General features: G+C 73.9%; 86 protein-coding genes (2 of these 86 cut by a window edge). 53 read left to right on the top strand and 33 right to left on the bottom strand.

The features are described 5' to 3' along the window. A protein-coding gene (locus tag AB0Q96_RS21240; RefSeq protein ID WP_365327611.1) for a penicillin acylase family protein crosses the window boundary here: on the top strand, positions 1 to 855 show its end. Its footprint begins 1,620 nt before the window's first position; 855 of the gene's 2,475 nt are visible here — the last part of the coding sequence; the start codon falls outside the window, past its left edge; its stop codon occupies positions 853 to 855. A gap of 122 nt (positions 856 to 977) precedes the next feature. Then, on the top strand, positions 978 to 2,012 hold the full coding sequence (locus AB0Q96_RS21235; RefSeq protein ID WP_365327707.1) for an alpha/beta hydrolase-fold protein: 1,035 nt from the start codon (positions 978 to 980) through the stop codon (positions 2,010 to 2,012). Positions 2,013 to 2,040: 28 nt separating this feature from the next. Here AB0Q96_RS21235 and AB0Q96_RS21230 read toward each other — a convergent pair whose 3' ends face one another. Then, positions 2,041 to 3,135 carry an AfsR/SARP family transcriptional regulator gene (locus AB0Q96_RS21230; protein ID WP_365327609.1) on the bottom strand — a complete coding sequence of 365 codons (1,095 nt, stop codon included), beginning with the start codon at positions 3,133 to 3,135 and terminating at the stop codon, positions 2,041 to 2,043. Positions 3,136 to 3,381: 246 nt separating this feature from the next. Here AB0Q96_RS21230 and AB0Q96_RS21225 point away from each other — a divergent pair, with 246 nt between their 5' ends. Beyond that, a complete protein-coding gene (locus tag AB0Q96_RS21225; RefSeq protein WP_365327608.1) occupies positions 3,382 to 4,572 on the top strand; it encodes an MFS transporter in 1,191 nt (396 codons plus the stop codon). Positions 4,573 to 4,673: 101 nt separating this feature from the next. On the opposite strand, the gene AB0Q96_RS21220 is transcribed toward AB0Q96_RS21225, so the two are convergent. Together AB0Q96_RS21220 and AB0Q96_RS21215 are read right to left on the bottom strand one after the other, a co-directional pair. Next, complete coding sequence (locus AB0Q96_RS21220; RefSeq protein WP_365327606.1) at positions 4,674 to 5,504, bottom strand: class I SAM-dependent methyltransferase; 831 nt, start codon at positions 5,502 to 5,504, stop codon at positions 4,674 to 4,676. A 168-nt stretch (positions 5,505 to 5,672) separates the two neighbouring features. Then, entirely contained in the window at positions 5,673 to 6,158 is a 486-nt protein-coding gene (locus tag AB0Q96_RS21215; protein ID WP_365327604.1) for a pyridoxamine 5'-phosphate oxidase family protein, read from the bottom strand. Between the two features lie 311 nt (positions 6,159 to 6,469). Here AB0Q96_RS21215 and AB0Q96_RS21210 point away from each other — a divergent pair, with 311 nt between their 5' ends. Then, positions 6,470 to 7,147: a response regulator transcription factor gene (locus AB0Q96_RS21210; RefSeq protein ID WP_365327602.1), complete on the top strand. Its 678-nt coding sequence runs from the start codon at positions 6,470 to 6,472 to the stop codon at positions 7,145 to 7,147. A 36-nt stretch (positions 7,148 to 7,183) separates the two neighbouring features. On the opposite strand, the gene AB0Q96_RS21205 is transcribed toward AB0Q96_RS21210, so the two are convergent. Continuing rightward, entirely contained in the window at positions 7,184 to 8,806 is a 1,623-nt protein-coding gene (locus tag AB0Q96_RS21205; RefSeq protein ID WP_365327705.1) for a GAF domain-containing protein, read from the bottom strand. Positions 8,807 to 9,234: 428 nt separating this feature from the next. On the opposite strand from AB0Q96_RS21205, the gene ctaD reads away from it, so the two are divergent. The 3 genes from ctaD to AB0Q96_RS21190 are packed head-to-tail and all read left to right on the top strand — an operon-like array spanning position 9,235 to position 12,635. Continuing rightward, positions 9,235 to 10,854 (top strand): cytochrome c oxidase subunit I, encoded by a 1,620-nt coding sequence (ctaD, locus tag AB0Q96_RS21200; protein WP_365327703.1) that lies wholly within the window; start codon positions 9,235 to 9,237, stop codon positions 10,852 to 10,854. Next, positions 10,851 to 11,336, top strand: coding sequence for a hypothetical protein (locus tag AB0Q96_RS21195; protein ID WP_365327600.1), 486 nt, complete (start codon positions 10,851 to 10,853; stop codon positions 11,334 to 11,336). The genes ctaD and AB0Q96_RS21195 overlap by 4 nt, the downstream gene beginning before the upstream one ends. A 39-nt stretch (positions 11,337 to 11,375) precedes the next feature. Further along, positions 11,376 to 12,635: a globin domain-containing protein gene (locus AB0Q96_RS21190; RefSeq protein ID WP_365327598.1), complete on the top strand. Its 1,260-nt coding sequence runs from the start codon at positions 11,376 to 11,378 to the stop codon at positions 12,633 to 12,635. Positions 12,636 to 12,650: 15 nt separating this feature from the next. Here AB0Q96_RS21190 and AB0Q96_RS21185 read toward each other — a convergent pair whose 3' ends face one another. Continuing rightward, entirely contained in the window at positions 12,651 to 13,769 is a 1,119-nt protein-coding gene (locus tag AB0Q96_RS21185) for an ABC transporter substrate-binding protein (RefSeq protein WP_365327596.1), read from the bottom strand. Positions 13,770 to 13,947: 178 nt separating this feature from the next. Between AB0Q96_RS21185 and AB0Q96_RS21180 the strand changes: the two genes are divergently transcribed. After that, complete coding sequence (locus AB0Q96_RS21180) at positions 13,948 to 14,577, top strand: glyoxalase (protein ID WP_365327595.1); 630 nt, start codon at positions 13,948 to 13,950, stop codon at positions 14,575 to 14,577. Positions 14,578 to 14,599: 22 nt separating this feature from the next. Here the strand turns inward: AB0Q96_RS21180 and AB0Q96_RS21175 are convergent, their stop codons facing one another. Both AB0Q96_RS21175 and htpX read right to left on the bottom strand, forming a co-directional pair. After that, entirely contained in the window at positions 14,600 to 15,316 is a 717-nt protein-coding gene (locus AB0Q96_RS21175) for a hypothetical protein (RefSeq protein ID WP_365327593.1), read from the bottom strand. 10 nt (positions 15,317 to 15,326) lie between these two features. Beyond that, a complete protein-coding gene (gene htpX, locus AB0Q96_RS21170) occupies positions 15,327 to 16,238 on the bottom strand; it encodes a zinc metalloprotease HtpX (protein ID WP_365327591.1) in 912 nt (303 codons plus the stop codon). Between the two features lie 157 nt (positions 16,239 to 16,395). On the opposite strand from htpX, the gene AB0Q96_RS21165 reads away from it, so the two are divergent. Further along, a complete protein-coding gene (locus AB0Q96_RS21165; RefSeq protein WP_365327589.1) occupies positions 16,396 to 17,727 on the top strand; it encodes a geranylgeranyl reductase family protein in 1,332 nt (443 codons plus the stop codon). Positions 17,728 to 17,830: 103 nt separating this feature from the next. On the opposite strand, the gene AB0Q96_RS21160 is transcribed toward AB0Q96_RS21165, so the two are convergent. After that, positions 17,831 to 18,088: a LapA family protein gene (locus tag AB0Q96_RS21160; protein ID WP_365327587.1), complete on the bottom strand. Its 258-nt coding sequence runs from the start codon at positions 18,086 to 18,088 to the stop codon at positions 17,831 to 17,833. 137 nt (positions 18,089 to 18,225) lie between these two features. On the opposite strand from AB0Q96_RS21160, the gene AB0Q96_RS21155 reads away from it, so the two are divergent. The 3 genes from AB0Q96_RS21155 (at position 18,226) to AB0Q96_RS21145 (ending at position 22,080) form a co-directional block, all read left to right on the top strand. After that, positions 18,226 to 19,101: a YhjD/YihY/BrkB family envelope integrity protein gene (locus tag AB0Q96_RS21155; RefSeq protein ID WP_365327585.1), complete on the top strand. Its 876-nt coding sequence runs from the start codon at positions 18,226 to 18,228 to the stop codon at positions 19,099 to 19,101. A 126-nt stretch (positions 19,102 to 19,227) separates the two neighbouring features. Further along, complete coding sequence (locus AB0Q96_RS21150) at positions 19,228 to 20,208, top strand: LysR family transcriptional regulator (protein WP_365327584.1); 981 nt, start codon at positions 19,228 to 19,230, stop codon at positions 20,206 to 20,208. Between the two features lie 270 nt (positions 20,209 to 20,478). Further along, the gene (locus AB0Q96_RS21145; protein WP_365327582.1) at positions 20,479 to 22,080 is read left to right on the top strand and encodes a M4 family metallopeptidase; all 1,602 of its coding nucleotides are present in this window, start codon (positions 20,479 to 20,481) and stop codon (positions 22,078 to 22,080) included. A gap of 53 nt (positions 22,081 to 22,133) precedes the next feature. On the opposite strand, the gene AB0Q96_RS21140 is transcribed toward AB0Q96_RS21145, so the two are convergent. After that, the gene (locus tag AB0Q96_RS21140) at positions 22,134 to 23,471 is read right to left on the bottom strand and encodes a PLP-dependent aminotransferase family protein (RefSeq protein ID WP_365327580.1); all 1,338 of its coding nucleotides are present in this window, start codon (positions 23,469 to 23,471) and stop codon (positions 22,134 to 22,136) included. Between the two features lie 93 nt (positions 23,472 to 23,564). On the opposite strand from AB0Q96_RS21140, the gene AB0Q96_RS21135 reads away from it, so the two are divergent. Both AB0Q96_RS21135 and AB0Q96_RS21130 read left to right on the top strand, forming a co-directional pair. Next, positions 23,565 to 24,224: a DJ-1/PfpI family protein gene (locus AB0Q96_RS21135; RefSeq protein WP_365327578.1), complete on the top strand. Its 660-nt coding sequence runs from the start codon at positions 23,565 to 23,567 to the stop codon at positions 24,222 to 24,224. A gap of 59 nt (positions 24,225 to 24,283) precedes the next feature. Further along, positions 24,284 to 25,057 carry a type II CAAX endopeptidase family protein gene (locus AB0Q96_RS21130; protein WP_365327576.1) on the top strand — a complete coding sequence of 258 codons (774 nt, stop codon included), beginning with the start codon at positions 24,284 to 24,286 and terminating at the stop codon, positions 25,055 to 25,057. A gap of 32 nt (positions 25,058 to 25,089) precedes the next feature. On the opposite strand, the gene AB0Q96_RS21125 is transcribed toward AB0Q96_RS21130, so the two are convergent. From AB0Q96_RS21125 to AB0Q96_RS21115, 3 genes are read right to left on the bottom strand one after another with little or no spacing between them, the layout of a single operon-like run. Continuing rightward, complete coding sequence (locus AB0Q96_RS21125; RefSeq protein ID WP_365327574.1) at positions 25,090 to 26,823, bottom strand: alpha/beta-hydrolase family protein; 1,734 nt, start codon at positions 26,821 to 26,823, stop codon at positions 25,090 to 25,092. Between the two features lie 54 nt (positions 26,824 to 26,877). After that, positions 26,878 to 29,598 carry an HAD-IC family P-type ATPase gene (locus AB0Q96_RS21120; RefSeq protein ID WP_365327572.1) on the bottom strand — a complete coding sequence of 907 codons (2,721 nt, stop codon included), beginning with the start codon at positions 29,596 to 29,598 and terminating at the stop codon, positions 26,878 to 26,880. Next, positions 29,595 to 29,864, bottom strand: a complete 270-nt coding sequence (locus AB0Q96_RS21115; protein WP_365327570.1) for a three-helix bundle dimerization domain-containing protein — start codon at positions 29,862 to 29,864, stop codon at positions 29,595 to 29,597. Before AB0Q96_RS21115 ends, AB0Q96_RS21120 begins: the two co-directional genes overlap by 4 nt. A 166-nt stretch (positions 29,865 to 30,030) precedes the next feature. Here AB0Q96_RS21115 and AB0Q96_RS21110 point away from each other — a divergent pair, with 166 nt between their 5' ends. Further along, positions 30,031 to 30,240, top strand: coding sequence for a hypothetical protein (locus tag AB0Q96_RS21110; RefSeq protein ID WP_365327568.1), 210 nt, complete (start codon positions 30,031 to 30,033; stop codon positions 30,238 to 30,240). 137 nt (positions 30,241 to 30,377) lie between these two features. Further along, complete coding sequence (locus AB0Q96_RS21105; protein WP_365327566.1) at positions 30,378 to 31,448, top strand: hypothetical protein; 1,071 nt, start codon at positions 30,378 to 30,380, stop codon at positions 31,446 to 31,448. On the opposite strand, the gene AB0Q96_RS21100 is transcribed toward AB0Q96_RS21105, so the two are convergent. Then, positions 31,417 to 32,187 (bottom strand): GNAT family N-acetyltransferase, encoded by a 771-nt coding sequence (locus AB0Q96_RS21100; protein WP_365327565.1) that lies wholly within the window; start codon positions 32,185 to 32,187, stop codon positions 31,417 to 31,419. The two genes, AB0Q96_RS21105 and AB0Q96_RS21100, sit on opposite strands and share 32 nt — an antisense overlap. Before the next feature lie 48 nt (positions 32,188 to 32,235). Then, positions 32,236 to 33,081: a class I SAM-dependent methyltransferase gene (locus AB0Q96_RS21095; RefSeq protein WP_365327564.1), complete on the bottom strand. Its 846-nt coding sequence runs from the start codon at positions 33,079 to 33,081 to the stop codon at positions 32,236 to 32,238. Positions 33,082 to 33,241: 160 nt separating this feature from the next. Between AB0Q96_RS21095 and AB0Q96_RS21090 the strand changes: the two genes are divergently transcribed. Continuing rightward, the gene (locus tag AB0Q96_RS21090; RefSeq protein ID WP_365327562.1) at positions 33,242 to 34,714 is read left to right on the top strand and encodes a N,N-dimethylformamidase beta subunit family domain-containing protein; all 1,473 of its coding nucleotides are present in this window, start codon (positions 33,242 to 33,244) and stop codon (positions 34,712 to 34,714) included. Here AB0Q96_RS21090 and AB0Q96_RS21085 read toward each other — a convergent pair. Further along, positions 34,665 to 35,429: an HAD family hydrolase gene (locus AB0Q96_RS21085; RefSeq protein WP_365327560.1), complete on the bottom strand. Its 765-nt coding sequence runs from the start codon at positions 35,427 to 35,429 to the stop codon at positions 34,665 to 34,667. The genes AB0Q96_RS21090 and AB0Q96_RS21085 overlap by 50 nt on opposite strands. A gap of 11 nt (positions 35,430 to 35,440) precedes the next feature. After that, positions 35,441 to 36,616, bottom strand: a complete 1,176-nt coding sequence (locus AB0Q96_RS21080; RefSeq protein ID WP_365327558.1) for a serine/threonine protein kinase — start codon at positions 36,614 to 36,616, stop codon at positions 35,441 to 35,443. Between the two features lie 197 nt (positions 36,617 to 36,813). Between AB0Q96_RS21080 and AB0Q96_RS21075 the strand changes: the two genes are divergently transcribed. The 4 genes from AB0Q96_RS21075 (at position 36,814) to AB0Q96_RS21060 (ending at position 40,996) form a co-directional block, all read left to right on the top strand. Further along, on the top strand, positions 36,814 to 38,112 hold the full coding sequence (locus AB0Q96_RS21075; protein WP_365327556.1) for an extracellular solute-binding protein: 1,299 nt from the start codon (positions 36,814 to 36,816) through the stop codon (positions 38,110 to 38,112). Next, on the top strand, positions 38,102 to 39,016 hold the full coding sequence (locus AB0Q96_RS21070) for a sugar ABC transporter permease (protein ID WP_365327554.1): 915 nt from the start codon (positions 38,102 to 38,104) through the stop codon (positions 39,014 to 39,016). The genes AB0Q96_RS21075 and AB0Q96_RS21070 overlap by 11 nt, the downstream gene beginning before the upstream one ends. Then, positions 39,013 to 39,837 carry a carbohydrate ABC transporter permease gene (locus AB0Q96_RS21065; RefSeq protein ID WP_365327552.1) on the top strand — a complete coding sequence of 275 codons (825 nt, stop codon included), beginning with the start codon at positions 39,013 to 39,015 and terminating at the stop codon, positions 39,835 to 39,837. The genes AB0Q96_RS21070 and AB0Q96_RS21065 overlap by 4 nt, the downstream gene beginning before the upstream one ends. Before the next feature lie 61 nt (positions 39,838 to 39,898). Then, positions 39,899 to 40,996 carry a radical SAM protein gene (locus AB0Q96_RS21060; RefSeq protein WP_365327550.1) on the top strand — a complete coding sequence of 366 codons (1,098 nt, stop codon included), beginning with the start codon at positions 39,899 to 39,901 and terminating at the stop codon, positions 40,994 to 40,996. A gap of 22 nt (positions 40,997 to 41,018) precedes the next feature. Here AB0Q96_RS21060 and AB0Q96_RS21055 read toward each other — a convergent pair whose 3' ends face one another. From AB0Q96_RS21055 to AB0Q96_RS21045, 3 genes are read right to left on the bottom strand one after another with little or no spacing between them, the layout of a single operon-like run. Continuing rightward, a complete protein-coding gene (locus tag AB0Q96_RS21055) occupies positions 41,019 to 42,032 on the bottom strand; it encodes a galactokinase (protein WP_365327549.1) in 1,014 nt (337 codons plus the stop codon). Beyond that, on the bottom strand, positions 42,029 to 42,523 hold the full coding sequence (locus tag AB0Q96_RS21050) for an NUDIX domain-containing protein (RefSeq protein WP_365327547.1): 495 nt from the start codon (positions 42,521 to 42,523) through the stop codon (positions 42,029 to 42,031). Before AB0Q96_RS21050 ends, AB0Q96_RS21055 begins: the two co-directional genes overlap by 4 nt. Before the next feature lie 59 nt (positions 42,524 to 42,582). Then, a complete protein-coding gene (locus AB0Q96_RS21045) occupies positions 42,583 to 43,674 on the bottom strand; it encodes an NAD-dependent epimerase/dehydratase family protein (protein WP_365327545.1) in 1,092 nt (363 codons plus the stop codon). Positions 43,675 to 43,928: 254 nt separating this feature from the next. Between AB0Q96_RS21045 and AB0Q96_RS21040 the strand changes: the two genes are divergently transcribed. Then, positions 43,929 to 45,659, top strand: a complete 1,731-nt coding sequence (locus AB0Q96_RS21040) for a hypothetical protein (RefSeq protein WP_365327543.1) — start codon at positions 43,929 to 43,931, stop codon at positions 45,657 to 45,659. Between the two features lie 59 nt (positions 45,660 to 45,718). Next, positions 45,719 to 46,594: a glycosyltransferase gene (locus tag AB0Q96_RS21035; RefSeq protein WP_365327542.1), complete on the top strand. Its 876-nt coding sequence runs from the start codon at positions 45,719 to 45,721 to the stop codon at positions 46,592 to 46,594. 44 nt (positions 46,595 to 46,638) lie between these two features. Here AB0Q96_RS21035 and AB0Q96_RS21030 read toward each other — a convergent pair whose 3' ends face one another. Together AB0Q96_RS21030 and AB0Q96_RS21025 are read right to left on the bottom strand one after the other, a co-directional pair. Further along, positions 46,639 to 48,588: an ABC transporter permease gene (locus AB0Q96_RS21030; protein WP_365327540.1), complete on the bottom strand. Its 1,950-nt coding sequence runs from the start codon at positions 48,586 to 48,588 to the stop codon at positions 46,639 to 46,641. A 3-nt stretch (positions 48,589 to 48,591) separates the two neighbouring features. Further along, positions 48,592 to 48,981, bottom strand: a complete 390-nt coding sequence (locus AB0Q96_RS21025) for a helix-turn-helix transcriptional regulator (protein WP_365327538.1) — start codon at positions 48,979 to 48,981, stop codon at positions 48,592 to 48,594. Between the two features lie 215 nt (positions 48,982 to 49,196). On the opposite strand from AB0Q96_RS21025, the gene AB0Q96_RS21020 reads away from it, so the two are divergent. After that, positions 49,197 to 50,429, top strand: coding sequence for a molybdopterin molybdotransferase MoeA (locus tag AB0Q96_RS21020; protein ID WP_365327536.1), 1,233 nt, complete (start codon positions 49,197 to 49,199; stop codon positions 50,427 to 50,429). A 10-nt stretch (positions 50,430 to 50,439) separates the two neighbouring features. On the opposite strand, the gene AB0Q96_RS21015 is transcribed toward AB0Q96_RS21020, so the two are convergent. Further along, a complete protein-coding gene (locus tag AB0Q96_RS21015; protein ID WP_365327534.1) occupies positions 50,440 to 50,781 on the bottom strand; it encodes a GNAT family N-acetyltransferase in 342 nt (113 codons plus the stop codon). Positions 50,782 to 50,915: 134 nt separating this feature from the next. After that, entirely contained in the window at positions 50,916 to 51,848 is a 933-nt protein-coding gene (locus AB0Q96_RS21010; protein WP_365327532.1) for a pirin family protein, read from the bottom strand. Positions 51,849 to 51,946: 98 nt separating this feature from the next. Between AB0Q96_RS21010 and AB0Q96_RS21005 the strand changes: the two genes are divergently transcribed. Together AB0Q96_RS21005 and AB0Q96_RS21000 are read left to right on the top strand one after the other, a co-directional pair. Beyond that, the gene (locus AB0Q96_RS21005; protein WP_365327530.1) at positions 51,947 to 52,450 is read left to right on the top strand and encodes a carboxymuconolactone decarboxylase family protein; all 504 of its coding nucleotides are present in this window, start codon (positions 51,947 to 51,949) and stop codon (positions 52,448 to 52,450) included. A 189-nt stretch (positions 52,451 to 52,639) separates the two neighbouring features. Next, positions 52,640 to 53,509 carry a D-alanyl-D-alanine carboxypeptidase gene (locus AB0Q96_RS21000; RefSeq protein WP_365327528.1) on the top strand — a complete coding sequence of 290 codons (870 nt, stop codon included), beginning with the start codon at positions 52,640 to 52,642 and terminating at the stop codon, positions 53,507 to 53,509. 64 nt (positions 53,510 to 53,573) lie between these two features. Here the strand turns inward: AB0Q96_RS21000 and AB0Q96_RS20995 are convergent, their stop codons facing one another. Genes AB0Q96_RS20995 through AB0Q96_RS20985 form a run of 3 tightly spaced genes read right to left on the bottom strand, consistent with a single transcriptional unit; the run spans position 53,574 to position 56,975 of the window. Further along, the gene (locus AB0Q96_RS20995) at positions 53,574 to 54,545 is read right to left on the bottom strand and encodes a quinone oxidoreductase (protein WP_365327526.1); all 972 of its coding nucleotides are present in this window, start codon (positions 54,543 to 54,545) and stop codon (positions 53,574 to 53,576) included. Between the two features lie 49 nt (positions 54,546 to 54,594). Further along, positions 54,595 to 55,656 carry a sulfotransferase gene (locus tag AB0Q96_RS20990; RefSeq protein WP_365327524.1) on the bottom strand — a complete coding sequence of 354 codons (1,062 nt, stop codon included), beginning with the start codon at positions 55,654 to 55,656 and terminating at the stop codon, positions 54,595 to 54,597. Positions 55,657 to 55,688: 32 nt separating this feature from the next. Beyond that, positions 55,689 to 56,975: an MFS transporter gene (locus AB0Q96_RS20985; RefSeq protein ID WP_365327522.1), complete on the bottom strand. Its 1,287-nt coding sequence runs from the start codon at positions 56,973 to 56,975 to the stop codon at positions 55,689 to 55,691. A gap of 56 nt (positions 56,976 to 57,031) precedes the next feature. Between AB0Q96_RS20985 and AB0Q96_RS20980 the strand changes: the two genes are divergently transcribed. After that, positions 57,032 to 57,667, top strand: coding sequence for a helix-turn-helix domain-containing protein (locus AB0Q96_RS20980; protein ID WP_365327520.1), 636 nt, complete (start codon positions 57,032 to 57,034; stop codon positions 57,665 to 57,667). A gap of 149 nt (positions 57,668 to 57,816) precedes the next feature. Here the strand turns inward: AB0Q96_RS20980 and AB0Q96_RS20975 are convergent, their stop codons facing one another. Both AB0Q96_RS20975 and AB0Q96_RS20970 read right to left on the bottom strand, forming a co-directional pair. Further along, positions 57,817 to 58,800, bottom strand: a complete 984-nt coding sequence (locus AB0Q96_RS20975; protein WP_365327518.1) for a class I SAM-dependent methyltransferase — start codon at positions 58,798 to 58,800, stop codon at positions 57,817 to 57,819. A gap of 112 nt (positions 58,801 to 58,912) precedes the next feature. After that, positions 58,913 to 68,224, bottom strand: a complete 9,312-nt coding sequence (locus AB0Q96_RS20970; RefSeq protein WP_365327701.1) for an amino acid adenylation domain-containing protein — start codon at positions 68,222 to 68,224, stop codon at positions 58,913 to 58,915. Between the two features lie 268 nt (positions 68,225 to 68,492). Between AB0Q96_RS20970 and AB0Q96_RS20965 the strand changes: the two genes are divergently transcribed. Next, complete coding sequence (locus tag AB0Q96_RS20965) at positions 68,493 to 75,530, top strand: amino acid adenylation domain-containing protein (RefSeq protein WP_365327516.1); 7,038 nt, start codon at positions 68,493 to 68,495, stop codon at positions 75,528 to 75,530. 215 nt (positions 75,531 to 75,745) lie between these two features. Here AB0Q96_RS20965 and AB0Q96_RS20960 read toward each other — a convergent pair whose 3' ends face one another. From AB0Q96_RS20960 to AB0Q96_RS20950, 3 genes are read right to left on the bottom strand one after another with little or no spacing between them, the layout of a single operon-like run. Further along, positions 75,746 to 75,988, bottom strand: coding sequence for a phosphopantetheine-binding protein (locus AB0Q96_RS20960; protein WP_365327515.1), 243 nt, complete (start codon positions 75,986 to 75,988; stop codon positions 75,746 to 75,748). Between the two features lie 23 nt (positions 75,989 to 76,011). Next, positions 76,012 to 77,193, bottom strand: coding sequence for a cytochrome P450 (locus tag AB0Q96_RS20955; protein WP_365327513.1), 1,182 nt, complete (start codon positions 77,191 to 77,193; stop codon positions 76,012 to 76,014). A gap of 6 nt (positions 77,194 to 77,199) precedes the next feature. Further along, entirely contained in the window at positions 77,200 to 79,818 is a 2,619-nt protein-coding gene (locus tag AB0Q96_RS20950) for an AMP-binding protein (RefSeq protein WP_365327511.1), read from the bottom strand. 257 nt (positions 79,819 to 80,075) lie between these two features. Between AB0Q96_RS20950 and AB0Q96_RS20945 the strand changes: the two genes are divergently transcribed. From AB0Q96_RS20945 to AB0Q96_RS20825, 25 genes are all read left to right on the top strand, one after another. Beyond that, positions 80,076 to 81,113: a VOC family protein gene (locus tag AB0Q96_RS20945; RefSeq protein WP_365327509.1), complete on the top strand. Its 1,038-nt coding sequence runs from the start codon at positions 80,076 to 80,078 to the stop codon at positions 81,111 to 81,113. Next, a complete protein-coding gene (locus AB0Q96_RS20940; RefSeq protein WP_365327507.1) occupies positions 81,110 to 82,228 on the top strand; it encodes an alpha-hydroxy acid oxidase in 1,119 nt (372 codons plus the stop codon). The genes AB0Q96_RS20945 and AB0Q96_RS20940 overlap by 4 nt, the downstream gene beginning before the upstream one ends. Beyond that, on the top strand, positions 82,225 to 83,553 hold the full coding sequence (locus AB0Q96_RS20935) for a PLP-dependent aminotransferase family protein (protein ID WP_365327505.1): 1,329 nt from the start codon (positions 82,225 to 82,227) through the stop codon (positions 83,551 to 83,553). The genes AB0Q96_RS20940 and AB0Q96_RS20935 overlap by 4 nt, the downstream gene beginning before the upstream one ends. A gap of 5 nt (positions 83,554 to 83,558) precedes the next feature. Next, positions 83,559 to 84,626 carry an N-acetylneuraminate synthase family protein gene (locus AB0Q96_RS20930; protein ID WP_365327503.1) on the top strand — a complete coding sequence of 356 codons (1,068 nt, stop codon included), beginning with the start codon at positions 83,559 to 83,561 and terminating at the stop codon, positions 84,624 to 84,626. After that, the gene (locus AB0Q96_RS20925) at positions 84,610 to 85,419 is read left to right on the top strand and encodes an SDR family oxidoreductase (RefSeq protein ID WP_365327501.1); all 810 of its coding nucleotides are present in this window, start codon (positions 84,610 to 84,612) and stop codon (positions 85,417 to 85,419) included. The genes AB0Q96_RS20930 and AB0Q96_RS20925 overlap by 17 nt, the downstream gene beginning before the upstream one ends. A gap of 26 nt (positions 85,420 to 85,445) precedes the next feature. Continuing rightward, entirely contained in the window at positions 85,446 to 87,407 is a 1,962-nt protein-coding gene (locus tag AB0Q96_RS20920; protein ID WP_365327499.1) for a transketolase C-terminal domain-containing protein, read from the top strand. Beyond that, a complete protein-coding gene (locus tag AB0Q96_RS20915) occupies positions 87,383 to 88,057 on the top strand; it encodes an RraA family protein (RefSeq protein ID WP_365327497.1) in 675 nt (224 codons plus the stop codon). Before AB0Q96_RS20920 ends, AB0Q96_RS20915 begins: the two co-directional genes overlap by 25 nt. After that, on the top strand, positions 88,057 to 88,947 hold the full coding sequence (rfbD, locus tag AB0Q96_RS20910) for a dTDP-4-dehydrorhamnose reductase (protein ID WP_365327495.1): 891 nt from the start codon (positions 88,057 to 88,059) through the stop codon (positions 88,945 to 88,947). The genes AB0Q96_RS20915 and rfbD overlap by 1 nt, the downstream gene beginning before the upstream one ends. Beyond that, positions 88,947 to 89,591, top strand: coding sequence for an HAD-IA family hydrolase (locus tag AB0Q96_RS20905; RefSeq protein ID WP_365327493.1), 645 nt, complete (start codon positions 88,947 to 88,949; stop codon positions 89,589 to 89,591). Before rfbD ends, AB0Q96_RS20905 begins: the two co-directional genes overlap by 1 nt. Before the next feature lies 1 nt (position 89,592). Continuing rightward, positions 89,593 to 90,876: an L-lysine 6-transaminase gene (gene lat, locus AB0Q96_RS20900; RefSeq protein WP_365327491.1), complete on the top strand. Its 1,284-nt coding sequence runs from the start codon at positions 89,593 to 89,595 to the stop codon at positions 90,874 to 90,876. Positions 90,877 to 90,979: 103 nt separating this feature from the next. Next, positions 90,980 to 91,195, top strand: a complete 216-nt coding sequence (locus tag AB0Q96_RS20895) for an MbtH family protein (protein WP_361170698.1) — start codon at positions 90,980 to 90,982, stop codon at positions 91,193 to 91,195. 212 nt (positions 91,196 to 91,407) lie between these two features. Continuing rightward, positions 91,408 to 94,170 (top strand): AAA family ATPase, encoded by a 2,763-nt coding sequence (locus AB0Q96_RS20890; RefSeq protein WP_365327489.1) that lies wholly within the window; start codon positions 91,408 to 91,410, stop codon positions 94,168 to 94,170. Positions 94,171 to 94,361: 191 nt separating this feature from the next. Then, positions 94,362 to 97,457 (top strand): BTAD domain-containing putative transcriptional regulator, encoded by a 3,096-nt coding sequence (locus AB0Q96_RS20885; protein ID WP_365327487.1) that lies wholly within the window; start codon positions 94,362 to 94,364, stop codon positions 97,455 to 97,457. Positions 97,458 to 97,779: 322 nt separating this feature from the next. Beyond that, positions 97,780 to 98,109, top strand: a complete 330-nt coding sequence (locus tag AB0Q96_RS20880; protein WP_365327485.1) for a hydroxyisourate hydrolase — start codon at positions 97,780 to 97,782, stop codon at positions 98,107 to 98,109. Between the two features lie 387 nt (positions 98,110 to 98,496). Continuing rightward, on the top strand, positions 98,497 to 98,862 hold the full coding sequence (locus AB0Q96_RS20875; protein ID WP_365327484.1) for a hydroxyisourate hydrolase: 366 nt from the start codon (positions 98,497 to 98,499) through the stop codon (positions 98,860 to 98,862). 101 nt (positions 98,863 to 98,963) lie between these two features. After that, a complete protein-coding gene (locus tag AB0Q96_RS20870; RefSeq protein WP_365327482.1) occupies positions 98,964 to 99,860 on the top strand; it encodes a helix-turn-helix domain-containing protein in 897 nt (298 codons plus the stop codon). Between the two features lie 196 nt (positions 99,861 to 100,056). Continuing rightward, a complete protein-coding gene (locus tag AB0Q96_RS20865; RefSeq protein WP_365327481.1) occupies positions 100,057 to 100,851 on the top strand; it encodes a fumarylacetoacetate hydrolase family protein in 795 nt (264 codons plus the stop codon). A 53-nt stretch (positions 100,852 to 100,904) separates the two neighbouring features. Continuing rightward, positions 100,905 to 101,798 (top strand): acetaldehyde dehydrogenase (acetylating), encoded by an 894-nt coding sequence (locus tag AB0Q96_RS20860; protein ID WP_365327479.1) that lies wholly within the window; start codon positions 100,905 to 100,907, stop codon positions 101,796 to 101,798. Next, a complete protein-coding gene (dmpG, locus tag AB0Q96_RS20855) occupies positions 101,795 to 102,832 on the top strand; it encodes a 4-hydroxy-2-oxovalerate aldolase (RefSeq protein WP_365327477.1) in 1,038 nt (345 codons plus the stop codon). Before AB0Q96_RS20860 ends, dmpG begins: the two co-directional genes overlap by 4 nt. 54 nt (positions 102,833 to 102,886) lie before the next feature. Continuing rightward, complete coding sequence (locus AB0Q96_RS20850) at positions 102,887 to 103,117, top strand: acyl carrier protein (protein WP_365327475.1); 231 nt, start codon at positions 102,887 to 102,889, stop codon at positions 103,115 to 103,117. A gap of 67 nt (positions 103,118 to 103,184) precedes the next feature. Then, positions 103,185 to 104,312 (top strand): histidinol-phosphate transaminase, encoded by a 1,128-nt coding sequence (locus AB0Q96_RS20845; RefSeq protein WP_365327473.1) that lies wholly within the window; start codon positions 103,185 to 103,187, stop codon positions 104,310 to 104,312. Next, positions 104,309 to 105,295: an LnmK family bifunctional acyltransferase/decarboxylase gene (locus AB0Q96_RS20840; RefSeq protein WP_365327471.1), complete on the top strand. Its 987-nt coding sequence runs from the start codon at positions 104,309 to 104,311 to the stop codon at positions 105,293 to 105,295. The genes AB0Q96_RS20845 and AB0Q96_RS20840 overlap by 4 nt, the downstream gene beginning before the upstream one ends. A gap of 8 nt (positions 105,296 to 105,303) precedes the next feature. After that, the gene (gene cysC, locus AB0Q96_RS20835) at positions 105,304 to 105,849 is read left to right on the top strand and encodes an adenylyl-sulfate kinase (protein ID WP_365327469.1); all 546 of its coding nucleotides are present in this window, start codon (positions 105,304 to 105,306) and stop codon (positions 105,847 to 105,849) included. Beyond that, positions 105,846 to 106,781, top strand: coding sequence for a sulfate adenylyltransferase subunit CysD (gene cysD, locus AB0Q96_RS20830; protein ID WP_365327467.1), 936 nt, complete (start codon positions 105,846 to 105,848; stop codon positions 106,779 to 106,781). The genes cysC and cysD overlap by 4 nt, the downstream gene beginning before the upstream one ends. Before the next feature lie 2 nt (positions 106,782 to 106,783). After that, positions 106,784 to 108,172, top strand: coding sequence for a GTP-binding protein (locus AB0Q96_RS20825; protein WP_365327465.1), 1,389 nt, complete (start codon positions 106,784 to 106,786; stop codon positions 108,170 to 108,172). A 6-nt stretch (positions 108,173 to 108,178) separates the two neighbouring features. On the opposite strand, the gene AB0Q96_RS20820 is transcribed toward AB0Q96_RS20825, so the two are convergent. Together AB0Q96_RS20820 and AB0Q96_RS20815 are read right to left on the bottom strand one after the other, a co-directional pair. Then, positions 108,179 to 112,231, bottom strand: coding sequence for an amino acid adenylation domain-containing protein (locus tag AB0Q96_RS20820; RefSeq protein WP_365327463.1), 4,053 nt, complete (start codon positions 112,229 to 112,231; stop codon positions 108,179 to 108,181). Next, on the bottom strand, positions 112,228 to 115,343 hold the final stretch of the coding sequence (locus AB0Q96_RS20815; protein ID WP_365327461.1) for an amino acid adenylation domain-containing protein. It continues 4,777 nt past the right edge of the window; only the last 3,116 of its 7,893 coding nucleotides appear in the window; the start codon falls outside the window, past its right edge — the gene reads right to left on this strand; it ends in the stop codon at positions 112,228 to 112,230. The genes AB0Q96_RS20820 and AB0Q96_RS20815 overlap by 4 nt, the downstream gene beginning before the upstream one ends.

Raw genomic sequence — 115,343 nt, 5'->3', positions numbered from 1 at the left:
CCGCTGTCCTTCCCCCGGGTCATGGGCGACTCGGCGGCGCCCCGGTCGCTGCGCACCCAGGAACTGATCCTGACCGCGCAGAACCGGATCAACGGCACCGACGGCCTGCCCGGCCGGGGCTTCACGCCGGAGACCATGCGCCAGCTGCTCTTCGCCGACAACAGCAGGGCGGCCGACCTGGCCCTGAACGCCACCGTGAAGGCCTGCCAGGACGTCCCGTTCGGACTCGTCCTCGTCGACGGCAACCTGGTCAACGTGAGCGAGGCCTGCCCGATCCTGGCCGCCTGGAAGAGCCACGACTTCACGGCGGACAGCCGGGGCTCCTGGCTGTTCGAGAACTACTGGTACCGGCTGGCCGGCGGCAAGGGCATCGAGTCGCTGCCGTGGAGGGTGCCGTTCGACCCCAAGGACCCGGTGCACACGCCCAACTCGCTCGACCCCGGGAACAACGCCGTGCGCGACTCGCTGGCCCGGGCGATCCTCGCCATGCGCAACGCGGGCATCCCGCTGAACACGGCGCTGTCCGACGCCCAGAAGGTCACCCGCAACGGCGAGCAGCTCCCCATCCACGGCTCGATCCACGAGCTGGGCGTCCTGAACGTCGTCACCCCCGGCCTGGTCGACGGGAAGATGGACATCACCTTCGGGTCCAGCTTCATCCAGCAGGTGAGGTTCACCGCCGACGGCCCGCCGCAGGTCTCCTCCCTGCTGACCTACTCCCAGTCGGCCGACCCGACCTCGCCCCACTACGCCGACCAGACCCGGCTCTTCTCGGCCGGCCAGTGGGTGACCGAGCGCTACACCGAGGAACAGATCGCGGCCTCTCCGGTCCTGGAGACCAAGGTCCTGGACTGAGCCGGCCGGCCCGCCCGACGCCGGCCTCCCGGCCGGTAGGCGGACACCACACGACGCAGCGACCCACGAGGGGGAACACAGTGACGAGGACAGCGAAGAGACGGCGGCTGGTGGTGGCGTGGATGATCGCCGCCGTCGCCATGATCACCCCGGCGGCCGGCTCGGCCCAGGCCGCCGACAGCACCCCGCCGCCGGTCTCGGACGGATTCGGTCTGACCCAGGTGGAGGCGGCGAGCGGCAGCGCCACCAACTTCTACCTGACCGTGACCACGCCCGAGGTGACGGGCCGCCACCACATCAAGATCATCCTGCCCAGCGGCTACTACGACGACCCGAACCGGCGCTACCCGGTGCTCTACTTCCTGCACGGCTCGCCCGACGACCCGGTCCAGCAGAACTACCCGGCGCTGAGCATGTCGAACGACATGATCACCGTCATCCCGGACGGCGGCGCCCGGGGCTGGTACGCGAACTGGCTCAACCAGAGGACCGTACTCGGCGCCCAGAACTGGGAGAACTTCCACCTCAAGCAGGTCGTCCCGTTCATCGACGCGAACCTGCGGACCCTCGCCACCAAGAAGACCAGGGCGATCGCGGGCGTCTCCATGGGCGGGTTCGGCGCCCTGCACTACGCGCAGGTCCGCCCCGACCTGTTCGGCCAGACCGCCTCCCTGTCGGGCGACATCGACCTGTCGGTCAAGTCCATGGACCTGAGGCTGGCCGTCGTCGCCTCCCTCATCGACGCGACGGGCGCGATCTGCGGCTCCTCGTCCGGGGCCTGCGACCCGAACAACTCCCCGTACAAGCCCGGCGTGGACAGCGACGCCGCGTTCGGCTCCCCGTACCCGATCTTCAACGCCGACTGGCGCTGGAACGAGGTCGACCCGGCGGCCCACATGGACAAGCTGAGGACCGTCGGCGTCTCCATCTACGTCGGCAACGGGGGCGGTTCGCCCACCGAGACCGAGTTCTGGCTCGAAGGCGCGGCCAAGCACGTCAAGGACAGCATGAACGCACTCGGCATGTCGTACTACTACGTGGACTACGGCGACGGCTCCGCCTGGGGCAGCAACTGCAACGGCGGCCACAACGCCTGGTGCTGGGAGCAGGACCTCAGGGACCTGATCCCGCGCCTCGAACGGTCCTTCACCTCCTGACGAGGACCACCGGGCCGTACGGAGGCCCTCATCCCGCGAGGCCGAGCCCGCGCCCGTGACCGAGCCCGGCACCACGGCCGGGCCCGGTCTCGTCCCCGCGCAGGATCGTCTGATGGGTCCGGCGCAGCATCCGGCTCGGCGCGACCCCCAGGTCGTCGGCGAGCCGGATGCGCGCACGGTCGAACACGGCCGAGGCGTCGGCCCGGCGCCCGTCGCGGTGGAGTGCCCGCATCAGGAGTGCGGCCACCGGCTCGTTCAGCGGATGCGCGGCGAACAGCGCGAACAGTTCGGCGAGCGCCTCGGCGGACCGGCCGAGCCGCAGCAGACCCTCCGCCTTCCGCCGTACGAGGGCGATCCGCCGCTCGGTGAGCCGCAGCCGCTCCAGCTCGGCCAGCGGCCCGGGCAGCCCGGCCAGCGGCTCCTCACCCCGGAACAGGTCCAGGGCCCGCGCACACCACCGGACCGCCTCCGCCGGATCGCCCGCCCGGTCCGCCGCCTCGACGCGGCCCAGCAGCTCCTCCAGACGGACGACATCCATCTCGACCGCGCCGGGCACCAGCCGGTAGCCCCACCGGTCGTGCGCGATCACCGCGTCCGCGCCGCCGTCCGCGCCGTCGCCCGCGCCCAGGGCCTTCCGTAACCGGTACACGTACACCGGCACCACGTTCGCGGCCGGCGGCTCCACACCCCAGACACCGTCGAGCAGCTCCCGCCGGCTGACCGTCCGCCCGCCGCCCAACGCCAGCACCGCCAGGACGGCCTGCTGGCGCAGGTGCCCCAGCCGCAGCGGCCGGCCGTCCCGCCGGGCCTCCAGCGGTCCAAGCACGGAGATCCGCAGCCGCGGCCCCGGCCCCCGGCCGACGCCCGGGGCCGACGGGCCGGGGAGCCCCGGCCGGGGGCGCGGGCCGTGGCCGGGGACGACCAGACCGCAGTCGAAGGCGTGCACGATGGCCGCGGCACGGTCGCGCAGACCCAGCCGCGCGAGGAGCCCCGCGAGCTGCTCGGCCACCGACTCCTCGGGGACCGCCAGGGCGGCGGAGATCTCGTCGTCCCGCAGCCCGCTGCCCACCGCCGAGAGCAGCGCGCGCTCCTGGTCCCCGAGCATGGTGGCGGTCGTCGGCATCGCTGCTCCCCGGTCTCCGGATCGGTCCCCCTGGCGGGCGTCGCCGACAAGGTAGTGGCGGGGACGGCGGGCGAGGCATCCGGAAGCATCCGGAGTGACACTCCTCCCGGGCCGGACCGGCCAGGACTGGACCGGCCAGGCCCGGACCGGCCAGGCCCGGACCGGCCCGCGCCGCCCGGCGGATCACTCGGCCGGGCGCGCCCCGCCGCCGGGTCGCGGGCGGGCGGCCGGGTTACGGTCGCCGACATGGCGGAAGAGAGACAAGGCTGGCTGAAGTGTCTGCTCGGCGGCGTAGTGTTCGTCGTCTGCATGGCCGGAACGACCCTGCCGACCCCGCTCTACCCGCTCTACCAGGAGAAGTTCGGCTTCTCCGAGCTCACGGTCACCGTCGTGTTCGCCGTCTACGCCTTCGGCGTGATCGGCGTGCTGCTCCTCGCGGGCAACGCCTCCGACACCATCGGACGGCGCCCGACGCTCTGGTGGGGCCTGGCGTTCGCGGCGGCGAGCGCCGTCTGCTTCCTCGCCGCCGACTCCCTGGGCTGGCTGTACGCGGGCCGCCTCCTGTCCGGCGTGTCGGCCGGCCTGTTCACCGGCGCCGCCAGCGCGTACGTCATGGAGCTCGCCCCGCCCGGCGGCGCCTCGGGGGCCACCCTCGTCGCGACCGCCGCCAACATGGGCGGACTGGGCTGCGGCCCGCTCCTGGCGGGCCTCCTCGCGGAGTACGCCCCCGAGCCGTTGCTGCTGTCGTTCGCCGTGCACCTCGGGCTCGTCGTGCTCTCGGCGCTCGTCCTGCTGTTCCTGCCCGAGACGGTGCCGGAGCGGCAGCCGCTGACCGCCGTACGCCCACGGAAGCCCGCGCTCCCGCCCCAGGTCCGGGCCGTGTTCGTGCCCGCCGCGGTCTCCTCCTTCGCGGGCTTCGCGCTCTTCGGCCTCTTCACCTCCGTCAGCCCCGCCTTCCTCGCGCGGTACCTGCACGTGGACAACCACGCCGTCAGCGGCCTCGTCGTCGCCCTGGCCTTCTTCGCCTCCACCGGCGGACAGGTGGCCGCCGGCCGGCTCGGCACCGCGCGCTCGCTTCCGTTGGGCTGCGCCGTGCTCTTCGCGGGTCTGCTGCTGCTCGGCTGCGCGCTCGTCACGGACCTGCTCGTCTTCGTCGTCCTGGCCGCCGTCGTCGGCGGCGTCGGGCAGGGACTCGCCTTCCGGGCGGCGCTGTCCGCGGTCGCGGCGGCCTCGCCTCCGGACCAGCGTGCGGCGGTCATCTCGGCGCTGTTCGTCGTCGCGTACGCGGGCATCTCGATCCCGGTGATCGGCGTCGGCCTGCTGGCGGAACCCCTCGGCCTGGAGGGGGCCGGGCTCGTGTTCATCGCCTGCATGCTGGTCCTCGTCGCGACCGCCGGCGCCTACCTGCTGCGCCGGACGGCGCCGGCGGAACGCTGACGGTGGTGGACGGGTGACGGCGGTGGACGGATGCCGCCGGCCGCCGTCGCGGGGCGCGTCCGGCCCCTGTCCGCGACCCCGTCCAGGCGCCCACCGCTTCGTCAGACGTCCGCCGCCATGGGCTTCCAGCCCCACGCCGTCATCATCCCGGCCGACAGGGCGGCGCAGTCGTCCGACTCCAGGTAGCGGACCGCCGCGTCGACGGCGGCCTCGTCGACGAGGCCGGTGGCCACCATCGCCGGGCGGCTGCGCCGCCAGGTGTCGACCCAGAACCGGCTGAGGGGGCTGCCCGGCAGCAGCGGCGGTACGTGGAGCTCGGCGCCGACCCGCCCGAGTCCCGCCCGGCGGAGCAGCCGGGGGTACGAGGGGACCCAGGTCACGTCCGTGCCGATGGTGGCCCGCAGCCCCTGCCACATCGCCCGCATCGCCTCGGAGTACGGGGTGACGGGCGTCCCGGCGCCGGTCAGGTCGATCGCGTCGCTGAGCACCAGGACGCCGCCGGGTTCGACGAGTTCGGCCAGTTCCGCGATCAGCCGCTCGCGCTCGGGGAGGTGCATCAGCACGAAGCGCGCGTGGACGAGCCGGAACCGGCCGGGGACGGCGCCCGGGGCGGTGATGTCGGCCTCCAGCACGTCCAGGCCGGGCACCGGCCGCTCGGCGAGGAACCGTACGTCCCGGTCGACGGCGAGCACGCCCGCCACCCCGGCCTCGTCCAGCAGCCGCCGGGAGACCGTGCCCGTACCGGCGCCCACGTCGAGGCAGTGCCATCCCGGTCCCGCGCCCAGGGCGCGCAGCCGGGCCAGGGTGAGGTCGTCGTAGGCGAGGGCCCCGAAGTCGATCCGCTCGCCCTCGCCGGCCTGTTCGGGCCGGAACACGGCCTCGCCGTAGCGCCCGCCGGACGCCGACCGCTCCGAGCCGTCGAAGCGTTCCATGGCCTGACCCCTTCCCGTGCGGGGCGGTGGCGGGCGGTCCCCGGCGCGGCGCCGCCCCGGCGATCCTGCACCCCGGCGCACCCCGCCGCCCGCCCGTCCGGCCCGGACGCGCCGGACCTGAGCCGATCGGCCCACCGGCCGGTGTTCCGGGTCCGCGGGCGGCCCGGCTCAGTCCGCCGCGACCTGCCGGACGCCCGTGACCAGGTCGGGGCGGATCCGGATCACCTGGTCCAGGGGCCGGTCCGTCCACGGCCGGATCGCGGCCCGGTAGCGGGCCGCCTCCTCGGGGTCGGTCACCAGCCGGCAGAAGCCGGTGACGACGACGCTCCAGCCGAGGCGCGCCTCCACGTCGATGAGGTCCGTCTCGTACGCGACGACGACGCCGTCGCTGCCGCCGGCCCGGGCGAGCAGGGCGAGGGCGGCGTCGTCGTGCGTGCGGACGAGGATGTCGCCGCCGTCCACGAGGTGGTTGACGGGGCGGACGGCGGGCAGCGCCCGCTGGGTGAACACGATCCGGCCCAGGGGCACGGAGGCCAGCAGACGCAGCGCCTCCTCGGTGTCCAGGCGGAGGGTGCGCCGCGCGCCGCCGGGGGCCGGGGGAGCGTCGGGGCGGTGCGGGACCGGAACGGGGGCGAGAGCGGCGTCGTCTTTCACGGTGCCTTCCAGGGGGAGGGGATCTCCCCGAAGTACAGACCGCCGGACGCGGTGCGGAAAGGGCCGTTCGGCCCCTGCTGTCCCGCCGCGTCCGGGCGGTGTGCGGGTCCTGGACGCACCGGCGGGGCGGCCCCGGGGGACGGCCGGGCCGCGCCCGGGCCGGTGCGTCCGGGGCACGGGGCAGAGTCGATCACGGGCGCCGGCGCGGTGGACAGGGCCGAACGGCCCTGCGGGACCAGGGCCGAACGGCCCTCGGGGCCCGATGCCATACTGACGCCGCCTCAGCACCCGCCCCTGCCCTGGAGACCGCTGTGAATTCCGTCGTGCCCATCCGGGTCTTCCTGCTCGACGACCACGAGGTGGTCCGGCGCGGGGTCCGGGACCTGCTGGAGGCCGAGCCGGACATCGAGGTGGTCGGCGAGGCCGCGACCGCCCGTGAGGTGCTCGCCCGGGTGCCCGCCGTACGGCCGGACGTCGCCGTGCTCGACGTCCGGCTCGGCAGCGCGACCGGCGGCGACCACGAGGGCGTCGAGGTCTGCCGCGAACTGCGCGCGGCGATGCCGGAGTTGGCCTGCCTGATGCTGACGTCCTTCGACGACGACGAGGCCCTGTTCGACGCGATCATGGCGGGGGCGGCCGGCTACGTCCTCAAGCAGATCGGCGGCTCCGACCTGGTGCACGCGGTCCGCACGGTCGCCACCGGCAAGTCGCTGCTGGACCCGCGGATGACGAGCCGGGTGATGGCCCGGATCCGGGGCCCGGAGCCCGAACCGCGCGCCGCCTCGACCGCCGAACTCGACCGGCTCTCGCCCCGGGAGCGGGAGATCCTGGACCTCATCGGCCTGGGCCTGACGAACCGGCAGATAGCCGAACGCCTGTTCCTCGCGGAGAAGACGGTGAAGAACCGGGTGTCCGCCATCCTCGGCAAGCTGGGCGTCGGCCGCCGCATACAGGCGGCCATGCTCGCGGAGCGACTGCGCGAACAGTAGGGGTAGGGGGCGGGGCGGCCGCCCCGCCCCCTACCGTCAGTCCTGCCGCAGCGGCACCGTCCAGACCAGTCGGGTGCCGCCGCCCTCCGGGGTCCGGAGCTCCAGCGTTCCGCCGTGCTGCTCGGCGCGTGAGCGCATGTTGTGCAGGCCGCCGGTCGGTGCGGCCGATCCCAGGCCGATGCCGTCGTCCGTGATCGTGAGCACGATCCGGTCGGCCGCCTCCGGGACGGACAGGAGGACGTCGGCGTGGCTCGCGCGGGCGTGCCGGGCGCTGTTGCTGAGGGATTCGACGGTGACGGCGAGCACGTGCTCGGCGAGCTCCTCCGGGACGGCGGAGTCGACCGCGCCGGTGATGCGGAGCGAGGGCGCGAAGCCCAGGGACTGGGCCGCCAGCTGGACGGTCTCCGCCATGCGGCGGCGCAGCGCGGGACCGCCCCGGTCCTCGGCCGTCGTGCGGAGCTGCAGGATCGTGGAGCGGATGATCTGGATGGTGGCGTCGAGGTCGTCGACGGCCCGCGACACCCGCTCGGCCGCGGCCTGCTCGCCGATCAGGCGGGTCGCGCTCTGCAGCGTCATGCCGGTGGCGAAGAGGCGCTGGATGGCCAGGTCGTGCAGGTCGCGGGCGATGCGGTCGCGGTCGTGCAGCACGGCCAGCTCCTCGGACTCGGCGCGCCTGCGGGCGAGTTCGAGCGCGATCGACGCCTGGTCGGCGAAGCCGCGCAGCAGCTCGACCTCGGTGGCGTCGAACCCGGGGCGCCCCGCCCGCCGGGCCAGCCGCAGCGCCCCGCACACGGCGTCGTCGACGGGCAGCGGCACGGCCACCACGGGGCCGTGCTCCGGCGCGGCGTCGCCGTCCGCGCGCAGCGGCCGGGCCCGGGCGTCGGTGCGGACGTCCACGGCGACGGCGGGCCGGCGGGTGCGGGCGGCGAGCCCGGTGAGCGAGCCGCCCGCCGGGAGCCGCGCGCCGAGCACCGTGCCGGCGGTGTCGCCGTCCGCGACCTGGACCACGAGCTCGCCGTCGCGGCCGGCCGGCAGCAGGATGGCGGCGAGGTCGGCGTCGGCCACCTCCCGTGCCCGGCGGGCGATCAGCCGCAGCACCCGGTCCGGGTCGGTCCCGGCGAGCAGCGCCCGGGTGATCTCCGCGAGCGCTTCGAGACGGTGCTCCCGGCGCCTGCTGTCGTGGTAGAGGCGGGCGTTGTCGATGGCGACGCCCGCGGCGGTCGACAGGGTCGTCAGGACCGCCTCGTCGTCGGCGTCGAAGCCGCCGGCGCCCCGCTTCTCGGTCAGGTAGATGTTGCCGAACACCTCGTCCCTGATCCGGATCGGCGCCCCCAGGAACGTACGCATCGGCGGATGGTGCGCGGGGAAGCCGAAGCTGCTCGGGTGCTTGGCGAGGTCGTCCAGGCGCAAGGGGACCGGGTTGCGGATGAGTTCGCCGAGGATGCCGTGCCCGCAGGGCGCGGGGCCGATGCGCGCGGCCAGTTCACCGGCCATGCCCACGGGCAGGAACTGCGAGAGCCGGTCGCCGTCGCCGATCACCCCGAGCGCGCCGTACTCGGCGTCGGTGAGGGTGACGGCGGCTTCCACGATGCCGTGCAGGACCTGGGGGAGTTCGAGGTCGCGGCCGAGGTCCATGACCGCCGCGAGGAGGGCGTGCATCCGCTCGGGGACGTCGAGCCGCGGCCACGGCGTGCCCGGGATTGCTGCTGTGTCGGACATGCCTGCCTGCTCTGCCGGTGCGTTCTTCCTGCCGCAGGTTACGTCACGGGGGCGGCGGGACCGCAGGGGCCGTTCGGCCCTGGTGTCCCCCGCCCGACGGGGACTGTTCGACCCTGTCGGGCCCCCGGTGGGGGCGAGAACCATGGGCGGCGGCCGGGAGGCGGCCCGTCAATCCCCCGTGTGGACGCCTCCCGGCCTCTTGGCAGCGATGTGGACATGGAGGTCGTCGTCCGGTGGGCGAGGCAAAGAGCGTGCAGAGTCAGACCCGGCGGCCGAGGGTCCCGGCCCCGGTGAGCGGCCCGGACGGCCGCGAAGGCCCCGAAGGCCCTGACGGGAGCGTCGGAGCGCGCCCCGGCCGGCCCTCGTGGGTGGACTGGCTGACCACCACCGACCACAAGCGCATCGGCACGATGTACCTGGTCGCGGCGCTGTTCTTCTTCTGCGTCGGCGGTGTGATGGCGCTGGTGATGCGGGCGGAACTGGCTCGCCCCGGCACGCAGATCATGTCGAACGAGCAGTTCAACCAGGCGTTCACGATGCACGGCTCGATCATGCTGCTGCTGTTCGCGATGCCGCTGTTCACCGGGTTCGCCAACTGGATCATGCCGCTCCAGATCGGCGCCCCGGACGTCGCCTTCCCGCGGCTGAACATGCTGGCGTTCTGGCTCTACCTCTTCGGCTCGCTGATCGCGGCCGGCGGCTTTCTCACCCCCGGCGGGGCCGCCGACTTCGGCTGGTTCCTGTACGCGCCGCTCTCCGACGCCGTCCACTCGCCCGGCCTCGGCGCCGACCTGTGGATCATGGGTGTGGCGCTCTCCGGCTTCGGGTCGATCGCGGGCGCCGTCAACTTCATCACGACGATCCTGTGCATGCGGGCCCCCGGCATGACCATGTTCCGGATGTCGATCTTCACCTGGAACGTGCTGCTGACCTCCCTGCTCGTCCTGCTGGTCTTCCCGGTCCTCGCGGCGGCGCTGTTCGCCCTCGAATGCGACCGGAAGTTCGGCTCGCACGTCTTCGACGCGGCCAACGGCGGGGCCCTGCTCTGGCAACATCTCTTCTGGTTCTTCGGGCATCCGGAGGTGTACATCCTGGCGCTGCCGTTCTTCGGCATCGTCTCCGAGGTCATCCCGGTGTTCAGCCGCAAGCCGATGTTCGGCTACATCGGTCTGGTGGCCGCGACCATCGCCATCGCCGGTCTCTCCGTGACCGTGTGGGCGCACCACATGTACGTCACGGGTGGCGTGCTGCTGCCGTTCTTCTCCTTCATGACCTTCCTCATCGCCGTACCCACCGGCGTGAAGTTCTTCAACTGGATCGGCACGATGTGGAAGGGCTCGCTGTCCTTCGAGACCCCGATGCTCTGGGCCACCGGCTTCCTCATGACCTTCACCTTCGGTGGTCTGACCGGCGTCATCCTGGCCTCGCCGCCGATGGACTTCCACGTCTCCGACTCGTACTTCGTCGTCGCGCACTTCCACTACACGCTCTTCGGCACCGTCGTGTACGCCATGTTCGCCGGCTTCCACTTCTGGTGGCCGAAGTTCACCGGCAAGATGCTCGACGAACGGCTCGGCAAGATGACCTTCTGGACGCTCACGGTCGGCTTCCACGCCACCTTCCTCGTCCAGCACTGGCTGGGCGCCGAGGGCATGCCACGCCGCTACGCGGACTACCTCGACGCCGACGGCTTCACCGCCCTCAACACGATCTCCACGATCGGTTCGTTCCTGCTCGGCCTGTCGTTCCTGCCGTTCTTCTACAACGTCTGGAGGACGGCCAGGTACGGCGAGAAGGTCGAGGGCGACGACCCGTGGGGCTACGGTCGTTCGCTGGAGTGGGCGACGTCCTGCCCGCCGCCCCGGCACAACTTCGTCACCCTGCCGCGGATCCGCTCCGAATCCCCGGCGTTCGACCTGCACCATCCCGAGATCGCCGCCGTCGACCGGATCGAGAACCGGCCGCACGAGACGGCGGGCGCCCGGTGACGCCCGTCCTCGCGCTCGGCGTCGGCGCCGTGACCGCCGCCGGCTGCGTCTGGTACGTCCCGGCCCTCGTCGACCTGCGGGCCGGAGCCGACCGGCCCGTGTCCCGGCGCCTCGCGGCGGCGGCCTGCGTCACCGCCTGGGCCACGGCGGCGCTCACCGCCCCGCTGATCCTGCTGGGGCTGCCCGCCCCGTTCCTCCTCGCCGTCGCGGTGGCCGGAGCCACCGCGAGCGGCACCGTACGGGCGTCCGCCGCCGTCCGGCGCGCCCGCGAGGAGCGGGAGACCGCGGCCTGCTGGGCCGCCCTGGACGGCACGGCCAGCAGCACGGCCAGCACGGAGAGCGCGAACGGCACGGACGGCACCCCGCCCCGCCCGGGTACGCGTCGCGCACCCCGGGCGACAGGGTCGAACGACCCTGATCCGGCCGGGCCGTTCGGCCCTCCGCCGGGGCCGGACGGCGCTGGGGGCGCGGTGCGAAACTGACGTGCCCTCAGGCGGACTCGGCAGGGAGAGAGCCGGCACGTGAGCATCACCACGCTCGACAGCTACGACGAATACCACGCACTCCTCGCACGGCGCGACGCCATGCGACTGCGCCGGCGGATGCTGGCCCCGTCCGGCGGGGAGCCGCGGTCGCCGGAACCCGCCCGCCCCGTGGAGCGGACGGGGTCCGGCGACCGGGAGACGATCCTCCGGACGCTGCCGTTCGTCACCCCGTTCGGCACGCTCATCGACCACCTCTACCGGGCGATGTTCGCGCAGCACCCGTATCTGCGCGGGCTGTTCCCCGAGTCGATGGACTTCCAGCGCGCCCATCTGGAGCAGGCGTTCCGCTACCTGATCGAGCACCTGGACCGCCCCGAGGAGGTGACCGCCTTCTGCGCCCGGCTCGGCCGCGACCACCGCAAGCTGGGGGTACGGCCCGTGCACTTCGCGGTGTTCGAGGCGGCGCTCGCCGAGGGCCTGCGCCACAGCGCGGGGGAGCGCTGGTCGCCGGAGCTGGAAGGGGCGTGGCTGCGGATGGTGCGGTTCGCCGTCTCCGCCATGATCGAAGGGGCGAACCGGTCCCTGACCGAACCGGCCTACTGGAACGCCACCGTCACGCACCACGAGGTCCAGGCGCCCGGACTGGCCGTCCTGAAGGTCCGCACCGCCGAGCCCTACCCGTACCGGGCGGGCCAGTTCGCCACGATCCAGGCGCCGTCGCTGCCGCACGCCTGGCGGCCGTACTCCGTGGCCCGCGCGCCCCGGCCCGACGGAGAGCTGGAGTTCCACGTCCGCCGCACCGGCCCCGGCGGGGTGAGCGACGCGCTGGTCACGCACACCCGCGTCGGCGACGAGCTGCGCCTGGGCCCCGCGCAGGGGACGACGACCCTCGACGACGCCCCGGGGCGGGACGTCCTGATCGTGGCCGGCGGCACCGGCTGGGCCACCGCCAAGGCGCTCGTCGACGCCCTCGCCCTGCGCCGGCCGCCGTACCACGCGACGCACCTGTTCCTCGGCGCCCGCACCCCGGCCGACCTGTACGACACGGCCGCCCTCACCGAACTGGAGAAGCGGCACTCCTGGCTGCGCGTCGTCCCGGTGATCGGCGCGGGCACCGGGCCGGAGGACGACTCGCTGCCCGACGCGCTGACCCGGCACGGCGACTGGTCGCGCCACCTCGCCTACGTGAGCGGCCCGCCCGGCATGGTCGACGCCGTCGTACGGCGGCTCGTGGAGACGGACCTGCCGGCCGAGCGGGTGCGGCACGACCCGGTCGGCGGGCTGTCCCTCACGTGACCCGCCCGGCCCGCGTCACCCCTCACCCTGGTGGAGGACGCGGAAGCGGGCCGCGTCCTCCGGGTCCCGGTCGACGACCTGGACGGGCGGCCACACCCACTGCCACACGCCGATGCCCGGCGCGCGGGTGAAGCGGATCGGCCCGCGGGTGCCCTCGACCGCCACGTGCGGCCAGGCACCGGCGACGGCCGCGCGCTCCGTCCCGCAGGAGCGGAACACCTCGGCGAGGACGGCGACGGTGTCCCAGCCCTCGAAGGCCACGAACGAGGGGGCCTCGCCCAGCCGTTCGCGGAGCTCCTTGCCCACCCGCTCGCCCAGCGGACCCGGCCGCTCGGGCAGATAGCGCAGGAACGGGATCCCGGCGCCGTCCGCGCCCAGCGCCTCGGCCCAGCCGGCGAACTCCGGCTGTCCGGCCGGGGCGCCGACGAGGAGCCCCGCCAGCCGCGGGTCGCGCCGGACCGCCCGGACCAGCGGCACCGCCGGCTCCGGCTGGCCGACCAGCAGGAGCAGCGCCGTCGCGCCGTGCTCGACGAGCGCGTCGCACAGGGCCGCGGGCTCCAGCGCGTTCGCGTCCAGCTCCACGACGGACCCGCCGTGGGCGGCCAGCCGCTCCCGCAGCAGGCGCGTTCCGGACGCCCAGTAGACGCTCGGCTGGACCGCCACGGCGACCCGGCTCCGGCCCGCACCGCGCAGGAAGTCCGCGTAGGTCCGCCAGCCGTGCGACTGCGCCGGGGGCAGCCGCGCCACCCAGTCCGTCGGCTCCTCGGTGAGCGCGTCGAGCACGGCCGACGAGCACAGGAACGGTACGCGGAGGGCGTCGGCCCGGGTGGCGGCGGCCCGCGCGACGACGGAGTGGTACTCGCCCGCCACGGCGGCCACGCCCAGGCCCGCCAGCTCGTCCACGGCCGCCGCCGCCCGCTCGGGATCGGCCGCGGTGTCCCGGACCAGCAGCTCCAGCGGCCGTCCGCCGATCCCGCCCGCGTCGTTGACCTCGCGTACGCCCAGTTCGAGCCCCGCGAGCAGGTGCCGGCCGGCCTCGGTCCAGCCGGGCCGGGTCAGCGGGACGAGGGCGCCGACGCGGACGGGCGGCGGGGATGACGGTGACGGCGACGGCGACGTCGACGGTGTGTTCATGAGGTGGTGTCCCCCTGGACGATGTGGTGCGGTGTGGCGCCGCGCGGTGCGTACCCGGCCCGCGTGGCTCGCCCGGCGGCCGGTGCCCGGCCCGCGTTCGTGATCATCATAGGGAGGGCCACGAGACCGGTCAGGATTCGAGAAGCGCCGGACGGGGGCCGCTCCCTACCGTGGAGTCATGGCAACCACGACTTCCTCCGCATCCGCGTCCCTCGCCTCCGTCACCCTTGAGGTGGCCGACCTGGACGCAGCCCGGCGTTTCTACTCCGCCTTCGGAGTGGACACCCGCATCCGCCTGCGGGCCTCGGAGGCGCCGTCCAGCGGCTTCCGGGGCTTCGCCATGGCGCTCACCGTCTCCGGGCCCGCCACCGTCGACGCCTTCGTCGACGCGGCGGTGACCGCCGGCGCCACCGTCGTCAAGCCCGCCGCCAAGTCGATGTGGGGCTACGGCGGCGTCGTCCAGGCCCCCGACGGCACGCTCTGGAAGCTGGCGACCTCGGCGAAGAAGGACAACGGCCCGGCCACCCGCGAGATCGACGACACGGTCCTCCTCCTCGGGGTGGCGGACGTGAAGGCGACCAAGGAGTTCTACGTCGGCCAGGGCCTGACCGTGGCCAGGAGCTTCGGCGGCAAGTACACCGAGTTCGCCGCCGGCCCGTCGAGCCCCGTCAAGCTGGCCCTCTACAAGCACCGCGGCCTCGCCAAGGACCTCGGCGTCCCCGTCGACGGCTCCGGCTCGCACCGCATCGCCCTCGGCGGCACCGGGAACGCCTTCGCCGACCCGGACGGCTTCGTCTGGGAGGCGTGAACCCTCTCCACGGGTGGTCCCCTCAGCCCTCGCCGCCCACTCCGGGGGCGCCCCAGAGGGGGAACCAGCGTTCCAGGTCCCGCTCGATCGCGAGATCACCCGCGAGCAGGGCCCTGACCTGGAGCTCCAGGGCGCTGTCCCGACGGCTCGTACCGTCGGCCCGCGGCGCGAACGGGTAGAACGTGCCGCGCTTGTAGAGGTAGACGAGCGCGAGATCGTGGTCGAGGTCCGGGGCGTGGAACGCGGTCAGGGAGCAGAGCAGGTGCGGGCCGAAGCCCGACTCCTGGAGCAGGGTGTTGACGGCGTGCAGGTCGTTCACCAGCGAGACGAGGTCGTCGGCGGCCCGCCGGGCCCGGAGCCAGGTGTATCCGTACGGGTCCCGGGAGAACGTGACCGGGACGGCTGACGCGCCGCCCGAGGGCGCTTCGGAGCCGGTGCCGATGCCCAAGGCGGCGTCGATGCCCAAGGCGGCGTCGAGATCCGAGGCGGTGCCGACGTCCGGGCCGGTGCCGACGTCCGGGGCGGCGTCGACCGCCACGTCCAGGAGCGCGCGCACCTCCTCCTTCAGCCGGGTGAACGCGCCGCCCTCCACGCCCGCGAAGCAGACCGAGCCCTCGCCGGTCGGGACGAACCCGGTGCCCGCCTGGAGCGTGAGCGCCGCCGAGGGAAGGGCGAAGAGCCGGTCGAGATCCGGCCGGACCGGCTTGCTGCGTCCGAGGATGCTGTCGAGGATTCCCACGGGCCCGTCCTCAGACCTGCCCCAGCCGCTCCGAGATCCGGGCGAGCTGGTCGAGGCGCTGCTCCAGGGTGGGGTGGGTGGACAGCAGCCGGCCCAGGCTCTCCTTCGAGGAGAACGCCGGGGTGAACCAGAAGGCGTTGTACGGCTCGGCCTTGCGCAGGTCCTGGGTGGGGATGCGCGCCATCTCCCCGGACACCTTGGTGAGCGCCGAGGCCAGCGCCGAGGGGCGGCCGGTGAGCAGCGCCGCGGCCCGGTCGGCGGCCAGCTCGCGGTAGCGGGAGAGCACCCGGGTGAGGAGGAAGCTCAGCACGTACACCGCTCCGCTGACGACCGGTACGAGGATGAGGGCGGCGGTCGCGTTGGCGTCGCGGCTGCGGCCGAGCCCGCTGTACAGCGCGACCCGGGTCATCATCCCGGCGAGGACGCCGAGGAACGAGGCGATGGTCATCACCGCGACGTCCCGGTGCGCCACGTGGGACATCTCGTGGGCGAGGACGCCCTCCAGCTCCTCCGGTTCGAGCCGGCGCAGCAGCCCCGTGGTGACACAGACCAGCGCCGTCTTCTCGCCCCGGCCGGTGGCGAAGGCGTTGGGCACGTCGCTGTCGGCGATCGCCACCTTCGGCTTGGGCAGGTCGGCCAGCGCGCAGATCCGGTCCACCGTGCCGTGCAGCTCGGGAGCCTGCTCGCGGGTGACCTCGCGGGCTCCCATGCCCAGGGCGGCGATCTTGTCGCTGAACCAGAACTGGGCGACGAACAGGACGCCGACGATGAGGAGGACGACGGGCCAGGAGCCGCGCAGCAGCACCAGCAGGACGCCGACGAAGACCACGTACAGCAGCCCGATGAGGAACATCGTGGTCGCCATGCGGGTCGAGAGCCCCCGGTCGGGGGCGTAGCGCGACCGGGACCGGTTGCTGGCCATCCGGACACCTTCTTCCGGGCCTGCGGGCGCGCGAGGCGCGCGCCCCCCACAGCCAGTGTGCCGCAGCTCGGGGCCGGGCGGGCGGCGGTGCGGCGGGGCCCTGGTCCGGGACCCGCCACGAGGTCTGACGACCGGGATCGGGGGGCATAGTAGTGGGGTGATCACCAAAAGTGACGAGTCCGGTGCCGGCCGCGACGGCGGCCCAGGGGGATCCGAAGGCGCCGCCGAGGAGGCGCAGGTCATCGTCGTCGGGGCGGGCCCGGCGGGCTCCGCCGCCGCGGTGCACCTGGCCCACGCCGGTGTCGACGTGCTGCTCCTGGAGAAGGGCGACTTCCCCCGCGAGAAGGTGTGCGGGGACGGCCTGACGCCGCGCGGCGTCCTCCAGCTGATCCGGATGGGCATCGACATCGACGCCCCCGGCTGGATGCGCAACAAGGGGATGCGCTGGGTCTGCGGGGGCCACCAGGTCGAGCTGGACTGGCCACGGCTCGGCGCCCATCCCGACTTCGGGCTCACCCGCAGCCGGCACGACTTCGACGACCTGCTCGCCACCCACGCGCGCGACGCGGGGGCGCGGCTGCGCACCCACGTGAAGGTGACGGGCCCGCTGACCGACCGCGCGGGCCGGGTCGTCGGCGTGGCCGCCGTCCGCGGACCCGACGCGGAGCCGGTCCGCTACCGGGCCCCGCTGGTGGTCGCGGCCGACGGCGCTTCCTCGCGTACGGGGCTCGGCCTGGGGCTCGTACGGGACGAGAAGCGGCCCGTGGCGGCGGCGGCCCGGCGCTACTACCGCAGTGAGGCCCGCACCCACGACCCGTACCTGGAGCTCTGGGCCGACCTGCGCTGCCCCCGCACCGGTCTCGACCTGCCCGGCTACGGGTGGGTGTTCCCGCTCGGCGACGGGCGGGTCAACGTGGGCCTCGGCGCACTGCCGCAGCAGCGGCGTCGGCGGCCCGTGGACCTGCGGGCGGCCCTGGAGCACTGGCTGCCCCGGCTGCCCGAGGAGTGGGGGCTGCGCGAGGAGAACGCCGAATCGCCGCTGCGGAGCGCGCCGCTGCCGATGGGGCTGAACCGGCGTCCGCAGTACCGGCGGGGTCTGCTGCTCGTGGGGGACAGCGCCGGCATGGTCAGTCCGTGGAGCGGCGAGGGCATCGCGCAGGCGATGGAGGCCGCCGAAGTGGCCGCGGACACCATCGCCCTGGCGCTGGCCCGTCCGGCCGGACCGCGCAGGGAGCACGCGCTGCAGCAGTATCCGGTGGAGATCCAGCGTCGTTGGGCGCGGTACTTCCGGCTCGGCAACGTCGCGGGGGACCTGCTCTTCTCGCGGTTCGGCTATCGGCCGGTGCTGCATCCCCGGGTGATGGCCTCGCCGCAGTTGCTGAGCCTCCTCGCCCGGCTCCTGACGCATGTGGGCGACGAGCCCGCCCAGGACCGGATCGACGCCGTCCTCCACGGGCTCATGCGCCTCGTCCCCGTACCGCGTCGGTGACCGGCGACGGTCGGTGACCGGCGCCCGTCGCGGCGGCCGGTTCAGCGGCGGCCGGTTCAGCGGTGGTCGCGGCGGCGGGGGGCAGCGGCGGGCGTGGCAGGGGTCAGCGGCGGGCGCGGCGGCGGTAGGCCATGAACATCCCCATGACGATCCCCACGAGGAGGGTGACCGTCAGGACGATCCACAGGGGGAGGGTGACCTCGGGGATCCAGAGACGGATGGTGACCGAGCCGGTGTTGGCGGCGATGAACCAGATGGCCAGAGCCGCGAGCACCAGCAGGCCCAGGGTGCGGAGCCGGACGTCCCTCCCCTTGACCGTCACGGTGGGCGGTGCGTGCGCCTTCTCGGAGTGCCGGGACATATGACCAGTATGGTGAGGTTCGCCCGAATGGGCGACCTCGGGTGCGCCTCGCCGTAGCCACGGCCGGTCCGGGTCGCCGGGTCGCCGCGGGTCGAGTCCAATGGCTGGGACCGGTCGGCGGAGGGCAGGGGGACGGCATGGCGTTGGCGGCCCGGGTGCGTGCCCTCCGGAGTGCTGCCGAGCGCCGCTTCCCGGTGCTCTCGGAACTGACGGGCCGACTGGTCGGCGGCAACCTCCTCGACGCGGCCACCCGGCTCGCGGCCCAGGCCTTCCTCGCCGCCGTCCCCCTCCTCTTCGCCCTGGCGGCCTTCGCCCCGACCGGCGTGCGCGACCAACTGCAGGACTCGCTGCGCGCCATGTTCGGGCTGACCGGCTCCTCGGACGCCCAGCTGCGGCAGGTCCTGGACGGCTCCGCCACCGAGGGACTGCGGGAGACCACCGGGCTCGTCGGCGCGTTCGTGGCGCTGGTCTCCGCCACCAGCTTCAGCCGGGCCATGGCCCGGGTCTGCGAACGCGCCTGGGGCCTGCCCAAGGCCGGGACCCGCATCGCGGCCTGGCGATGGGTCATGTGGCTCCTGGCGCTGTGCCTGGTGGTGCTGTTCCAGGCCCCGATCCGGGACGGCTTCGGTGTCGGGGCGTGGCTGGGCATGCCCCTGTACTTCGTCGTGGGCGTCGCCGTGTGGCTCTGGACCCAGCACCTGCTGCTCGCCAACCGGGTCCCGTGGCTGCCCCTGTTGCCCGGCTCCCTCCTGGCCGCCGCCGCGACGACCGCCCTCGCCCTGACGGCCCGGCTCTACATGCCCGGCGCGCTCAACCGGGCCCTCGACGAGTACGGCTCCCTGGGGATGGTCCTGACAATGCTGTCGTGGCTCATCGGGGTGTGCGCCGCCCTGACCTTCGCGGTCACCATCGGCGCCGTGGTGGCGCAGGAGCCGCCCCTGGACCGGTACCTCGGCACGCGGACCGCGGCCGGGGGCGCGATGCCGGTGCAAAGCCGTGGTGGGGGCACCTAGATTTTGCCCTTCCGTGGTTGCCGCCCCGACGCCTCCGGCGGACTCTTGGTCACCATGCCCTCGGGCAACAGGTACTGCTGGTCACGGGGGGTGCACGGGGCCCTCCGCCCTGAGCGGGGATTCTTCATGCACCTCGAGTTCCGGCACCTCCGTGTCCTGCTCACCGTCGCCGAGGCCGGCAGCATCCGCAAAGCCGCCGCGCGCCTGCAACTGTCCCAGCCGGCCACGAGCGCCCAGCTGAAGCGGATCGAGCACGAGCTGGGCGGGCCGCTCTTCGTCCGCAGCGCGGAAGGGGTGCAGCCGAACGAGAACGGGCAGTACGTGCTCCGCTGCGCACGCGACCTCGTGACCGGCTTCGACCGGCTGCGCGAGCACGCGCGGTCGACGGCCGAGGCGGACCGGGAGAGCGCCGCGCCGCTGCGGGCGGGCGGCACCGCGGGCCCGCTGGTCTCGCTGCTCATCCCGGCCCTCTTCGAACTCGTCCCGGAGCGCCGGCTGAGCATCGACGCCCGCCGTTCGGTGCGCACCCTGGTGAAGGCGCTGAGCCAGGCCAAGTGCGACATCGCGGTGTTCGGCGAGTTCCCGGGGTTCCCCCTTCCCGTCGGCGAATCGGTGGCGACCCGCACGCTGCTGCGCGAACCCGTCTTCGTCCTGCTCGCCGAGGACCATCCGCTGGCCCGCCAGGAGACGGTGAGCCTGCGTGACCTCGCCGACGAGGAATGGGTCATGCCGGAGGCCGACGAGAGCGGGGTGCACGCCTACCTCCATCTCACCTGCCAGTCGGCGGGCTTCACCCCGCGCATCGCGCACGTGACCTCGGACCTCTCGGTGGCCCGGATCCTCGTCGCCGGCCGGCGCGCCGTCTGCGGGGTGTGGCCGACCGCCGATGTCCCCGCCCAGGGCACCGTGCAGCGCCCGCTCGTGGACGTCCCCTTCCACCGGCGGCTCCAGCTCGCCTGGAACACGGACACGGTGCCGCCCGAGCTGGCCGACGCGGTGGCCGAGCGCCTGCTGGCCGCCTATCTCGCGCTCGTCCGGCAGCGGCCCCCGTACCTGGCGTGGTGGGAGGACGGCGGAGAGGCGTTCGCGCTCGGCGCGGACGCCTGACGGGGGAGCGCCTTTCGGCTTTTGGCTGCGCGCGCCGCGACGGGCTGTGCGTGCCCCGACGGGCTCCGCGTGCCGCGACGGCTCCGCGTGCCGCGACGGGCTCCGCGTGCCCCCACGGCTCCGCACGCCCCCACGCCTGCGCGCGCCCCCTATAGCTCCCCGGTTGTACCCCACCTGGGATCACGTCAGGAACATGTCACCTGGTGAACACTTCGCGTCAACGTCCCAGGACGTCGTCACCCCCCACGACGAGCGAAGGAACACCGCGTCATGACCCGTCCCCTGCTTGCCCTTTCCACGATGGTCGCCGCCGGTGTCATCACCACCGGGGTGCTGGCCGCCCCCGCCTACTCGCAGCCCCACGCCGCGCAGCACGGCATATCGGTCCGCGACACGGCGATCGCCCGGGCCCAGGCCAACGTGACCCGGCACGCCGACACCTTCGGCTTCGGCGCGGGCCAGGCCCTCCAGGTGAAGGACGTCGTGCTGGACGCCGACGGCACCCAGCACGTGCGCTTCGAGCGCACCTACCGCGGCCTCCCCGTCGTCGGCGGCGACTTCGTCGTCCACCAGAAGGCCGACGGCGCGCTCAAGGGCTCCAGCCACGCCCGCGCCCACCGGGTGGCGCTCGCCTCCGTCGCCCCCGCCGTCGACGCCAAGGGCACCGCGGCCGGCGCGCTGCGGCGCTCGCACGGACTGGTCCGCAACGCCCGCTCCACCCCCGAGCTGATCGTCTGGGCCGCCGACGGCACCGCCCGCCTGGCCTGGCGCACCACCGTCCAGGGCCTCGGCGACAAGGGCCAGCCGCACGGCGAGGTCTTCGTCACCGACGCCAAGAGCGGCGCCGCGATCGAGAACTACGACACCGAGCGCGAGGCCACCGGCACCGGCCACTCCGAGTACACCGGTGACGTCGCCATCGACACCACCCAGCAGGCCGACGGCACCTTCGCCCTGATCGACCCGATCCGCAAGCACGTCACCAAGGACGCCCGCAACGTCTCCGCGTCCTCCCTGAACAGCTCGTCGGGCACGCTCTTCACCGACGCGGACAACGTCTGGGGCGACGGCCGGAAGTTCTCCACCGACCGCTCCACCGCGGCCGTCGACGCGCACGTCAACACCGCGAAGACCTTCGACTACTACAAGAGCACCTTCGGCCGCAACGGCATCAAGAACGACGGCCGCGGCGCCACCGTCTTCGTCCACGTCGGCACCAACTGGGACAACGCCCAGTGGTCGGACTCCTGCTTCTGCATGATGACCGGCGACGGCGACGGCACCACCGACCCGGAGCAGGTCGACCTCGACACCATGGGCCACGAGATGACCCACGGCGTCACCTCGGCCACCGCCAACCTGCGCTACAGCGGCGAGTCCGGCGGCCTCAACGAGGCCACCAGCGACATCCTCGGCACGATGGTCGAGTGGTACGCCGCCAACCCGGTCGACACCCCCGACTACCTCTTCAGCGACCAGTCCACCCCGCCGTGGCTGCGCCGCTTCGACAAGCCGTCCCTGGACGGGCGTTCCGCCGACTTCTGGTCGAAGACCGTCGGCCGGCTCGACGTGCACAACTCCTCCGGCGTCGGCAACCACTGGTTCTTCCTCGCCAGCGAGGGCAGCGGCACCCGGACCGTCAACGGCATCACGTACAACAGCCCGACGTCCAACGGCTCCACCGTCACCGGCATCGGCAACAAGAAGGCCTCCGCCATCTGGTACCGGGCGCTGACCGTCTACATGACCTCCACGACCGACTACAAGGGCGCCCGCGTCGCGACCCTGAGCGCGGCCAAGGACCTCTACGGCGCCACCAGCACCGAGTACGCCACGGTGGCCGCCGCCTGGAGCGCGGTCAACGTCGCCTGAGCCGAGCGACCGGCACCGGCACCGGCACCGGCACCGTACCCGTGCGAGCGGGGTCAGGTGAACGGGTCCTCGAGGGCGAGGCGGCGTACCGTGCGCAGCGTCGCCCCGAGGCGGTCCACGTCGGTCGAGCCGAGGGCGAGCCGGATCGCCTGCGGCGGGTGGGCCGAGGTGGAGAACGGCTCCGCCGTGGTGACCGAGACGCCGTGCCGCGCGAGGGCGGCGGTCAGCCGGTCGGCGCGCGCGCCGTCGGGCAGCGGCACCCAGGTGAAGTAGGACGCCGGGTGGCCGACCAGGGACAGTCCCGTCAGTTCGCGCGCGGCGACGGCCTGGCGGGCCTCGGCGTCCTGTCGCTTCAGGGCCTCCAGCCGGTCCACCGTGCCGTCGTCGAGCCAGCGGCAGGCGATCGCCGTGGTCAGGGCCGGGGTGTTCCAGGTGGTCGCGCGGATCGCGCGTTCGAGCCGTGGCACCAGGGCCGGCGGGGCGAGGACGAAGCCGACCCGCAGGCCCGTGGCGACGCTCTTGGACAGCCCGGAGACGTGCACGGTGATGTCCGGTGCGAGCGCCACCAGCGGCGGTGGCGGGTTCTCGACTAAGTAGGCGTACGAGGCGTCCTCGACGAGGAGCGCGCCGCACCGCCGGGCGATCCCGATCAGACGGAGGCGGTCGGCTTCCGTCATGACCCAGCCCAGGGGGTTGTGCAGGGTCGGCATGACGTAGACCGCGCGCACCGGCCGGGTGGCGCACAGCCTCTCCAGGGCGTCGAGGTCCGGCCCGTCGGCGGTGCCGGGGAGGGGCTCCAGGTCGAGGTGGAAGGCGTGCGCGAGCACCTTGAAGCCCGGATAGGTGAGCGCGTCGACCGCGACGACGTCGCCGGCGTCGAGGGTGCCCATGACCGTGACGGCCAGGCCCTGCTGCGCGCCGTTCACGACGAGGACGCGGTCCGCCCCGGTGGTGATCCCCCGGCGCCCCAGGTGCCGTGCGATCGAGGCCCGGTCCTGGGGGCGGCCCGGGTGCGGCTGGTAGCGCAGCAGGGAGTCGAGGTCGCCGGAGACGGCCACCTCCCGGAGGGCCTGGCGCAGGAGGTCGGTCTGACCGGGCAGCGACGGGTAGTTGAAGCTGAGGTCGACCGCGTCCCGGGCGACGGCCCGCTGGTCGATGCCGTGGCCGGGGGGAAGGGCGAGGTCGCGCACGAAGGTGCCCCGGCCCTGCTCCCGGCTCACCAGGCCCATGGCCTCCAGCTCGGCGTACACCCGCGTCGCGGTCACCAGCGCGATGCCCTCGCGGGCGGCCAGCGCCCGGTGGGTCGGCAGCCTGGTGCCCGCCAGGAGCCGCCCCTGCCGGATCTCGGAGGCGAGCGAGTCGACCAGGGCCTTGTAACGCGGGGCTGCCATGGGCGCATTGTATCCATGACAATTCTTTGACTGTCCTGTTCGGGCGTCCGTACCGTCGCCGACGATCCGCGCCCATCCGGAAGGACCGCCGCCATGCACATCGCCATCCTCACCTTCGAGGGGTACAACGAGCTCGACTCGCTCATCGCGCTCGGCGTGCTCAACCGCCTCAAGGGCGACGACTGGCGCGTCACGCTCGCCACTCCGAGCCCCAAGGTGACCTCCATGAACGGGGTGGTCGTCGAGCGGATGTCCACCCTGGAGGAGGCGTGCGCCGCCGACGCCGTCATCGTCGGCAGCGGGATCGCCACCCGCGAGGTCGTCGAGGATCCGGCGATCATGAGTGTCCTGCGGGGCCTGGACCCCTCGCGCCAGCTCATCGCCGCGCAGTGCTCCGGAGCGCTCGTGCTGGCCCGGCTGGGACTGCTCGACGGCGTGCCCGCCTGCACCGACCTGACCACCAGGCCCTGGGTCGTCGCGGCCGGCGTGGACGTGCTCGACCAGCCCTTCTTCGCCAAGGGCGACGTCGCCACCGCCGGCGGCTGCCTGGCCTCGCCCTACCTCGCCGCCTGGACCATCGCGCGACTGAGGGGCCGGGACGCCGCCGAGGGCGCGCTGCACTACGTCGCCCCGGTCGGCGAGAAGGACGCGTACGTGGCGCGCGCCTGGCGCAACATCAGCCCCTACCTGCCGGCGCCCGCGCCGGAGCCCGTCGGAGCGGGCCGACCGGCGGGGCGGGACGCCGCCCGGTAGCGTGGGCCGCGGGGAGGGCAGACGACACGTCGGCGCGATCGAAGGACGGACTCGGCCCGGTGCCCTCCCGCGACCCCCAACCCGCCGCGAGCCGGCCCGACGGCACCGCGGGCGTCCCGTCGCGGAGCCGGTGGCGCGGGCCCCTCGGCACCTGGCCGGCGGTCGCGCTCACCGTGGGCGTGCTGGCCGTCGCCAACGTCCTCCTGCACCGCTGGTCGGGACCGGTCGAGCTCGTGACGGCCGTGGCGGTCACCGCCGTGCTGCTCGCGGTGCTCCGCTGGGCGGGCGGCACCCGGGCGGACGCGGGCCTGGCGCCCGGCACCCTCGGGCGCGGCGCCCGGTGGGCGCTCGCCCTGATCGGGCTGGTCGGCGTCGTCTACCTGGCCGGGGCGCTGCTCCCGGCCACCAGGGGCCTCTTCGAGGACCGGCGTTACGCGGGGATGGACGGTGCCGAGGTGGCGCTGCGCGTCCTCGTGTACGTGCCCGTCGGCACCGTCCTGCTGGAGGAGACCGCCTTCCGCGGGGTGCTGTACGGGCTGGTGGCCAGGGCCCGGGGCACCGTCTGGGCGACCACCGTGTCGAGCCTCCTGTTCGGCCTGTGGCACGTGCTGCCGTCGCTGCACCTGTCGACGGCCAAGCCCGCGCTGACCACGGTCTTCGGCGACTCGGCGCTCGGCGCGGGCGTCGCCATCGCGGCGGCCGTGCTGTTCACCGCCGCCGCCGGCGTCCTCTTCTGCGAACTGCGCCGCCGCAGCGGCAGCCTGCTCGCGCCGATGGGCCTGCACTGGGCGGTCAACGCGCTCGGCTACGTCGTCGGCTTCCTGCTGCGCTGACCGCGGGCACCGCCGCGGACCGGCGGCCCGCCTCAGTTCGGCGGGCTGACGATCTCCTTCAGCCGGTCCAGGTCCTGCGGGGTGTACCCGGAGGGGCGCATCACGGCGTTCCAGCCGTCCACGTACGCGGCCTTGTAGACGTGCCCGTGACCGTCCGGCACCCCCGTGGAGAACGGCAGATCGGCGGTGACCTGCCAGAACGTCACGAACGGGATCCACACCATGGAGCCGAGGACGTCGCTGCCCGGCTTCTCCCCGATCCAGTCGGGTTCGCTCAGGGCCAGGTCGGGGCTCCACCAGACGATCGGGTCGGACGGATGCATCAGGTACAGCACCCTCGTCCCGTCCCACGGGCGGCCCTCCGGGGGGATGCCGGTGGCCGGGTCGTCGGTGAACCGGACCGTCCGCCCCTCCTGGTAGACGGGCTCGATCTCGGGGCTCCCCGGCTCCCGGTGGTCGCTGAACTCGCGGAAGAGCGTGTTGAAGTTGGGCGGTCCCGCGAACAGCGTGCCGGCGGTGCGGTTGCGCAGGTCGTACTCCCCGCTGAAGGCCGCCTCCCCGCCGAAGGAGCCCAGGCTCTCGCCCGCCACGAACAGCCGCGGGCGATGGTCCTGGGGCAGCTTGGACCACACGTCGTACACCGCGTCGAACAGCTCGCGGCCGGCCTCGCGGGCCTTGGACTGGTCGACGAGGTACGACATCCACGACGGCAGGTACGAGTACTGCATCGACACGGTCGCCGCGTCCCCGTCGCCGAGGTACTCGAACGAGTCCACGGCGGCCGGGTCCACCCAGCCGCTGCCCGTCGTGGTGACGACCAGCAGGTTCTTCCGCTCGAAGCCGCCCGCCCGCTCCAGGTCCGCGACCGCCCGCTCCGCCCGGCCCTCCGCGCTGTCGGCCGTCTCCAGACCCGCGTACGCCCGGACGGGCTCCCGCGCCGCGCGGTGCGTGAAGGCGCTGATCTGCGCGGACGTCGGACCGCCGCCGGCGAACGCCCGGCCCTGGTAGCCCAGCGTGTCCCAGGGCACCAGCGAACCCGGCCCGCCCGAACGCAGGGCGGTGGTGGGCTGGTGCACGCCCTGCGGCGTCTCCGTGTCCCGCAACGAGAACGCCTCGTTCATCGCGTTCACGAAGCCGGCGAGCAGCACCCCGCTGACCACGGACCACGCCAGGGCCACCACCAGCGTCCAGCCGACCACCCGCGCGGCCTTCGGACCCACCCAGCGCCCGAGCAGGCGGGCGGCCCCGTGGTACGCGCGGCGCAGACCCCGCCCGGCGAGCAGCAGCAGCCAGAAGACGAGGACGGCGACGAACGGGCAGGCGACGGCGCCCGGAACGCTGTAGGCGGGGTTGTCCATGAGCCGGCGGATCTCGTGCTGCCAGTACTGCCCGAGCCCGAACGCCACGCCGAACAGCACGCCCGCCGCGACGGTCAGCACCTGCCACGACCGGCGCGAGGCGGTCCGGGCCTCCCGGTCGGCGAACGCCCGCCACACATAGGCGGCGACGACACCGAGCCCGTACCCGATGGCCCCGCTGATCCCGGCGATCAGCCCCTGTAGGACACCGCCGCGAGGAAGCAGCGACGGTGTGAAGGACAGACAGGCCAGGAGGAGCCCGCCCCAGCAGCCCGGCACGGTGAGCCGGGGCCGCCGGAGGCGGCGCTTCCCGGGCCGGCCGGCGTCCGGTGGCGGCTCCTCGGCTCCGGTCCGGGGCACGGGCTCGGGCGGTTCGTCCTGCGGGGCGTCGGGTCGGTCAGGAGCCATGGTGTCCTCCGCGGTCATGGTCCCCTGGCCGGGCCCCCGCTGCCACTCGGGCCGTCACACGGTCCTGGTCCGGCGGGCCGTCAGCTTGCCCAGCTCCCACAGGGCCAGCAGCACCAGCGCGGCCAGCACCGCCCAGCCGAACTGCCGGGCGTCGATCCGGGTCGTCCCGAGGAGGTGGCGGAAGCCGTCCAACTGGGTCGTGAACACCGCGAGCGCCAGCTGGGCCAGCGCCACCCAGTTCATCTGCCGGCTGTCGAAGGTGGCGGTGGTGAACACCGAGTCCGTCTCGCTGCGGCACTCGAACGCGGCCACGATCAGACAGAGCGCGAAGGCCGTGAACGCGATGGACTGCCCGGTGGCCACGCTGCCGAAGTGCTCCCGGCCGAGGGCGATGAGCCCCAGCAGCAGGGCGGTGATCGCCAGCCCGCCGAGGCCGACCGTGACCAGCACCGGCCGGGTCAGCACCGACTCGCCGCGCGGGCGCGGCCTGCGCCGCATCAGGCCGGGGCTCTCCCGGTCGAAGCCCAGCGCGAAGCCGAAGGACGCGTTGACCACGAAGTGGATCCACAGCACCTGCGGCGGGGTGAAGGGCTCCCCGGCCGCGATGTCGAAGACGGTGGCGCCGAGGAAGGTGACCACGAACGTCACCAGGAGGAGCAGCACGAAGCGGATGTACTTGGTGAGGTTGTCGTAGATCCGGCGGCCCTGCCGCACGGCGTAGACGAGGGTGGCGAAGTTGTCGTCGGCGAGGATCATGCGGCCGGCGTTCTTCGCGACGTCCGTGCCGCTGCCCATGGCGATGCCGATGTCGGCGGCCTTGATCGCGGGCGCGTCGTTGACGCCGTCCCCGGTCATCGCCACGACCTCGCCCTTCTTCTTCAGGGTCTCGGCGAGCAGCACCTTGTGCTCCGGCGCCACCCGCCCCACCACACCGATGGAGTCGATCCTGGCGAGCCGCTCCTCCTCGCTCAGGGCGGCGAAGTCGGCGCCGAGCATCGCCTCGCCGGGGATGCCGAGCCGCCGCGCGATGGCCGCGCCGGTCGTGACGTCGTCACCGGTCACCATCCGCACCCGGATGTGCCCCGCCCGCGCTCCGGCCACGGCCTCCGCGGCCTCCGCGCGCGGCGGGTCGACCATGCCGACCAGGCTCGTCATCCGCAGCCCGGTGACGTACCCGAGGAGGTCGCCGTGCGGGTCGAACCCGGCCGGGTCCAGGTCCCGGGTGGCCGCCGCCATCACCCGCAGCCCCTCGGCGCCCATCCGCTCCGTCTGCGCCGCGGCCCGCGCGGCGAGCGCCTCGTCCCACGGGACCGTCCCGCCCGCCGCGAGGGCGTCGGCGGCGCGGGCCGTCACCGCCGGGACGGCGCCCTTGACGAAGCAGCGGACGACCTCCTTCCCGGAGGCGTCGACCGCGGCGTGGAAGGTGGCCATCAGCTTGTAGCCCGGGTCGAAGGGCAGCGTGGCGAGCCGGGGGAGCCGCTCCCGGGTCGCGTCGGCGTCCAGACCGGCCTTGTGCCCGAGGACCAGCAGCGCCGCCTCGGTCGGATCGCCCACCACCTCGCCGTCGACCAGCTTGGCGTCGTTGACCACGAGGTACGGCAGGATCGCCGCCTCGACCCCCGCCGCCGAGCCGGCCGCGTGCCGGACCCGGCCTTCGAGGGCGTAGCCCGTACCCGAGACGGTGTAGCGGTCGGTGGGACTCACCACCTCGACGACCGTCACCTGGTTCAGGGTCAGGGTGCCGGTCTTGTCGGAATTGATCGCCGAGGTGAACGCCAGGGTCTCGACCGACGGCAGCTCCTTGACGATGGCGTTCCGCTTCGCCAGGTTGAGGCTGCCGACGGAGAGGATCGCCTGCGTCACGGTCGGCAGCGCCTCGGGGATGGCGGCGATGGCCAGCGAGACCGCGCTGACGAACAGGGCGTCCCATGCCTGGTCCCGCTGCCGCCCCAGCGCGAACATCACGATCATGGTCAGGCCGGCCGCCGCGGTGATCCACAGCGTCAGGGTGTCCAGCTCCCGGGTGAGCGGCGGCACCTCCTTCTCGGTGGCCGACAGCAGCCCGGAGATCCTGCCGAGCTCGGTCCCGGAGCCGGTCGCGGTGACGACGAGGACGCCGCTGCCGTGCGTCACCGGGGTGTTCATGTACGCCATGTTGGTCCGGTCGCCCGGTGTCGGCAGCGGCCCGGTCAGCGCCCCCGCGCCCTTCGCGGCGGGCACGCTCTCGCCGGTCAGCGCCGACTCGTCGATCTGCAGCGAGCTGGCCGCCACGACCCGCCCGTCCGCCCCCACCTGGTCCCCGGCCGAGAGGAGCACGATGTCCCCGACGACCAGCTGTTCGGCGGGGATCTCGGCCTCCGACCCGTCCCTGCGCACCCGGGCCGTCGCCTTCATCATCGACTGGAGCGCGTTCATCGCGCTCTCGGCCTTGCCCTCCTGGCGCAGGCCGACCACCGCGTTCAGCAGGGTCAGGACGAGCAGCAGGACCGCGGTCGTCCACTCCTGGATGAGCGCGGAGACGAGCGCGGCGGCCAGGAGCACCAGCTGCATGTAGCTGCGGTACTGGCCGAGGAACCGGCGCCAGGCCGGCGTCGGCCGCTCCCTGGGCAGCGCGTTGGGCCCGTGCGCGGCCAGCAGCTCGGCCGCCCGCGCCGCGGACAGCCCGGTCTGCGGATCGACGCCGAACGCGTCGAGGACGTCCTCGGGCGCCCGCGTGTACCAGGCGTCCTCGCGGGCCGGGCGCGGTCTTCCCCCGGCAGCCACCGGTTCGGTCATGGTCCCGCCTCCGCTCCGTGGCCGGGTCCGCCCCCGAGGACGGCGTCGAGCGCCTTCCGGGACCGCCGCTCGATCAGGATCGGGAGGTACGCCCTGATCCTGGCGTGCTCGAAGTGGGCGCACGCGTCCCGGACCACCGCCTCGACGGCGTCCACGTCGGCCGAGGGGTAGGCGGCGACGAGCCGGACCACGAGCTCCGCGAGGGGCGGCGACTCGTCGACGGCTCCCTCCGGGCCGACGTGCGGAGACCGCTCTTCCACCGACATGGCCGCACCGTTCCTCGCGAGAACGTCCGTCCTGCCCATTGTCGGCGGGCCCGGACAAGATCGCCCTCCGGGCGGCGCCGGTCCAAGCTGTCCGGAACGCGCCGTCACAGCCGGTACCGCCCTCCCGTTCACTGCGGGGAAGGCCGGGGCCGTCGTGGGAGGCGTGATGAGCAGCGTCGTGTGGGTGCTGATCGGTGCGGGCGTCGTGACGGGCTCGCTGTGGTGGGGCGTGCGGCGTGTGCTGCGCAGGTCCGCCGCCGAGGTGACCGGCGGGGCGGCGGACGGCGGCGGGCCCCGGGACCGGCAGGCCGTCCGCTACCGCCCCGACGGCCCGCCGTCGGCGCGCGACCGGTGGGGGAGCCGCCACCGGTACTGACCGCGGCCCACCGGAACCGGCCAAGGTGCGGCGCGGGCACCCCCGGCGCCGGGGCCTTCTGCCACGATGACCGCGGGATTCCCGAGCCGGGCGGAGGACGAGCGGCGGTGCGGACGGTGCGCGTGAGTTCGGCGGTCATGACCCATCCGGTACGTCTGGAGCAGGCCCGCGAGCTGGCCGAGCGGCTCCGGCTCGACGGGCTCGCGCTCGACCCGGAGCCCGACGGTCCGCCGTCGGCGCTGCGCACGGCGCTGGTCGCCTGGGCGGCGGCGGACGCCGGGGCGAGCCACCATCTCGTCGTGCAGGACGACGTGTCCGCGCCGCCGGAGCTGCCGGCGCTCGTCGGGCGGGCGGCCGGGCGGTTCCCCGACGAGGCGCTGGTCTTCTACACCAACTGGCACGCGCGCAACGGCGGCGCGGCCCGGCTCGCCGCGCTGGCGGGCGCCACCTGGGTGCGGGCGGTGCCCGACGAGTTCACGCCCTCGCTCGCCGTCTGCCTGCCCGTCGGCACGGCCGAGGAGTTCCGGCGGTTCGCCGAGGGCAGCGCCGAGCGGCACGACGACGAACTGTTCTCCGTCTTCTTCCGCGCCCGGGGCCGGATGGCCCTGATCGCCGTGCCCAACGTGGTGGAGCACATCGGCACCAGCAGCATCAACGGCCACGCGGCCCAGGGCATCCGGCTCGCCGTCTGCCCCACGGACGCGGCCGACGCGGCCCCGCTCCTGGAACGCGGCCGCGTCCTGGAGGAGCCCGGCTGGATCCCGTACATGCGGTACGGGGAGGGGTACGTCCGGCTCGTCGGGCAGGAACGGGGGGCGGACGGCGGCCGGGGCCACCACCGCTGGCGCGAGGCGCTGCCCCACACCGGCCTCACCGAGGAGACCGTGCGCGGGGCCGTGGCCGACGCGATGCCGAAGGAGCTCGCGGCCGGGATCGCGGACCGCTTCGGGCGGGCCTTCGCCGAGGAGCTGTGGATCCACTGCCTGCTGCTCGGCCGGCAGGCGGCCGAAGCCGCCCGCCGGCTCGGCGGGACCGGCGGGGTGCCCGCGGACGCCCTGGCCCGGATGCGGGAGGCCGCCGTGGCGACGGCCGGACCCGCGGGGCTGCCGCCGGAGCGGCGCCCCGAGGCCGGCCCGGACGAGGTGCGGCTGATGTCCGGGTTCGCCTGGACGGGCGTCAGCGCGGGGGAGCGGCTCCGTCCGGCGTGACGGGATGGGTGATCCAGACCCCGGGCTCCCAGTACGAGCCGAGGTCGCGCGCCCGCTCCACCCGCAGCGGGGAGAGGCCGCCGGGGAAGACGTACTCGCCGTCCTCGGGGAACGCCAGACCCGTCCAGCCCTCCCACTCGGCGACCGTCCCGGTGATCCGGGACGAGCGCTCCGAACTCCCCGCGACCGTGCCGCCGGCCCCGACCTGGGTGCGGATCCACGGGTCCAGCGGGGTCCCGTCCTCCCGGGTCCAGGCCGCGTACCGGCCGATCGGCACCAGCGGGTAGCGGTCCTTCCAGGTGGGCCGCACCGGCACCAGCACCGTCGGCAGCCCTGCCCGCCGCGCGACCGTGCGCATCGCGCCGAGCAGCACGGTCGACAGACCCCGGCGCTGGTAGTCCTCCGCCACCTCGATGCCCAGGGCGCACAGCGCGCCCGGGGCCCGTCCGGCCGCGCGGTCCGTGAACGCGCGGGCGATGGAGTCGTCCAGGCCCGGACCGAGGTCGTCCTCGGTGCCGTCCCAGCCGCGCGGCAGCGAACGTCCCGCCCCCGCGACCTCCTCGCGCTCCTCGTCGTACAGCACGAACTGGTACTCGGGGAACTCGTCGAACAGGCGCTGCCAGTACGTGTCGTTGACGTCGCCGTGCAGGTTGTACTCGGGCACCACGCCGGCGAACCGTTCGGGCATGCGGTCCCACAGCTCGGGACGCTCCGCGTGGGTCACCACCACCAGGGCCATCCGGGCCCTCCTCTCTCGTCCTGGTCCTCGTCCTCGGGGGATGCGCGGCTACGCGGGGACCTCGACGTCCCACACGACGACGATCGGCAGGTCCGCCCAGGCCGCCCGGGCCGCGTCGGCGACGAACTCCTCGTAACCGCCCGGCGCCAGCCGCCCGTTGAAGACCGGCTCGACACAGCCCCGCACCCGCAGCCCCGCCGCCGTGAACGCCTCCAGATACCGCCCCGGAAGGTGCACGTGGTTGCGGACGAAGGCCAGCCGGTCCGAGCCGTGCACGAAGAGACACTGGCCCTGGAGGGCGATGACGAAGGGGTGCATGTCCGACACGATGATCCGCCCGCCCGGACGGACCACCCGGGCCAGCTCGGCCACGCCCGGCTTCAGGTCCGCCAGATGGGTCATGGCGAGCGAGCAGACGGCCACGTCGACCGAGTCGTCGTCGAGCGGCAGCCGCTCCAGGTGCCCGGTCCTGAACTCCGCCCCGGGGGCGCGCTCCTGGGCCTTGGCCAGCATCTCGGCCGACTGGTCCACCCCGATGGTGCGGTGCCCGCGCGCCACGAGGGCCCCGGTCTGGCGGCCGGTGCCGCAGGCGGCGTCGAGGGCGTCGCCCGGCGGGAGCGCGTCGAGGAGCGCGTGCACCACCGGCTCCTCGACCTCGATGTACGAGCTGGGCAGCGAGTCGTACACCGCCGACCAGGAGGCGTACCCGGCCGCCGCGTCGAGCTCGCTGACGGCGGCGCCGCCGTCCGGCAGCCGCTCGTCGCCCGAGACGAACCGCCGGATGTCCTCGACCCGTGCCTTCAGGAACTCCTCGTCCCCGTCCAGGGAATGGCGCAGAAGTGCCAGTCCCTCGATTCCCAGGATCAGTTCCCGTACGCGGAATTCACCGCTCATGCGAGCCCCTTTTCGGTGGCAGGGTGTGACGGGCGGTTCCGCACTACCCGGCTCGCCGGACGGAGATTCGGCCGCCCGGCCCGCTGTCCTAAAGGCGGCCCACAATGGCCGGTTCGAGGCGCCATTGCCGTTGATTTCCCGGGCTGCCTAGCCTGACGGAATGACAGAAGGATACCTGGGACGGGAAAGCGTGACCGTCGGGGGAGAGTTGTCCGTCCATGTCTCCACCGACGCGCCGCGCTACCGCATGCGGTTCTACCGACTGGGAAAGGAACTCGCCCATGTGACCGACACCGAATGGATTCCCGGCTCGCGCCACGACGCGCCCCCGCACCCCGACGGCGTACCCGGACGCGTGTCACCCGCGGACGACTGGAACTGGCCGGCGTTCACCCTGCCCGTGCCCGAGGAATGGGTTCCCGGAATGTACCTCGTCGAGTTCGTCGAGTTCGTCGAGGACTGGGGCGAGGCCACCGGCCCACCGCTCCTCGACGCCTCCGGCATCGAGGGCGCCGCCCGCGCGTTCTTCGTCGTGCGGCCCCGGCGGGCCGGCACCCGGTCGCGGATCCTCTACAAGAAGTCGACCTTCACCCGGCACGCGTACAACCGCTCCGACCGGCCCGACGAGGAACGCGCCGTCAGCCTGTACGACCACCCGGTGCACCTGCCCGGCGGCGACGGCACCCCCCGCGGGCACAAGGTCAGCCTGCACCGGCCCGACGGCGTGATCGACCTCGCCTACTGGGACGCGCCCTTCATCGCCTGGCTGGAACGGCACGCCTATCCCGTCGAGTTCTGCACCGATCTCGATCTCCACGAGGACCCCGAGCTCCTCGCCTCCTACGATCTGCTGCTCAGCGTCGGGCACGACGAATACTGGAGCGAGGCGATGCGCGCCCACGCCGAGCGATTCGTCCGGGACGGCGGGAACATCGCGTTTCTCAGCGCCAACACCTGCTGGTGGCGCGTGCACCCCGTCGACGGGAACACCGCATTCGTGTCCGATACCGACCACCACGTGGGAGAGGAATACCCGCACCTTCCGGCGACCGACCAATGGTGGGCGCCGCCGCCCCACGGGGTGGGCCGGCCGGAGAACTCCCTCACCGGGGTGAGTTTCCGCAACGGCGGAATGTGGCCGAGCACCGAATGGCCCGGGGACCGGCCGCGTACCGGATACACCGTGCAGCACGCCGACCATTGGATCTACGCCGGTACCGGACTGCGCGACGGATCCGGCGGAGAGGAACCGGACCGGCTCGGCGCGGGAACTCCGCTCATCGGCTACGAATGCGACGGCGCCGCCTTCGCGTACGACGAGCGGGGAATCGCCCGGCCGACCGGCGCGGACGGCACGCCCGGCTCCTTCCTCATTCTCGGCCTGTATCTCCTGGAGCCGTTCCACGACGACTTCCACGCGTTCGAGTGGGGCCACTGGAACGGCCCGGTCCGGGAGCCGGAGATCACCGGCCCCCGGGCCGCCACCATGGGCCTGTATACCGCGGGCGGCACGGTGTTCACCGCCGGCACCACCGACTGGCCGGTGGTCTGCGGACGCGAGGAGGACGCCGCCGTCGTCCGGGTCACCCGCAACCTCCTGGACCGGCTGCGCCACCGCGCCCCGGCCCCCTGAGCAGCTCCGCGAGCCCGCGGATCCGGGCCGCCCCGGCGGGCAGGGGCGGCTCGGGCCCCCGGACCGCCGGGTCCGGGCGGCACAGATGCGCCGCCCGCATCCCGGCGGCCAGCGGCCCCCGCACGTCCGGCGCCCACATGTCGCCGACGAACAGCACCTGTGCGGGGCGCAGTCCGCACCGGTCGAGCAGCACCTCGTAGATCAGCGGATGCGGTTTGCGCGCCCCGGCCCGCGCCGAGCCGACCACCACGTCCACGGACCCGCCGAGGCCGACCCCGGTGACGCACTCGTCCAGGTTCCAGTACCAGTTGGAGCACACCCCGACGAGCAGACCCCGCGAGCGGAGCTCCCCGAGGACGGTGCGGACGTCCTCGAAGAGCTCCAGCCGGACCACCTTCATCGCCCGGTCGAGCTCGCCGACCAGGCCCTCCAGCGCGTGCTCCGGCACCCCGCAGGCCCGTGCCCTGCGGCGCAGCCGGTCCCGCTCCCACCGCGTGTACGCCGCCTCGCTGACCGAGTGCGCCGCGTGCTCCTCGCCCTCACCGGGGCCCACCGACCACCGGTCGCCCCAGCGGGCGCCCGCGGCGGCGAGACCCCGGCGCACGAAGATCGGCTCGTGGTCGGGCGGCAGCGGCTCCACCATCCGCACCAGCGTCCCGTAGAAGTCGAACACCACGGCACGCACCTCCGGCGGCAGCAAGGAGGCGGCGTCCATCGCGCCGGCCCTCAGTACCGTCCGTACCGGCGCGGGAAGTAGTCCTGAAGGGCGCCGTCCCGCTCGATGTCGACGGTGGCGCAGTGCAGCCCGCCGCCGAACGGCCCCACCGCCCGGAACGGCACCGGGACGATCTCGAAGCCGTACGAGGCCAGTTGCTCGGAGAGCCGGACCTCGTTCTCCTCGACGCACAGCGTGTTCTCGTCGAGGTTCAGCATGTTCCCGGCGAGCCAGGGGCTGCAGAACGACAGCTTCGGCGGATGGTCCCAGCTGGCGGGCTGCACCGCCTCGACGATCTCCCAGTCGTTCCGCCGGAAGAACTCCATCAGCTCGGCGTCGGCGAGCCGCTCGCCGCAGTGCAGCACCAGGCCGGGACGGAGCGGCACCCAGGTCGCGTCGATGTGCAGCGGATGCGTGTTGGTCGAGGTCACCGCGTGCACCCGGTGGTCGGGGAAGTGCCGCTTGAGCCACTGGTAGCCGCTCTTGTTGGTGACGAACGACAGCTGGACGAACAGGTCCTTGCCGAACCGTGCCACGTCCGCCGCGTCGAACAGCGGCTCCGCCTCGGTCAGCACCAGGTCGTAGTCCCGGACCCGGGCCAGCTGCTCCTCGGTCGACAGCTCGTTGTACGTGTCCCAGAAGCCGACGTTGTACGAGGCGTCCGTGAGGCGCGGCTTCGGCGCGGCCTCCCAGCGCATCCGCTCGTCGGAGTCGAACAGGTCCTGCAACAAGGGCCGGTAGCACAGGTACTCGTGCCAGCGGCTGCGGTACGACATGGTCGCTTCGAGGACCTCGTGGCCGACGGTCAGCAGCAGGTCGCGCGGCGGCATGCAGCCGAACATCGAGTCGTGCGTCCAGTCGGGGGTGCTCACCGGCCGGTCGAAGGCCACCGGTGTGGGGCGGTCCACGCGGATGCCGCGGCGGCGCAGCATCGCGGCGAAGGCGTCGAGCTGCTCGTCCGCCTCGGCGACCATGTCCGCCGGCATGGGGCCGAAGGTGCCCAGCGGGAAGCCGTCGTCGGGATAGTCCCGGCGCACCGCGTGCTCGGGTGCCTGGACCACGGTGCCCTCGGCCCGGCCGACGATCACGTGGCGCAGCGGGTCCCAGCCGTTCCAGGAGTTGACCCGTACCGGTCGCGCGGAGGTGTCGGGGGTGGCATCGGACGCGGTCGTCGTCTGCTCGGTCACGTACAAGCCCTTCGATCGGGGTCGTGTGGGTGACGCAGAGGCCCAACCTGGGGGTGGGACGTGGGGGGCGTCAAGGTGGGCGTCCCTTCGTGGGACAGTCAGCGGCGTCTTCCGGCCGAATGTCCGTGTCGTCGCGAGTCCCGTGGGCTACCGGGGTAGGCAGGAGACCGTTGCCGAAGCCCACACGGAGGAAATCCATGGCCCTTCGCATGTCCCGCAGGCCCGTCGTCCTGGCGCTGCTCCTGTCCTTGGCCGCCGCCGGGTGCGGGTCCGGGGGCGCGGGGTCGGGAGGTGACGGGCCGGGGAAGGGCGGCAGACTGACGGTGTGGCTGGCGGTCGACGCCAAGGAGAGCTGGCCGGAGCTGGTCGACTCCGTCAACGCCCGGTTCGCCAAGGCCCACCCCGGCGTCGAGGTCGACGTCCAGTACCAGCAGTGGACGACGAAGAACCAGAAGCTGGACGCGGTCCTCGCCGGGCGGAACGTGCCGGACGTGGTCGAGATGGGCAACAGCGAGACCACCAACTACATCGTCAACGGCGCCTTCGCCCCGCTCGACCCGGCCCGGTTCGACCAGTCGGACCGGTGGCTGCCGGCGCTCGCGGACGCCTGTCGCCAGGACGGCCGGACGTACTGCGTGCCGTACTACGCGGGCGCCAGGATCGGCGTCTACCGCACCGACTACTTCGCCCGCGCCGGTCTCAAGGAGGCGCCCCGCAGCTACCCCGAGCTGATCACCGCGCTCGACCGGCTCAAGAGCACCCTCGGCGCGAAGGACCCGAACTTCTCCGCCTTCTACATGCCGGGCCGCTACTGGTACGCCGCGATGGCCTTCGTGAAGGACGCCGGCGGCGAGATGGCCGTCAAGGACGGCGACCGCTGGAAGGGCGCCCTGTCCTCGCCCCGCTCCGTCGCCGGGCTCACCGCCTGGAAACGCCTCCTCGACACGTACTACGTCGGCGACCGCGCCAAGGACAACGGCGACCAGCCGGCCGTCGTCGGACAGGGCCGCGTCGGCGTCTTCTACGGCAACACCTGGGAGGCGGAGGCCGCCACCGACAGCCGCTCCGGCGGGGACCCGAAGCTGAAGGGGAAGTTCGGCACCTTCGCCTTCCCCGGCCCGTCCGGCCAGGTCCTGCCGCCGTTCCTCGGCGGCTCCACCCTCGCCGTACCCGCCAAGTCGGGGCGCAAGGAGCTGGCCACCGAGTGGATCCGGCTGTTCACCGACCGGACCTCGCAGAAGGCGCTGATCGCCGCGAACACCCTGCCCAACAACACGGGCCAGCTCGCCGACGTGGCCGCCGGCGGCATCAACGGGCCCGCCGCGCAGGCCGCCGCCCGCGGCTGGGTCACCCCCCTCGCCCCGGGCTGGACCTCGGTGGAGAAGTCCAACGTGCTGCCCGAGATGCTCGAACGCATCGCCACCGGCAAGGCGTCGGTGGCGGACGCCGCACGCGAGGCGGACCGGCGGATCGACGAAGTGATCAATGAGCGCTGACCGGGTGCGGCGGCGCTCACCGTCGCTCCTGCCGTACCTGCTGATCGGCCCCACCGTCCTCGCGCTCGTCCTCGTACTCGGCTACCCGCTCGTCGACATGGTCGCCCTGGCCTTCCAGGACATGACGCGCGAGCAGCTGTTCAGCGGCACCTCCCCGCCGTGGGCCGGGCTCGACCAGTTCCGCCGCATCCTCGGCGACGGGTTCTTCTGGACGGTGGTGGCCCGCACGGTCCTCTTCACGGGCGTCTGCGTCGTCCTCACCATGCTCTGCGGACTGGTCACCGCCCTCCTCATGCACCGCGTCTCCCCGTGGGTGCGCGCCGTCATGGCCGGGGTGCTCGTCACCGTGTGGGCGATGCCCGTCATGGTGGCCGGCTCGATCTTCCGCTGGCTCTTCGACGCCGACTACGGCGTGGTGAACTGGACGCTCTCCACCCTGCCCGGCGTCGACCTGGCCCGGCACAACTGGTTCACCGACCCCTGGCAGGGCTTCGCCGTCATCGTCGCCGTCGTGGTCTGGGGCTCGCTCCCGTTCGCCGCGATCACCCTGCGGGCCGCCCTCGCCCAGGTCCCGCCCGAGCTGGAGGAGTCCGCCGTCCTCGACGGGGCCCGGCCGCTCCAGATCCTGCGCCTGATCACCCTCCCGGTGATCAAGCCGGTGTTCCTCATGGTCACCACGCTGACGGCCATCTGGGACTTCGGCGTCTTCAACCAGATCTGGCTGATGCGCGGCGGGCAGCCCGAGCGCGAGTACTACCTCCTCGGCGTCTACTCGTTCATCGAGTCCTTCGCCGTGAACCGGTACAGCACCGGCGCCGCCATCGCGCTCGTCACCGTCGTGCTGCTGCTCGCCGGGTCCGTCGTCTACCTGCGCCAGATGCTGCGGACGGGAGAGATCGAGTGAGGCGACGGCCGGCACTCCGCCACGACCTGCTCGGCCTGCTCGTCGCCGCCGTGACCGGATTCCCCGTCTACTGGATGGTGCTCACCGCGTTCCGGCCCGCCACCGACATCCTCGGCCTGCCCCCGAGGTTCTGGCCCGGCCGGCCCACCCTCGACAACTTCGCCCGGGCCCTGTCCACCGACACCTTCTGGGCCAACGTCCGCTCCAGCGTCGTCATCGGCCTCGGCACCGTCGTCGTCTCCCTCGTCGTCGGCACCCTCGCCGCCTACGCCCTCGCCCGCTTCCGCTTCGCCGGCCGCAGGGCCTTCGTCCTGGTGCTGCTCGCCGTCCAGATGATCCCGCTCGCGGCCCTGATCATCCCGGTGTACCTGCTCCTCAACGAGGCCGGGATGACCGACAGCCTCACCGGGGTGATCCTCGTCTACCTCGTGTTCACGCTGCCCTTCACGGTGTGGATGCTGCACGGCTTCGTCGTCGCCGTCCCCGTGGACCTCGAAGAGGCCGCCATGGTCGACGGCTGCGGGCGGCTCGGCGCGTTCTGCCGGGTGACGCTGCCGCTGCTCGCCCCCGGCCTCGTCGCCACCTCCGTCTTCGCCCTCGTACAGGCGTGGAACGAGTACGTCCTCGTCTACGTCCTGCTGTCCACGCCGGAGAAGCAGACCGTCAGCATCTGGCTGGTGTCCTTCCAGACCGGCTTCGGCACCGACTACGGCGGACTGATGGCGGGCGCCACCCTGACCGCCCTGCCCGTCGTGATCTTCTTCCTCGCCGTCCAGCGCAGGATCGCCTCCGGCCTCGCCGTCGGCGCGGTCAAGGGCTGAGGCCCGACCGCAGGAGGCCCGACTGCCCCGCGGCACCGTCCCTCGTCCACAGGAGGATCCCGTGACGCACGACCGCCTCGACCTCGTCTCCAAGCTCTACCAGCCCGCCGGCTGGCCCCGCGTCCTGCAGGCCGCGTCCGGCGCCCCGACCAGCGGCCCGCTGGTCGTCGACCTCGACCCGACCACCTTCTGCGACCTCGCCTGCCCCGAGTGCATCAGCGGCAAGCTGCTCAACCAGGGCCGGTTCACCCCGGACCGGCTCGCCGCCCTCGCCGAGGAGATCGTCTCCATGGGCGTCCGCGCGGTCGTCCTCATAGGCGGCGGCGAACCCCTCGCCCACCGCGGGACGCGCCGGGTTTTACGCGTCTTAGGAGAGGCCGGTATCGCCGTCGGGGTCGTCACCAACGGCACGATGATCCGGCAGAACCTCCCCGAACTCGCCCAGTACGCCTCCTGGGTCCGCGTCTCCGTCGACGCCGGCACCGCCGACACGTACGGGCGCTTCCGTCCCGACCGCAAGGGCCGCAGCGTCTTCGACAAGGTCGTCGAGAACATGCGGCTGCTCGCCGCCGAGAAGCGGGGCGCGCTCGGCTACTCCTTCCTCGTGATGTCCCGGCAGGAGTCCGACGGCCGGATCGTCACCAACCACCACGAGGTGCTCACCGCCGCCGAACTCGCCCACGACATCGGCTGCGACTACTTCGAGACCAAGGCCATGTTCGACGACGACCACCACATCGTCCAGGTCCCGCAGGAGCTGCTGGCCTCCGTCGACCGGCAGCTCGCCGAGGCCGCCCGGCTGGAGAGCGACCGCTTCCAGCTGGTCGACTCCTCCACCCTGACCTCCCTGCGCAGCCAGGCCGGATCCGACCAGCGCAAGGAGTACGACCGCTGCCGGATCGCCGAACTCCGCACCCTCATCACCCCCTCCGGGGTGTACGTGTGCTCCTACCACCGGGGCAACCCGCTCGCCCGGATCGGCGACGCCGTCACCGACGACCTCCCCACCCTGTGGCAGCGCTCCGACCGGGGGATCGTCGACCCCAGCCGGGACTGCCGGTTCCACTGCGCCCGCCACGGCTCCAACCTGGAGCTCGAACGCATCGCCCGCGGAACCGGCGACGTCCCGCCGGTCGACGACTACGACCCCTTCCTCTAGTACGGCTAGTACGGCAGGGGGCTCAGCCCCCGTCCGCCGCGGGCACCGGCGCCCGCGGCGGCGTGCCCCGGACACCCGGCGCGGCCGTCGTCGGCAGCACCCGGGCCGCCGGGTGGGCGCCGTGCAGCGCACGGCGCAGCCGGTCCACCGTCTCCGCGAGCGCCTCCGCCCGGCAGACCCCGACCAGCGCGCCGCCTCCACCGGCCCCGCTGAGCTTCAGCGGCAGGCCGGCGGAGCGCCGCGCGGTCCGCCGCAGGTCCTCCAGCAGGGGCGTCGACATGCCCTGGTGGTCCCGCATGGCCACGTGGGCATCGGTCATCGCCGCCCCGAGCGCCGCCAGGTCCCGCCCGCGCAGCGCCTCCCACACGCGCTCCGACGCCCCGTCGGCCGCCCGCCGGTACGCGGCGAGCTCCGGGTCGCCGGCGGCGAGCTGCGCCCGCACGTCCCGGATGTGGTGCCGGGTGTCCTTGCGCGTCCCGGAGTCGACCACGACCACCCGCCACTCCTCGGGCAGGCCGAGCCGTTCCCGTACCACCGGGAGCCCCCGCTCGCGTCCGTCGAGCAGCAGCGCGCCGCCCTCGACGACCGCGAGATGGTCCATGCCCCCGCCGTGGAACCGGGCGAACTCGAACTCGTACGCCCACTGGGCGATCGTACGGTCGGAGGGCGCCGGGCGCCGCGACGCCAAGTCCGCCGTCCCGGCCCCGGCGAAGGCCCGGAACAGCGCCACGATCAGCGCCGTCGAGGAGGACAGGCCGCTCGCCGGGGGCGCCTCGCTGTGGACCAGGACCGGCGGCGGCACCGGCGCGAGGCCGGGGATCCGGCCCCGCAGGAAGGCCCACACCTCGTCCCGCCAGCCACCGTCCCCGTCCGCCGCCCCGCCGGCCTGGCCCGCGGCGCCCCGCGGCACGACCTCGACCGTGGTCGGCAGGGCGAGGGCGAGACTGACCGAACGCCCTCCGCCCAGCCAGTCCAGGTCCTCTCCCGACAGACACGCCCGGCACGGCACCACCGCGCGGATCGGATGCTCGCTCACCTCGCCTGGAACCTCCCTTCCTGATCGAACGCCCGGTACATCGACAGCACGACCCGCGTCGGCGGGTGCAGCGGGCCCGGCGGATCCCCGAGCGGCCGGAACTCCGCCCGGCGCACCTCGTCCGCCCCGGGCGCCAGCTCCCCGGACCAGCGCCGGGTCACGAAGCACAGCGCGAAACAGTGGGTGACGTCGCCGTTCGGATAGGTCAGCGTGTGCACGGCCGGGTCGGACAGCGACCCGAAGGCCACCAGGTCCGCCCGGTCCACCCGCAGCCCGGTCTCCTCGGACACCTCCCGCACGGCCGCGTCGGCGAAGTCCCCGTCCTCCTCGCAGGCGCCCGCGGGCAGCTCCCACACGCCGGTGTCGGCCCGCTGCTGGAACAGCCCGCGGCCCTCCGCGTCGAGCAGCAGGACCTGCGCGCCGGGGACGAGCAGCTTCCGCCGGCCCACCTTCTGACGCATCGACCAGATGTACGACCCGACGTAGCCCATGCCCGTACCGCCTCCTCCGGTGCCCGCCGCGGGGCGGGCGTCCACGGGGCCGCAGACTGTCACGCGCGGTCCTCCACCAGCCAGCGCGGCATGGCCTCCGGCGTGGCGAGCAGCCACCGCACGTACCGGTCCACACCCTCCGCCACGTCCACCCGGGCCCGCCAGCGCAGCAGTTCCGCGCACCGCTCGGTGTCGGCGTACCCGCCGAGCGGGTCGCCCTCGGGGCGCGGGGTGACGATCCGGCGCGCCCCGGGGAAGTATCCGGCGACCAGATCCGCCACCTCCCTCACCGAGGTCGGCACGCCCGTCCCCACGTTCACGGTCTGCTCCGCCATCCCCTCCTCCACCAGCGCGAGCGCGGTCGCCTCGGCGATGTCCTCGACGTGGACCAGGTCGCGGACCTGGACGCCGCCGCCGTTCAGGCGCATGGGGCGGCCGAGCCGGGCCTGGAGGGAGAGCCAGGGCACCATCCAGGAGTGGCTGCCCGGCTTCGGGATCTGCGGCTCCCCGTACACGGAGAAGTAGCGGACGACGGCGTACTCGCAGCCGGACTCCGCCCCCAGCATCAGCCGCGTCTGGTGCTCCGCCCACAGCTTGCCGTTGGCGTACACCGACAGCGGGAACAGCGCCTGGTCCTCGTGGAACACGTGCGGGCCGGGCGAGTCCGCCGGGCCGTCGCCGTACACGGACGCCGAGGAGACCAGCACCAGGCGCCGGACCCGGGCCCTGGCGGCCTCCTCCAGGACGACCTGGGTGCCCTGCACGTTGGCGCGGAACGCGATGTCGGGGCGGCGCGTGCAGGCGGCCACGTCCGCGTAGGCGGCGGCGTGGACCACGAAGTCGGCGTCCCGGAGCAGACCGGCGACCGCCGCCCGGTCGCACACGTCGCCGACGACGAGCCTCGCGCCCGTCCGTGCCACCCCGAACGTGGTGTGGGCCGACTCCGGATACGCGTCCATCCGGTCCAGGACGGCCACGTCGGCACCGACCCGGCGGAGCAGGGCGACGAGCCGGCTGCCGACCAGCCCACCGCCGCCGGTCACGACGACCCGGGCGTCGCGGAGCTTCTCCAGCCGGGACAGGACGGAGTCCCCGGCTGCGGTGCCCGTACCGTTCGTTCCGTTCGGTAACGCGTGCGATCCAGCGGACATGAACGTCCCTTCCGGGGCCGACGACGAACTCGGATGGCGAGCGGACACGCCCGCGGCCCTCGCGGCGGCCGGACCCAGGCGCGTCAGGTCAGCATCCGTGGCCCTCCTGTCACTCCGCCAGAGGGCGGATTCGGCACTCTTGCGAGGCTTTCGAGCCCTCCGTACTGTCCGGATCCGGCGGTCCCCACCGCGCCGCGACGCGGCCGGGGCACCGCCGAGTCGCCCCCGACTCCCACCGGAAGAGGAGAGACCGCGTGACACGTCATCGGCTCAGCGGGGTCGTCATGACCCACCCCAAGCGGCGCCTCTCCGCTGAGAGGATGGCTCTGGCCGCGCCTTCGGGCGCCCTGCGCGTGGTCATGGACCCGGACCCCACGGGCACTCCCTCGGTGCTGCGCACGGCGCTCGCCGCGTGGGAGGCGATCGAGGAAGGCGCCACACATCAACTGGTGGTCCAGGACGACATGGTGTTGTCCGAATCGTTCTTCGACCGGGTCCGGCTCGCGGTCGACGCGATGCCCGACGCGGCGCTCGCCCTCTTCGCCCTGTGGGACTCCCGCAACGGGGCCGCCGTCCGCTTCGGCGCCCTGGCCGGGGCCCGCTGGGTCGGCGCGGTCAACGAGTACTTCCCGTGCGTCGCGATCGTCCTGCCCCGGGCCGTCGCCGAGGGATTCGTGACCTACGGCCGCGAGCGGCTCGGCGGCTGGCCCGACGACATCCTGATGCACCGCTATCTGAAGGAGCACCGCGTCCCCCGCTACGTCTCCGTCCCCAGCCTCGCCGAGCACGAGGACCGCGGCTCCCTGTCGGGCAACGCCTTCCGGGGGCCGCGCCGCTCGGTCTGCTTCCTGCCCGGCGACCGGCCCGGCGACGAGGGGGCCCGGCTGACCGGCCTTGAGGTGCTGCCGTTCTTCAAGCACGGGGTCGCCCGCTGCGCGGTCCGGGTCGCCGGGCCCGGCCCCGAACGCTGGCTGCACATGGACGCCGAACAGTACCTGCGCGGGCGGGGCGTGCCCGGCTCGCTGCTGGTGCCGCCCGGCCCCGAGCGCGACGCCCCGGACGTCCGGGGCACCTGGCTCACCGCCCTCGCCATGGGGCACGAGGCCGCGCGGCGCGACCCGGACGGCCCGGCCCCCGGACCGGAACCGCGCCCCGAGGTGTACGCGGAGGCGATGGCCACGATCGGCACCGGCGGCATCAGCGACACCAGCACCGAGGAGCACCTCGCGGCGCGCCGCGCGAGCCTCGCGGCCGTGGCGCACCGGGCGCTGGCCGCCGGCCGCGAGGCCGTCGGGCGCCCGGCGGCCTCGCGGGCCCGCCGGAACGGCGGGCCGTCCGCAGCGGGCGGCGCGGCGCGGCGCGGCGGCCTGGTCGTGCGCGGCGGGGCGACACCGCTCGGCGAGCACCTCGCCCGGCGGCTGGCCGACCTGACCGGTGACACGGCGCCCGACGCCGTCGTCGACCTGACCGGCCTGCGGGTGGGCGCCCCGGAACGGCAGCTGACGATCCGGCCGGGCGGCGAGGTCCAGCCGTACACCCTCAGGGTCGGCGAGGTGTACGGACCCGGCTGCTCCCGGCACACCCTCATCGGGCGCATGGTGTGGGACGCCCTGCGCAGCCGGCCGGTCGTCGTGGAGGGCGGCCGGGACGCCGAGGTGTACCCGGTGTACGTCGACGACCTCGCCGACGCCGTGGTGGCGGTGCTCCGCGAGCGGCCGGGACCGCGCACCCTGACCGTCGCGGGAGAGAAGGCCCGCACGAGGGGCGAGCTGGCGCGGGCGGTGCACGCCGCCGTCCGGCCCGTACCGGTACGGGAGGTGGCGTCGGGGCCGGTCCGCCGGCCGTCGGTACCGCGGGCGCCGGGCCCGGACTTCGCGGACGGGCCCCGCCCGCCCGCGTGGGCACCCGCGACGGGTGCGGGGAAGGGACTGCACGCGTTCGCGCAGTGGCTGGCGTACGAGGGAACGCTCCTGAGTGCCGATTGAGGAGCGGGAGGCGGGCGGCGTTAGCATCGGCACGTCGCCGACAACTGGAGTTCACCGTCATGCCTTTGCCGCGCATCGGAGTCGTCATCGTCACCATGGGCAACCGCCCACGGGAGCTGGAGGCGCTGCTCGCTTCGGTGGAGCGGCAGGACGTCCCGGCGACGCGGGTGGTCCTGGTGGGCAACGCGACGCCGCTGACCGACGTCGTGACGGACGCGACCAAGATCCCGCTGACCGAGAACCTGGGCTGCCCCGGCGGTCGCAACGTCGGTCTGGAGCTGCTGCGCGACGCGGGCGAGGTGGACGTCGTCGTCGAGCTCGACGACGACGGCCTGCTCATCGCCGACGACGTGTTCCGCAGGGTCCAGCGGCTCTTCGCGGAGGACTCGAAGCTGGGCATCGTCGGCTTCCGGGTGGCCGACGAGCACGGCCACACCGAGCGGCGCTGGGTGCCCCGGCTGCGGGCGGACGACCCGATGCGCGGCGGTCCGGTGACCGCCTTCCTCGGTGGCGGTCACGCCTTCTCGATGCCGATGCTGCGTCAGACCGGCCTGTGGGCGGGGGAGTTCTTCTTCGGGCACGAGGAGTCCGACCTGGCCTGGCGTGCCCTGGACGCCGGCTGGAAGATCGTCTACGAACCGGAGCTGGTCCTCCAGCACCCCAAGACCTCCCCGGCCCGGCACGCGGTCTACTATCGCAACACCGCCCGGAACCGGGTGTGGCTGGCCCGTCGCCGGCTCCCGGTCCCGCTGATCCCGGTCTACCTCGGCGTCTGGATCCTCATCACCCTGCTCCGCACCCGCGAGGCCGCGGGCCTCAAGGCCTGGTGGGGCGGCTTCTTCGAGGGCGTCCGGCGCTCCTGCGGACCGCGCCGGGCGATGCGCTGGAGCACGGTCTGGCGCATGACCCGGCTGGGCCGCCCGCCGATCCTCTGACCCGGGGCGCGCCGGACCCGGCGCTGGGACGCGGACGGCGGCGGTCAGAGCGTGACGACGGTCGTCTCCGTGGCCTTGACGCCGATCCAGACGGGTACCCCGTCGGCGAGGCCGAGTTCGGCGGCGGCGGCCGGGGTGATCTCGGCGACGAGGTCGGGTGCCTGGTCCGAGGTGACCAGGACGCGGAGCCTGCTTCCGCTCGCCGTGATCTCGCGGACCGTCCCGGGCCAGACGTTACGGGGGCTGCCGGCCGGCTTCTCCCGGTGCAGGGACACCGCCTCGGGGGCCACGATGGCGAGCGCGGGCGTGCCGGGAGGCGGGGGTTCGGCCGCGACGAGGGTGCCGCCGCCGTCGAGCGCGACGCCGTCCGGGGTGGCGGTGCCCGGCCAGGCGTTGCGGCCGAGCATGCGCGCGACCCACGGGGAGCGGGGGTGGCGGGCCACCTCGGCCGGCTCCGCGTCCTGCACCGCGCGCCCGTCCTCCAGGACGAGGACGCGGTCGGCGAGGGAGACGGCCTCGACCGGGTCGTGCGTGACGATCAGGCAGACGCCGCCGAAACCGGCGAGGTGGCTGCGCAGGGTGTGCCGTACCTGTCCCCGGGTGGTCTGGTCGAGGGCGGCGAGCGGCTCGTCGAGGACGAGGAGCCGGGGGCGGGCGGCCAGCGCGCGGGCCAGGGCCACGCGTTGGGCCTGGCCGCCGGAGAGCTGGGCGGGACGGCGCTGCGCCAGGTGCCCGACGCCGAGGCGGTCGAGCCAGCCCTGGGCCTCGCGGCGGGCCTCCGCGCGCGGCACGCCCTGGGCGCGCAGGCCGTACGCGGTGTTGGCGAGCGCGGTCAGGTGCGGGAACAGGGCGCCGTCCTGCGGGACCCAGGCGACGCGCCGCCGGTGCGGGGGCAGGGCCGTGACGTCGGTGCCGCCGAGGGCGAGGTCCGCGTGGGAGCGCGGGGTCAGGCCGAGGAGGGCCCGGAGCAGCGTGGTCTTGCCGGCGCCGTTGGGCCCCACCACGGCGATCGTGGTGCCGGGTCCGGCGTCCAGGGTGAGCCGGGTGTAGCCGGTGACCTCGGCGTGCAGGGACCAGCGTTCGTCGGGCGGCGCGGGCCGGAGGTCCTCCGGCGTCGGCCCGCCGGCGGGCGCCGGGGCGGGCGATGCGTCGGTGTCCGGTTCGGGCGCCGCGCGGCGGGTCCGGTCCGCCGGGGTGCCCGTCCAGCGCCCCCGCAGGGCGATCAGCACGCCCATCGCGATGGCGAGAAGCAGCAGCGAGACCGAGGTCGCCGCCTCGGGAGCGTCCTGGAGCAGGAGGTAGACCTGGAGGGGGAGGGTCTGGGTGGTCCCGGGCAGGTTCCCGGCGAAGGTGATCGTCGCGCCGAACTCGCCGAGCGCCCGCGCCCAGGTCAGCGCCGCGCCCGCGACGACCCCGGGCGCCACCATCGGCAGCGTCACGGTGAAGAAGACCCGGACCGGCGAGGCACCGAGCGAGGCCGCCGTCTCCTCGTACCGGGGGCGCAGACCGCCCAGCGCGCCCTCCAGGCTGATCACCAGGAACGGCATCGCGACGAAGGTGGCCGCCAGGACGGCGCCGGACGTGTGGAACGGCAGGGTGATCCCGAACGTGGACTCCAGCCAGGGCCCGAGGAGTCCGCGCCGCCCGAACGCGAGCAGCAGCGCCACGCCGCCGACGGTCGGCGGCAGCACCATCGGGAGCAGCACCAGCGAGCGCACGAACGCCTTGCCCCGGAACGGGACCCGGGCCAGCAGCCAGGCGAGCGGCACCCCGAGCAGGAGCGAGAGGCCGAGGGCCCAGAAGGAGACGAGGAGGGACAGCCGCAGGGCCTCGACGGTGCCCGGAGCGGTGAGGTGGGCGGCGAGTTCGCTCCACTCGGTCCGTACCAGGATGCCGAGGAGAGGGAGCCCGAGGAAGGCCACGGCCGCCAGCGCGGGCAGCGCCAGCAGGAGCGGCGGACGGGCGCCGGACGTACGGCGGCCTGCTCGTTTCATCGGTCAGGTCCGGTCTACGTGAACGCTGGTCGACTTCACGCGGGCGGTGGCCCGCATGCCGACCTCCAGTCCCAGTTCCTCCACGGCCTCGCGGGTGAGGAGGGAGACCAGCCGGTGCGGACCGGCCTGGATCGTCACCTGGGCCGCGATGTCGCCCAGTTTGATCGCGGTGACGATGCCGGGGAACGCGTTGCGGGCCGAGGTGTACGACACGTCCTCGCCGTCGCCCTGCGCGAGTTCGGCGGAGAACGCGGCCAGCGACTTCCCGTCGATCACGCGCCGGCCGCTCTCGTCGCGGTGCGTCGCGACCCGGCCCGCGTCGGCCCAGCGCCGCGCGGTGTCCGGGCTGACGCCCAGCAGACGTGCCGCCTGCCCGATGGTGTAGGACTGCATGGTCGACACCGTAGGGCGCTCAGCCTCGCATCTGCAAGAAAGCCGTACGAGTCTCCATCGCGAATGAGAGTCGGTTTGGAGGAACGGACAGGGGCCGGACGCGAGGGGAGGGCGCCGGGCCTCACCGGTGCGGGGCGCGGGCGGTGAGGGGGACGGCGCGCCCGGGACATCGCTCCCGCGGTCGCCGGAAACACCCGGCTCGGACACTGGGCGCCATGCCGCCCCTCACGCACCCGCTCCCCCCGGTGCCCGCCGCCGCACCCGTACCCCCGTCCCCGCACGAGCCCCGGGCGGTGTCCTGGGCAGAGGCCCGCGCGCTGGCGCACGGCGCGGCGCGGCGCCCGGTGCGGAGCGTCCTCGTGCCGCTCCGGGACGCGGCCGGATCGACGCTCGCCGAGGATCTGCGGACGCCCCGGCCCGTCCCGGCCTTCGACACGGCGGCCATGGACGGCTTCGCCGTGTCCGGTCCGGGTCCGTGGGCGATCCGGGGCGTCGTACGGGCCGGGTCGGACCGGCCGGGCGAGCTGGGCGCGGGCGAGGCCGTGGCGATCTCCACCGGGGGCCCCGTTCCGTGCGGGGCGGACGCCGTGCTGCCGAAGGAGCTGGCCGTGCTCGACGGCGACGGCCGGGTGCTCGGACCCGTGCCGGAGGCGGGCCGGCACATCCGGCGGGCGGGCGAGGACGCGGCGGCCGGGGAGTGCCTCGCCCCGGCCGGAACGCGGGTCGGCCCGGCGCTGATCGGGATCGCGGCGGTCTGTGGCCACGACACCCTGCCCGTCCGCCCGAGGCCCCGGGTCGCGCTGCTGGTCAGCGGCGACGAACTGGAGGTCGCGGGGATCCCGGGGCCGGGCCGGGTGCGGGACGCGCTGGGTCCGCTGCTGCCCGCCCTGGTGGCCGAACTCGGCGGCGAGGCGCCGACGGTCCGCCACGTACCCGACCGGCCCGAGGGGGGCCTCGCCGCGGCCGTGCACGCGGCACGGGACGCCGAGGTCGTCGTGGTCACCGGCTCCACCTCGGTCGGCGACACCGACCAGCTCCGGCGCCTGCTCGCCGACGCCGGGGCCCGCCGGGTGGTCGACACGGTCGCCTGCCGCCCGGGCCACCCCATGCTGCTCGCCGAACTCCCCACCGGGCGCCTGGTGGTGGGGATGCCCGGCAACCCGTACGCGGCCCTGGTCGCCGCCCGCACCCTGCTCGGCCCCCTGCTCGCCGGGCTGTCGGGGCGGGCGCTCGCCCCTCTCTTGTGCCTGCCGGTGCGGGGCCGGGCGGGGACGGCGGCGGGGTCGACCCGGCTGGTCCCGGTCGCCTGGGCGGGCGGCGAGGCCCGGATCGTCGCCGGTCACGGCGCCGCGTTCCTCCGGGGCGCGGCCCTGGCGGACGCCCTGGCCGCGCTGCCGCCGGGGTGGCGCGACGGGGATCCGGCGCCGCTGCTGCCGCAGCACGGCTGAGGGTCCGGCGTCAGCGCCCGAGCTGGGCGTCCAGCCAGGAGAGGACCTCGGGGGTCACGGGGTCGGTGATGTCGGCGAACTCCTCGTGCTTCTTGAGGAACTTGGCCACGTACGGGCAGACGGGGACGATCCGCAGGCCGGAGGCGCGGACGTCGTTCAGGGCGTTCTCGACGAGGATCGAGGCGAGGCCCTGGCCCGCGTAGGCCTCGTCGACCTCGGTGTGGAAGAACACCCGGCGGTCGTCGCGGTCGCGGTACGCGGTGAGGCCCGCGCGCTGCTCGTCGACGAGGATCTCGTAACGGTGGCGGGCGTCGACGCGACGGACGACGGGGGTGGAGGTCTGCTCGCTCATGGGGGTTTCGGTCCTTCCGGGTGGGGCGGGTTCCGTACGGGGTGCGGAGTGGGCTGAGTAGGTGGAGTGGGTGGAGGGGTGGAGTGCGGCCGTGCGCGGGCCGGGTCCGCGGGGTCGGGAGCGGGGCTCTTCGTTCAGGGGGTGCGCGGGGTGCGCGGGTTCCTGCGGGGGGTGATCACGGCGTTCGGCAGGGCGGGGGCCGGGAGGCGGTCGCCGGGGTAGCTGTCGACCTCGCCGAAGCGGTCGGAGGCCCGCTCCCACTCCTCCCGGGCCGTCACGATGTCCTGGTGGTCGCGGCCGATGAAGTTCCACCACATCACGATCTCCTCCTCGAACGGCGGGCCGCCGAGCAGGACCGTCCGGGCCGTGCGGCCGGAGGTGTTGGTGAGGGTGACCGAGGTGCGTCCGGGGGCGGCGTAGCCGAGTTCGGCGGGGCGGAGCGGCGTGCCGTCGAAGTGGACGTCGCCCTCGTCGACGAGCAGGCCGTGCTCGAAGTCCGGGTCGACGTCCAGGGTGACGGTGGCTCCGGCGTCGAGCAGCAGCTCGGCTCCGAGGAGCGGTGTGAAGGTGCCGACCGGGGAGGTGTCGCCGGCCAGCGTGCCGAGGAAGACCCGGAGCTCGGCGCCGTCGACGCGGAACGGCTTCGGCGCGTGGTGCTGGAAGTCGCGCGGCGCGTGGCGGTGCGCGTCGGGCAGGGCCACCCACAGCTGGACGCCGTGCAGGACGGTGGTGGAGGGGGTGGAGACCTCGGTGTGGGCGATGCCGTGACCACCGGTCATGAGGTTGATCTCGCCGGGCCGTACGAAGGCGTGGGTGCCGAGGCTGTCGCGGTGCTCGATCTCCCCGGTGAAGAGCCAGCTGACGGTCTGCAGGCCGGTGTGCGGGTGCGGGGCCACGTCCATGCCGCCGGACTCGGCGACCCGGTCGGGTCCGTAGTGGTCGGCGAAGCACCAGGCGCCGATGAGGGTCCGGGCCCGCTGCGGCAGGGTGCGCCGTACGGTCATCGCCCGCGGTCCGCCCAGCGGGACGTCGCGGGCGGTGAGGACCTCGACCTTCGTATGATCCATTTCCCCGGCCTTCTCTCCACCATATAGTTTCGTTTTCAACTATGATGGGTGATCATAGTCCCGACGGCAACCTACGACAACACGCGAAGGAGCACAGGGTGACCGAGACGCCTCAGAGCACGGCGGCGGCCCACCGGGCGAACGGCCGGATCCTCCTGGACAAGCAGAGCCCGGCCGCCTACCGGGCGCTGGTGGGCACCGCGGAGGCGGTCCGCGCGACGGCCGCCGACGCGGGCCTCGACCGGATCCTGGTCGAACTGGTCAACCTGCGCGTGTCCCAGATGAACGGCTGCGCCTCCTGCCTCGACGCGCACACCCGGGCCGCGCTGCGCGCCGGGGAGAGCACGCGGCGGCTCGGCGTGCTCGCCGCCTGGCGGGACACCGAACTCTTCACCGCCCGCGAGCGCGCGGCCCTCGCCCTGGCCGAGGCCACCACCCACCCCGCCGACGCGCTCGCCCAGGAGCGCGCCTACGCGGAGGCCCGCGAGGTCCTCACCGACGACGAGCTCTCCGGGGTGCTCTGGGTGGCCGTCACCATCAACGCCTTCAACCGGGTCTCGATCCTCAGCAAGCACCCCGTCCGGGAGGTTCCCGGCCGCTGAGCCGGACCCTGACGGTCCCTCGGTCGCCGACGCGCGGCCGAGCCGCCCGAGAAATGCGAGCTACGTCACGTCCCCGGCCGTGCATCCCTGTGGGCCACTCGTGCATCTTGTGTGCGCGAGGTCCACGCGGACCCGTGTGACGACGACTCCTAGCAAGGGCGAAACATTTTGATATCCACCACTCTGGGCGTGCGCCGTGCCGTGACCGTCGCGGTCACGACCTCCGCCGTCCTGGCCGGCGGCCTGTTCGCCGGCCAGGCTCAGGCCGCGGCGCCGCCCGTCCCGTCCATCACCGCCCCCGGCGGCTTCGTGATGAACAACGGGACGGGTGCGGCGCTGTTCGGCAAGGCCGCGGACACCCGCAGGTCGACCGGCTCCACCACGAAGATCATGACCGCGAAGGTGGTGCTGGCCCAGCGCGGCCTGAACCTCGACACCAAGGTCACGATCGACAAGGCGTACAGCGACTACATCGTCGCCAAGAACGCCTCCTCGGCCCGGCTCATCGTCGGCGACAAGGTGACGGTCCGCCAGCTCCTTTACGGTCTGATGCTGCCCTCGGGCTGCGACGCCGCCTACGCGCTGGCCGACAAGTTCGGCACCGGCACCACCCGGGCGGCCCGGGTGAAGTCGTTCATCGGCAAGATGAACGACGAGGCCCGCAAGCTGGGCATGCGGAACACGCACTTCGACTCGTTCGACGGGATCAGCAACGGGTCGAACTACTCGACCCCGCGCGACCTGACGAAGCTGGCGAGCAGCGCGATGAAGGACGCCACCTTCCGCACCGTCGTCAAGACGAAGTCGACGACGCAGAAGGTCACCACCAGGACCGGTGGTTACCGGAACATGGCGTGGACCAACACGAACAAGCTGCTGAGCACCTACAGCGGCGCGATCGGCGTGAAGACCGGCTCCGGCCCGCAGGCCAAGTACTGCCTCGTCTTCGCCGCCACCCGCGGCACCAAGACGGTCGTCGGCGCGGTGCTCGGTGCGCCGAACGAGACGAACCGCGCGACCGACGTGAAGAAGCTGCTGGACTACGGCTTCGCCAAGTAGCCGTGACGGAGGCGGCCGGTGCCCTGGTGCGCCGGCCGCCTTCCCGTTTCCCGGCGGGCCGGGTTCAGGCGCAGGTCAGCACCGTCTTGGCGATCGTCGCGCGGGCTTCGAGGGCCGCGTGGGCGGACGCCGCGTCGGACAGCGGCAGGCGCCGGCCGATCCGCGCCGTGAGGCTCCCGTCGCGGACCAGTCGCAGTACGGCCGTTCCCCGGCGCAGGAGTTCCGCGCGGTCCTGGATGTGGTGGGCCAGGTTCGGGCGGGTGACGAACACGGACCCCGCGGCGTTGAGGCGCTGCAGGTCGAACGGGGGGACCGGGCCGCCGGACTGGCCGTAGACCGCCAGGACTCCCCGCGGGCGCAGCGCCGCCAGGCTCTCGTCGAAGGTCGGACCGCCGATGCCGTCGAAGACCGCGGCGGCGCCGAGACCTCCGGAGTGCCGCCGCACCGCCGCGAGCAGCGCGCCCGGCCGGTAGTCGACGACCTCGGCCGCGCCCGCCGCCCTCGCCGCCTCCGCCTTCTCCTCGGTCGACGCCGTGCCGATCACCGTGCCGCCGCGCAGCCGGACGAGCTGGGTCAGCAGCATGCCGACGCCGCCCGCCGCGGCGTGCACGACGACGGTGTCGCCGGGCTCGACCGGATACGTGTCGTGGCACAGGTAGTGCGCGGTCATGCCCTGGAGCAGCGTGGCGGCGGCCTGTTCGGCGGCCAGTCCGGCCGGCACCGGCACCAGCCGGTCGGCGGTCAGCGGCGCGTACTCGGCGTACGCGCCCGGCAGGTTCGCCCAGGCGACCTCGTCGCCGACGGCGACCTCGCGCACCCCGGGCCCGAGCTCGACCACGGTGCCGGCGCCCTCCTGCCCCGGGACGAAGGGCAGTTCGTGCGGGTAGAGACCGGAACGGAGGTAGACGTCGATGTAGTTGACGCCCGCGGCGGCGATCCGTACCAGCGCCTCGCCCGGTCCCGGCGAGGGGCGGGGCAGGTCGACGAGCTCCAGCACCTCGGGGCCGCCGGGCCGGCCGACCCGTATCGCTCTCATGGCCGCGATCGTACGACGGGGGTCCGCCGCCGGGCGAGGGGCGGGCGGGTCAGCGGCCGTCATAGCCGGCCTCTTCGGCGAGCTCGCGGACCAGCGGCAGGACCTGGCGGATCTCGTTCTCGTGCCGGCGCCACTTGTCGGGGTCGGGCCGGGTCTGGGTCATCACCACGGGGAGGTCGCGGCGGCCCCAGGCGTCGGCGAAGGGCAGGTCCACCGCCCCGGCGACGGCCTCCATCGTGGCCACCGGGTCGGCCTGGACGTCCTCGTAGCGCACGAGCACGGCGTTACCGGTGGGGACGAGGGCCTCGGCGGCGTCCAGGACGGCCCGGTTGTGGGCCACCCAGTTGCGGGCGCAGACCTCGGCCAGGGTCAGGTCCACCCAGTCCCGCCAGCCGGGCGGCAGGCTCAGGTTCCACCACTGCTCGCCCCACGGGAACACGTCGGAGTAGCCCTTGATGCGCAGCGGCTCCGGCACCGGGTAGGAGAAGAACATCCGGGGGTTGAGCCAGGCGTCCATCAGGGAGCCGATGCTGGTGCGCGGATCGCGGACGACGAAGACGTACTTGGCGTCCGGGTAGAGGGCCTGGAGGAAGGGGATCCGGAAGCAGGACTGGATGCTCTTCTCCACCAGCCGTATGCCGTCGGCGAGTTCGGCCTCCGTGGGGCGCGGGCCGCGAGGCGGGAAGCAGAACGGGGTGATCTCGTCGAGCTCGCCGCCGTCCCGCGTGGTGGGCGGACCCTCGGGCAGCTCGCCGGGGAAGCGCTCCTTGAGGGCCTTGAGCGGCACGTCATAGTAGTACGGCTGGGGGCCCTGCGCGCTGATGAAGTCGAGGTAGTCCAGCTTGTCGTCGACGGTCCACTCGGCGCCGGGCCGGCGCGCGGCGGCGAGCAGGTCGGCGTTCAGCCGGGCCGCCACCTCGGGGGTCGCGTCGGAGGCGTCCAGGGCGTTGGAGTGCCAGCCGCGCCGGCTGGGGTGCAGCTCGCCGCGTTCCCAGATCGGCTTGCCCTCGCGGCCGATGCTCCAGACGTGCTCGCTGCGTTCGATCAGGCTGCGGACCAGGCTGGTGCCGGACCGGGGGTGGCCGACGATGAAGATGGGCTGCTTGAGCATGGCTGAGGTCGCTTTCGTGAGGAGGCGGGTTCTCATGCGGGCCAGCGAGCGGATCTGACGTGCCGGTTCGCGAGCCCGGCCACGGTGATGAGGGCCTGGACGCCGGCGATGAGCGTGATGGCGCCGGTGACGCCGAGGAACTGCAGGGCCAGACCGCCGACCAGGGAGCCGAGCGGCGATCCGGCGCCGATGAGCGTGATGGTCGCGGCGATGGCCCGGCCGCGCCGGTGGTCCGGGGTCTGCCGGAAGATCATGATGTCGACGAGGATCTTCAGCGCCGGCAGCCCGAGGGCCGCCAGGGTCAGCATCGCGAAGACCCAGGCGGGTCCGAGCGGGAGCGCCAGCAGGGCCACCGCGACGGTGGTGAGCGTGGACGCGGAGAGGAGCAGCGCGCCGGGGCCGAGCACCCGGTGGAGCCGTGGCACCAGCGCCGATCCGACGAGCATGCCGACGGCCGTGCCGGACAGGGCCAGACCGATGGTGCCGGGGGAGTGGTCCTGCTTCTGCAGGGTCACCATCACCATGAGGATCGCGGCGGTGATGCTGAAGTAGAAGATGCTGATCAGGAGCAGCGCGGACCGCAGCAGCCGGTCGCCGAGCAGTTCGACCAGGCCGGAGAAGGCGGTGGTCAGCGGGCCGAGCGCGCTCTTCCTCCCGTCGGGCGCCGACGCGGTGGCCCCGGCCTCCGGCTCCTCGGGCTCCGACTTCGGCACCCGGATGAGCAGGGCGCAGAGGAAGGAGATCACGAAGCCGGCGATCGCGGCGACGAAGGGGAAGGTGCGGGAGACCAGGTAGAGCGCGCCGCCCAGGGGCGGTCCGGCGAGGGCGGCGGCTCCGCTGCGGGCCTCGTCCTGGCTGAGCGCCGCCGTCAGCTGATGGTCCGGCACCACGGCGCGGATCAGCAGCATCCGGGCCGGTGCGCCGAAGGCCGTTCCGGTGCCCAGGACGACCGCGGCGAGCATCAGGAGTCCGAAGTCCGCCCGGCCGGCCAGCAGGGCGAGGACGATGAACGTGAGGGTGAGCGCCCGGACCGCCTCGGAGATCAGCAGGATGCGGCGCCGGTCCCACCGGTCGACGACCACGCCGGCCGGCAGTCCGACCAGGAGGGCGGTGCCGATCTGGACGAAGCCGAACAGGCCGGCCAGCGCGGGTGACCCGGTGAGGGACATGATCAGGAGGGGATAGGCGACTTCCACGGTTTCCAGGCCGAGGTTGGCCGCCGCCGCCCCGATCCACAGAATTTGGAAGCGCCGGTTTCGGCGCAGGGGTGTCGGTGTGGGAAGAGTCGCGCTATCACTCTGATGTAAGCGTTCACTCATGCGTGAAAGGTAGCATGGTCGTGAATGGTTCGCTACGAGGAAACGGAGATGGGTTCATGGCTGAAGACGCCGACGCGGTGACGGTCGTCCGCGAAGTGGACGACGTGGAGACGCTGAAGGCCCTGTCCGACCCGCTGAGGCTGGCGATCCTGCGCACGATGATGAGCGACGTACGCGCCGCGCACCGGGTGAAGGACATCGCCCGGCTGCTCGACCAGCCGCCCACCCGGCTCTACCGGCACATCAAGGTGCTGGAGGCGGCGGGCCTGATCAAGGTGGCGCAGACCCGGATGGTCTCCGGGATCCAGGAGAGCCAGTACCAGGTGGCGCAGTTCGCCCTGCGGCTGAGCCGGGACCTGCTGGCCGCGCCGGGCAACGCGGGCGAACTCGCCGACGCGTTCGCGGCCACGCTGAACGACTTCCGCGACCGCCTCGTACGGGACATCATCAGCGGCCGCTTCCAGCCCGAGCCCGACCCCGGGGCCGCCGAGCGGACCGACCCGCTGGGCCCGATGGTCGTCGCGCTGGACCGCCGGCTCACACCGGAGCGGGCCGTCGAGTTCCGGTCCCGCCTGACCGCGCTGATGGAGGAGTTCAACCGCCCCGACGACGAGGAGAAGGCCGTCGTCCCGGTCGAGTTCCTGATGATGTTCTGGGCGCCCAAGGAGCCCACCGGGGACACCCCCGCGTAGGCGCGGGCCCCCACGGGCGGCGGGCGGCTCCCGCACCCGTACACGTGAAGGCGCCCTCGGTGCCCGGCCGTGGAGGCCGGACGCCGAGGGCGCCCCTGGTGCGGGTCAGGGCCGCCGGACGGCCGCCCCCACCCTCGTACCCGACCGGCTCACTTGGTCGCGATGAAGAGCCGGCCGCCGGGGAACCGGTGCGGTACGCACTCGGCCCGCTCGAAACCGGCCTGCCGGAAGCGGGCCAGCCAGTCCTCCTCCGGAGGCAGCGTCACGTTCATGAACCCGGCGTGCAGGTAGGTGAAGAGCGCGCTGAACCGGCGCTCGCGCTCCGCCGACGCGTACGGCACGGCGTCGGTGATCGCCATGATGCCGCCCGGACGCAGCGCCTCCCGGCACCGGCGCAGCACGCGGTCGAAGACGTCGCCCTCCTGCACGATGTCGTGGAAGACGAACCCGGCGTGGATGACGTCGGCGCCCGCCACCGGACCCGGGTCGTCGGCGATGGACTGGATCGGGCGCTCCACCACCGTGAGCCGCTCGCCGACCCCCGCGGCCAGCGCCGCGCGGGACGCCTCCTGGCACGCGCCCGCGCTCATGTCCAGGGCCACCCCGGTGCTCTCCGGCAGCCGCCCGAGCAGGTCGATCAGCAGGCCGGCGGCCCCGGCGCCGAGGTCGACGATCCGCTTCGGGCGCGCCCCCAGGATCACCTCGGTGGCGGCCGGGTAGAAGCCCTGGCTGCCGATCCACCGGGAACTGACCGCCACCTCGCGCCCGTCGCGGCTGTACTGCGCCGCCGCGGCGGCCGGGTCGCGGAGGAACTCGGCGGGGTGCTGCACGTACGGCTGGTTGGCCCGCAGCGACCAGGTGAGGTAGCCGGACTGGTGGATCCGGTCGGCGAAGTCGTCCGCGACCCGGAACTCCTTGACGCCGGTCGGCACCAGCAGCGCCGCGGCGACCAGGGTGGCCAGGAAACCGTCCATGCCCTCTTCCGGCACGTCCGCGGCCACGGCCAGCTCGGCCGCGGTGACCGGGTCGCCGCGCTCCAACAGCGGGACGATCCCCAACCGGTCGGCCATCTCCAGCAGGGTGGCGACGGCGGCGAGATCGGCTGCGGTCTCCGGGGTGCTGATGCTTGACATCGGGCTCTCCCACTCCATTTCGACGGTCATCGGGAAGTTCCACGGGGCCGGACCGGTGTGGGGCCCGCCCGGCGGGCGCGGCACCGACGGCGCCGCGCGGGTCTGAGGTCGCTCATCGGGGATCCGCCGCTTCTCCACCGGTGCGCCGGCGGAGCTTCGGCCGGCTGCGGTGCGCAGCCCGCCCCAGGTGTTCGGCGAGCGCGGCGACCGTCGGGGACTCGAACAGCGCGGCCACGCTCAGGCTCGCGTCGAACCGGGTCCGCACCCGGTTGAGCAGCCGGGTGGCGAGCAGCGAATGCCCGCCCAGGTCGAAGAAGTTGTCGTGCACGCCGACCCGCGAGGTCTTCAGGACCTCCGCGAACATGGCGCACAGCGCGGCCTCCCGCTCGTCCCGGGGCGCCACATAGGGCGTGTCGGACGCGGCCGGGTCGGGCGCCGGCAGCGCCTTCCGGTCGACCTTGCCGTTGCCGGTCAGCGGCAGCCCGTCCAAAGTGACGAACACGCTCGGCACCATGTAGTCGGGCAGGGTCCGGGCGACGTGCGCCCGCACGGCCGCCACGTCCACGTCGGCCGGGACGAGGTAGCCGACCAGCCGCTCGCCGTCCCCGGTGACCGTCGCGTGGGCCACGTCCGGGTGGCCGGTCAGGGCCGCCTCGACCTCGGCCGGCTCGATCCGGAAGCCGCGCACCTTCAGCTGCGCGTCGACCCGGCCCTCGAACTCCAGCACCCCGTCGGGCCGGTACCGGGCGAGGTCGCCGGTGCGGTACATGCGCCCGCCGGCCGGGCCGTACGGGTCGGCCACGAACCGGGCGGAGGTCACGTCCGGCTGGTGCGCGTAGCCCCGGGCGAGGCCGGTCCCCGTCACGTACACCTCGCCGGGCACCCCCGGCGGCACCGGCCGCAGCCGCTCGTCGAGCAGGTACAGCCCGGTGTTGTCCATCGCCCGGCCGATCGGCACCGTACGGGACGGCGCCGTGGCGATCGGGTACCAGGACGAGATGACCGTGGTCTCCGTGGTGCCCCAGGCGGCCGCGACCGAGGTGTCCGGCGCGTGGGCCAGCAGCTCCGCCACCGAGGCGGGCGACACCACGTCACCGGCCATCCAGACGAGGTCCAGCGCGGCCAGCGCCGACCGGGCCTCGGCCACCATCAGGTTGAACAGCGCGGAGGTGAAGACCGCGGTGGTGGCCCCGCCCTCCACGATGGTGCGGGCCAGCACCTCGGTGTCCAGCTCGCCCTCGGGCGCGATCACCACCCGGCCGCCGGTCAGCAGCGCCAGCCAGATCTCGTACGTGGACGGGTCGAAGGACGTCGGCGAGTGCATCAGCGTGTCGGCCGGCCGCAGGCCCGCCCAGGCCCGGTCGGCGACGAACTCGGCGACGCTGCGGTGCGAGACGCCGACCGCCTTGGGCGTGCCGGTGGAACCGCTGGTGAACATCGTGTACGCGATACGGTCCGGGTGCGCCGTCGTCGCCGGGCCGTGGTCCTCGGCGCCGGGGGACGGCCTGACGACCGTGACCCCGGTCAGTTCGGTGGGCCCGTCGGTGACCAGCAGGCGGGCCCGCATGTGGTCGACCATCCGCTGCTGCCGGGCCAGCGGCGCCGTGCCGGGCAGCGGCAGATAGCCGCCGCCGGCCTTGACGACCGCGAGCACGGTCACCAGGTAGTCGATGCCGCGCGGCTGACGCACCGCCACCGGATCGTCCGGGCCGCAGCCCGCCGCGACCAGGGCGTGCGCCAGATGGTTGGCGCGCCGGTCCAGGTCCCGGTAGCTGACCGACCGGTCGCCCTCGACCGCGGCGACCGCGTCCGGGGTCTCGGCGGCCTTCCGGGCGAAGAGCACGGCCAGGTCCTCGTCGACGACCGGCCGCGCGGTGTCGGCCCCGCCGGAGAGCGCGGCCCGCCGTTCGGCGTCGGAGAGCAGGTCGATCCGCCCGATCGGCAGCTCCGGATCCTCCACGACCGCGCTCAGCAGCCGTATCAGCCGGTCCGTCAGAGCGGCCACGGTCTCCCGGTCGAACAGGTCCGTGCGGTAGCGCACATCGCCCGTGATGCCCTCGGGCACCCGGCCGGTGCCGTGGTGCTCGACGAAGCTCAGGCTCAGGTCGAAGTCCACCGGACCGACCCGGATCGCGTCGAGCGCCTCCCCGGCCGGCGCCGGCGACACCGCCACGCCCGGCAGCGCGAACGCGGACTCCGCGTTGTTCTGCAGGACCAGCATGGTCTGGAACAGGGGGTGCCGGCTCAGCGTGCGGGCCGGGTTCAGCTCGTTGACGATCCGGTCGAACGGCAGCTCCTGGTGGGCGTAGGCCGCGAGGTCCAGCTCCCGCACCCGGCCCAGCAGTTCACCGAAGCCGGGGTCCCCGGAGGTGTCGGTCCGCAGGACCAGACTGTTGACGAAGCAGCCGATCAGCTGGTCGAGACCGTCGTCGCTGCGCCCCGCCACGGCCGTGCCGATCGGGATGTCGGTGCCCGCGCCGAGCCGGGTGTACAGCGCCGCGAGCGCGGCGTGCAGCACCATGAACAGCGTGGTGTGCGTGCGCCGGGCCAGGTCGAGCAGGCCGGCGTGCAGCGGTGCGGGCAGGGTGACCGGAAGCAGCGCGCCCCGCAGGTCCGAGGAGTCGGGCCGGGGCCGGTCGTAGGGCAGGGCCAGCTCCTGCGGCAGTCCGGCCAGCCGCTCCGACCAGTACGCCGAGAGGCGTTCCCCGGCCGGCCCTTCGAGCAGCTCCCGCTGCCACAGGGTGTAGTCGGCGTACTGCACCGGCAGCGGACGCCAGACCGGCCCGTCACCGCGGACCCGGGCGGCGTACGCCTGGGCGAGGTCGTGGGCCAGCGGGGCCTGGGACCAGCCGTCGCCCGCGATGTGGTGCATGAGCAGCAGCAGCGTGTGCCGCTCGGGTCCGGTACGGAACAGGTGCAGCCGCAGCGGCAGGTCCGTGGTCAGGTCGAAGCGGTGCCCGGCGGCGACCGCCAGAGCGCGCTCCAGGCCGTCCGGGTCCACCGCGGCCACCCGCAGCACCTCGTCCGGGTCGGCCTCCTTCAGGATCCGCTGGCGCGGCGCCCCGTCGGCCTCCGGGAAGAGGGTCCGCAGCGTCTCGTGCCGGTCCAGCAGATCGCCCACCGCGGCCCGCAGGCCCTCGACGTCCAGGGCCCCGTCCAGGCGCAGCACCAGCGGCCAGCCGAGCCCGTTCCACCGGGACAGGAACCACAGCCGTTCCTGGGCGTAGGACAGCGGCAACGGGGAGGGCCGTACGGCCGGCACCAGGGCCGGGGTCCGGTCCGTCGCCCCGCCGGAGCCGATCCGCGCGGCGAGGGCCGCCGCCGTCGGGGCCTCGAACAGGTCCGCGACGCCCAGGTCCGCTCCCAGGTGGGTACGGATCCGGTTGACCAGACGGGTGGCCAGCAGCGAGTGGCCGCCGAGGTCGAAGAAGTTGTCGTGCGCGCCGACCAGGGACCTGCCGAGCAGCTCGCCCATCAGCTCGACGAGGATCTCCTCCGTCGGGGTGCGCGGCGCCGTGTAGCCGGAGCTGGCCTCGAACTCGGGCTCCGGCAGCGCCCGCCGGTCCACCTTGCCGTTGCCGGTGAGCGGCAGCCGGTCCAGGACGACGAAGGCACTGGGCACCATGTAGTCGGGCAGCGCCGCGGCCAGCGGCTCCCGCACCCGGGCGAGGTCCGGGCCCGCGCCCTCGGGCACCAGGTAGGCGACGAGCCTGCGTTCACCGCCGCGGTCCTCGTGGGCGGTGACGAACGCCTGACCGACCTCCGCGAGGGCGGTCAGCGCGGTCTCCACCTCGGCCGGCTCGACCCGGAAGCCGCGGATCTTCACCTGTGCGTCGGCCCGCCCGACGAAGTCCAGGGTGCCGTCGGCCCGCCACCGGGTGAGGTCACCCGTGCGGTACATCCGGCCGCCGCGCGGCCCCCACGGATCGGCGACGAACCGCTCCGACGTCAGGTCGGGCTGCCCCGCGTATCCGCGCGACACCCCCGAACCGGCGATGTAGAGCTCGCCCGGCACCCCGGCCGGCACCGGCTGGAGCCGCGCGTCGAGCACGTACAGCCGGGTGTTGTCCATCGGCGCGCCGATCGGCACCCGGCCCGGCACGGACTGTGCACCGGACATGGAGAACCGGGAGGAGCAGGTGGTCGTCTCGGTCGGCCCGTACAGGGCCCGCACCGTCAGGCCGGGGTGCCGCTCCAGCAGCCGGGCGACGGCCGCGGGCGGCACCACGTCGCCACCGGTCAGGATCTCCCGGACCCCCGCGAAGCACTCCGGGTCCTCGGCGAGCGCCGCGAACAGCCCGGAGGTGAGCCACACCCGGTCCACGCCCGACGCGGACACCGCGCGGGCCAGACCGGCGTCGTCGAGGATCCCCTCGGGCGCCACCACGACCGTGCCGCCGGTCAGCAGCGGGGTCCAGATCTCGTGCACCGACGCGTCGAACCCGGTCGCGGAGTGCATCAGCACCGTGCCACCGGCCCGCCAGAGCCGGTCGCGGACGAACCCGGACGCGTTCCGGTGCGTCAGGACGACGGCCTTGGGGACGCCGGTCGAGCCGCTGGTGAACATCACGTACGCGGCCTGGTCCGGGTGCGGCTCCCGGCAGGGCGGCTCCGTGGCCTCGCCGTCGCCCGGCACCAGCACGCTCAGGCCCGCCAGGTCGTCCGGCACGCCGTCCGGCCGGTCCGTCACGAGCAGCGCCGCCCCCGCCTGTTCCGTCATCCGGCGCAGCCGGCCCGGGGGAGCGGTCGGCGGCAGCGGCAGGTACGAGGAGCCGGCCTTCAGCGCCGCGAGCATCGCCACGACCAGATCGGCCGAGCGCGGCTGCAGCAGGGCCACCGGCCGGTCCGGGACCGCCCCGGCCGCCACCAGCCGGTGCGCCAGGTGGTTGGCGCGCCGGTCCAGTTCGGCGTAGGTCAGGACGACGGGGCCGGTGACCGCCACCGCGTCGGGGGTCAGCGCGGCGCGCTCGGCGAACAGGCCCGGGAGGGACGCGGCGGGCAGCGCCCGTGCCGTGTCGTTCCAGGTGCGCAGGATGGTGTCGCGCTCGGTGCCGTCCAGGACGTCGAGCCGCCCGAGGCGCTCGTCGGGAGCGGCGGCGACGGCCCCGAGGACCCGGAGGAACCGGTCGGCCAGCGTCCGCACCGTGTCCGCGTCGAACAGCCCGGTGCGGTAGACGATCTCGCCGACGATGCCCTCGGCGGCACCGTCCCGCCCGTACGCGTCGGTCAGGTTCACGAACAGGTCCAGCTGGGCGGCGGACGGCGTCGACCGCACCACCTCGACGTCCAGGCCCGACAGGCCGAACTCGGCGTCCGCGTTGTTCTGCAGGACCAGCGTGGTCTGGAACAGCGGGTGGCGGCCGAGCGCGCGCACCGGGTTGAGCGTCTCGACGAGCCGGTCGAAGGGCAGCTCCTGGTGGCTGAGGGCGGCCACGTCGCCGGTCCGCGTCCGCTCCAGGAGCTCGCGGAACGTCGGGTCGCCCGAGGTGTCCGTGCGCAGCACCAGGTTGTTGACGAAGAAGCCGACCAGATCGTCCAGCTGGTCGTCGCCGCGGCCGGCGACCACCGTCCCGATCGGGATGTCGGTGCCCGCGCCGAGCCGGGTGAAGAGCGTGGCCAGGGCGGCGTGCAGCACCATGAAGAGCGTGGTCCGGCTCTGCTGCGCCAGTGCCTGGAGCGAGGCGTGCAGGGACGCGGGGACGCGCAGCGGGAGCAGTTCGCCCGCGTGGTCGGCGCCGCTCGGACGGGGCCGGTCGTAGGGCAGCGCCAGCTCCTCCGGGAGACCGGCCAGCCGGTCGCGCCAGAAGTCCGTCATCTGCTCCTGGTACGCCGAGGTCAGCACGGAGCGCTGCCACAGCGCGTAGTCGGCGTACTGCACCGGCAGCGGCTGCCACTCCGGGACCGCCCCGGCGGCCCGGGCCGCGTACGCGGTGGCCAGGTCCCGCGCCAGGGGTTGCATCGACCACCCGTCGCCGGCGATGTGGTGCAGCACCAGGACCAGCACGTGCCGGTCCGGCGCGGTGCGCAGCAGCCGCACCCGCACCGGGACCTCCGCCGTGATGTCGAACGGCTCCCGGCAGGCGTCCCGCACGGCCGCGTCGAGGTCGGGCTCGGCCACGTCGAGCACCCGCACCAGGGCGTCGGCCGGCCCCGGCGGCAGGATCCGCTGGTACGGCTGCCCGTCCCGCTCGTCGAAGACGGTGCGCAGCGGCTCGTGCCGCGCCGTCAGGTCCTCGACCGAGGCGATCAGCGCGGCGTGGTCCACTTGGCCGGTCAGGCGCAGGACCACGGGGAGGTTGTACGTCCAGCCGAGCGGGTCCATGCGGTTGACGAACCACAGGCGCTGCTGGGCCCAGGACAGCGGCACGCGGTCCGGGCGCGGGCCCGCGACCAGGGTCGGCGCCTCAAGACCGGCGGTCCCGGCGATGGTGGCCGCCAGACCCGCGACGGTGGGCGTGGCGAACAGCGCGTCGAGCCCGAGCCGGACGCCGAACGCGGCCCGGATCCGGTTGAGCAGACGGGTGGCGAGCAGCGAGTGGCCGCCGAGCTCGAAGAAGTCGTCGTCGATGCTGATCCAGGCCCGGTCGAGCAGTTCGGCCGCGAGCTCGCACAGCAGCTTCTCGCGCGCGTCACGCGGGGCCCGGCCGGACACCCCGCCCCGGAAGTCGGGTTCGGGCAGCGCCCGCCGGTCCAGCTTCCCGCTCGCGGTCAGCGGCAGCGCGTCGAGCACCGTGAACGCGGACGGCACCAGATAGGACGGGAGCCGCTCCTTGCCCCAGTCGCGCAGGGCCGCGACGAGGAGGCCGCGGCGGCGGGTGGCGATCGGGTCGTTGGTGAAGGGGGTGGGGTCGGAGGACTCGGAGACCTCGGAGAACTCGGACGACTCGGTGGACCTGTTGGGTTCCGTGGTGGGGCGGTGCAGGTACACGCCGTCCAGCACCTCGGAGCCGTACGTCTCCTCGGACCCGTCGGCCGCCTCGGACCCGTCCGCGTCCCCGGGCCGGCCCGCGGCCGGGAAGAGGACGTCGACGAGGTCGGGGCCGTCCGCGGACCAGGTGACGACGGCGGTGCGTCCGTGCGCCTCGGCGAGCTCGTGCCAGGACTCCGGGTCGACCCCGTCGTCCGGCCCTTCGAGCACGGCCCGGGTGGTCTCCACCGGTGCGCCGGCGCGGGCCGCCCGCAGGGCGGCGACCTCGCCGGCGACCCGGGCGTTGCGCACCCCGGTGAGCCGCAGCGCGGTGCCGTCGGCGAGGCGCCCGGCCAGTTCCCCGGGGCCCCGGACGTCGTGGCCCCAGCGGAGTGCCGGGACCGCCGACAGGTCCTGCGCGGCGGTGCCGTCCTTGTGCAGCACGACGTCGTAGCGGTGCCGGGTCAGCTCGTTGAGGTCGGCGCCGCGCTTGAGCCGTACGTCGACCGCGCCGGCGCCGACGGTGCCGAACAGGCCGGGGTGGACGAGGAGTTCCTTCTCCAGGACCACCGCCTGCTCGATCTCGCGGCGCAGCACCTCGGGGTCGGGGTCGTGGCCGAGCTGCCCGAGCCGGACGCCGGTCCACATGGCGTCGACGAGCGGCAGGCAGCGCACGTCGCCGACGAGCAGCCGGCCGCCCGGCCGCAGCAGGTCGAGCAGCTTGGTCAGGACGTCCCGCAGGTACCGCTCGTGGGGGAAGTACTGCACGACGGAGTTGATGACGATGGTGTCGAAGTGGGCGCGGGGCAGGCCGGTGGTGACGTCGGCGGCCTGGACGCGCAGGGTGACCTTCGCGGCGGTGCCGGGCTCGTCGGCGAGCCGGTCGCGCAGCCCCTCGATCGCGGACGCCGAGTAGTCGGTGCCCCAGTACTCGTCGACCTGGCCGACCAGCGGCGTCAGGATGAGGCCGGATCCGACGCCGACCTCCAGGACGCGGCGGGGCGCGAAGCCGCGGACGCGGGCGACGACCGCCTCGCGCCAGCGGGCCATCTCCTCGACGGGGATGCCCGTACCGGTGTAGGTGGAGTTCCAGCCGGAGAAGTCGGCGCCGAACGCCGCCCGGTCGGACTCGTCGTAGAAGGTCTCGTAGATCTGCTGCCACTCGTCGACGTGCCGCTCGGCGTTGCCGTCGTCGGACTCCGGGGCCCGCGCGGCGACCAGGTAGGCGGCGAGCCGCTTCTCGCCCCGCTGGTCCTCGTGGACCAGGACGCGGGCCTGCTCGACCGCCGGGTGGCCGGCGAGGACCGCCTCGATCTCGCCCGGCTCGATCCGCAGGCCGCGGATCTTGACCTGGTCGTCGGCCCGTCCGCAGTAGGCGAGCTGACCGTCCGGCAGCTCCCGGACCAGGTCGCCGGTGCGGTACATCCGGCTGCCCGGCTGCCCGAACGGGTCGGCGACGTAGCGCTCGGCGGTGAGCCCGGCGCGGTTCACGTACCCGCGGGTCACGCCTCCGCCGCCGCTGTACAGCTCGCCGATCTCGCCGGGGGGCGTCGGGCGCAGCGCCGCGTCGAGGACGTACAGGCGGGTGTCGCCGGACCGGGAGCCGATCGGCGGCGCGTCCGGGCCGGGGACGAGCGGGGCGGAGAGGGTGATCGCCATGGTCGTCTCGGTGGGCCCGTAGCCGTTGACCATCCGGCGGTCGCGGCCCCAGGTCTCCACCAGGCGGGCGCCGCACGCCTCGCCGCCGACCATCAGGGCGCGCAGCGCGGGCAGTTCGGCGGGCGGGACGGTCGCCAGCACCGAGGGCGGAGTGAACGCGTGGGTGATCCCCTGCTCCGCGAGGAACGCGGCCAGCTCCTCGCCGGCCAGCGGGTCGGGGGGCGAGACGACGAGCGTGCCGCCCGGCCCGAACGCCAGCAGCACCTCGATGATCATGGCGTCGAAGCTGGGCGAGGCGAGCTGGGACACCACGGAGTCGGGGCCCGCGCCCATCCGCTCGGCCAGGTCGGCGGCGAACGGCGGCACCCCCCGGTGCGGTACGGCGACCCCCTTGGGCCGGCCCGTCGAACCGGACGTGTAGATCACGTACTCCAGCGACAGCGGGTGGTCCACCGGCTCCGGGGCGGTCACGGGTGCCGTCGCCGCCTCGGCGAGCAGCTCCGACAGCACCCAGTGGGGCGTGCCCGGGGTGTCGGGCAGCCCGGGACGGGCCGCCTCGGTGGTCAGCAGGGCGCGGGGCGCGCTGTCCTCGCACATGAACGCGATCCGCTCGGCCGGATGATGGAGGTCGACCGGCAGGAACGCGCCGCCGGCCTTCCCGACCGCGAGCATCGCGACGATCAGCTCGGCCGAGCGGGGCAGCGCCAGCGCCACCACGTCGTCGGCGCCGATGCCACGGGCACGCAGCACGTGGGCCAGCTGACTCGCCCGGGCGTCCAGCTCGGTGTAGCGCAACTCGACCGGGCCGCAGCGCAGGGCCGGTGCGTCCCCGCGACGCGCCGCGTGCCGGGCCACCATTCCGTGCAAGGACTGGGGCGGGTGGGTATCGGCCGACGGCAAGCGCTCCGGCGAAAACGGCATCGCGGCTCTCCATGATCGATGTGCCGGTGGTCCCAGGCGGGCTGGCTCATGATGAGCGGACGCCGAACGGCCCGACAACCCCTACTAGGGGCCGCCAAAACCCCTTGGGACAGGGCCTTTTGGCCTTCCGGGGCCCTCGCCCGCCGGGGAACCGTCCTATCGTGCGGCCGACGACCGTCGATGCCTCGCAGGCGCAGGAGGATCCGTGTTCCCGTTGTCTTTCGCGCAGCAACGCCTGTGGTTCCTGAACCGACTCGGGACGGGTGCGTGGACCTACAACCTGCCCCTCGCGCTGCGCCTGGAGGGACCGCTGCACACCGCGGCCCTGCGGGCCGCCCTCGGTGACGTGGTGGCCCGCCACGAGAGCCTGCGCACCGTCTTCCCCGAGGTCGACGGCGAACCGCGGCAGCGGGTGCGCGCGTCCGTGGACGTCGCCGAGTTCCTCACCGAACGGGACGTGGCGCCGGCCGAACTGCCCGCCGTGCTCGACCGGCTGGCCCGGCACGCCTTCGACCTCACGGCGGAACTGCCGCTGAAGGCGTGGCTGCTGCGTGCCGACGAGCGGAACCACACGCTGTACCTCGTGCTCCACCACATCGTCGGCGACGGCTGGTCGACGGCCCTCCTCGGCCGCGACCTGGGCACCGCCTACGCCGCCCGCCGGGCCGGCGCCGCGCCGGACTGGGAGCCGCTGCCCGTCCAGTACGCCGACTACGCGCTCTGGCAGCGCGAACTCCTCGACGGCCCCGACGGCGCGGAGCTCCTCGACCACTGGACCGGGCGGCTCGCCGACCTGCCCGACGAGCTGCCGCTGCCCCTGGACCGGCCCAGGCCGCAGATCTCCGGCGACGACGGCGCGGAGGTGCTCCTCGACCTCCCGGCGGCCCTGCACACACGGCTGCTGCGGCTCGCCCGCGAGGCCGACGCGTCGCTGTTCATGGTCGTCCACGCGGCCCTCGCCGGCCTGCTCACCCGACTGGGAGCCGGCACCGACATCCCCCTCGGCACGATGGACGCCGGCCGCTCCGAGGAGGACCTGGAGGACCTGATCGGGTTCTTCGTGAACACCCTGGTGCTCCGGCTCGACACCGGCGGCGACCCGACGTTCCGGCAGCTCCTCGACCGGGCCCGGGACGCCGACCTCGCCGCCCTCGCCCACCCCGAGCTGCCGTTCGACCGGCTCGTCGAGGCCCTCAACCCGAGCCGCGCGCTCAACCGGCACCCCCTCTTCCAGGTCGCGCTCGTCCTCCAGAACAACGCCGCCGCGCGCTACGCCCTGGACGGCCTCACCGTCACCGAACTGCGCAACCGCACGATCGCCGCCCACTTCGACCTGTCGGTCAGCTTCACCGACCGGTACGCCGAGGACGGCACCCCGCTCGGGCTCACCGCGCAGCTCGTCCACCGCACCGAACTCTTCGACCGGGACACCGTCACCGGCCTCGCGCACCGCCTGGTGCGGCTGCTCGAAGAGGTCGCCGACGACCCGGACCGGGCCCTGGGCGACATCGACCTGCTGGGCCCCGGCGAACGCGACACCCTGCTGTACGGGTGGAACGGCCCGACCCGCCCCGCACCGGAGACCGGACTCGCCCAGGCCTTCACCCGGCAGGCCGCCCTGACCCCCGCCGCGCCCGCCGTGTCCGACCCGGACGGCACCCTCAGCTACGCCGAACTCGACCGGCGCAGCGACCTGCTGGCCGGCCGCCTCGCCCGCCTCGGCGTGACGACCGAGACCCCGGTCGCCCTCCTCCAGCAGCGCTCCGCCGACCTCCTCGTGTCGATGCTCGCGGTCCTCAAGGCCGGCGGCTGCTTCGTCCCCCTGCCGCTCACCGCGCCCGCCGAACGGCTCCGCGACATCCTCACCGGGTCCGGCGCGGAACTGCTGCTCGTCGACACCGCCTCGCGCGACCACGAGACCGCCACCGGCAGCGGGACGCCGACCCTGACGGTGACCGGGTTCGAGCCCACCGAGGCCGACCGCGCCGCCGTACCGGCCGGCGCCGCGCACCCCGAGCAGGCCGCGTACATCATGTACACCTCCGGCTCGACCGGCGCGCCCAAGGGCGTCGTCACCACCCAGAGCGGCGTGCTCGCCTTCGCCCGCGACCGCTGCTGGCAGGACGACCGGCCGCGCCGCGCGCTGCTGCACTCACCGCACGCCTTCGACGCCTCCACCTGCGAGATCTGGGTCCCGCTGCTGTCCGGCGGCGAGGTCGTCGTCGCTCCGGTCGGCGACGTCGACGGCGGCGTCGTACGGGCCGCGGGACTCACCGACGTCCTGCTGGTCTCCGGACTCTTCCAGGTCATCGCCGAGGAGGACCCGGACTGCTTCGCCGGCGTGCGCGAGGTGATGACCGGCGGCGACGTCATCAGCTCCACCGCCGTCCGCGCGGTCCTGCGCCGCCACCCCGGCCTCCGGGTCCGGGCCACCTACGGCCCCACCGAACTGACCATGTGCTCCGTGCAGATGCCGCTGTACGACCCGGACACCGTCCCGGACAACGTGCCCATGGGCCGCCCGATGGACGACACCGCCGTCTACGTGCTCGACGACCGGCTCCGGCCCCTCCCGGCCGGGGTGGTCGGCGAGCTCTACGCCGCCGGGGCCGGCCTGGCCCGCGGGTACGCCGGCCGCGCCGGGCTGAGCGCCGAACGCTTCGTCGCCGACCCGTTCGGCCCGCCCGGCACCCGGATGTACCGCACCGGCGACCTCGCCCGGTGGCGCGCCGACGGCACCCTCGAATTCGCCGGCCGCGCCGACACCCAGGTGAAGATCCGCGGCTTCCGGGTCGAACCCGGCGAGGTGGAGAGCGTGCTGGCCCGTCACCCGCACGTCGCCCAGGCGCACGTGCACGCCCGCGAGGACCGGCCGGGCGACAAGCGCCTCGTCGGCTACCTGGTGCCCGCCGTGCCGACACCGGACCTCGCCGGGATCCGCGCCGCGGCCGCCGCTGTGTTGCCGCCGTACATGCTGCCCTCCGCCCTGCTGCTGCTCGAACAGCTGCCGCTCACCCCCAACGGCAAGATCGACCGCAGGCTGCTGCCCGCCCCCGACCCCGCCGCCCCCGGCACGGACCACGTGGCCCCCCGCGACGACCGGGAACGCGCCCTGTGCGCCCTGTTCGCCGAAGTCCTCCAGGTACCGAGGGTCGGCGTCCACGACGGCTTCTTCACCCTCGGCGGGCACTCGCTCCTCGCGATCCGCCTGGTCAACCGGATCCGCACCACCCTCGGCGCCGACCTCGGCGTGGCGACCCTGTTCCAGGCGCCCACCGTCGCCGAACTCGCCACCCGGCTCGGCGCACCGGACGCCGCCCGGCGCATCCCCGCCGCCCCGCGCACCGCCGCGCTGCCGCTGTCGCACCAGCAGGAAGGACTGTGGTTCCTGCACCAGCTCGACCCCGCCTCCCCGGTCTACAACGTGCCGCTCGCGCTGCGCCTGCGCGGCCGTCTCGACCCGGACCGGCTCGCCGACGCGCTCGCCCGGCTGGTCGCCCGGCACGAGAGCCTGCGCACCCGGTTCGTCGCGGTGGACGGCGTCCCCGTCCAGGTGACCGACCCCGCACCGGAGACCTGGCCGCTCGCGGTGACCGCCACCCACCCGGACGCCGTCCCGGAGGCGCTCGCCGAAGCCGCCACCCGCCCCTTCGACCTGGCCGAGGACCGGCTGCTGCGCACCGAACTGCTGCGGCTCGGCCCGACCGAGCACGTCCTGGTGCTGTGCGCCCACCACATCATCGCCGACGGCTGGTCCGCGGGCGTCCTGCTCGACGAACTGGCCACCCTGTACACCGACCCGGCCGGCACCCTCCCCGAGCTGCACATCCAGCCGGCCGACCACGCCGTCTGGCAGCGCGCCCGGCTCGCCGACGACGTCCTGGACAAACAGCTCGGCTACTGGCGCGAACAGCTCCACGCGCTGCCGCCGCTCGACTTCCCGGCCGACCGCCCGCGCGGCACCGGCACCGGGCACCCCGGGGCCACCGCCGAACTGCACCTCCAGGACGGCCTCGGCACCGCACTGCGCCGCCTCGCCGACACCGAACGCGCCTCACTGCTCTCCGTCGTGATGGCCGGCTTCCTGCTGGTCCTCTCCCGCCACACCGGACAGGACGACATCGGCATCGGCTCGGTCCTCTACGGCCGCGACCGCCCCGAACTCGAACCGCTGGTCGGCTACTTCGCCAACACCGTCGTGCTGCGCGCCGACGTCGCGGGCGACCCGGCCTTCCGCGAACTGGTGCGCCGCTGCGAACTCGCCGTCCGCGGCGCCACCGAACACCAGGACCTCCCCTTCAGCACCCTGGTCGAGGAGCTGCGGCCGGCCCGCGAACCGGGCCGCAACCCGCTCTTCCAGATCAGCCTCACCCTGCACGCCGACGAAACCGCCTCGGCCGCACCGGCCTTCGGCCCGGTCACCGCCGAACCGCTCCCGGTCGCCGGCCGGGTCGCCCGCTTCGACCTGGCCGCGCACGCCACCGTCACCGCCGACGGCGGACTGCGGCTCCAGGCCGAGTACGCCACCGACCTGTTCGACGCCGACCGGATCACCCGGCTCCTCACCCACCTGGGCAGGGTCCTGACCCAGGCCGCGGCAGGCCCGGACGCCACCCTCGGCACCTTCGTCCTCCCCGGGCCGGACGAGGCCGCGCTGCTGCGCCGGTGGAGCGCCGCCCGCCGCGACTTCCCCGCCGACGTCTCCCTGTGGGAGCTGTTCGCCGCCCAGGTCCGGCTGCGCCCCGACGCGGTCGCGGTCGTCGCCGGGGAGGAGGAGCGGACCACCTACCGCGAACTGGCCCGGCGCGCCGAACGGCTGGCCGCCCGGCTGGCCGCCCGCGGGGTCACCCGGGGCAGCCTGGTCGGCCTGTGCACCCGCCGCGACACCGACCTCGTCGTCGGCATCCTGGGCATCCTGCGCGCCGGCGCCGCGTACGTACCGCTCGACCCCGACCACCCGGCGCAGCGGCTCGCCTACATGGCCGCCGACGCCGGCCTCACGGTGGTGGTCACCCAGCGGGGGACCGACGTGCCCGCGACCGCGCTGCACCTGGACGAGGACACCGACGGCGACCTCCCGGTGCCGGACGCGACCGCGACCGCCGCCGACCTCGCGTACCTGATCTACACCTCGGGCTCGACCGGCGAACCGAAGGCCGTCACCGTCCCGCACGGCCACGTCGTCCGGCTGCTGCGCGCCACCCGGGACCGTTACCGGTTCGACGAGCGGGACGTGTGGACGCTGTTCCACTCCTTCGCCTTCGACTTCTCCGTCTGGGAACTGTGGGGCGCCCTCGCCCACGGTGGCCGGCTGGTCGTCGTCCCGCAGTGGCAGACCCGCTCGCCCGAGGACTTCCAGCGCCTTCTCGTCCGCGAGCGCGTCACCGTGCTCAACCAGACCCCGGCCGCCTTCCGGCAGCTCGTCGCCGTCGACGAGGAACGCCCGGCGGACCTCTCCCTCCGGTACGTGATCTTCGGCGGCGACGCGCTGGACACCGACTCCGTACGCCGCTGGTTCGACCGGCACGGCGAGGAGCACCCGCGCCTCGTCAACATGTACGGGATCACCGAGACCACGGTCCACGTCACCCACTGCGAGCTCGGCCGGGAGCTCCTGACGGACAACGGCAGCCCCATCGGCGAGCCCATCCCCGACCTGTCGCTGTGGGTCGTCGACCCGGCCGGACAGCCCGCCCCCATCGGCGTACCGGGCGAACTCCTCGTCGGCGGCGCCGGACTGTCCTGGGGATACCTCAACCGGCCCGACCTGACCTCGCACCGCTTCGTCGCCGACCGGCTCGGCGGCACGCCCGGCGCCCGGCTCTACCGCTCCGGCGACCTGGCACGGCGCCGCGCCGACGGCGGCCTGGAGTACCTGGGCCGCATCGACCACCAGGTCAAGATCCGCGGCTACCGCATCGAACTCGGCGAGATCGAAGCCGTACTCGCCGCCCATCCCCGCGTCGACGACGCGTGCGTGACCGTCCGGGACGACCGGCTCGTCGGCTACCTCGTGTCCAAGGAGAAGGCCGACCTCGGCGAACTCCGCGCGCACCTGGCCGCCCGCCTGCCCGACTACATGGTGCCGACCGCCCTGGTGCCCGTGGAGCGCATCGCGCTGACCGGCAACGGCAAGGTCGACCGGGCCGCGCTGCCCGCGCCGGAGCCGGGCCGCGCCGACGCCTTCGTCGCGCCGCGCGACGCCACCGAACGCGCGGTCGCCGGGATCTGGGCCGCCCTGCTGGACACCGACCGGATCGGCGTCCACGACAGCTTCTTCGACCTCGGGGGCACCTCCCTCGACCTGACCCGGCTGCGCGCCGAGATCCGGCGCGAGCTCGGCGTCGAACTGGACATGCGCGACCTGTACTCGGCTCCGACCGTGGAGATGACCGCCATGCTGCTCGATCCGTCCCGCCGCCGGCGCACCCAGCCGTCGCCGCTGGTGCCCATCAAGCCCACCGGCGGCCGGCCGCCGCTCTTCCTGGTCCACGCCGTCGGCGGGTCCGTCGTCCCGTACCTGCCGCTGGCCCGCCTCATCGACCCCGACCAGCCGCTCTACGGCCTGGAGGACCCGGGGCTCGACGGCGGCCCGCTCACCACCTCCCTGACCGCCCTGGCCGCGCGGTACGTCGACGCCGTCCGCGCCGTCCGGCCGCACGGCCCCTACCACCTCGGCGGCTGGTCCCTGGGCGGCATGGTCGCCGCCGAGATGGCCGCCCAACTGACCGCCGCGGGCGAACAGGTGGCCCTGGTCGTCATGCTCGACACCGGAATGCCGCCCTACCTCGGCGAGGAACTCCCGGACCGCGCCGTGCTCCTCGGCGGCTTCGTCCACGACCTGGCCGGCCAGGCCGGCGAACCGGCCCCGCCGTACGACGCGGCCGCGCTGCGGGCCCTGCCGCCGGACCGCCAGGACGAGGCCCTGCTCGACCTCCTGGAGCGCGCCGCGCTCGTCCCGGCGGGCATCCGGGAGGACATGCGCGACCGGATACGGGTCTTCGAGGCCAACACCCTCGCCCTGCTGCGGCACCGGCCCGGACCGGTCGACGCCCGACTTGTCCTCCTGGCGGCGGAGCGGCAGCCCCGCCGGCTGAAGACCCGCCCGTGGCGCCTCCTCGCCCGGGACGGCTTCGAACTCCACACGGTCCCCGGCGACCACCACAGCATGCTGCGGCAGCCCCACCTGACGGCCCTGGCGGAGAGCCTGGGCGGCGTCCTGGACCGGCTGGCCCGCCCCTGAGGAACCGCCACCGCCCCGGCCCGGTCGTCCCCGCGGACGACCGGGCCGGGGCGGTGGGCGTGGGGGCGCCGCGCCGAGGGCCCGCCCCGAGAGCCCGTGCCGAGGGCCCCGCTCATGGCAACGGAACGCACGGCAACGGAACGCACAGGACGGCGGGAGCGAGTAGATCCGCTCCCGCCGTCCTGTGCGTTCTCCGCGTTCCGTTCCCGTGCCGGTCAGGGGCGCGCCGGGCCCTCCCCGTATTCGGCGAGCCGGGCGGCGAAGTCCGTCAGCACGGGGTGTTCGAGCAGCACCCGGACCCGGACCGTGATGCCGAGGCGCCGGCGCACCGCGGCCACCACCTCCATCGCGGCCAGCGACTGCCCGCCCAGGGCGAAGAAGTCGTCGTGCTCCGTGACCGGGACGCCCAGAACCTCCTGCCAGATCTCGGCGATCTCGGCGATTTCGGCGGTGTCCATCGTCCATCAGCTCCTTGACGGGCTCACGCCGGGCTCAGCCGCACCGGCAGACTGGTCAGTCCATGAATGAAGTTGCCGGTGCTCCACACCGGTTCGCCGGCCGGGGCCAGCACGCGCACGCGCCGGACCAGCGCGGTCAGCAGCGCCGTCAGCTCCAGCCGGGCGACCCGGGACCCCACGCAGACGTGCGGTCCCCAGCCGAACGCGAGGTGCCGGTTGGGCGTGCGGTCGGGCCGGAAGGTGTCCGGGTCGGCGAAGACGGCCGGGTCGCGGTTGGCCGAGCAGAGCCAGGCCGTCACGCGCTCGCCCGGGGCCAGCGCGGTGCCCGCGACCGTCACCGGCCGGGTCACCGTGCGCAGCGCGTGCAGTCCCGGGCTGGTCCAGCGCAGGATCTCCTCGACGGTGGTCGGCAGCAGCTCCGGCGCCGCGCGGAGCGCCGCCCACAGCTCGGGCCGGGCGGCGAACTCCCGCAGCGCACCGGCCGCCGAGTAGCGGACGGTCTCACTGGCGCCGGTCAGGACGCCGGAGCAGTTGAGGATCAGCTCGTCGTCGGTCAGGTCGCCGCCGGCCGCGAGCAGCGCGCTGATCAGGTCGTCGCCGGGCCGGGCGCGGCGCTCGGCGATCAGGTCGGCGAAGTAGCCGAAGATCTCGGCGTTGGCGTCGAGCCGGTCGATCGGGTCCGGCGAGTCGAGGCCGTCGGTGGTGAGCCGGCCGATCGACGGCCAGTCCTCCCGCGGCAGTTCCATCATGGCGCAGATGACCTGGTTGGGCAGCCGTCGCGCCAGGTCCTGGACGGCGTCCAGGACCCGCGGCCCGTCGGCGCCGGGTTCGACCACCTCGTCCACCAGGTCGGTGACGCCGGCGACGATCCGGTCGTGCCAGAGGCGTAACGCCGCCGGCGTGAAGGGGGCACCCACCACGCGGCGGATGCGCCCGTGCCGCGGCGGGTCGCTGACCACCATCATCCGGTCGGCGACCAGGTCGGTCGCCTCGCCCGAGCCGCCGATCCGGATGCCGGACCGGGAACTGAAGACGGCCGGATCACCGAGGACCGTCAGGACGTCGTGGTACCGGGCGGCCACCCAGAACCCGGGGCCGTCCGGCTCCGGATGCCAGGTCAGCCCGGGGCGCGCGCGGACGGCCGCCAGCTGGTCGAGGAAGCGGTGTCCGGAGAAGACCTCCGGAGCGAGCAGGTCGAGGTCCATCGCCGGTCAGCGTGCCTCGATCACCGAGAACGGCGATCCCGGGATCGGCAGGACCCGCTCCATGCGGTAACCGGCCGCCTCCAGGATCCGGGTGAAGCCGGCCCGGTCGCGTTCCCGGCCGCCGGTGAGGACCATCATGCCGAGGTCGCTCCAGCGGCTGACGTGCGGTCCGCCGTCCTCCGGGACCAGCATCTCGATCACGAGCAGCCGTCCGCCGGACGCCAGGGCGCGCCGGCTCGACCGCAGGATGCCCACGGCCTGCTCGTCGGTCCAGTCGTGCAGGACGCTGCACAGCAGGTGGGTGTCGGCGCCGGTGGGCACGGCGGCGAAGAAGTCGCCGGGCACCGCGCGGCAACCGGGCACGCCACCGCGCCGGTCGACCTCCTCGATCACCGAAGGGCGGTCGAAGAGGACGCCGGACGCGTGCGGGGCCACCGCCAGGATCTCGCCGAGCAGGAAGCCGTCGGCGCCGCCGATGTCCAGGATGACCCGCGACTCCGACCAGTCGACGGCCCCGGCCGCCTGCCGGTACAGCCGGCCGGTGCGCTCCCGCATCCGGCGCAGGAACGCGAGGTTCTCGCCGCGCCGGGTGTTCTTCACCCCGAAGAAGCCGCCGTCTCCCGCGTTGTCCTCGCCGTCGCCGAAGGACGCCGTGCCGGTGCGGAAGGTGTCCCTGGCCCGCAGCCAGGCCAGCGGGCTCTCGGCGTTGACCAGCGAGGCGGAGAGGCTGTCCGGGTGGTCGCGGCGCAGCCGGGCGCCGAGCGCGGTCAGCCGGAAGCCGGTGGCCGGGTCGCCCGTGAAGAAGCCGGCCGGGGCGAGGGCGGCGAGCAGCCGGCCCAGCGCGTCGGGGTCGGCGTCGATCAGCTCGGCCGTCTTCGCGACGGACCGGGTGGCGGAGGCGTCGAGCACGTCGGCGACGCCGAGTTCGACGGCGATGCGCAGGGCGTGCGGGAGCACCGCGACCATGCTGTCGTCTACGAGCGTGAGGTAGTCCCGCACGATCGGGTCGGTGGCCTCGGCGGGCTCCGCCCGTACCGACGGCTCGGGTCTCTCGGTTCCCGCCCCGAACGCGCCTGTCCCGGGGGCACCCGAGGCCACGGGTGCCTCGGGGGCCCCGGCGGTCGTGGTCGTCGCGGTCGTCTCGACGGTCTCTGTGTACGTGGTCATCGTCAGCCCTTTTCCGGGGGTCGGTACGCGCAGCAGTTCCGTGACGGCTCGGTGGTCGACCTTGCCGTTGGCGTTGTGGGGGAGTTCGTCGAGGCGGCGGACCAGATCGGGCACCAGGTGGCCGGGGAGCCGGGCGAGCAGCTCCGCGCGCACCCGGTCCGGGTCCGCGTCCCCGGTGAAGGCCAGCGCCAGGCGCTCGTACGCGCCGCCGCGGCCGGCCAGGGGCACCGCCACGCAGTCGCGCACGCCGGCGCGGCCCGCCGCGTGGCTCTCCACCTCGCCCAGCTCGACCCGGTAGCCGCGGATCTTCACCTGCCGGTCCGCCCGGCCCAGGAAGTGCAGCACCCCGTCGGCGTCGCGCACCGCGCGGTCGCCGGTGCGGTAGACCCGCGTCGGCACGCCGTCGACGTCGACGGTCACGAACACATCGGCGGTGCGCTCCGGGTCGTGCAGGTAGCCCTGGGCGAGACCCGTGCCCGCGACGCACAGTTCACCGTCGATCAGGTGGATCCGGGTGCCGGGCACCGGCCGCCCGATGGGCACGCCGTGTTCCCGGTCGCAGTCCTCGGGCCGGATGGGGTGCATGGTGGCGAAGGCGAAACTCTCCACCGGGCCGTAGCAGTTGTGGACGGTGGTGTCCGGGTGGTTCAGCAGCAGCTCGCGCACCGGACCGGGCGCCAGCCGTTCCCCGCCGATGAACATCTGGTCGACCCCGCGGAAGCAGTCGGGGTCCAGCCGCACCAGCAGGTTCACCACGGAGGCGACCAGGACGAGGGTGTTCACCCCGTGGTCCGTGATCAGGTCGCGCAGCGTGTCCGGGAGCAGGTGGTCCTCGTCGGGCAGCACCACGGTGCCGCCCCGGCTGAGCATGCCCCACAGTTCGAGACCGCAGGCGTCCCAGCCGACCGGGGCGAGCTGCGGCAGCACCCGCCCGGGCCCGAAGACCGCCAGGGGGCCGCTGTCGAAGAGGCGCAGCACCGCCCGGTGCGGGGTCACCACGCCCTTGGGGGCGCCCGTGCTGCCGGAGGTGAAGAAGACGCAGGCGGGGGCGTCGGGTCCGATGCCGGAGGGCTCGGTCCCGGTCGCGGGCGCGGCCGGCGGGACGGCCGGGGGCGTCCAGCACCGGACGCCGGCGAGCGGGGTGTCGGTGAGGAACAGCGGCGCGTCCAGGATGCGCAGCAGCTCCCGGACCCGCTCGTCCGGCCACTTCACGTCGATGGGGCAGTACGCCGCGCCCGTCTTCAGGACGGCCAGCAGGAAGGTCACCATCCGGGCCGAGCGCGCGACGCGCACCGGCACCAGACAGCCCGGTCCCACCCCTTCCGCGGCCAGTGCGGCGGCATACGAATCCGCCGCCGAAACCAGTCGGGAATAGGTGACCGGGCCGTTGTCGTCAATCAGCGCAATATGGTCGCCGTATTCTGCCGCGCGCTCGTCGAGTGCCTGATGAATCAGCACGTACCGCTCCTTGTCCGCAGCTTCGATCGGTCGCATACTCACCTGCCACCAGGGGCTGCGCAACCCCTACGAACCCCATAGCGGGCACCCCGACACCCAAGTGCCGGAAGGGGGGTTCCGCACTGTTCGGCGGCTGCCTCCGGAGTCCGTTGACATTCTTCCGGGCCCGTCCGTAGCGTTTTTTCCGTCGCGGTACCGGGATCCGGAAATTCTCGATTCCCGCCGTTGAAACCGATTATCGAGCCTTGGGGGAATTCATGACGTCCGTACCCCAGACCAGAAATCAGCAGGCTGTCGACGCCGGGATCGACCACATCACGCTCTCCGTCACGGACGCCCACGCCCGTGCCGCCGAGTTCGTCGAGTGCTACGGCTTCGAGGTGATCGCCGCCGGGGACACCCCGGAGTTCACCGCCGTCGCGGTGGGCCAGCGGGACACCGTCCTGGTGCTGCTGCAGGGCCGCACCGACACCCATCCGGCCACCCTCTACACCGCCCGGCACGGCGACGGCGTCAGCGACGTCGCCCTGCGGGTGGACACGCCGCTCCGCCCGGCGCTCCCCGCCTTCGGCGACGTGACGCACACCTTCGTGAGCCGGACCGCCGGCGAACCCTGGTCGCTGCCCGGCATCACACCGGTGCGATCGGACCGGACCGACGGGACCACCACGTCCACGTCCACGGACACGGACACGGAACCGGCGCGGGGCCACCTGCTCCACGTCGACCACATCGCGGTCTGCCTGGAGAACGGCGAGCTGGAACCGACCGTCGAGTTCTACCGGCGGGAGCTCGGCTGGGGCGTGGTGTTCGAGGAGGACATCCACGTCGGCGCGCAGGCCATGCAGTCCAAGGTCGTGCAGAGCCCCGGCGGCGGCGTGACGCTGACGCTGCTCCAGCCCATGGCCGGCGCCGTCCCGGGCCAGATCGACGACTTCCTGAAGAAGCACGGCGGCGGCGGGGTGCAGCACCTGGCCTTCGCGGTGCCGGGCATCGTGGAGGCGGTCGCCGACCTCGGCACCGCCGGCGTACGGTTCCTGTCCACGCCCGACTCCTACTACGAGGACTTCGAGCAGCGGATCGAGTCGTCCGGCTACCCGGTGGCCGAGCTGCGCAAGTACAGCGTGCTCGCCGACCGGGACCACGACGGCGAGCTGTTCCAGATCTTCACCCGGTCCGAGCACCCGCGCCGTACCCTCTTCATGGAGATCATCGAGCGCCGGGGCGCCACCACGTTCGGCAGCAACAACATCCGCAAGCTGTACGAGGCGGTCGAACGACAGGACCTGGCGTGACGGGCGGACCCGGCGTCCTGGCGGCGGATCCGGCGGATCCGCTCACCCTCGCCGACGTCGAGGACCGCGCCCGCGCGGTCCTGGCGCCCGAGGTGTACGACTTCGTGGCCGGCGGCAGCGGGCGCGAGGAGACGCTGCACGCCAACCGGGCCGCGTTCGACGGGTGTCACCTCGTCCCCCGGGTGCTGTCCGGGGTGGCGACCGCCGACACCACGACGACCCTGCTGGGGGTCCCGGCGTCGATGCCCGTCGCGGTGGCGCCGATGGCGTTCCACGCGGTGGTGCACCCGGACGGCGAACCGGCGGTCGCCCGGGCGGCGGCCGCGGCCGGCGTCCCGTTCACGGCGGCCACCCTGTCCGGCTGCCCGCTGGACGAGCCGGCCGCCACCGGCGCCGACCTCTTCCTCCAGCTGTACTGGCTGCGCGACCGGGCCCGTACCGAAGGGCTGGTCGCCGAGGCCGAGCGGCTCGGCGCCCGCGCCCTGATGCTCACCGTGGACGTGCCGTTCATGGGGCGCCGGCTGCGCGACCTGCGCAACGGGTTCACCGTGCCGGCGCACGCCGCGCCGGTGAACCTCGCCGACAGCCAGCGGGGCGCCGGCCAGAGCGTCGGCGCGCACGCGGCGACGGTCATCGACCCCACGCTGTCCTGGGCCGACGTCGCCTGGCTGCGGCACCGCACGAGCCTGCCGCTGGTCCTCAAGGGGGTCCTCGACCCGGCGGACGCGCGGCGCGCGGTGGACCTCGGCGTGGACGGCCTGGTGGTGTCCAACCACGGCGGCCGGCAACTGGACGGCGCCGTACCGAGCCTGCTCGCCCTCCCGGCGATCCGGGACGAGGTCGGCGACGCCTGCGAACTCCTGCTGGACAGCGGGGTGCGCGGCGGCACCGACGTGCTGCGCGCGCTGGCCCTCGGCGCGTCCGGGGTGCTGCTCGGCCGGCCGGTCCTGTGGGGACTGGCCTCGGGCGGAGAACCCGGCGTGACCGGGGTGCTGGAACTGCTGCGCGCCGAACTCGCGGTGTCGATGGCCCTCGCCGGTGCGCCGGACGTGGCCGCGGCGGGCCGGCTGGGCGTGCGCGGGCCATCCGCGACCAACGAACGGGAGGGGTCATGACCGAGGCGTCCCACGCCTCGACGGCGCGGCCGGGGGCGGTGCTGGACCTGGCCGACCTGCACGGGTCGCTGTCCGATCCGGCGCTGCTCTCCATGAACCTGCTGAACGAGGTGTCGGAGCGGTACCCGGACGCGGTCTCCTTCGCGCCCGGCCGGCCCGACCCGGGCGGGTTCGAGACCGAGGACGTGCACCGGTACCTGCGCACCTGGACCGCCCACGTCGCCGACGGCACGGCCGGCGGCGCCGAGACGGCCCGCAACCGGCTCTACCAGTACGGCAGGACGAAGGGGATCGTCCAGGACCTGGTGGCCCGCAACCTCGCGGCCGACGAGAACGTCCACGTCGACCCGGAGTCGATCCTGGTGACCGTCGGCTGCCAGGAGGCCATGGTCCTGGTGCTGCGCGCGCTGCGCGCCGACGACCGCGACGTGCTCCTGGCCACCTCGCCGAGCTACGTGGGCATCACCGGCGCCGCCCGCCTGGTCGACCTGCCGGTCGTGCCGGTCGACAGCGGCAGCGGCGGCATCGACCTGGACGACCTGGCGGTCAAGGTGCGGGGCGCCCGCGAGGCCGGTCTGCGGCCCCGCGCCTGCTACCTGGTGCCCGACTTCGCCAATCCGACCGGGCTCAGCCTCGACGTCCCGACCCGGCGCCGGCTCCTCGAACTCGCCGCCGAGCTGGACATCCTGATCATCGAGGACAACCCGTACGGCTTCTTCGGCGACGGCGTCCCCCCGAAGCCGACGCTCAAGTCCCTGGACACCGGCCACCGGGTCGTCTACCTCGGCTCGTACGCCAAGACGGCCCTGCCCGGCGCCCGGATCGGCTTCGTCGTGGCGGACCAGCCGGTCAGCCGCGACGGCGAGCTCGTCGGCACCCTCGCCGACGAGCTCTCGAAGATCAAGAGCATGATCACGGTCAACACGCCGCCGATCGCGCAGGCGGTCATCGGCGGCAAGCTGCTGGAGAGCGGCTACTCCCTGCGCGCGGCGAACAAGGACGCCACCGCGCGGTACGGGCAGCGCCTGCGCCACCTGCTGGACGGGCTGGCCGCCCGGTTCCCGACAACGTCGCCGGTCCGCTGGAACCGACCGGACGGCGGATTCTTCCTGGTCGTCACGGTCCCGTTCGTCGCCGACGACGACCTGCTCGCCTACTCGGCCAAGCGGCACAAGGTCATCTGGACGCCGATGCACCACTTCTACGCGGCAGGGGGCGGACAGCGGCAGCTGCGGCTGTCCTGCAGCTCCCTCACGCCGGAGAAGATCGACCTCGGTCTCGACCGGTTCGCTTCGCTGGTGACCGACCTTCTGGAGAGGACCTGACAACGATGAGAGCGCTGACGATAAACGAGCGGATCATCTCGGACGACACCGACGCCTACGTGATCGCGGAGATCGGCCACAACCACGAGGGCGACCTGGGCAAGGCGGAGGAGCTGATCCGCCAGGCCGCCGCGGCCGGGGCCAGTGCGGTCAAACTGCAGAAACGGGACAACCGCTCGCTTTACACCCGGGCGATGTACGACTCCCCGTACACCGGGCGGAACAGCTTCGGCCCGACGTACGGAGCGCACCGCGAGTTCCTGGAGTTCGGCACCCACGAGTACACCCACCTCCAGCGGCTCTCCGCCGAACTGGGCGTGGATTTCATCGCCACCGCCTTCGACTTCGGCAGCGTGGACTTCCTGGCCGAGCTCGACGTGCCGGCCATCAAGATCGCGTCCGGGGACATCAGGAACACCCCGCTCCTCGCCTACGCGGCGAAGGTCGGCAAGCCGCTGATCGTCAGCACCGGCGGCGCCGACATGGAGACCGTGCGGCGCGCCTGCGGCACCGTCCTGCCGATCAACCCGGACCTCGCCCTGCTGCAGTGCACGGCGACCTACCCGGCCGAGCAGGAGGAGCTGAACCTGGCGGTGCTGGGCAGCTACCGGGCCGAGTTCCCCGACACGGTGATCGGCTACTCGGGGCACGACCTCGGCCCGTGGGCCGCCTGGACCGCGTACGCCCTGGGCGCCCGGGTGGTGGAGAAGCACGTCACCCTCGACCGCACCCGCCCCGGCAGCGACCACAAGTTCTCGCTGGAGCAGGCGGACATCGCCGAACTGGTCGACGGACTGCGCCGGGTGCGGCGCTCGCTCGGCAGCCCGGACAAGCGGGTCCTGGACGCCGAACGGCCCGCGATCACCAAGATGGGCAAGAAGCTGGTCGCCCAACGGGACCTGCCCGCCGGGCACCGCCTCACCCTGGAGGACGTGGCGATCAAGTCGCCGGGCGACGGGCTCACCCCCGACCGGCTCGCCGACGTGGTGGGCCGCACCCTCACCCGGCCGCTGGCCTCCGACGCCGACATCGTGCCGGCCGACCTGGCGGACGCCGATGCCGGCCGCGATTGACCTGACCGGCTCGGTCGCCGTCGTGACCGGCGTCTGCGGACGGCTCGGCGCGGTGTGGGTGGACGCCCTGCTGGGCGCCGGCGCCGAGGTGGTCGGCCTGGACGTGCGGGACACCGTCGGGCCGGAACTGCGCGCGGTGGTGGACGCCCACGACCCGAAGCGGTTCCGGACCCTGGTCGCCGACGTCACCGACACCGGCAGTCTGCGACGGGCGCTCGACGTCTGCCTCGAACAGGCCGGCGAGCCGGACATCCTCGTCAACAACGCCGGCATCGACAGCCCGCCGTCCGCCGACGGCACCGGCTGGCGCTTCGAGGACATCCCCGACGAGGTGTCCGGCGGCGTCCTCGACGTCAACGCCCGGGGCACGCTGCGGATGTGCCAGGTGTTCGGCTCGCGGATGGTCCGCAACGGGCGCGGATCCGTCGTCAACATCGGCTCGATGTACGGCGCACTCGCCCCCGACCCGCGCATGTACGCCCACCTGCCGGTCGACCCGCCGTTCCTGAAACCGCCCGCGTACGGCATGTCCAAGGCCGGCGTCGCCGCGCTCACCCGGTACCTCGCGGCGCTGTGGGGCCCGGCCGGGGTGCGCGTCAACACCCTGTCGCCGGGCGGAGTGCTGGGCGCGCAGGACCCGGTGTTCCGGGAGAAGTTCGACGCGCGCGTCCCGCTGCGGCGGATGGCCCGCGGCGCGGACCTGACCGGACCGCTGCTGTTCCTCGCCTCCGACCTGAGCAGCTACGTCACCGGAACCGAACTCGCCGTCGACGGCGGGTTCGGGTGCTGGTGACCCCGACCCCTCCCCGAGGAGAAGCCATGGACAGGCCGCTGGCCTGGATACCGCGCGCCGAGTTCGAGCGCGTCCTGGGCGACGTCGCCGATCCGCACGAGCGGGCCCTCGCCTTCGCGGCGATGAGCCGGATCAACACCCTCTACATGATCACGCGGGCCGGCTCGGGCCACATCGGCTCCAGCTTCAGCGCCGCCGACGTGGTCAGCTGGCTGGTCCTGGAGGAGCTCGACCGGCCCTTCGAGGCCGACGGGGACGTGTACTTCTCCTCCAAGGGGCACGACGCGCCCGGCCTGTACGCGGCGATGATCGGGCTCGGACTCCTCGACGAGGACCTCCTGCACCGGCTGCGGCGGATCGACGGGCTGCCCGGACACCCCGACGTCGGCACCCCCGGCATGCCCTTCAACACCGGCTCCCTCGGCATGGGCATCTCCAAGGCCAAGGGCCTGGTCCTCGCCCACCGGCTGACCGGCCGGAGCTCCCGCGTGGTGGTCATGACCGGGGACGGCGAACTCCAGGAGGGCCAGAACTGGGAGGCGCTGCCCAGCGCCGCGCGGTACGGGATGGGCGAGCTGACCGTGGTGGTCGACCACAACCGCCTCCAGTCCGACACCTTCGTCGCCGACGTCAGCGACCTCGGCGACCTCGCGGGCAAGTTCACCGCCGCGGGCTGGGGCGTGCTGCGCTGCGACGGGCACGACCCCCGGCAGCTGGCGGATGCCTTCGCCCGCCGCGCCGCGGACCACCCGGACCGGCCCGTGGTGATCATCGCGGACACCGTGAAGGGCGGCGGCTGCGCCACCTTCGCCGCGACCTCCATGGCCCCCGGCGAATGGCGCTACCGCCACCACAGCGGCGCACCCGGCCGGGAGGACCACGACGCCGCGTACCGGGAGCTGCTGGACACCGCCGACGGGATCCTGCGCGGGCGGGGCCTGCCGCCGCTCAGGCCGGTCGAACGCACCGTGGACCTGCCGGTGAAGCCGACCGGGGTCAGGCTGCCCGAGGTGTACGGCCGGCTGCTCACCGAGGCGGCGCACGAGGACCGGCGGATCGTCGCGCTCGACGGCGACCTGGTGCTCGACACGGGTCTCATCCCGTTCCGCGAGACCCACCCGGACCGGTTCGTCGAATGCGGCATCGCCGAGCAGGACATGGTCTCGATGGCCGGGGGACTGGCGGCGGGCGGACTGCGCCCGTTCGCGCACTCCTTCTCCTGCTTCCTGCACGCGCGCCCCAACGAGCACATCTACAACAACGCCACCGAGGGGCGGCCGGTGGTCTACGTCGGCTCGCTCGCCGGGCTGCTGCCCGCCGGGCCCGGCCACTCGCACCAGGCGGTCCGTGACGTGTCGGCGCTGAGCGCCGTCCCCGGCCTGACCGTCCTGGAGCCGTCCCACCCCGCCCAGCTGGCCGCCGCCCTGGAGCACTGCCGCACCACCCGGGACAGCGTCTACCTGCGCCTGTCCAGCCAGATCGTCCCCGCCGCCCTCGCCGAGCTGCCGCCGGCCCCGCTGGCCGTCGGCCGGGGGCAGGTGCTGCGGCCCGGCGGCCCGCAGGTCGCCTTCGGCGCCGGTCCGGTGGTCCTCGGGCAGCTGCTGGAGGCCGCCGACCTGCTCGCCGCCCAGGGCGTCGCGCTGACCGTGGTGGACCTGCCCTGGCACAACCGGATCGACCCGGAGTGGCTGGCCGGGCTGCTGTCCGGCGCGCAGCACGTGTTCGTCGTCGAGCACCAGTACGGCAGCGGCGGCCAGGCCGACCTGCTCGCCCGTCACCTCCTGGAGACGGGCACCGGCGACGGCCTCGCCTTCCGCGGCCTCGGCCTCACCGAGGTGCCCCGCTGCGGCACCGACGCGGAGGTGCTCGCCGCCCACGGCATGGACGCGGCCCACCTGGCCGAGCTGATCGGCACGGACGTCCTGGACCCCGACCGCACCACCCGACTCATGGGAGACACATCGTGGAAACCGTCCGCAACGAGCTGAACCGCCCGCCCGAGGAGATCGTCGAGGGCTTCCGCGCGGTGCTCGCCGAGTACAGCCCCAGCTGCCTGGTCACCGACGCGCGGCGCCGGGTCGGCGCCATCGGCGGACTGCTGCCGGTGAAGCACCACCACAAGATCGCCGGTCCGGCGCTCACGGTGAACCTCTCCATCGACGACCTCGTCGACTGCATGCCGGTCCTCGTCCAGGCGAAGCCGGGCGACGTCATCGTCGTCGCCTGCCACGAGACCACCCGCACCGCGATGTGGGGCGGCCTCATGTCCACCCTCTCGAAGCAGATCGGGATCGCCGCCGGCATCGTCGACGGCGCCGTCCGCGACGTCGACGAGATCCGCGACCTGGACTTCCCCGTCTGGTACCGCAGCACCGTCCCGAGGCCCTCCCCGACCGCCGTGCACGACCGCACCGAGCCCGTCCAGGTGAACGTGCCGGTGGTGATCGACGGCCAGGTCATCAACCCCGGGGACATCGTGGTCGCCGACGAGAACGGCATCGCGGTCGTGCCCAAGGACCAGGCCGGGACCGTCCTCGAACGCACCCGGATGAACATCGACCGCGAGCGCGTCATCCGCGAGAAGATCAGCTCCGGCCTCTCGGTCGCCGAACTGATCGCCGAGTTCGGACACCTGTGATGCGCGTCTACCTCACCGGCGCGGACGGCATGCTCGGCACCGCCCTGCGCCAGGAGCTCGCGGCGCGGCCGGAGACCGCCGACTGGCCCGTCCTCGGGGTGTCCCTCGCCGACTTCGACATCGGCGACGCCACCGCCGTACGGGACTCGATCGACACGTTCCGGCCCGACGTCGTCGTGCACACCGCCGCGAACGCGGTGGTGGACTCCTGCGAACGCGACCCGGCGCTCGCCCTGCGCGTCAACGTGGCCGGCACCCACCACGTCGCGGAGGCCTGCCGACGGCACGGCAGCCGGCTGATCTACATCTCCAGCGATTACGTCTTCGACGGCCGGGCCCCCGGCCCGGCCGGCTACAACGAGGACGACATCCCCGCCCCGGTCAGCGTGTACGGCCTGAGCAAACTGGCCGGCGAGCGGATCGTCGAGGCCGTGCCCGACCACCTCGTGGTGCGCACGTCCTGGCTGTACGGCGGCACCGACCCGCGCCTCGACCAGGTGCTCGCCGCCGCCCGGGAGTTCCTGGACGGCGGCCGGCCGCGCCTGATCGACGACCAGTTCAGCAGCCCGACCTACCTCCCCGACCTGGCGTCGGCCCTGGTCCGGCTGCTGCCCGGCGCGCTCGCCGTCCGCGGCCTGCTGCACATCGCCAACCGGGGCCGGGCGAGCTGGTACCAGGTGGGCCTGGCGCTCGCCGAACGCCTCGGCACCGCCCACCCGGTGCCGATGTCCATGGCCGAGGCCGGCTTCGTCGGCGGCCGGCCGCGCGACTCCCGTCTGGACAGCACCCGCGCCGCCGCCTTCGTCCACGCGATGCCCCACTGGACCGACGCCCTCTCCCGCTACTGCGCCCTGCTCACCGCGGGCGACCGAGGGCCGGTGAGCCACTGATGCGTCCGCCGTTCCTGCTGCTCGACTTCGACGGCGTGGTCTGCGACACCGAACGGGCCGCGCTGCTCGCCTGGCAGGACCTCTACGACCGGCTCCAGGTGCCGCTGAGCGCCGGGACCCGGGCCGGGATGCTCGGCAACTCGGCCGGGGCGAAGGTCGCCCTGGCGGACCTGGCCGCCCGGCTCGGCCGGCCGGTCGCGGACGCCGAGTGGGCCTGGCAGCGGGAGCGGCGGGCCGTCCGGTGCGGCTCCGCACCGGTCCGGCCCGGCGTGGAACGGCTGCTGGACACGGCCGACGGGGCGGCGATCGTGTCCAGCAGCCCGGCCGTCTGGGTGGAGGACCACCTGCGGCGGCTCGGGCTGCGGCACCGCTTCGCCTTCCTGGTGACCGGCGACGACACCGCACGGCACAAACCCGAACCCGACCTGTACCTGCTCGCGCTGGAACGCGCCGGGGCGGGCGCCGGCCAGGCCCTGGCCGTCGAGGACTCCCCGACCGGGGTCCGCGCCGCCCGGGCCGCCGGCCTGCGCTGCGTGGCGGTGCCCTGGGAGCCCGCCGGGGCGGCCGGCCTGGCCGGTGCCGACGCGGTACTGCCCAGCCTGAACGAGCTGGACCTGCGGCGCTACCCGCGCGACGAGGGGTGACATGGAGATCACGGCGGACAACGCCCTGGAGGAACTGTCCCGGCACGTCCTGATGGACGGCCTGGACCTCGTGCTCGACCTGGAACGCAGCCGCGGCAGCACCCTGGTCGACGCGCGCGGCGGCGAGGAGTACCTGGACCTGCTCACCTTCTACGGCTCGCTGCCCCTCGGCATGAACCACCCCGGCATGACCGAGGACCCGGCCTTCCTGGCCGAACTCACCCGGGCCGCCCTGCACAAGGTCACCAACTCCGACATCTACACCGTGCAGTACGCCCGCTTCGCGGCCACGTTCCGCCGGGTGCTCGGCGACCCGAGGCTGCCGCACCTCTTCTTCATCGACGGCGGCGCCCTGGCGGTGGAGAACGCGCTCAAGGTGGCCTTCGACTGGCGGGCGCAGCGACGCGGCCCCCGCCCGGCGGCCCCCCTCGAAGTCCTCCACATGGAGGGCGCCTTCCACGGGCGCAGCGGCTACACCCTGAGCCTCACGAACACCTCCCCGACGGTGACCGCGCGGTACCCGGCGTGGACCTGGCCGCGCGTGCCCGTCCCCGCGCCCGGCGAGGAGCGGGACGCGGTCGAGGTCGCGCGCCGGCACCTGGCCGAACGCGGCGACCGGATCGCCTGCTTCATCGCCGAACCCGTCCAGGGAGCCGGCGGCGACCGGCACCTCGGCCGGGAGTTCCTGCTGCGCATGCAGGAGCTGTGCCACGACTACGACGTGCTGTTCGTGCTCGACGAGGTGCAGACCGGCTGCGGCCTGTCCGGCGCCCCGTGGACGTACCAGCGGCTCGGACTCGCCCCGGACGTGGTGGCGTTCGGGAAGAAGACCCAGGTCTGCGGTCTGATGGCGGGCGGCCGGGTGGACCAGGTGCCCGAGGGCGCGCTGGCCGTGCCGGACCGGCTCGGCTCGACCTGGGGCGGCAACACCGCCGACATGGTGCGGGCCACCCGGATCCTGGAGATCGTCGAGCGGGACGGCCTCGTGGACGCTGCCGAGACCACGGGCGCCCACCTGGGCCGCCTCCTCGCCGACCTGGCCGAGGCCCACCCGGACCTGGTGAGCGACGTGCGGGGCCTGGGCCTGATGTGGGCCTTCGACCTGCCCGACACGGCACGGCGCAACGAGGTCCTGGAGCGCCTGCGCCGCCGTCACCGGGTCCTGCTGCTGCCCGGTGGACCGCGCGCCGTACGGTTCCGCCCGGCGCTGACCATCGGGACCGAGGAGCTGGACAAGGGAGTCGCCGCGCTCGACGCGGTGCTGACCTCGTTGGACGTGCGGTGAACGGCCCCCGCGTACGGGGACATAGGGGTTGTCAGGAGTGTGCCGCGCGACCAGAATTCGGGCGGCTCTTTATTTCGACGCCAATTGAGGAGTGCGAAGACTCATGAGCAATCCGTTCGAGGACGAAAACGCCTCCTACCGCGTTCTGGTCAATGCGGAGGAGCAGTATTCCCTGTGGCCGGATTTCGCGGAGGTCCCGGACGGCTGGACCGTCGCCCTGCCGAGCACGACCCGGCAGGCCTGCCTGGACTACGTGAACGAACACTGGGTCGACATGCGCCCCAAGAGCCTCGTCGAGGCGATGCGCCAGGCCGGCTGACCCGCCCGCCCCGCACCACCAGGGACCACCCGGCCAGGCCGCGTGGTCCCTGGCCGCATTCCCGTGCATCCCCTCCCGCTTTCCCCGGCCCGATTCCCCGGGGCGGAATCCCCGGGCCGCCCGCCGATTCATCGATAGCGCGCTGATAGCCGGTCGATGAGCCCGGCGGGAACCATGGGCCGGGTCGGCGACCGGCAGGGGAGGAGTTCGCGGTGGAACTGGTGGAGCGCGAAGCACCGTTGGCGCTGCTGACCGCACTGGCCGAACAGGCCCGGGACGGACACGGAAGGGCCGTGCTGGTCTCCGGACCGGTGGCGGCGGGCAAGAGCGTACTGGTGCACAACTTCGCCGATCACGCCCTCGGACGCGGCATGCTGCCGCTGTCGGCACTGGCCTCCGAGGACGAGCGGCACCTGACCCTGGGCGTGGTGCGGCAACTCGTCGACGACGCCCCGCTGGACCCCGAGGACCGGGCACGGGCCGTGGCGCTGATCGAGGAGGGCGTACGGACCGCCGGGAGCGGGGACGGCGGGCAGATGGACGCCGGCATCGTCCACGGACTCTGCACCGTCCTCCTCGAACTGGCCGAACACTGCCCGCTGTACCTCTCCGTCGACGACGTCGAGCAGGCCGACCAGGCCTCGCTGACCTGCCTGGCCTACCTGGCGCGGCGCCTCAACAGCGCCCGGGTGCTCGCGGTGTTCACGCACAGCGGCCACGGCTGCGACACCGAGTTCCGCTTCGGGGCCGACCTGCTGCGCCGGCCCAACTGCCACCGCGTGGAGGTCACCCCGCTCTCCCTGGCGGGCGTACGGCAGCTGACGGCCCAGCACCTCGGCGAGACGGTCGCCGACGAGCGGTCCGCCGCCTGGCACGCCTACAGCGGCGGCAACCCGCTCCTGGTCGAGGCCCTGGTCCGCGACCACCTGGGCGGCGGCGAGGCCGGACCCCGCTACCGCGAGGCGGTCCTCTCCTGCCTGCGCCGCAGCTGCCCGGACATGGTGCGCGTCCTCACCGGCTATCTGGCGCTCGGCGAACTCGACCACCTGGACGGCCTCCTGGACCTGAGCCCGGCCCGGACCACCGAGGCCGTGCACGCGCTGATCGCCGGCGGGCTGCTCACCATGGACGGCTTCCGGCACGAGGCGGCCCGCGAGGCGGTGGCCGGCGCCGTCGACCCCGACGAGCTCGCCGGGCTGCACGCCCGCGCGGCGGTCCTCGCCCATGAGCGCGGCGCGGGCACTGCGGTGATCGCCGGCCACCTCCTGCACACCGGCGGGCCGGCCGACGGCGGGGTGCTGGAGGAGCCGTGGGCGCTGCCGGCGCTGGAGGACGCGGCGGCGCACGCCCTGCGCGACGGCGCCGCCGACCGCGCGGTGGCCTGCCTCCGGCTGGCCCGGCTCGTCTGCGTCGACGCGCACCGGCGGTCCCGCCTCACCGCCGCCCTGATACGCGCCGAGTGGAGCATCAACCCCGGTGTCTCCAGCGGCCGGCTCGGCGAACTCGTCGAGGCGATGCGCACGGGCTGCCTGCGGGGGGCCGACGCGCTCACCCTGGCCCGCGCGCTGCTCTGGCACGGACGCTTCGACCAGGCCCAGGAGGTCCTCGGCCAACTGGCCGGATCCGGCCAGCCGACCGACCCCGAGACCGCCACCGAACTGCAGATCACCCGGCGCCGGCTGCGGCACACCTACCCCTCGTTCCTGGCCGCGCTCGGCCCGAGGTCCGGCGCGGGACGCCCGCCCACGCACTCGGTGAGCGCCGACCGGCGCCTCCAGGCGGTGTCCGCGCTGGCCGCCGTGCTCGGCGAAGGCCCCCACCAGGAGGCCGTCGGCGTGGCCCAGCGGGTCCTGCACGGCACCCGCCCGGACGAGCTGTCCACCGAGACCGTCGAGAGCGCCCTGCTCGCCCTCGCCTACAGCGGCCGGGCCGAGCGCGCCACCGCCTGGTGCGACGTCTTCCTCGACCGGATGCAGGTCCGGCACACCCCGAGCCGGCGGGCCAGGCTCGCGGCCGTACGGGCCGAGATCGCCCTGCGCCGCGGCGACCTGACCGACGCCCGGCGGTACGCGAGCGACGCCCTCGCCACCCTGCCCGCCATCAGCTGGGGCGTGACCGTCGGCGCGCCCCTGAGCACCCTGATCCTGGCCACCACCGCCATGGGCCGCTACGACGAGGCGCAGACCTACCTGGACCACCGTGTCCCCGAGGCGATGTTCGAGACCCGCTACGGCATGCACTACCTCCACGCGCGGGCCCGGTTCGGACTGGCCACCGGCTACCTGGAGATGGCCCTGGAGGACCTGCGCCGGTGCGGCGCCAAGCTGTCCCAGTGGGGGATGGACACGCCCGGCCTGATCCCGTGGCGCACCGACGTCGCCGAGGTGTACCTGGGCCTCGGCCGCCCCGACGAGGCCCAGCGGATCCTCGCGGAGCAGTCGGCCCGGTTCACCTTCATGCCCAACCGGGTCCGCGGCGCCGCGAGCCGGGTCCTCGCCGGTGCCGGGGCCCCGGCGCACCGGCCCACGCTGCTGCGCCAGGCGGCCGAGCTGCTCCAGTCCGACGACGGCGACCGCTACGAACTCGCCCTGACCTTCGCCGACCTGGCCCGCGCCTACCGCACCCTCGGCGAGTTCCGGCGGGCCGCCGCGGCCGAGCGCCGCGCGGTCATCGTGGCCGCCGACTGCCACGCCGAGGCACTGGTCCGCGGCCTGGCGGTGGAGAGCGCCACCGCCCTGCCGACCCCGGCCGACGGCGGCGACGGCCTCACCGAGGCGGAGCGCCGGGTGGCCTCGATGGCCGCCGTCGGGTGCTCCAACCGGGAGATCGCCGAGGGCCTGCACGTCACGGTCAGCACCGTCGAGCAGCACCTGACCCGCACCTACCGGAAGCTGCGGATCAGCCGGCGCGCGGACCTGCCGCCCCTGCTGGGCGGACCGGTGACGGGGGACCTCACCGACGCGCGGAGGCGGTGAGCGCGGAAAACCGGACACATCGCCCAGCCCACTCCCCGGCGCCCGCCCTCCTTCACGGCGTCACTCCCACCCCCGCATCCCCGGCCACATCCGCACCACCGCTCACTGGACAGAGCCGATCGCGTTAGGTAGATATTGAGGTGCTGCGTAGCTGACCGGCGGAAACTGTGTCGTGGATGTGAAGGACGGTCATGCGCTTTCGATTACTCGGGCCGTTGGAAGTCGTCGGCCCCGGTGGCCCGGCGCTGATCACCGCCGAGCGTCAGCGCATCGTCCTGGCGGTCCTCCTCCTCGAACCCAACCGGATCGTCCCGATGGGCCGGCTCGTCGACGCGGTCTGGGGTTCCGCCCCACCACCCACCGCGCGCGCCCAGATCCAGATCTGCGTCTCCATCGTCCGCGCCAGCATGGCGAAGGCCGGACTGCCCGACGTCATCCAGACCAGGTCGCCCGGCTACTTCGTCGAGGTCGAGGACGAAGAGCTGGACCTGCACGTCTTCGAGCGGGCCGCGACGGCCGGACGGACCGCCGCGGAGGCCGGCCGCTTCGAGGAGGCGGCCTCCGCCTTCGAGTCCGCGCTCGGCCTCTGGCGCGGCTCCGCCTGCTTCGGCGGCGGCATCACCAGCACCGTGCTCCAGGCCCCGGCCGCCCGCCTCGACGAACAGCGGCTGGCCGTCGTGGAGCAGTGGGTGGACGCCAGGCTGGCCCTCGGGCTGCACCAGCAGCTCGTCGCGCGCCTGATCGACCTGGTCATGCAGAACCCGCTGCGCGAACACCTGCGCGCCCAGCTCATGGTGGCGCTGTCCCGGTCGGGCCGGCAGGCCGAGGCGCTGGAGGTCTACCGGCGCGGCCGGCGCGAGCTCATCGACGAACTCGGCATCGAGCCGGGGGAGGAGCTGCGCCGCCTCCAGGAGTCGATCCTGTCCGGCCGGCTGGACGCCGCGCCGCGGGCCGGCGCGGCCTCGGCGGCCCGGACGGCACTGATGGCGCCGACGGCCGAGTCGGCCGCCCCCGCGGCCCCCTCGGCGGCACAGCCGGCACCGCCGTCCCCGGCCTCCCCGGGCGCTCCGGCGGGGGGCCCGACGGGTGTCGAGCCGCCTGCGGTGCCCCGTCTGCTGCCGGGTGCCATCGCCGACTTCACCGGACGCGACGACCTGCTCGCCGCCATCCGGAAGGCGCTGGAGGAGGAGCCGGAGACCTCGTACGCCCTGCGGATCGTCTCGATCACCGGCAGGGGCGGCGTCGGCAAGACCACGCTCGCGGTGCACCTCGGACACTCCCTGGCGAAACGATTCCCCGACGGCCAGATGTTCGCCAAGCTGCGCGGTCCCTCGGCCCAGCCGATCCTGCCGACGCGCATCCTGGAGCGCTTCCTGCGTAGCCTGGGCATACCCGGCTCGGCCATGCCGCCGACCATCGAGGAGCGCGCCGAACTCTTCCGCAACCTCGTCGCCGACCGGCGGATGCTGATCGTCCTCGACGACGCGATCGACGAGGAACAGGTCCGCTGGCTGCTGCCCGGATCGTCCAACTGCCCGGTCCTCGTCACGAGCCGTTCCCGGCTGGCCGGGCTGGAGGGCGCGAGCTCCGTCCAGATCGACGTGTTCTCCACCGACCAGGCGCTGCAACTGCTCAGCCGCATCCTCGGCGCCGAGCGGATCCACAGCGAACTGCCCAGCGCCCTCCAGCTGATCACCCTGTGCGGCAACCTCGCCCTGGCGCTGCGGATCGTCGCCGCGCGCCTGGTCGGCCGCCCGCACTGGCCGCTCAGCAAGATGGTCGCCCGGCTCCGCGACGAGAGCCAGCGGCTGGACGAGCTGACCCACGGAGGCGTCGGCGTCCGGGCCGGCCTGGCCATGGTCTACCAGGGCCTGCCCGCCGACGCGCAGCGCCTCTTCCGGCGCCTGTCCATGCTGGAGGCGGCGGAGTTCTCCAGCTGGGTCGCCGCGCCGCTGCTGGACCTCGCCGTCATGGAGGCCGAGGACGTCCTGGAGTTCCTCGTGGACGCGCAGCTCGTCGACGTCGAGGTGGTGAAGGGCCACCGCCCCCGCTACCGCCTGCACGACCTGGTCCGGGTCTTCTCGCAGGAGTGCCTGGCCCAGCACGAGAGCACCGCCGAGCGCTCGGTCGTGCTCGGCCGGGTGCTGTCCACCTGGCTGCTCCTGGTGGAGGAGGCGCACCGGCGGGCCTACGGCGGGGACCACACGCTGATCCACGGGGAGGCGCCGAGGCTGTCCCTCGACCCGTCGGTGCTCGACCGCGAACTCGCCGACCCGCTGGGCTGGTTCGAGGACGAGCGGGCCGGCCTGATCACGGCCGTCAGACAGGCGGCCGGCGCGGGTCTCGACGAACTCTGCTGGGACCTGGCGCTCACCCTGGTCACCCTCTTCGAGATGTACGGCTACTTCGACGACTGGCGCACGACGCACGAGATCGCGCTCGCCGTGACCCGGCACAACGACAACCGGCGCGGCCAGGCGGCGATGCTGTACTCCCTCGGCGCCCTGCACATGTTCGAGTACAAGCTGGACGAGGCGCGCGGCCGGCTGGGCCCCGCCCGCGAGCTGTTCCGGCAGGTCGGCGACGTGCACGGCGAGGCGCTCGCGCTGCGCAACCTCGCGTTCGTCGACCGGATCCAGGGCCGCCTGGACGAGGCGATGGAGGGGTACGAGAAGGCGCTCGCCATGCTCGCCGAGGTGAACGACTCGACCGCCGAGGCACATGTGCTGAGCAACATGGCGCAGATCCATCTGGACCGCGGCCTGATCGCGGAGGGGAAGCGGACCATGGCGGCCGGCCTCGCGGCGGTGGAGCGCTCCGGGAACCGGCGGGTGCGCGCGCAGATCCTGGTCCGGCTGGGCGAGGCGCACCTCCAGATCGACGAGGTGAGCGAGGCCGAGTACGTGTACACCCAGGCCCTGGACACCGTCCGCTCGGTCGGCGACCCGGTGGGGGAGTGCTACGCGCTGCGCGGGCTCGCCATGGTGCGGGCCCGCCAGGGGAGTCACGACGCGGCCTACGAGATGCTGGAGCAGGCGAGGGGGATCGCCTCGCAGGCGCGGGAGTACCTGGCCCTCGGCCGGATCCTGCTCTCGCTGGGCGAGGTGGCCGCGGACCGGGGCAGTCATGAACGCGCCAAGGAGCACCTGGCCGCGGCGCTGGACATCTTCAGACGGATGCAGGCCACCCGGTGGGAGAAACAGACGACCCGCCTGCTGGCCGAGGTCTGCGCCGCCTCCGAGGAGCAGGCCCCGGCCGCCCCGTACGCACGGGCGAACGCGGGCTGACACCGGGACCCGGCACGGGCCGGCGGCGGACCGCGTCCCGCCGTCCGTACGCCGCCCGCCGGCCCGTCCCGGGGTGCCTCCGGCCGGCGGGGCGGGCCGGGGACCCGGCACCGGAACCGGCCAGCGGGACACGAAAACTCCCCCGGCCCCTCCGGGCGCGTGGCAGGATGCGCGACTCGGCGGCAAGCTCCGCCCCGACGGCTTCGCGCGGGCGGTGGAACGCAAGGAACGACGTCGCGGTCGCGGCGGGGCTGATGCTCGCAGACGGGGCGCATCCGGTGTCCCGTCCCACAAAGGACGCAATCGATGAGGCCGGTGTCACGTGAAACTCGGAGTGTGTGTCTCTGATGGAACCAATGGGCGGCCCGTCGACGGGCTGATGGTCCGCATCGAACGCCCTCGCCTGGACGAATGGCAGACCGTGTGGCACGGACTGACCGGGAGGGACGGACGGCTGGACCGCCCGTCCCTCCCGGAGGACGCTCCCGGCCCGTTCCGGCTGGTCCTGGAGACCGACCGGTACTTCACGACGCTCGGGATGCGCCCGTTCTACAGCCACATCGCGGTCGCGTTCGCCGAGTGGGAGGCGGACCAGGAGATCCCGATCGTGATCGCCCCCCACGGATACGCGGTGTGCGCCGTCGGCCAGTAGCCGCGGCCCACGAACGACGCACGACGCCAGGCGGCCCCACCCCGGTCGCCTCCCCTGGTGCCGGCGCGGCCGCGGGCGAAGGCGACCCCTTCCCCGCGCACCCCGCCGAGCGCGCGAGCCGTCCCCGCGGTCACCGCGCTGACCTGCGCCGATGCTCGCGGCGCCGGAGTCCTCTCCCGGTTTTCTCCCTCCCGTGCGGGACGCTTAGCGAGGACTTAGCGATCCAGTAGGAGGACGAAAAGGGAACTCACTAGAAAGGGAGTCGTCCACCCGGAACACCGGGTCATGAGTTTCCGCAAGGGAGATCGACATGATGGCTCTGCTCACCACCCTGGCCGGATTCGCGGGCTTCTTCACCGCGGACGACACGATCTGGGGCTGACCTCCATGAGCATCTCGGTTCGGGTCGTCGACTCCACCAACGGCCGCCCCGTGGCGGATCTGGCCGTCACCCTGCACGCCCGGCAGCACGACACATGGCCCGAGGTGGCCCGGTCGCGGACCGACGCCGGAGGAACGGTCGGCTCGCTGAGCGGTCCGGCCGCCCTGCCGCACGGCGCGTACCGGCTGGTCTTCGCGACCGGTGAGTACTTCGCCGAGCGGGCGGTCGACAGTCTGTACGCGGAGGTCATCCTCTCGCTCCACTACCAGGGCGATCCGAGCGACCTCCACCTCCAGCTGCAGGTGAGCCCCTTCTCGTACACCACCTATCGGGGACACGTCCCCTGGACGGTGCCGGCCGGAACGGTGTGAGGCCGGCGGCACCCCGGGCGGACGACTCCACAACGCGGCCGTGCCGCCAAGCGGAAGGGGTGGAACAGTTGTTTGACGAATTGCGGTCGGCGATTCACACGGTGCCGGTCGAATCCCTGCTGCCGGCGGACTCACCGCGTCTGGCGGGTCTGAACGAGGGCCATGCCCGGGCCCTGGCGGAGAGCGGGACCGCGTTCGAACCGATCCTCGTGCACCGGGAGACGGGACGCGTGGTCGACGGAATGCACCGCCTCCGGGCCGCCGTCCTGCGCGGCGAACACCTCATCACGGTCCGTCATGTCGACGGCGCCTCGGCGGATCTGTTCGTCCGGGCGGTGCAGGCCAACATCAGCCACGGCCTTCCCCTGACGCTGGGGGACCGCAAGGCGGCCGTCCTGCGCATCCTCACCACCCACCCGCACTGGTCGGACCGGGCGATCGCCGCCGTCACAGGGGTGTCGCCGAAGACCGTAGGGGCCGTACGGGGGAGACGTTCGACTGAGGAATCTCCTCAGTCGAACCGCTCGGCCCCCCGGGTCGGCAGGGACGGCCGGGTCCGCCCGGCCGACATGCCGGAGCGGCGGGCGAAGGCCCGCTCCCTGCTCGCGCAGCGACCCCGCGCGACCCTGCGCGAAGTGGCCCAGGAGGCCGGGGTCTCGGTCAGCACCGCCCACCGCCTCCGGCAGGAGCTGCGCTCCTGCCCGGCCGGCCCCGACGGCGGCGAGCGGGCCCCGGCGGCGGTGGCCGTGCGCCTGCGGGTGCGGGCCCTGGACATCCTGGCCAACGACCCGTCGATCCGCTTCACCGACAGCGGCCGCGCCCTGCTGCGCTGGCTCAACGGGCAGGCCCAGGGCCTCGCGGCGGGCGAGCAGCTGCTGGCGGCCGTGCCGCCGCACTGCGCGCGGGCCCTCACCGAGGTGATGAGCCACTACGCCCGGGAGTGGGAGCGGCTGGCCGCCGGGATGCAGGAGTCGGGGCTTCCCAGGGGCGGCCGGTGACGAAGCTCACGTTTGACGGGCGGTTCGCGGTGGATCGACTCCCTTTGTATGGGGGGCAGTTCGGTGAATGTCCGGTGTTGTCGGATGCGTAAGCATTGGCGAAATCTTCTGCGGCGACCACTTCGTCGTTACGGTGAGCCGCGAATCGAGGGGGCAGGCCCATGTGGCAGGTGCGATGTGTTCGGACAGGAGCAGCGTGAACATCTCGGTGGACGACGCGAGAGTCAAGGCCAAGGCGCTCTACGAGGCCCGTGCGACGGGTTGCCCCATCCCTCCCTTCACCGACGCGCAGCCCGCGCTGGACATGCACGACGGCTACGCCGTCCAGCGTGAACTGGTCGCCCTGCTGACGGCGTCCGGCGACACGGTCGTGGGCTACAAGGCGGGACTCACCTCCGTCCCGATGCAGCAGATGCTCGGCGTCGACACCCCGGACTACGGACCGGTGCTGGCCTCGACCGTGTACGAGAACGGGGCCACCACGCCGAGCGGGGCGTTCATCGCTCCCAAGGTCGAGGCGGAGATCGTCTTCCGGCTCGGAACGCCCCTGCGGGGGCCCGGAGTCACCGTGGCCGCGGCACGTGAGGCGATCGCCGAGGTCATGGCCGGCCTGGAGATCGTCGACTCCCGGATCGAGGGCTGGCGGATCCGGCTCGCGGACACCGTCGCCGACCTCGCGTCCAACGGCGCGGTGGTGCTCGGCCCCCCGGTCGCCCTCCCCGACGACTGCGACGTGCGCCTCATCGGCATGGCCTTCTCCCGCAACGGCGCGCTCGTGGCCACCGGTGCCGGAGCCGCCGCGCTCGGGGATCCGGCCGCGGTGGTCGCCTGGCTGGCGAACGTCCTGGGCGAGCACGGCGTGACCCTCGAAGCGGGCCAGCTGATCATGACGGGTGCCCTCCACGCCGCGGTCCCGATGGAACCCGGCGACAGCTTCACGGCCGAGTTCGACCGGCTGGGCACCGTCACTCTTCACGTGGGCGACGCCTAGGCCACCGTCGCGCCCCTTTGGCGAACCTCTAGACAGGGAAGGGCGATGCAGTCATGAAGCGAAACGGGCGCCTGCCCGTGGCCGTCCTCGGCGCCGGCCTCATCGGAGTCGATCTGGCCGAGAAGATCATGCGTTCCGAACACCTCGAATGCGGCCTGGTCGTGGGACGCGACGAGAAGACGCCCGGCCTGCGCCAGGCGGCCGAGCTCGGGCTTCCCGTCGGGACGCGCGGAATCGAGTCCCTCCTGGAGGCCCCGGAGCCGTTCGGCATCGTGTTCGACGCGACCAACGCCATGGCGCACGCCGAGCACGCCGAGCGCCTGAGCCTTTCGGGCACCAAGCTGGTCGACCTGACGCCGAGCAAGGTAGGGCGGATGGTCATCCCGAGCGTGAACGTCGACGAGGTCCTGGACGCCGGCGACATCAACATGATCAGCTGCGGCGGCCAGGCCTCCATCCCGATCCTCCACGCGATCACCCAGAGCCACCGGGTCGACTACGTCGAGGTCGTCACGACCGCCGCCAGCCCGAGCGTCGGGCGCTCCACCCGGCTCAACCTCGACGAGTACATCGAGACCACCCAGGACGCCGTACGGGACTTCACCGGCGTCAAGGACGTCAAGGCGATCCTCAACATCAGCCCCGCCAGGCCGCCGTCCACCTTCCGCGTCGCCATGTCGATGCTCGGCGAAGGCTTCGGCACCGCCTCGGTGGAAGCGGCCGTGCGGACCGCGGCCGAACAGGTCCGCTCCTTCGTCGGCGGCTATCGGATCACCGCCTGCGTCGTGGACGAGGACAAGGTGTTCGTCGCCGCCGAGGTCACCTCGTCCGGCGGACGCATCCCCCGGTACGCGGGCAACCTCGACATCATCAACTCCGCCGCCGTGCACGTCGCCGAACGGTGTGCCGCGGCCGGCCCGGCGAGCATCGGTACGGAGACGTCATGAGCACAGCACCCTCCCCCGAAGGCGCCCGCAAGCCGGTCGTCATCCACGACGCGTCCCTGCGCGACGGCCACCACGCCGTCCGCCACCAGCTGGACCGCGAACAACTGCGCGCCTACGCACGGGCGGCGGACACCGCCGGCATCCCGGTCGTCGAGGTGGGCCACGGCAACGGCCTGGGGGCCTCGTCCCTCCAGGTCGGGCAGTCCCGGCTGGGCGACGACGAGATGCTGTCGATCGTGCGGGAGTCCCTGACCCGCAGCACCATGGCCGTGTTCATGCTGCCGGGCTGGGGCACCACCGCGGACCTCGAACGGGCCATCGCCCACCAGGTCGACGTGGTCCGCGTCGGCACCCACTGCACCGAGGGCGACCTCGCCGAACGGCACCTGGGCTTCCTCCGCGAGAACGGGGTCCAGGCCCAGGCCGTCCTGCTGATGAGCCACATGGCGAGCCCCGAGCGGCTCGCCGCCGAATGCGCCCGGCTCGTGGAGTTCGGCGCGACCGCCGTCGGCATCATGGACTCCTCCGGCCACTACCTGCCGGCCGACGTCACGGCACGCGTCACCGCCATGCGCGAGGCCGTCGACGTACCGGTGATGTTCCACGCCCACAACAACCTCGGCATGGCGGTCGCGAACTCGATCGCCGCCGTCGAGGCGGGCGCGGACATCCTGGACGCCTGCGCCCGGGGCTTCGGCGCGGGCGCCGGGAACACCCAGCTCGAAGTCCTGGTGCCCGTCCTCGAACGGATGGGCTACCCGACCGGCATCGATCTGTACGGTCTGCTGGACGCGGCCGACCTCGCCGAGCGCGAGCTCATGCCGGCCCCGCCCACGATCGACTCGGTGAGCGTCGTCAGCGGCCTCGCCGGGGTGTTCTCCGGGTTCAAGACCCGGGTCCTGGACGTCTCGCGGCGCGAGGACGTGGATCCGCGCGACGTCTTCTTCGAACTGGGCCGCAGACAGGCCGTCGCGGGCCAGGAGGACCTCATCATCGAGGTGGCCCTGGCCCTGAAGGCGGCCCGAGGTGCGTGAACGCCGCAATCCCGCGGCTTCCGTCCGGGCGAGACCAACGAGGGAAGAGCCATCGTGTACGACGTACTCAAGGACATCCTGGTCGGCGACCTCCACGTGCGCGAGGAGGACGTCATGCCCACGGCCACCCGCGAGGAGGTCGGCCTCGACTCGCTGGCCGTCGTGGAACTCGCCGCCGCGCTGAACGACCGGCTCGGCATCGAGGTCGAGGACTACGAACTGCTGGACGCCGGGACCCTCGCCGACGTGGCCCGCCTGATGGCGGAGCGGCGGCCGGAAGGCTGAGCCCACCGTCGACCCGGGCGCCGTCCGCACCTCCGAACGCGGCGGAGTCCCCTCCACCGGGAGCCCCATGTCCACTCCATCCCTGCGCGCGGTGCTCGACACCGTCGCCGCCTACCAGCCGGCCGCGGGCCTCCACGACCCGGCCGCCCGCCCCCGCCCGCTGTCGGCGAACGAGTCGCCGCACCCCCCGCTGCCCGGCATCGTCGAGGCCATCGCACGAGCCGGCGCCACGGTCAACCGCTACCCCGACCCCGGCTGCGGACCGCTGATCCGCACCCTCGCCCGGCACCACGGCATCGACGAGGACCGGATCGCGGTCGGCGCCGGCTCCCTGGCCCTGCTGCAGAGCCTGTTCCAGTCCGTCGCCGACCCCGGCGCCGAAGCCGTCTACGCCTGGCCGTCGTTCGAGGTCTATCCCACGCTCGCCGCCCTCGCCGGCGTGACCCCCGTCCAGGTGCCGCTGACCGACGAGACCCACGACCTGCGGGCCATGGCCGGGCGGATCACCGACCGGACCCGGCTCGTGATCGTCTGCAACCCGAACAACCCGACGGGCACCGGTGCCGACCCCGCGGAACTCCGCGCGTTCCTCGCCTCCGTACCGCCGACCTGCCTGGTCGCGGTCGACGAGGCCTACCACGAGTACGCCCGCGGACCGGCCGCCCCCAGCACCCTGCCGCTGTGCGCCGACCACCCCAACCTGGTCGTGCTGCGCACCTTCTCCAAGGCCTACGGCCTCGCCGGACTGCGGACCGGATACCTGGTCGGCGACGCCCGGGTCGTCGAACGGCTCCGCAAGGCCTGCCTCCCCTACGCGGTGAACACCGTCGCCCAGCACGCGGCCGTCGCCGCCCTCGGACTCGAGGAGCAACTGCTGCGCCGCGTCGACGAGACCGTGGCGGAACGCACCCGTGTACGGGACACCCTGCTGCGCGGCGGCTGGCCGGTCCCGGACAGCCTCACCAACTTCCTCTGGCTTCCCCTCGGCCCGTTCGCCGCCGACTTCGGCACCTGGTGCGCCGACCGGGGAGTCGCCGTACGGGCCTTCGCCGACGTGGGCGTCCGCGTGTCCATCGGCTCCGCCGAGGACGACGACCGCTTCCTCGCCGCCGCCGACGAATGGCGCTCCACCGGACGGCCGGTCACGGCCGGAGCCGGGCAGACCCAGCAGCCCCGAAAGGCGGCGGAGGCATGACCACACTCCACACCGCGCCCGACGCCCCGGCCCGGGACGACTCCCGCGCCGCCCGCCGGGTCGTCGTCGCACCCGGCATGTGCAGCGGCGGATCCCTGGTGTTCGGCCGCATCGGCGACTGGACCTGGGAGGTGGTCGCCGAGTCCTGCCGGCTCAACGTGCACGCCGCCCGCACCGCCGACGGCGACCCCGCCTACCTGTCGTTCTACTACTTCCACGTACGCGGCGGGGACGTCGTCCACCCCCACGGCCTCACCTTCGGCGACGAACTCCGCGTCGACTCGCGGTCGTTCCAGTTCGGCAGCCAGTCCGTCATCACCCTGCACCGGCTCGCCCCCGCCGGACTGGAGCTGCCCGAGGGACCCCTGGACCCGGCGGAGGTGTACGAGCACCCGCACCCGCAGTGCCTCTACGCGGAGAACTTCAACCGCTGGATCGCCCGCACCACCGCCGGCAGCAACCGCGGGCTCGCCCAGGTGACACCCCCGGACTTCGCCTACCAGGAGCTCCCGCAGCTTCCCAACGCCTACTCGCCCCGCTCCCTCGTGGGCCGGGCCCGGGCCACCGGCAGCTTCCACCCCTCCGGACCGCCCGGATTCCACCAGGAGGGCCCGACCGAGACCTACCCGTACACGCTGGACGTCGTCCGCGACCTCAACGGCGCCGGACTCATGTACTTCGCCTCCTACTTCGCCGTCTTCGACACGATGCTGCTGCGCCTGTGGCGCTCACTGGGCTGCACCGACGAGGAGTTCCTGCGCCGCAAGGTCCTCGACCAGAAGGTCGGCTACTTCGGCAACGCCGATCCCGGCACCGTCTTCGAGGTCACGGTCCGCCGCTGGCGCGCCGCCGCCGACCCGGACGTCGAGGTCGCCGACATGGCCCTGCGCGACACCGCGACCGGGCAGCTCATCGCGGTCACCGCCATCGAGATCGCACGCGACGCCGGGACGGCGGACCCCCGTACCTCGGACGGCGCGTGATGCCCGCCGTGAACGCCGAAGCCGCCGGCGCGACGGTCTGGCTCACCGGTCTGCCCAGCGCCGGCAAGACCACCATCGCGCGCCACGCCGCCGCCCGGCTGCGGTCCGCCGGACGCCGCACGCACATCCTGGACGGCGACGAGCTCCGCACCCACCTCACCTCCGACCTCGGCTTCTCCCGCGAGGACCGCGACACCAACGTGCGCCGCGTCGGCTACGTCGCGGAGCTGCTCGCCGCCCACGGGGTGACCGTGCTCGTCCCCGTCATCGCCCCGTACGCGGACGCCCGCGCGGCGGTCCGCGCCCGGCACGAGGCCACCGGCACCCCCTACGTCGAGGTGCACGTCGCGACCCCGGTCGACGTGTGCGCCGCACGCGACGTCAAGGGCCTCTACGCCCGGCAGGCCCGCGGTGAACTCTCCGGACTGACCGGCGTCGACGACCCGTACGAACCGCCCGCCGCACCGGACCTCAGGATCCCGGCCCACCAGCAGACCGGGACGGAGTCGGCGGACGCCCTCGTCGCGCTGCTCCGGGAGAAAGGGTTGGCATGACCACGTTGACGACCTGGTCCGAGCGGACCGACGCCCCGGGCACCCTGACCCACGCGGACCTCCTGGAGTCGGAGGCCGTGCACATCATCCGCGAGGTGGCGGGCGAGTTCGAGCGGCCGGTGCTCCTCTTCTCCGGCGGCAAGGACTCCGTCGTCATGCTGCACCTCGCCCTCAAGGCCTTCGCCCCCGCCCCCCTGCCCTTCGCGCTGCTCCACGTGGACACCGGACACAACTTCCCCGAGGTCCTGGCCTACCGGGACCGTGTGGTCGCCGCACACGGACTGCGCCTCCATGTGGCCTCCGTACAGGAGTACCTCGACCGCGGTGTGCTCAAGGAACGCCCCGACGGCACCCGCAACCCCCTCCAGACCCTGCCGCTCACCGACCGCATCCGCTCGGAGGGCTTCGACGCGGTCTTCGGCGGCGGCCGGCGCGACGAGGAGAAGGCCCGCGCCAAGGAACGCGTCTTCAGCCTCCGGGACCCCTTCTCCCAGTGGGACCCGCGCCGCCAGCGCCCCGAACTCTGGCAGCTCTACAACGGCCGGCACGCCCCCGGCGAACACGTGCGGGTCTTCCCGCTGTCCGACTGGACCGAGCTCGACGTGTGGCAGTACGTCGCCCGCGAGGGCATCGCACTGCCGGAGATCTACTTCGCCCACGAGCGCGAGGTGTTCCGCCGCTCCGGCATGTGGCTGCCCACCGGCGACTGGGGCGCCCCGAAGGACGGCGAGACCGTCGAGAAGAGGCGCGTCCGCTACCGCACCGTCGGCGACATGTCCTGCACCGGAGCGGTCGACTCCGACGCCTCCACCCTGGACCAGGTGATCGCCGAGATCACCGCCTCCCGGCTGTCCGAGCGGGGCGCGACCCGCGCCGACGACAAGCTCTCCGAGGCCTCCATGGAGGACCGCAAACGCGAGGGGTACTTCTGACCATGACGACCAGCACCCGGACCAGCACCAGGACCAGGACCAGCGACCTCCCCGGCACCACCCTGCTGCGGTTCGCCACCGCCGGCTCCGTCGACGACGGCAAGTCCACCCTGGTGGGCCGGCTGCTGCACGACTCCAAGTCGGTCCTCGCCGACCAGCTGGAGGCCGTGGAGCGCGCCTCGGCCGGCCGCGGCCAGGAGGCACCCGATCTCGCCCTGCTCACCGACGGCCTGCGCGCCGAACGCGAACAGGGCATCACGATCGACGTCGCCTACCGCTACTTCGCCACCCCGAGACGCCGGTTCATCCTCGCCGACACCCCCGGGCACGTGCAGTACACCCGCAACATGGTCACCGGCGCCTCCACCGCCGAACTGACCGTCATCCTCGTCGACGCCCGCAAGGGCGTCGTCGAGCAGACCCGCCGGCACGCCGCCATCGCCGCGCTGCTGCGCGTCCCCCGGGTCGTCCTCGCCGTCAACAAGATGGATCTCGTCGGGTACCGAGAGCCCGTCTTCGCCACGATCGTCGCCGAGTTCACCGCCTACGCGTCCGACCTCGGCCTCTCCGGCGTCACCGCCGTCCCGATCTCGGCGCTCGCCGGGGACAACGTCGTCGAGCCCTCGGCCGTCATGGACTGGTACAGCGGCCCCACCGTCCTCGAACACCTGGAGACCGTCCCGGTCAGCCGCGACTTGGCCCACCGGCAGGCCCGGCTGCCCGTGCAGTACGTCATCCGCCCCCGGACCGCCGCCCACCCCGACTACCGCGGCTACGCCGGACAGATCGCCGCCGGCACCCTGCACGTCGGCGAACCCGTCACCGTCCTGCCGTCCGGCCGCACGACCCGGATCGCCGCCATCGACCTCCTGGGGCGGCCCGTCGACACCGCCTGGACCGGCCAGTCCGTCACCGTCCTCCTCGCGGACGACGTCGACGTCTCGCGCGGCGACCTGATCGTGCCGACGGCCCAGGCCCCGGCACCCACCCAGGACATCGACGCGACCGTCTGCCACGTCGCCGACCAGGAACTGACCGTCGGACAGCGGGTCCTGCTCAAGCACGGCACCCGCACGGTCAAGGCCATCGTCGAGGACATCCCCGCCCGCCTCGCCCTCGACGACCTCTCCCTGCGCCCCCACGGCGGCCGGCTGGCCGCCAACGACATCGGCCGCGTCAGGATCCGCACCGCCGAACCGCTGCCCGTCGACCCGTACGCCGACTCGCGCCGCACCGGGTCGTTCATCCTGATCGACCCGAGCGACGGCACCACCCTGACCGCGGGCATGGTCGGCGACTCCTTCGTCACCACCGCACCCGTCAAGGGCGCGCCCACCGGCACCGGGACCGGCGCGGACACCGAGGGCGAGGCCGACGGCTGGGACTTCTGACGCCGGTCAGCCGACCGCGCCGCTCCCTTCCGCCGCGCCGCCCCCCTCCACGGCCCGGTCCTCCGCTGCCCGGTCCTCGGTGGCCCGTGCGGACAGCACCGGGCCGATCGTCGCGAGCGGCGCGGGATCCAGCATCTCGTAGTGGCCGCACGCCACGTCGACGGCCACGACCCGCCCGCCGCCGTACGCCCGCCAGGCGTCCGGGGCGGCGGGCGAGGCCGGCGCGCCGTCCGACGCGGCCCGGAAGTGGAGCACGTCCACCCCGCGCGTCCGCGCCGGAGGCGTCCGCAGCGCGTCCACCGCCGACCGCACCGCCAGCCGCGCGCCCTCCACGGCCCGCTCCCCGAGCAGCGCGATCTGCTCCGGCGGCGCCCCGTCCGCGCCGAATCCGGCCGACCCGGCCACGTGCCGGTGCGTCTCCTCCCAGCCGGGCAGCCCCTCCTCGGGCGCCGGATACGAGTCGAGCAGCGCCACGAACTCCACGGCCTGCCCCGCCTCCACCAGCTCCGCCGCCACCCCGTACGCGAGGACACCGCCGACCGACCAGCCCAGCAGCCGGTACGGGCCCCGAGGCTGCACCTCCCGGATCCGCCGCGCGTACTCCCGTACCAGCTCCTCCGGCTTGCGCGCCCCGCCCTCCGGATCGGCGAGGCTCGGCGCCTGCAGCCCGTACAGCGGCACCTGCGGATCGAGGTGCGGGAGCAGCCGGGCGTACGGCCAGGCGAGGCCGCTCGCCGCGTGCACGGCGAACAGCGGCCTCAGCCGCCCGCCGGTCCGCAGCGGGAGCAGGACGTCCAGGCCGGAGCCGCCGCCCTCACCGCCGAGCCGGCGCGCCAGGGCCGCCGGGGTCGGCGCCTCGAACAGGGCGCGGACGGTCAGCCCGGTGCCCAGGACCGCGCGCACCCGGCTCACCAGCCGGGTCGCCAGCAGGGAGTGCCCGCCCAGGTCGAAGAACCCGTCGTCCGGACCGACCCGGTCCACCCCGAGCACCTCGGCGAACAGCGCGCACAGCGGCTCCTCGTGCGCGTGGGCCGCCTCGCGCCGGACGGCGGCGCCGTACGCGGGAGCGGGCAGCGCCGCCCGGTCCAGCTTGCCGTTCGGCATGAGCGGGAGGCTCTCCAGCGGCACCACGGCCGACGGCACCATGTGGTCCGGCAACACGTCCCGGGTGAAGCGCCGCAGCTCCGCGCCGTCCGGCGGCCCGCCGGGCCCGGCCGCCACGACGTACCCGACCAGCCTGCGGTCGCCCGGCCGGTCCTCCCGCACGACCGCGACGGCCCGCGCCACCCGCTCGTGCCGCAGCAGGGCAGCCTCCACGTCGCCGAGCTCGATCCGGAAGCCGCGCACCTTCACCTGGCCGTCCAGCCGCCCCAGGTACTCCAGCTGCCCGTTGGCCCGCCACCGCACCTGGTCGCCGGTCCGGTACATGCGCCCGCCGGGGGCGCCGAACGGGCAGGCCACGAAGCGCTCCGAGGTCAGCCCCGGCCGGTTCAGATAGCCGCGGGTGACGCCCGCGCCCGCGATGTACAGCTCACCCGGCTGCCCCACCCCGACCGGCTGGAGCCACGGATCGAGCACGTACACCCGGGCGTTGGGCACCGGCCGCCCGATCGGCGGACCGGCTTCGGACCCGGCTCCGTGAGCCCCGGCCCTCGCTTCGGCTCCCGCTTCCGCTTCGGGCTCGGCTCGGGGGCCGCTCCGCCACCAGGTCGAGTACGTGGTCGCCTCGGTCGGGCCGTAGATGTTGGTGACCGCGCAGCCGGGCACCCGCTCCCGCAGCTCGCGCAGCAGGGCGCCCGGCACCGCCTCCCCGCCGAGCACCACGTGCGGAGCCGACACGTCGAGGGAACCGGCCGCCAGCATGCTCGCCATCGCCGAGGGAACGCCGCTGACCAGGCTCCCCTCCCAGCCGTCCCGTTCCAGCAGCGCGAACAGGTCGTCGACCAGTTCCAGCTGCCCGCCCAGCGCCAGGGTCGTCACGATCTCGAAGACCGACACGTCGAAGCTGAGCGAGGTGGAGGCCAGCACCCTCGCCATGCCGTCGGCACCGAAGTGGTCCTCGACGGTCGCCACGAAGTTGACGGCGTTCATGTGCTCGACGACCACACCCTTGGGGACGCCGGTGGTGCCCGAGGTGTAGATGACGTACGCGGGATGCCGGGGGAGGAGCGGTACCGGGCGCTCCTCGTCCCGGACGTCCGCGTCCCGGACGTCCGCGTCCCGGACGTCCGCGTCTCGGACGTCCGCGTCGTCCCGTGCCTCGACGCGCCGGGTCACGTCCGGATCGTCCAGGACCAGCGCGGCCGTCCCCTCCGGCAGCACCTGCCGGGTCGCCCCGGTGACCACCGCGAGCCGGGGCCGGGCGTCGCCGAGCATCCGCGCCACCCGGTCGGCCGGGTACCGCACGTCGACCGGCACGTACGCGGCCCCCGACTTGAGCACGGCGAGCAGCGCGACCACCATGTCCACGGTCCTCGGCAGCGCCAGCGCGACCAGCGTCTCCGGCCCCGCGCCCTCCGCGATCAGCACCCGCGCCAGCCGGTTCGCCCGCCGGTTCAGCTCCCCGTGGTCGACGGTCCGCCCTTGGTACGTGAGAGCGGGCCCCCGCGGGTCCCGCGCGGCCCGCGCCTCGATCAGGGCGGGCAGCGTGGCCGGCGGCACCGGGCGGGCGGTAGCGTTCCACTCCTCCAACGTCCGCCGCCGCTCGGTGTCCGACAAGACCGGCAGGCCCACGACCGGACGGTACGGATCCTCCGCGACCGCCTCCAGGATCCGCACCAGCCGCTCGGCGATCCCCTCCACCGTCCCGCGCCCGAGCAGATCGGGCCGGAAGTCGAGCCGGACGCCCAACTCCTCGGCCGGCGTGCAGATCAGGGAGAGCGGATAGTGGGTGGCGTCGAAGCCCGTGACGTCGACGAGCAGGGCCTCGCCGAGCCGGCGCCGGCCCGCGGCCATCGGATAGTTGTCGAAGACGGCCGTGGTGTCGAACAGGGCCCCGAAGCCCGCCCGCCGCTGGATCTCCGTCAGCCCCACGTGGTGGTGCTCCAGCAGGTCGAGCTGTTCGTCCTGGACGCGTTCCAGCAGGTCGATCAGCGTGTCCTGAGGGTCCGTCCGCACCCGTGCCGGAACGGTGTTGATGAGCAGCCCCACCATCGACTCGACCCCGTCGACGTCGGCGGCCCGCCCCGACACCGTCATCCCGAACAGCACGTCGCCCCGCCCGGTCAGCTGCCGCAGCACCAGCCCCCACGCCACCTGCATCACCGTGCCGAGGGTGACCCCCGCCTCCCGCGCCCGCTCCGTCAGCGCCGCCGTCGTCGCGGCGGGCAGCGTACGCGTCACCCGCTCGGGGACCACCGTGCCCGCGCCCCGGGCCCGCGGCGCCACCAGCGTCGGCCCCTCGACCCCGGCGAGCGCCTCCGCCCATGCCTCCGCCGACCACTCCGGGTCGACCTCACCCAGCCAGTCCAGGAAGGAGCCGTACGCGGGGGCGGGCGGGAGCGGGTCCGCCCCGGCGGAACCGGCCCCGTACCCGTCGTCCGCGTCGTACGTGTCATACAGCTGGAAGAGCTCGTCGAGGAGGATCGAGGTGGACCAGCCGTCCAGGATGATGTGATGGTTCGTCAGGACGAACCGCCACCGGGAGCCGCCCAGCCGGATCAGCAGGAAGCGGAGCAGCGGCGGCCGGGCGACGTCGAAGCGCCGCCCCCGCTCCTCCTCGACCAGCCGCACCGCCTCGGCCTCCCGGCCGGCCGGTGCGCTCCCGGTGAGGTCGGCCTGCCGCCACTCCAGCGGGACCACGGACGGCACGAACCGCACGGGCGTGCCCGACGCGTCCGTACGGAACCCGGAACGCAGGCTGTCGTGCCGGTCCTGGAGCACCTGGCAGACCGCGCGCAGGCGCGCCGGGTCCACCGGGCCCTCGAAGTCCAGCGCCATCTGGATGGTGTAGACGTCCTGGCCGTCCGCGTCGAACGCCGTGTGGAAGAACAGCCCCTGCTGGAGCGGCGACGGCCTCGACGTCGGCTCGTCGGGGTGGGTCCGGTCGGGTGTGCTCACGCCGTGTCTCCCGGTTCGCCGGTGCGCGCGGTCAGGTTCGTCAGGGATTCCAGGGCCTCGGACCAGGCGTCGGCCAGGGCCTCCACCCGGTCCCGGTCCAGCAGGTCCTTCGGGTACATCCAGGTGACGTGGAGTTCCGGCCGGCCCCCTCGGTCGTGGACCACCGCGGACACCTCCAGGAGGTGCGTCAGGGGCATCTCGGGGTCACCCCCTCCGGCTACCGCGCCGGCCTCCGGCGCCAGACCCCAGTCGGTGTCGTCCGGCCGGTCGAACCGGCCCAGATAGTTGAACAGGATCTGTGCCGTGGGGCGGGCCTTGAGCGCGGGTCCGGCCTCCGGGTGCAGATGGCGCAACAGGCCGAAGCCGAGCCCCTTGTCGGGCATGCCCGACAGTTGCTCTTCCACGGCCCGTACGGCGGCGGCCGGATCGTCCGGCCGCCCCGCGAGCCGAACGGGGAACATGCTGGTGAACCAGCCGACGGTCGCCGACAGGTCGATGCCGTCGGCGATCTCCTCGCGCCCGTGCCCTTCCACGTCCACGAGGAACGGGGCGTGTGCGGAGGCGCTGGAGGTGGCGTCATCGGTGAGGCCGTCGGTGCCGTCGGTCGTGCCGCCGGTGGTGCCTCCCGATCCGGGGCGCCCACGCCAGCGCCCCGCCGCCGTGCTGAGCGCGCCGAGCAGGACCGCGTTCACACCGACGCCGAGCCGGGCGGGCACGTCGGACAGGAGCGGGGCCGTCAGGTCGGCGGGCAGGACCCGGGTGACGGCGTGCTTCGCGCCCTCCACGTCGCGGCCCGCCACGAGCTCCGCGCCGGGGACGAGGGCGCCCGCTCCGTCGAGGAGGCCGAGCCAGAAGGGGAGTTCGGCCGCCCGCCCGCGCGCCTCGCGCTCCAGGCGCCGCCCCCAGTCGGCGAACGACACGGGAGCGAGGTCGAGGCCCGTCGCCCCCGTCGTCCGTGGGGCGGTGCCGGTGGCCAGGTCCTCCAGGAGGATCCGCCAGGACACGCCGTCCACGACCAGGTGGTTGATCATCAGGAGCAGTCGGCCCGGTCGGCCGGGACCCGCGTCGTACCAGACCGCCTGGAGCATGTTGCCTTCCTCGGGCGCCAGTCGCCGCCGTGCCCCGTCCGCCTCGGCACGGAGCCGGTCCGCGAGGCCCGCGGCGGTGAGCCCGGCCGTGTCGACCCGGACGAGACGTCCGGCCGCGTCGACCGCCTCGCGCGGCAGCACCTCAAGGCGCCACGCGGGGCTTCGCGTCAGGCGGATCCGCAGGGCGTCGTGCCGGTCGAACAGGGCCTGGAGCAGGGCCCGCAGGCGCTCCTCGGACAGTTCGGCCGGGGTCCGGACGAGCACCGATTGGTGGAAGCCGTCGACGGGACCGCCCCGTTCGCGCTGCCAGTGCACGATCGGGGTGAGCGGCACCTCGCCCTCCGACGCCGAGGCCGACGCCGAAGCCGGGGTCGGAGCCGACGCCTTGCCTCCCTTGGGCGGCCGTACCTTCGCGTGGGCGGCCAGTCCGGCGACGGTGCGGTACCGGAAGACGTCCCGCGTGGAGAGCGCCAGACCGCGCGCGCGGGCCCGGGACACCAGCCGGATCGACACGATGCTGTCGCCGCCGAGCGCGAAGAAGTCGTCCTCGACCCCGACGGAGGGGAGCCCGAGGATGGCGGCGAACAGCTCGCAGAGGAGCTCCTCGGCGGGGGTGCCCGGCTCCCGGAGCACCGGGGCGGCGGGCGCCTGCGGGGCGGGCAGCGCGGACCGGTCCAGCTTGCCGTTGGGCGTGAGCGGCAGCCCGTCGGGCAGCACGACCACGGCGGGGACCATGTACGGAGGGAGCGCCCGCCGCGCCCGCTCGGTGAGTTCGCCGACGAGGCCGGCGAAGTCGTCGGGGCCGTTGAGGCCGACGAGACCGTCGGGTTCGCCCGTGTCGCCGCCGCCCCGCACGGGTGCGACGTAGCCGACCAGCCGGTGCTCGCCCGGCCGGTCCTCGCGCACCACCACGGCGCTGCGCGCGACCCGGTGGTGCCGGTCCAGGACCGCCTCGATCTCGCGCGGCTCGATCCGGAAGCCCCGCAGCTTCACCTGGGCGTCGGTGCGCCCGAGGAAGGCGAGTTCGCCCTCGGCGGTCCGGCGGACCAGGTCGCCGGTGCGGTACAGGCGGGCGCCGGGCGGACCGTACGGATCGGCGACGAACCGCTCGGCGGTCAGCCCCGGCCGCCCGAGGTAGCCCCGGGCCACGCCCGCGCCCCCGATGTACAGCTCGCCCGGCACGCCCACCGGCACCGGTCGCAGCACCTCGTCCAGGACGTACCCGCGCGTGTCGCCCAGCGGGGAGCCGAGCGGCGGGCGTTCCGTGTCGTCCGGGCCGATCGGGGCGGCGAGGGACCAGATGGTCGTCTCGGTCGGCCCGTACACGTGGGTGACCTCCGCGGCCAGGGAGACGAGCCGGTCGGCCAGGGCGGGCGGCAGGACCTCGCCGCCGACGAGGACCCGCAGGCCGCGGACGGCGTCGGGGACCTCGGCGACGAGCCCGGACCACAGGGACGGCGTGGCCTGGACGGCGGTGACCTTGTGCCTGGCGACGAGCCGTCCGAGGGCCTGTGGATCGCGCACCTCGTCGGGGGAGGCGAGGACGACCGCGGCGCCGTCGAGCAGTGGCAGCAGGAGCTCCAGGTGGGCGATGTCGAAGGCGACGGTGGTCACCGCGAGCAGCCGGTCGGCGGGGCCGAGCGGCAGCCGGAGCCGCATGGCGGCGAGCAGGTGGGCCAGGTTGCGATGGGTGACCGTGACGCCCTTCGGCCGGCCCGTCGAACCGGAGGTGTAGAGGACGTACGCCGTGTCGTCGGCCGGGATCGCCGACTCCGACCCCAACCCTGCCCCTGCCCCTGCCCCCGACTCCTGCCCCTGCCCGGGTTCCTCGGTGGCCGGCTCCGCCGTGCCGAACCGGGGGTCGTCCACGGTCAGCCAGGCGTCGGTGCCGAGCGCGTCGCGGGTGGCCGGGTCGGTGAGCACCAGGAGCGGCGCGGCCTCGGACAGCACCGACGCCACCCGGTCCCTGGGGTGGTGCGGATCGACCGGGAGGTATCCGGCGCCCGTCCGGTGTACGGCGAGGA

It is taken from the genome of Streptomyces sp. NPDC093111 (assembly GCF_040683955.1).
Taxonomy (GTDB): domain Bacteria; phylum Actinomycetota; class Actinomycetes; order Streptomycetales; family Streptomycetaceae; genus Streptomyces.
Note: the sequence above shows the minus strand (reverse complement) of the source record. Positions and strands in the feature narration are given on the sequence as shown.

Bases quoted from the DNA above. Each gene is read 5' to 3' on its own strand.
- AB0Q96_RS21235 (WP_365327707.1), top strand. From the start codon at position 978: ATGATCGCCGCCGTCGCCATGATCACCCCGGCGGCCGGCTCGGCCCAG.
- AB0Q96_RS21230 (WP_365327609.1), bottom strand. From the start codon at position 3,135: ATGCCGACGACCGCCACCATGCTCGGGGACCAGGAGCGCGCGCTGCTC.
- AB0Q96_RS21225 (WP_365327608.1), top strand. From the start codon at position 3,382: ATGGCGGAAGAGAGACAAGGCTGGCTGAAGTGTCTGCTCGGCGGCGTA.
- AB0Q96_RS21220 (WP_365327606.1), bottom strand. From the start codon at position 5,504: ATGGAACGCTTCGACGGCTCGGAGCGGTCGGCGTCCGGCGGGCGCTAC.
- AB0Q96_RS21205 (WP_365327705.1), bottom strand. From the start codon at position 8,806: ATGCACGCCCTCCTCGCGGCGGTCATGGACCTCGGCCGCGACCTCGAA.
- AB0Q96_RS21185 (WP_365327596.1), bottom strand. From the start codon at position 13,769: ATGAACACACCGTCGACGTCGCCGTCGCCGTCACCGTCATCCCCGCCG.
- AB0Q96_RS21180 (WP_365327595.1), top strand. From the start codon at position 13,948: ATGGCAACCACGACTTCCTCCGCATCCGCGTCCCTCGCCTCCGTCACC.
- htpX (WP_365327591.1), bottom strand. From the start codon at position 16,238: ATGGCCAGCAACCGGTCCCGGTCGCGCTACGCCCCCGACCGGGGGCTC.
- AB0Q96_RS21160 (WP_365327587.1), bottom strand. From the start codon at position 18,088: ATGTCCCGGCACTCCGAGAAGGCGCACGCACCGCCCACCGTGACGGTC.
- AB0Q96_RS21155 (WP_365327585.1), top strand. From the start codon at position 18,226: ATGGCGTTGGCGGCCCGGGTGCGTGCCCTCCGGAGTGCTGCCGAGCGC.
- AB0Q96_RS21150 (WP_365327584.1), top strand. From the start codon at position 19,228: ATGCACCTCGAGTTCCGGCACCTCCGTGTCCTGCTCACCGTCGCCGAG.
- AB0Q96_RS21145 (WP_365327582.1), top strand. From the start codon at position 20,479: ATGACCCGTCCCCTGCTTGCCCTTTCCACGATGGTCGCCGCCGGTGTC.
- AB0Q96_RS21140 (WP_365327580.1), bottom strand. From the start codon at position 23,471: ATGGCAGCCCCGCGTTACAAGGCCCTGGTCGACTCGCTCGCCTCCGAG.
- AB0Q96_RS21135 (WP_365327578.1), top strand. From the start codon at position 23,565: ATGCACATCGCCATCCTCACCTTCGAGGGGTACAACGAGCTCGACTCG.
- AB0Q96_RS21125 (WP_365327574.1), bottom strand. From the start codon at position 26,823: ATGGCTCCTGACCGACCCGACGCCCCGCAGGACGAACCGCCCGAGCCC.
- AB0Q96_RS21120 (WP_365327572.1), bottom strand. From the start codon at position 29,598: ATGACCGAACCGGTGGCTGCCGGGGGAAGACCGCGCCCGGCCCGCGAG.
- AB0Q96_RS21115 (WP_365327570.1), bottom strand. From the start codon at position 29,864: ATGTCGGTGGAAGAGCGGTCTCCGCACGTCGGCCCGGAGGGAGCCGTC.
- AB0Q96_RS21110 (WP_365327568.1), top strand. From the start codon at position 30,031: ATGAGCAGCGTCGTGTGGGTGCTGATCGGTGCGGGCGTCGTGACGGGC.
- AB0Q96_RS21105 (WP_365327566.1), top strand. From the start codon at position 30,378: ATGACCCATCCGGTACGTCTGGAGCAGGCCCGCGAGCTGGCCGAGCGG.
- AB0Q96_RS21100 (WP_365327565.1), bottom strand. From the start codon at position 32,187: ATGGCCCTGGTGGTGGTGACCCACGCGGAGCGTCCCGAGCTGTGGGAC.
- AB0Q96_RS21095 (WP_365327564.1), bottom strand. From the start codon at position 33,081: ATGAGCGGTGAATTCCGCGTACGGGAACTGATCCTGGGAATCGAGGGA.
- AB0Q96_RS21090 (WP_365327562.1), top strand. From the start codon at position 33,242: ATGACAGAAGGATACCTGGGACGGGAAAGCGTGACCGTCGGGGGAGAG.
- AB0Q96_RS21085 (WP_365327560.1), bottom strand. From the start codon at position 35,429: ATGGACGCCGCCTCCTTGCTGCCGCCGGAGGTGCGTGCCGTGGTGTTC.
- AB0Q96_RS21075 (WP_365327556.1), top strand. From the start codon at position 36,814: ATGGCCCTTCGCATGTCCCGCAGGCCCGTCGTCCTGGCGCTGCTCCTG.
- AB0Q96_RS21070 (WP_365327554.1), top strand. From the start codon at position 38,102: ATGAGCGCTGACCGGGTGCGGCGGCGCTCACCGTCGCTCCTGCCGTAC.
- AB0Q96_RS21050 (WP_365327547.1), bottom strand. From the start codon at position 42,523: ATGGGCTACGTCGGGTCGTACATCTGGTCGATGCGTCAGAAGGTGGGC.
- AB0Q96_RS21045 (WP_365327545.1), bottom strand. From the start codon at position 43,674: ATGTCCGCTGGATCGCACGCGTTACCGAACGGAACGAACGGTACGGGC.
- AB0Q96_RS21035 (WP_365327542.1), top strand. From the start codon at position 45,719: ATGCCTTTGCCGCGCATCGGAGTCGTCATCGTCACCATGGGCAACCGC.
- AB0Q96_RS21030 (WP_365327540.1), bottom strand. From the start codon at position 48,588: ATGAAACGAGCAGGCCGCCGTACGTCCGGCGCCCGTCCGCCGCTCCTG.
- AB0Q96_RS21025 (WP_365327538.1), bottom strand. From the start codon at position 48,981: ATGCAGTCCTACACCATCGGGCAGGCGGCACGTCTGCTGGGCGTCAGC.
- AB0Q96_RS21020 (WP_365327536.1), top strand. From the start codon at position 49,197: ATGCCGCCCCTCACGCACCCGCTCCCCCCGGTGCCCGCCGCCGCACCC.
- AB0Q96_RS21015 (WP_365327534.1), bottom strand. From the start codon at position 50,781: ATGAGCGAGCAGACCTCCACCCCCGTCGTCCGTCGCGTCGACGCCCGC.
- AB0Q96_RS21010 (WP_365327532.1), bottom strand. From the start codon at position 51,848: ATGGATCATACGAAGGTCGAGGTCCTCACCGCCCGCGACGTCCCGCTG.
- AB0Q96_RS20995 (WP_365327526.1), bottom strand. From the start codon at position 54,545: ATGAGAGCGATACGGGTCGGCCGGCCCGGCGGCCCCGAGGTGCTGGAG.
- AB0Q96_RS20990 (WP_365327524.1), bottom strand. From the start codon at position 55,656: ATGCTCAAGCAGCCCATCTTCATCGTCGGCCACCCCCGGTCCGGCACC.
- AB0Q96_RS20985 (WP_365327522.1), bottom strand. From the start codon at position 56,975: ATGAGTGAACGCTTACATCAGAGTGATAGCGCGACTCTTCCCACACCG.
- AB0Q96_RS20980 (WP_365327520.1), top strand. From the start codon at position 57,032: ATGGCTGAAGACGCCGACGCGGTGACGGTCGTCCGCGAAGTGGACGAC.
- AB0Q96_RS20975 (WP_365327518.1), bottom strand. From the start codon at position 58,800: ATGTCAAGCATCAGCACCCCGGAGACCGCAGCCGATCTCGCCGCCGTC.
- AB0Q96_RS20970 (WP_365327701.1), bottom strand. From the start codon at position 68,224: ATGGTGGCCCGGCACGCGGCGCGTCGCGGGGACGCACCGGCCCTGCGC.
- AB0Q96_RS20960 (WP_365327515.1), bottom strand. From the start codon at position 75,988: ATGGACACCGCCGAAATCGCCGAGATCGCCGAGATCTGGCAGGAGGTT.
- AB0Q96_RS20955 (WP_365327513.1), bottom strand. From the start codon at position 77,193: ATGGACCTCGACCTGCTCGCTCCGGAGGTCTTCTCCGGACACCGCTTC.
- AB0Q96_RS20945 (WP_365327509.1), top strand. From the start codon at position 80,076: ATGACGTCCGTACCCCAGACCAGAAATCAGCAGGCTGTCGACGCCGGG.
- AB0Q96_RS20935 (WP_365327505.1), top strand. From the start codon at position 82,225: ATGACCGAGGCGTCCCACGCCTCGACGGCGCGGCCGGGGGCGGTGCTG.
- AB0Q96_RS20930 (WP_365327503.1), top strand. From the start codon at position 83,559: ATGAGAGCGCTGACGATAAACGAGCGGATCATCTCGGACGACACCGAC.
- AB0Q96_RS20925 (WP_365327501.1), top strand. From the start codon at position 84,610: ATGCCGGCCGCGATTGACCTGACCGGCTCGGTCGCCGTCGTGACCGGC.
- AB0Q96_RS20920 (WP_365327499.1), top strand. From the start codon at position 85,446: ATGGACAGGCCGCTGGCCTGGATACCGCGCGCCGAGTTCGAGCGCGTC.
- rfbD (WP_365327495.1), top strand. From the start codon at position 88,057: ATGCGCGTCTACCTCACCGGCGCGGACGGCATGCTCGGCACCGCCCTG.
- AB0Q96_RS20905 (WP_365327493.1), top strand. From the start codon at position 88,947: ATGCGTCCGCCGTTCCTGCTGCTCGACTTCGACGGCGTGGTCTGCGAC.
- lat (WP_365327491.1), top strand. From the start codon at position 89,593: ATGGAGATCACGGCGGACAACGCCCTGGAGGAACTGTCCCGGCACGTC.
- AB0Q96_RS20895 (WP_361170698.1), top strand. From the start codon at position 90,980: ATGAGCAATCCGTTCGAGGACGAAAACGCCTCCTACCGCGTTCTGGTC.
- AB0Q96_RS20885 (WP_365327487.1), top strand. From the start codon at position 94,362: ATGCGCTTTCGATTACTCGGGCCGTTGGAAGTCGTCGGCCCCGGTGGC.
- AB0Q96_RS20875 (WP_365327484.1), top strand. From the start codon at position 98,497: ATGAGCATCTCGGTTCGGGTCGTCGACTCCACCAACGGCCGCCCCGTG.
- AB0Q96_RS20860 (WP_365327479.1), top strand. From the start codon at position 100,905: ATGAAGCGAAACGGGCGCCTGCCCGTGGCCGTCCTCGGCGCCGGCCTC.
- dmpG (WP_365327477.1), top strand. From the start codon at position 101,795: ATGAGCACAGCACCCTCCCCCGAAGGCGCCCGCAAGCCGGTCGTCATC.
- AB0Q96_RS20845 (WP_365327473.1), top strand. From the start codon at position 103,185: ATGTCCACTCCATCCCTGCGCGCGGTGCTCGACACCGTCGCCGCCTAC.
- AB0Q96_RS20840 (WP_365327471.1), top strand. From the start codon at position 104,309: ATGACCACACTCCACACCGCGCCCGACGCCCCGGCCCGGGACGACTCC.
- cysD (WP_365327467.1), top strand. From the start codon at position 105,846: ATGACCACGTTGACGACCTGGTCCGAGCGGACCGACGCCCCGGGCACC.
- AB0Q96_RS20825 (WP_365327465.1), top strand. From the start codon at position 106,784: ATGACGACCAGCACCCGGACCAGCACCAGGACCAGGACCAGCGACCTC.